The sequence below is a fragment of the Staphylococcus equorum genome, assembly GCF_029024965.1.
Classification (GTDB): domain Bacteria; phylum Bacillota; class Bacilli; order Staphylococcales; family Staphylococcaceae; genus Staphylococcus; species Staphylococcus equorum.
Window position 1 is genome coordinate 1,211,102 of record NZ_CP118982.1, and the last position, 115,343, is coordinate 1,326,444.

Genomic DNA, 115,343 nt, shown 5'->3' on the forward strand with positions numbered 1-115,343 from the left:
GGTTGGGCCAGTTATCGAAAGAAACTGGACTGTCACATATGTGATGTGCTACCTATATAAATGCTATTATTAAAATGGTTGCATATCTAATAGGTATGCAACCATTTTATTTTTAGTCAAATGGATTATCATAAATACGTTAACGGGAAAGAGCGAAAATTATAATTGTTGTGTAATTCCATATAGTTAATTACAATGAACTACTGCTCAAACTATAAATAGTATGAATCTTAATCATATAGTAAGTTAACCTCTATATTTAAGGAAGGGAAGCGTCTATGGCAAAACAAGTGAATCAAAATGATGGTGTTCAAAGGGGGCTGAAAGATCGCCATATATCCATGATTGCAATTGGAGGTTGTATTGGGACTGGTTTATTTATGACTTCTGGTGGTGCAATACATGATGCAGGTGGTTTAGGTGCGCTCTTAGCCTTCGCAATCATTGGAGCAATGGTATTCTTCCTCATGACTTCTCTAGGAGAAATGGCAACATATTTACCAGTGTCAGGATCATTTAGTACATATGCTACACGTTTTGTTGATCCATCTCTAGGATTCGCATTAGGTTGGAACTATTGGTTTAACTGGGTAATTACTGTTGCAGCCGATGTAACGATTGCTGCACAAGTAATACAGTATTGGACACCAATGTCAGGTATTCCAGCTTGGAGTTGGAGCTGTCTATTCTTAATTATTATATTTGGACTGAATGCATTGTCCGTTAGAGTATTTGGCGAAAGTGAATATTGGTTTGCTTTGATTAAAGTAGTTACTGTGATTATCTTTATTGCAATCGGTTTATTGACAATAGTTGGTATCATGGGTGGAGAGTTTGTTGGTTTTGACACGTTCACTCAAGGTAGTGGTCCTATTTTAGGTGATGGCTTTGGAGGAAGTATCTTAGCGATTTTAGGTGTGTTCTTGGTAGCAGGCTTTTCATTCCAAGGTACTGAACTTATTGGTATTACAGCAGGAGAGTCTGAAAATCCAGAGCGCGCGGTTCCTAAGGCAATTAAACAAGTGTTCTGGAGAATATTGATATTCTATATTCTTGCAATCTTTGTAATTGGTATGTTGATACCATACGATAGTCCATCACTTATGGGTGGCGGAGATGATATTTCAACTTCACCATTTACACTTGTATTCCAAAATGCAGGGCTAGCATTTGCAGCCTCATTCATGAATGCTGTTATACTGACTTCGGTATTATCAGCAGGTAACTCAGGTATGTATGCTTCAACACGTATGCTATATTCAATGAGTAAAGATAAGCTTGCATATCCTATATTTGGTAAAACAAATAGAAGTGGTGTACCGTATGTATCATTACTCGCTACAGCAGTAATCGTAGTAATTATCTTTGTATTACAACATTTAAGCGGTGACGCTTATGAATATATCGTTGCTGCAAGTGGTCTGACTGGTTTTATTGCATGGGTTGGTATTGCAGTCAGTCATTACAGATTTAGAAAAGCTTTTGATAAACAAAACTATGATAAATCAAAATTAAAATATAAAGCTAAATTATTCCCATTCGGGCCTATTTTTGCAGGTGTCTTGTGTGTACTTGTAATTATTGGACAAGATGTTGATTTCATCCAATCAGGAGATTTTGATCTCAATAGATTTGTTATCACATATATGGGTATTCCAGTATTCTTAGCATTCTTCATTTATCATAAACTACGTTATAAAACAAAAATAATACCATTAGAACAAGTGGATTTAAGACAAAATGTTAAAATGGACGATAAATAAATAGAAAAGTTGTTGACTTGCTAATGAATTGTTGCTAAGATAGGTAATGTTGAATACGAAACGAACCAAGTAGAAGCTCCCGCTTCTCACCTGTTGCGACACTAATAGTAGTTGGCAGGTCTATATACATACGACATTGTTGTGTGTAAAGAAGAGCGGGTATATTATATACTCGCTCTTTTTCTTGGGATAATTTCGTAAAAATCTTGGAGGTGTCAACCATAGCAAAAGATCAGACTCAAGTTAACGAAAAGATTCGTGCAAAAGAATTACGTTTAATCGGACATGACGGAGAACAGATCGGTATTAAATCTAAAGCAGAAGCTTTAGAAATGGCAGAGCGCGTAGAACTCGATGTAGTTATTATGTCGCCTAACGCTAAACCACCTGTTGCGAAAATCATGGATTATGGTAAGTACAAATTCGAACAACAGAAAAAAGAAAAAGAAATGAAGAAGAAACAAAAAGTTATTAACCTTAAAGAAATTCGTTTAAGTCCAACAATTGAGGAACATGATTTCCAAACTAAATTGAAGAACGGACGTAAATTCTTAGAAAAAGGCGACAAATGTAAAGTTTCAATTCGTTTCAGAGGGCGTGCTATTACGCATAAAGAAATTGGTCAACGCGTATTAGAAAAATTTGCAGAAGAATGTAAAGATATCGCTACAATTGGGCAAAGACCTAAAATGGATGGACGCCAAATGTTCATCATGCTTAACCCACTTAACGAAAAATAAAAAGATACTACAGGAGGAATTGAATCATGCCTAAAATGAAAACACACCGTGGAGCAGCAAAACGTGTTAAAAGAACTGGTTCAGGTAAATTAAAACGTTCTAGAGCTTTCACTTCACATATGTTTGCAAACAAAACAACTAAACAAAAACGTAAATTACGTAAAGCTTCATTAGTGAGCAAATCAGATATGAAACGCGTTAAACAATTATTAGCTTATAAAAAATAAGTAACGACAGATAAAAAAGATTGAAGATATTTTGAGGAGGAATTTATTATGCCACGTGTTAAAGGTGGAACGGTAACAAGAGCTCGTCGTAAAAAGACGATTAAATTAGCTAAAGGTTACTTTGGTTCAAAAAGAACTTTATATAAAGTAGCAAAACAACAAGTAATGAAATCAGGACAGTACGCATTCCGCGACCGTCGTCAAAGAAAACGTGATTTCCGTAGATTATGGATTACACGTATTAATGGAGCTGCACGTCAACATGACATGAGCTATTCAAGATTAATGAACGGTTTGAAAAAAGCTGGAATCGATGTTAACCGTAAAATGCTTTCTGAAATTGCTATTTCAGATGAAAAAGCTTTCGGTGAATTAGTTGCTAAAGCTAAAGACGCTTTAAAATAATTCTCAAATAAAGAGATGTACAATTCGTACATCTCTTTATTTTTGTATCTATTAACGTTTTGATAAATAACTATCATTTGATAAAATGGCTTAGAAGCCATATATGAAGGAGAAATTTATGTCTAAATTTGATGAAATGATTACGGTAGTACCAAGAACAATTTTATTTAATAGTGAAAAGAATCAATTTAACGGTTTTCTTGATAAAAATTCTGAAAAGGGTCAAGATATCTTTGACGCACTTTCAAAGTATGAAATTAAGCGTCGTGGAGATATGGAGGAAGATCCGACATATAAACAATTGGTATCTTATTGTATTTTAGAAAATGAGAATGATGAAATTTTAGTGTATGAGAGATTAGCAGGTGGTGGAGAATCACGTTTGCATGGTCAATCTTCAATCGGTGTCGGTGGACATATGAACGATGTAAAAGGTGCTGAATCTATCAATGAAGTATTGCGCATTAATGCACAAAGAGAACTTGAAGAAGAAGTAGGTCTGTCAGATAGTAAAACACAAAATTTAGCATACATAGGTTTTATTAATGATGATACAAATGAAGTTGGCGAAGTTCATTTAGGTGTAGTGTTCAAAATTAAAGTGAATAGTAATGATGTTGAAGCTAAAGAAACAGATACTTTAAAAATAAAATGGGTGAATCAAAGTAAAATAGATAATTATGATGATTTTGAAACATGGAGTACGTTAATATTACAGTCAATACAATAGAGGTGCATAAAAATGTCTGATATCATTCCCTTTCCACGTTCAAAAGATAAACTAATAAGAGAAATCAAACAATCTTTTAACAATAATGAATTAGATCAAATGTATGACCTGTTTGAAGATTTTGAAAAACAATTTGAATTAGATGAGCAAATGTCTCTATTGAAATGTGCCATGTTATACAAAATGGGACATTATCTTGAATTGCGTGAAGAAGCTATTATTTTACTGAAACAAGGTATTACTAAGTATGATGACCTTATGGTTTATTATGTAAAAAGTTTAAACGGGTTAGGACAATATTTTGAAGTCGTTGACGTCATTAATCAAATTATTGATGAAGTCAATGATCATAAAACGAGAATGGAACTATTTCCATTAAAAGAATATGCCCTAAGTCAAATTGATAAACATAATGCGCATGCAGCAGAAATGCTCCGTGATTTTGAGTCGTTGTCATTACGTGAACAAATTAGTACAATCTTAACTTTAATAGATCATAATCAGTATCGTTATCAAGAAACAGTGGTAAATATTATTAATGAAATTGAACTTGCACCGAATGTTGTGAGTATAATGCTTGAATATTTACGTTTTGCCGGATACAATCAAAACATTCGTGTTCAGAAATTTGGTTATACAGTTGAAGTGAATCCAAATCATCTTTCCGGTCTTGAACAAACGCTGTTTAAGATTAAAATTATTCCAGAAGTCATTAAGCAAATGGAAGATGATGCAGCACAAATTGTAGAAGAAGCACTTCATCTTATGAACAACCATGCTATTTTACTTTACCCGTTAGACATAGAGAGCATAGCATCTGAAAATGAATGGATTGAAGCTTACACAAACTATTTCAAATCAATGTTAGGTTTAGAAAGCTTAGACACAACTAATACTATTGTTAATTTAATTACTTCAATTGATATGCATGAATAATTAATGTTTAAATTTTTGGGTAATTAATAATAGTAGTAAAATAATAATTAAATTAATTTCAATTATTCATTCAATATTATTTGTAAACTCAGTGTTTGTGTAGAGCATTGACGTATGATATAATAATGAAGTTGAAAAAATAAAATAGGATATTCATGGAGGTTTTTATACATGACAGCAACTTGGGAAAAAAAGGAAGGTAACGAAGGAGTATTAACCGTTACAGTTCCAGCAGAAAAAGTAGACAAAGCAATTGATCAAGCTTTCAAAAAAGTAGTTAAACAAATAAACGTGCCAGGTTTCCGTAAAGGGAAAGTACCTCGCCAAATTTTTGAACAACGCTTTGGCGTAGAAGCACTATATCAAGATGCCGTTGATATCTTATTACCAGAAGCTTATGGTGAAGCTATTGACGAAACTGGAATTAAACCAGTTGATCAACCAGAAATCAATGTAACTACAATGGAAAAAGGTAGCGATATGACATTCGAAGCGAGTGTAGTAGTTGAACCTGAAATTGAGTTAGGAGACTATAAAGGTCTTGAAATTGAAAAACAAAATGTTGAATTAACTGAAGAAGAATTACAAGAATCAATTGATCACCAATTAGGTCACTTAGCTGAAATGGTAGTTAAAGAAGATGGTGCTGTTGAAGATGGTGACACAGTTAACATCGACTTTGATGGTTACGTTGATGGCGAACAATTTGAAGGTGGACAAGCTGAAGGCTATGACCTTGAAATTGGTTCAGGTTCATTTATTCCAGGATTCGAAGAACAATTAGTTGGTGTTAAAATTGGAGAAGAAAAAGATGTTACTGTAACTTTCCCAGAAGAATACCATGCTGAAGAATTAGCTGGAAAAGAAGCTACTTTCAAAGCTAAAGTAAATGAAATTAAATATAAAGACGTTCCAGAACTAACAGATGAGATTGCGAATGAATTAGACGCAGAAGCAAACACTGTTGATGAATACAAAGAAAACTTACGTAAAAAACTAACTGAGCAAAAAGAAACTGACGCTGAGAATAATCAAAAAGAAGAAGCAATTAGCAAAGCATCAAATAATGCTTCTGTTGAAATTCCAGACGCTATGATTAACACTGAGTTAGATCGTATGGTTCAAGAATTTGGACAACGTATGCAACAACAAGGTCTTAATTTAGAAACTTATTACCAAATTTCTGGTCAAGATGAGTCGCAATTAAGAGAACAAATGAAAGATGATGCAGAAGAACGTGTTAAAACAAACTTAACATTAACTGCTATTGCTGATGCAGAAGAAATTGAAGTAACTGAAGCTGATATCGATAAAGAACTAGAAAAAATGAGTGGACAATTTAATATGTCAGTAGAAGATATTAAACAAACACTTGGTAATACTGATATCGTTAAAAATGATGTTCGTATCCAAAATGTTATCGATTTATTAGTTAAAGAAGCAAAATTAGTAGAACCATCTAAAGATGACACTGAAGCGTAACTAAATATAAAAAGAGCAAATTATTTTGTGAATTATATGTTGGTCGTTTAATATAGTAAACCAGTAGCAGATGCATTCAAATAATGTATCTGCTACACTATTTTTAAAGCAAATAACTTGTGAAAGTTGTAAGTTGCATATTAAAATGCTATTTAGTATAGTCTTTAGGGAATAGGGGTGTAAATAGAATGTTCAAATTCAACGAAGATGAAGAAAATTTAAAATGTTCTTTCTGTGGCAAAGACCAAGATCAAGTTAAAAAGCTAGTTGCAGGAAGTGGCGTTTATATTTGTAATGAGTGTATTGAGTTATGTTCAGAAATTGTAGAAGAAGAATTAGCTCAATCGGAACCTGAAGGGTTAACTGAATTACCAACTCCAAAAGAAATTATGAACCAATTGAATGATTATGTAATCGGTCAAGAAAAGGCTAAGAAATCATTAGCTGTAGCTGTTTACAATCATTATAAACGTGTACAGAATTTAGGACCAAATGAAGATGAAGTTGAATTACAAAAAAGTAATATCGCTTTAATTGGACCTACTGGTAGTGGTAAAACACTTTTAGCACAAACATTAGCTAGAACATTAGACGTACCTTTTGCAATTGCTGATGCTACAAGTTTAACTGAAGCTGGTTACGTAGGTGACGATGTTGAAAACATCTTACTACGCTTAATGCAAGCAGCTGATTTTGATATTGATAAAGCTGAAAAAGGTATTATTTATGTCGATGAAATTGACAAAATAGCTAGAAAATCAGAAAATACATCTATTACTCGTGATGTATCTGGTGAAGGTGTACAACAAGCACTGCTTAAAATATTAGAAGGTACAACTGCAAGCGTACCACCGCAAGGCGGTCGTAAGCATCCTAACCAAGAGTTAATTCAAATTGACACAACTAACATTTTATTTGTTCTTGGTGGTGCCTTTGATGGTATAGATGAAGTAATTAAACGTAGATTAGGTGAGAAAGTAATCGGATTTGCAAGTAGTGAAGCTTCAAAATATGATGAAGATGCAATACTTGAACAAATCAGACCTGAAGATTTACAATCTTACGGTTTGATTCCAGAATTTATCGGTCGTGTTCCTATTGTTGCTAACTTAGAAACATTAGATGTAGACGCCCTGAAAAATATTCTAACTCAGCCTAAAAATGCTTTAGTGAAACAATATACTAAAATGTTAGAGCTTGATGATGTAGAGTTGGTATTTACTGACGAAGCATTATCTGCAATCAGTGATAAAGCAATTGAACGTAAAACAGGCGCACGTGGTCTTCGTTCAATTATAGAAGAAGCGTTAATTGATATTATGTATGACGTGCCTTCATCTGAAGGTGTTGTAAAAGTCGTGATTACAGAAGAAACAATTAATGAAGAAAAAAATCCTGAACTATACGATAAAGAAGGCAACCTTGTAAACAAGGAACAAACTTCTGCTTAAATTAGGTGAATCGAATGCCCTAAGTTGTATATATGCAACTTAGGGCATTTATTTTTAAAAAGAAAGTATAGGTAAAATAAAAATACATATTCATATAAGTCATAGTGTAATATAATAAACAATGAGTTAAGAAGAAAAGAGGGACGATAATGAAAGTTAATCCTAATGAAATAGAATTATTAATTAGTGCAGTAAAACCGGAACAGTATCCAGAAACCGGTTTAAGTGAAGTTGGCCTAAGTGGTAGATCTAACGTAGGTAAGTCAACGTTTATCAATAGTATGATTGGTCGAAAGAATATGGCAAGAACATCTCAACGACCTGGTAAGACACAAACACTTAATTTCTATAATATAGATAATCAACTTGTATTTGTTGATGTGCCTGGTTATGGCTATGCGAAAGTAAGCAAATCGCAACGTGAAGCATTTGGTAAAATGATTGAAAGATATATTTCACAAAGAGAATCATTGAAGCTTGTAATTCAACTTGTTGATTTACGACATAACCCAACAGAAGACGATATTATTATGTACAATTATCTTAAATACTATGAAATTCCAACACTAGTTGTAGCTACGAAAGAAGATAAAATTGCTAAGGGTAAAGTACAGAAGCATTTAGCGAAGATTCAGCAAAAATTAGAAATGGAAGCTGAGGACGAGATTATAAGCTATTCTTCAATTAAAAAAGACAAACAACAAAAAATATGGGATATGATTGAAAGTTATTTGTAATCATTACATTGAAGAAATATGTTTTGCTATAAATAGGTTGAATTTAGTACAATTATGTCAACATTTTGAATGTAAATTAGAAGAATTATAATTTACTCGAGCAAGATGGTTAACTCATGTCGTAATTGTGTTATAATTTACTTATTGTAATATGTATGGAGGGCGTTATAAATGCATTTAATTGCGGTTAGCATAAATCATCGTACAGCAGATGTAGCATTGAGAGAAAAAGTTGCTTTTAAAGATGATGCCATACGTTCAGCCAATGTTGATTTATTTGAAACAAAATCTATTTTAGAAAATGTTATATTATCAACTTGTAATCGCACAGAAGTATACGCAGTTGCGGATCAAATTCATACAGGTCGTTATTATATACAACGATTTTTAGCGAGATCTTTTGGATTTGATGTTGAAGATATTAAAGAAATGACTGAAGTAAAAGTGGGGGACGACGCAGTAAATCATTTATTGCATGTTACTTCAGGCTTAGATTCTGTTGTTCTTGGTGAAACTCAAATTCTTGGACAAATTAGAGATGCATTCTTATTAGCTCAAGAAGAAGATACAACAGGTACTATATTTAATCATCTTTTTAAACAAGCAATTACTTTTGCGAAAAAAGCTCATAATGAAACAGATATTGCAGACAATGCAGTAAGTGTTTCTTATGCGGCTGTTGAACTAAGCAAAAAAGTATTTGGCAAAATTGACAACAAGCAAGCTTTGATTATTGGTGCAGGGGATATGAGTGAATTGTCACTCTTGAATTTAATTGGTTCAGGTGTCACAGATATTACAGTTGTTAATAGAACATTGAGTAAAGCTCAAAAATTAGCAATGAAACATCATGTGAAATTTGAATCAATGGAATCATTACCAAAACTTTTAGCTAATGTGGACATTGTTATCAGTTCAACAAGTTCAGACGAATATATTGTGACAAATGATATGATGCGTTCTATTTCAACAGAACGCAAAAGTGATTCACTTGTTTTAATAGATATTGCTGTTCCAAGAGACATAGAACCTAATATTAATACAGTTCAAGATGTATTTAATTATGATGTAGATGACTTGAAAGGATTAGTGGATGCTAATCTTAGAGAACGTCAAATAGCAGCAAATGACATTATGCAACGTATCCCTGGTGAGATTGTAGCACATAACGAATGGGTAAGTATGTTAGGTGTTGTACCTGTTATTCGTGCCTTAAGAGAAAAAGCTATGAATATACAGGAAGATACTATGAATAGTATTGATAGAAAATTGCCTGCACTCAGTGAGAGAGAACGTAAAATCATTTCAAAACATACTAAAAGTATCATAAATCAAATGTTGAAAGATCCAATCAAACAAGCAAAAGAATTGAGTAATGATAGAAATAGTAACGAAAAATTAGAGCTGTTTCAAAACATTTTTGACATTGAAGCTGAACAAGCTTATGAACCTAAAAAAAGAAGAAGTGAAGTGCCAACTAGTCAAATATTAAGTTTTGAATAAGCATATGCAAATGGTGATAATATGCAAGAATTTTCATTTATAAGATTAAATGAACTTATATTATTAATTTATTTATTTAGTATTGCTTGTTACTTTTTTGATTTTGTGAAAAAGCATTATAAAGTTAGAAAAATTGGTTTTGTTACATTAGGGATTGTTTGGGTGTTACAAACAATCTCTTTATCTATTTATGCTAATGTAACGAAACAGATTCCATTAGGTAATGTTTTTGATGTATTTTTTGCATTAGCTTGGTTGATTATTTCTATTTCTATAGTGATTAGTGTGATCAAGCAAATAAATTTTTCGATATTTTTATTTAATTTAATTGGTTTTGTATTAATTGCTATAAATACGTTTCAACCTATGCATTATCAGAGTGCAGGAGATAAATTAAGTATTATAAACGAATTGTTAATAGTACATATTGCCTTTGCAATTATAAGTTATGCCCTGTTTGCTTTTGCATTTGTTAATTGTATATTATATTTAATACAGTATAAAAATTTAAAGCAAAAAAGATTTAATCAAAAATATTTTAGAATCGGTAGTGTAGCTACACTAGAACAAGTTGTGTTTTATAGTAGTCTAATTGGTTTTATATTTATCATATTAAGTATCATTTTAGGTACACAATGGGGTATAAATACTTTAGGATTACACATATTGAATGATCCCAAAGTAGTGATGTCTATAATTATTGCATTGCTGTATGGTATATATATCATCTTTAGAGTAAGACATACGTTAAGCAAACATAATTTGATTTATTTTAATCTCAGCTTATTTTGCTTAAGTATGATTAATTTGATTTTTGCTTCTCATATATCCGATTTTCATCAATGGACAGGAATATGATTACAGATAGAAAAGGTTAATTGTTAAATATAGTCATTTCTAGGAGGTTGCGCCTGATGCGTAAGTTAATCGTTGGTTCACGTAGAAGTAAGTTAGCTATAACACAAAGCCAACAATTTATTGAAAAATTAAAAGCTGTTGATCCAGAATTAGATATTGAAATTAAAGAAATAGTAACAAAAGGTGACCGTATTATAGATAAACAATTATCTAAAGTAGGCGGTAAAGGGCTGTTTGTAAAAGAAATTCAAAATGAATTATTTAATCATGGTATAGATATGGCGATACATTCCTTAAAAGATGTGCCTAGCGTCATACCAGAAGGATTAACTCTAGGTTGCATACCAGATCGTGAAAATCCATATGATGCGTACATTGCTAAGAATCATGTCCCTTTACATGAACTTCCTGATAATAGTATCGTAGGTACAAGCTCTTTACGCCGTGGTGCTCAAATACTTGCGAAATATCCTAAATTACAAATAAAATGGATACGAGGCAACATTGATACACGTTTAAGTAAGTTAGAAACTGAAGATTTTGATGCAATTTTACTTGCAGCTGCCGGTTTGAAACGTATGGGCTGGTCAGATGATATCGTGACAACTTATTTAGATAAAGAGACTTTAATACCAGCCATTGGACAAGGCGCATTAGGTATTGAATGTCGTGCGGATGATGAAGAGCTGTTAGCATTACTTAAGCAAGTTCACAATGAAGATGTAGCGGATTGTGTTACTGCTGAAAGAACATTCTTAGAGCGTATGAACGGCAGTTGCCAAGTTCCAATCGGCGGCTATGCTACGAAAAGTAATGATGGTACAATCGAATTCACAGGCTTAATTATGTCTCCAGACGGTAAAGAACGTTATGAGCATACTGAGCGTGGAGAGAATCCAGTTGAAATCGGTGAAAAAGTAACTGAAGTTTTAAATGCACAAGGTGCATATGAAATAATAAAGGCACTAAACGAAGAACAATAATCGTTTGAGGTGAAAATAATGAGACCAGTGATAGTAATGACACAAACTAGTGAATTTAACAAAGAAGATACATGTATTCTACACAAGCCCTTCATAGATGTAGAGCCTTTATCCTTTGATTTGAATTTGCTAGATGTTAACTATGACTGGCTTATTTTTTCGTCTAAAAAAGCTGTGAAACATTTTCAATCATATTTACATAAGTTAAATATACAAAAAATTGCAGTAATTGGTGAAAAAACTGCTGATTATTGCAAAACTTTAGGTCTAGATGTTTCGTTTTGTCCCACAGATTATTCACAAGAAGGTTTTCTTGAGGAGTTTGAAGCGGTAAAAGGCAGTCGCATTTTACTACCATCAAGCGCAGCAGCAAGAACCTTATTACAAAATGGTTTAAAACAGCAAGGTTATTTAGTTAGAAAAATTGACTTATATAAACCTGTTCCACATACTGAGAATATAAATGAAGTCTTAAATCTCATAGCTGAAAATAAAGTAGATGCTATTACTTTTGCGAGTTCCTCAGCTGTGCGATATTTTTTTGAAAGTCATCACTATATACCTTTTAATAATTATTTTGTCATTGGTCAACAAACATTGGACACATTAAATACATTTAATGTTCAGGGCACGATGGCAGAAATTCAAACTTTAGAATCATTAATTCAAAAAACTTTAGAAAGTTGGGAAGATAATGCAATTTGATAGACACAGAAGATTACGTAGTAGTAAATCACTAAGAAACATGGTGAGTGAAACGCACGTTCGCAAAGAAGATTTAATTTATCCAATCTTTGTAGTTGAACGTGATAATGTGAAAACAGAAATTAAATCTATGCCTGGCATTTACCAAATTAGTTTAAATTTATTAGGTGAAGAAATTAAAGAAGCGTATGAATTAGGTATAAGAGGCATCATGTTTTTTGGTGTGCCAAATGAAAAAGATGAAGTTGGTACAGGTGCTTATGATCATAACGGCATCATTCAAGAAGCAACAAGAAAAGCGAAGTCTATGTACAATGACTTATTAATCATTGCGGATACGTGTTTATGTGAATATACAGACCATGGTCACTGTGGTGTGATTAATCATGAGACGAAAGATGTTGATAATGATAAGTCACTACCATTACTTGTTAAGACTGCAATTTCTCAAGTTGAAGCTGGTGCTGACATTATTGCGCCAAGTAACATGATGGACGGATTCGTTGCTGAAATTAGAGCGGGTCTAGATGAAGCTGGTTATTATAATGTGCCAATTATGAGTTATGGCATTAAATATTCTTCTAGTTTCTTCGGTCCATTCCGTGATGCAGCAGAATCTGCACCACAGTTTGGTGATCGCAAAACATATCAAATGGATCCTGCAAATAGAAGAGAAGCACTTAGAGAGCTTGATAGTGATTTAAACGAAGGAGCAGACATGATGATTGTTAAACCTGCTCTAAGTTTCTTAGATATCATTAGAGATGTTCGAAATACTACAAACGTACCTGTAGTCGCTTATAATGTAAGTGGAGAGTATAGCATGACAAAAGCAGCAGCGCTAAATGGCTGGATTGATGAAAAAGCGGTAGTTATGGAACAAATGATTTCAATGAAGCGTGCAGGCGCAGATTTAATTATTACGTATTTTTCAAAAGATATTTGTAAATATATTGATGAACAATAAGGAGGTTATTTAGAATGCGTTACACAAATTCTGAAAAAGCGATGGTAAAAGCTGAACAATTGATGCCTGGCGGTGTCAATAGTCCAGTAAGAGCTTTCAAATCAGTAGATACACCAGCAATATTTATGGACCATGGTGAAGGTTCAAGAATATATGATATTGATGGTAATGAATACATCGATTACGTTCTAAGTTGGGGACCATTAATTTTAGGACATAAAAACAAGCAGGTGATTGATAAAATTCATGAAGCAGTGGATAAAGGGACAAGTTTCGGTGCTTCCACACTCCAAGAAAATAAATTAGCCGAACTCGTTATTGATCGTGTGCCATCTATTGAAAAAATACGTATGGTGTCATCTGGTACTGAAGCAACACTTGATACATTACGCTTAGCACGTGGTTATACTGGTCGTAATAAAATCATTAAATTTATCGGTTGTTATCATGGTCATAGTGACTCACTATTAATCAAAGCAGGGTCTGGCGTCGCAACACTTGGTTTACCTGATTCTCCAGGTGTTCCTGAAGGTATTGCAAAAAATACAATCACAGTCCCATATAATGACTTAGATGCGCTAAAAGTCGCATTTGAAGAATTTGGAGACGATATTGCTGGTGTTATAGTAGAACCTGTAGCTGGTAATATGGGCGTTGTACCTCCAGTTGAAGGATTTTTACAAGGCTTAAGAGACATCACTACAGAATATGGTTCATTGCTTATTTTTGATGAAGTGATGACAGGGTTTAGAGTTGGATACAATTGTGCGCAAGGTTACTTCAATGTAACACCAGATTTAACTTGTTTGGGTAAAGTAATCGGTGGTGGCTTGCCTGTTGGTGCTATTGGTGGTAAGAAAGAAATTATGGATCAAATTGCGCCAGCTGGTGATATTTATCAAGCTGGTACGTTATCAGGGAATCCATTAGCTATGACAAGTGGTTATGAAACACTAAGTCAATTAACTCCTGAGTCATATGATTATTTTAATAAATTAGGTGACAAATTAGAAGAAGGTTTGAAAGAGGTCTTTGCAAAACATCATGTGCCAATCACTGTAAATCGTGCTGGTTCTATGATAGGATATTTCTTAAATGCAGGGCCGGTTACAAACTTTGAACAAGCAAATAAGAGCGATTTAGAATTGTTTAGTCAAATGTATAGAGAAATGGCAAAAGAAGGCGTATTCTTACCGCCTTCCCAATTTGAAGGAACATTTCTTTCAACAGCGCATACAGAAGCTGATATTGAACAAACAATACAAGCATTTGATACTGCTCTAAGTCGAATTGTATAAAGTTTATTTTTAGCCCGAACAACCATGTGTTGATCGGGCTCTTTTATATGTAAAGTACAATGAAGTATAATGATACCTATGAAAGTTGTGAGTACATGAATAAGCAATTAAGAAACAATATCATCGTTTTAGCATTAGCCTTATTTTTAAGTTTCATACTTAACGCGGCCCATATATTATTACCATTTATGTTTGGTCCTATTATTGCAAGTATCATCTGCGTGAGATATTTGCATTTAGAAGTAAATTGGCCATTTTGGCTAAGTCAGATTGGTTTAGTGTTATTAGGTGTTCAAATTGGCTCTACTTTTACTAAAGAAGTTATTTTAGATATTAAAGATGATTGGTTTACCATTGTTATAATTACAGTGTTATTACTTGGTCTCGCATTAATCATTGCTTATTTTTTCAAAAAAATAGCAAAAGTGAATACTGAAACAGCAATACTTAGTGTCATTCCAGGCGCATTGAGTCAAATGTTGATTATGGCTGAAGAAAATAAAAAAGCAGATATTATGGTAGTAAGTTTGACCCAAACTTCGAGAATTATATTTGTGGTTATTCTCGTGCCTTTCATTTCATATTTTTTTAAAGACGCACAAGAATTAGCGACTGGTGGATCTGAAGTAACAGCAATATTGACTGAAGCTTTATCAATTCCTAGTATCATATTTTTGACACTAGCTGTAATCATTGTTTATGTCATAATGGGTAAAATTAATTTTCCAACTAAACAGATACTTGCACCAGTTCTTGTTTTAATATGTTGGAATTTGTTGACAGGTGCTAACTTTACATTAGATAATTATATTATTGCAGCTGCACAAGTCATATATATGATTAGAATTGGCGTTCAAATTGCACTCTTATTAGATCAGATGAAAGGACGGATTGCCGTCGCAATCGCTTTTCAAAATACATTCCTCATATTATTAGCTTTCGTAATGGTGCTTATTATCTCTACATTTTCGACTCATTCAGTAAATGAATTATTCTTGGGCGCTGCTCCAGGTGGCATGAGTCAAATTGTTATTGTAGCGTTAGAAACAGGTGCGGATGTCGCATTGATTTCTAGTTATCATATCTTTAGAATATTCTTTATTTTATTCTTAATTGCTCCAGCGATAAACGTGTTCTTGAAACATCGTGAAAAAAAACTTAACTAAACAGATGATATTTTTAATTAGACATTTGAACAATATCAGCACAATTATATATTACTACTTTTATACACAATACTATGATATAGAGAGGGTGAGACCGTGTTAGAAAATGTGATATAGGCATATCAAATAACTTTTAAAGTTAAAGTGACTCTGCTTTTTGAGCGAATATGGTGAAACAAAAGTCGCAAGTAATAAAGTATTTCTAACATATATTATGAAATTTAATTATATCATGGCCATTATTCTTCTATGGGTCAATGTCATACTGACTTACGATAGTGTTAAAGGTATCGTCGCAGTGTTATTGACTTTACTTATAATTAGATTGTATAAAAATAAAAAGATTGTTAAAAATAGTCACAAAAAACGAGATTTATAAAGGTTTTGAAATTTTAAAGACCTTACTATTTATTTGAAAATAAAGAATATAGAAATGTAGAATCGTTACTCTGTGAACTTACAATTAAAAAATGCCAACAAAACCTTATGGATTTGTTGGCATTTTTTAATTTTCTAGAGAAATATTCTTAGTTTGGTCGTAGAACTTTGTTGGATTATAGTAAAAAAATTGAAAAACAAACCTTCCTTGAAAGGAATTAATATATGGCTAACTAAAGCCCTTACCCTGATAATGCTTTGGATTATTAGGACATGCTTGCATGTGTGCATTATATAAACCGGCAGCTTCTAAAAATGAATAAACTGTCACTGGCCCTAAAAATTTAAAACCATACTGCTTTAATGTTTTCGATAATTCCGTAGCGCGTGTGTCTACAGTTATACGATCACTTGGATTTGTATATCCACAATCGATGGGCTGGTGATCTACATATGACCAAAGAAAATCGCTGAAACTTCCGAAATCTTTTTCTATTTCAAAATATCCTTTTGCTTGTCCTACAATGGCTTCTATCTTTTTTCTATTATGCACGATATTAGGAAATGTCATCAAGCGATCTATATCATCTGTTGTCATTCTAGAGATAAGCTCTGGATCAAAGTCATAAAAAGCTGCTTCATAAGATGCTTTTTTCTTTAAAATTGTTAACCAGGAAAGACCAGCATGTTGTGATTCTAAAGCCATCAGTTTAAATAATTTCAAACTATCATAAAGTGGTTGGCCCCACACTTCATCATGATATTCGAGATAGGTCGGATCTTTTGTACCAAATGCGCATTCATTCATATATTTTCACTCCATTCCATTGACTTATCTTAACATCCATTATACTATAATTAAGTAAAGAAATATTGTCTACTGGGAAGAGTAAATAGGCTTAGATTTAACAGAGAGTACATGTTTGCTGAAAATGTACAGTTTAACTTATTGAAGGTAGCCCACATTGAACTTTAGCTGAAATACTACAAGGTGATTGTATGTAAATTAGGTTGAAGCGTGTTTGAGCGTTAATCATAATTTTAAGTGCTTGAAATTAGTGAACTAATTTCTTGAATTTAGGTGGTACCACGGGAAATCCGTCCTATAATATTTATAGGGCGGATTTTTTATTTTAAGGAGGATTTTAACGAATGGAAATGAAACCAAAATATAATCCGAACGAAGTTGAGTCAGGGCGCTATGAAGAATGGCTTAATAAAGGCTATTTTAAAGCATCTGAAGATAATATCAAAGAAACTTACACAATTGTTATTCCGCCACCCAATGTAACTGGTAAATTACATCTAGGGCACGCTTGGGATACAACCTTACAAGATATACTTACACGCATGAAACGTATGCAAGGTTATGATACTTTGTATTTACCAGGTATGGACCATGCTGGTATAGCAACACAAGCAAAAGTAGAAGCTAAATTAAATGAACAAGGATTATCTCGTCATGATTTAGGACGTGAAAAATTCCTTGAACAAGCGTGGGACTGGAAAGAAGAATACGCTACATTTATTAGAAAACAGTGGGCTAAACTAGGATTAGGTTTAGACTACAGCAGAGAAAGATTTACATTAGATGATGGTTTGAGTAAAGCAGTTAATAAAGTATTCGTTGATATGTATAATAAAGATTTAATCTATCGCGGAGAATATATTATAAACTGGGATCCTATCGCTCGTACTGCATTATCAGATATTGAAGTTATTCATGAAGATGTACAAGGTAAATTTTATCATTTTAAATACCCTTATGCAGATGGCGAAGGATATATAGAAATCGCTACGACACGCCCTGAAACAATGCTTGGTGATACTGCGATTGTTGTGAATCCTAATGATGATCGTTATAAAGATGTCATTGGTAAAAAAGTTATATTACCAATACTTGGTAGAGAATTGCCTATCTTAGCAGACGATTATGTGGATATTGAATTCGGTAGTGGTGCAATGAAAGTGACACCTGCGCATGATCCAAATGACTTTGAAATCGGTAATCGTCATGACTTAGAGCGTATTATTGTCATGGATGAATCTGGTAAGATGAATGACAAAGCTGGTAAATACGAAGGCTTGGATAGATTTGACTGCCGTGAACAGCTTGTAAAAGATTTAGAATCTGAAGGTTTAGTTATTAAAATAGAAGAGCATGAACATTCTGTTGGACATTCTGAACGTTCTGGGGCAGTTGTAGAACCTTATTTATCTACACAGTGGTTTGTAAAAATGAAACCTTTAGCAGAACAAGCATTAGATAATCAAAAAACTGATGATAGAATCGACTTTGTACCTGCAAGATTCGAAAAAACATTTAACCGTTGGATGGAAGAAATTAGAGATTGGACAATTTCACGCCAATTATGGTGGGGACATCAAATTCCAGCATGGTATCACAATGAAACTGGAGAAATTTATGTCGGTGAAGCAGCACCAGATGATATTGAAAATTGGACGCAAGACGAAGATGTATTAGACACTTGGTTCTCTAGTGCATTATGGCCATTTTCAACATTAGGTTGGCCAGATGTTGAAGCTGAAGACTTCCAACGCTACTTCCCAACGAATGCATTAGTAACTGGTTATGATATTATTTTCTTCTGGGTTGCAAGAATGATCTTCCAAGGATTAGAATTTACTGGAAAACGTCCTTTTAATGATGTATTATTACATGGATTGGTCCGTGCAGAAGATGGACGTAAAATGAGTAAGTCTCTAGGTAACGGTGTTGATCCAATGGATGTTATCGATGAGTATGGCGCAGATAGTCTGAGATATTTCTTAGCAACTGGATCTTCACCAGGTCATGATTTACGTTACTCTACTGAAAAAGTTGAATCTGTATGGAATTTTATCAATAAAATTTGGAATGCAGCTCGATTTAGTTTAATGAATATTGGCGATGACTTTAAAGTTGAAGATGTAGACTTATCAGGTAATTTATCATTAGCAGATAAGTGGATTTTAACGCGTTTAAATGAAACGATTGCTAACGTTACGGATTTAAGTGACAAGTATGAGTTTGGTGAAGTTGGTCGTACGCTTTATAATTTCATTTGGGATGATTTTTGTGATTGGTATATTGAAATGAGTAAAATACCAATGAATAGCGATGATGAAGCTCAGAAACAAGTAACACGTTCTGTACTAACTTATGTGTTAGATAATACTATGAGAATGTTACACCCATTCATGCCATTTGTTACTGAACAAATTTGGCAAAATCTGCCACATGAAGGTGAAACAATTGTTAATGCACCTTGGCCTAAAGTGAACGATGCATTGATTTTTGATGAAAGTAAAGAAACGATGCAACAACTTGTTGAAATAATTAAATCTGTTAGACAATCACGTTTGGAAGTAAACACACCATTATCTAAAGCAATACCTATTTTCATTAAAGCAAAAGATGAAAATATTAAAAATACACTATTAAATAATTCAAATTATATAGATAGATTCTGTCATCCTAGTGAACTTACAATCGATACAGCAGTTGAAATACCTGAAAAAGCAATGACATCTATTACTACAGCTGGTGAAGTTGTCTTACCACTTGAAGGTTTAATCGATATGGATAAAGAAATTGAGAGATTAGAAAACGAACTTGGGAAATGGGAAAAAGAATTGGATCGTGTTAATAAAAAATTAGCAAACGATAACTTCGTTAATAAAGCACCTGAAAAAGTAATCAATGAAGAACGTGAGAAAAAACAAACGTATCAAGAAAAATACGAGGGTGTTAAATTACGAATTAATCAATTAAAAGCATAGGAGTCCTAAACATGAATTACCTAGATAGCTTATATTGGATACATGAAAGAACTAAATTTGGCATTAAACCAGGCGTTAAGCGTATGGAATGGATGTTAGAACGATTAAACAATCCTCAATTTAATATAAATGGTATTCATGTAGGTGGCACAAATGGAAAAGGATCCACAGTTGCATATTTAAGATCAGCGCTTGTTGATAATGGATATGAAGTGGGTACTTTCACTTCGCCATTTATTGAAACCTTTAATGAGCGTATAAGTTTAAATGGGATACCGATTAGTGATGACAATATTGTTGAATTAGTTCAAAAAGTAAAACCAGTAAGCGAAGCATTAGAAGTTGAAACAGAGCTTGGAACAGCCACTGAATTTGAAATCATTACTACGATGATGTTTTTATACTTTGGTGAATTACACCCCGTTGATTTTGTAATAGTTGAAGCGGGATTAGGGATTAAAAATGATTCAACGAACGTTTTTAAACCGATATTAACAATTCTCACAAGTATAGGACTAGACCACATTGAAATTCTAGGAGATACTTATACGGATATAGCAAAAGATAAAGGCGCAATCGTTAAACCTAATACGCCAATTATCTATGCAGTGAAAAATGAAGATGCGCTTAAAGTAATTCGTGGCTGCGTTGAGCAACAGAATACTGAAGGCATAGAGTTTGATCGTGATATTAGTATCGTTTCACAAGAAGAAGAATTTACTTATCGTTATAAAGACTATGAATTAGAAACCTTACTATTAAATATGTTGGGTGAGCATCAAAAAGAAAACGCAGCTTTAGCAATAACTGCACTTATTGAACTAAACGAATCAGGTATTGTTGATTTAGATTTCAATAAGATGATAGATGGTATTGAATCAGTAAGCTGGACTGGGAGAATTGAGCAAGTTAAAGAAAAGCCTTTAATGATTGTTGATGGTGCGCATAATGTTGAAAGCGTTGAAGCTTTGATTAGTACAATGAAAGATTATTATCACGTTGATAGTCTAGATATATTATTTTCTGCAGTGAAAGGAAAACCAATTAATACGATGGTAGACCAACTTAAAACAATTGCTTCAACGTTTTATGTTACTGATTTTGATTTTCCTCGAGCATTAACTAAAGATGCTATTTTTGAAGAAATACGATTTGATCAAAAAGAACTTGTTGATGATTATGTGAAGTTTATTGAAACATATGAAGGTGATGGATTAATCATAACTGGAAGTTTATATTTCATTAGTGAAGTTAAAGCGAAAGTTAATTTTTAGATATTATTTAACAACAGTGAAACTGTGCTGATATTGATTAAATAAATATTTATTCAATGAGAAAGCTAGTTATTATTTTGCGTTATTGAGTCAGGATTAATGATTTATTCTAACTTTAATGCAAAAGTAACTAGCTTTTTTATATAGTAGATTTATGGAAAATTTTAAAAAGTTGAATATTTTTATATTTTGTATAAATTGTAATTTATACGTTGTTTAAATCAGATGATTATTAGTGCTTTTTTTATCCATTTAGCAATTCCTATTTTAATTTGTAATAATATGATAGTATTTACAAAAGGGAGGGAAAGATTAACATGACAGAAAAGAAATTTCCAAAGGATGCAATGCGTGTACTGAAAGAAACAAGTCGTACGTTTTATATTCCGATTACCTTTTTAGAAAAAGAATTAAAACATTCAGTAGCATCTGCATATTTAATACTACGAGCAATTGATGAGATTGAGGATCATGAAGAAGTAGATAATGATTTAAAATATACAATTTTAATGCAAGTGAGTGAATTATTTAAAGAACCTTTCGATGAAGAAAAATATCTAGAGATACTAGGTCCTGTGAAAGATTTCATGCCTGAAGTTACACTCCGTTTAAGTGAGTGGATAGACGCATGTCCTGACAGAACTTTGCCAATTGTTTTAGATTGTTCAAGCGAGATGGCATTCGGTATGGCAAAATGGGCGAAAGCAAACTGGGATGTTCATACACGAGAAGATTTAGATGAATATACATATTACGTTGCAGGACGTGTTGGTGTCATGCTGTCAGAACTATGGGAATTGTGTGCTGGTGAAAAAACAGACCGCGATTTAGCCATTGGTTATGGACGTGGACTTCAAGCTGTTAACATTTTACGAAATGAGAAAGAAGATTTAGATGAACGTGGTGTGAGTTTTGTACCGGATGGTTGGAGTCGTACAGACCTGTTTGATTATGCAGATGAAAACTTAGCAAAAGCAGATGCATATATCGATTCACTCAATAAGAGAACGATTATATTATTCGCACGTTTACCTTTAGCACTTGCACATAAATCTTTAAAAGCTATGAAAAATGGCCGTGAAAAAATAACACGTAAAGAAGTGGAAGAAACTGTAGAAGAAGTTAAGAAAAAATAGTATCGAAAATAATGAATTATGTTATTTTTAAAAATAACAACAATAAATAGCATATTAATTTATGAATACAGAATGGCTGATTGTGTTTTTCTGTATCCATAGTTAAATGTACATATGTTTATTATACAGAAGCGCGTAATCTTTATTTTATTTAATTGATTAATCATTTAAATTGTAGAGGTTATGCGCTTTTTATGTACTAAAAATTTATTTTATCAAACTTACAATTAAAATTTTTAACTAAGTGATATTTTTGTTATTAAATTAAAACGGACATGATATAATTTTTATAAGGAGGTATATTATTGATCAAACAACTTTTATTATGTCCAGTTCTATTTAGTTATTTGTATCAGTTGAGCTATGTGAATCAATTAAAATTAAATTACTTTGGTTTACGTTCTCGTTGTGATTATTGTCATAGAGAACTTAAATTTACCGAAATAATACCAATTATAAGCTTTTTATGTTTGAAAGGGAGAAGTAATTGCTGTCAAAGTAAGTTGAGCTCTTTATATTTAATTGGAGAATTTTTATCGATTGTTCCTGCATTTGTTCTTTCTTATTTATCATTCCCTCTAGATCACACCACTTTTTTACTTATTTATATATTCCTACTTGTATTTACGATGTATGACATCAAAACTTTTGCATTACCAATCCATCTGTACATTATATTTTCATTGTGTGCCTACTTTATTGGACAAGGAAATGTATACCATTTTTTAATCATGACTACGGTATTACATCTTTTATATTTTTTAATACGTCACGGCATTGGTTACGGAGACATTCTTCTTTTTTCATTGCTTTCTTATTTACTGCCATATTCAGATTTTGTGTTAATAATGTTTTTTACGTTTATTTGTGGAGGTATTTTTGCTTTATTTAGTATGATACTTTTTCGTAATTTGAAACAAAGAATACCACTGATACCTTTTATTTTTGTTGCTTTTAATTTAACGATGATATTTCATCAATATTTAACTTTAGGAGAGGGTCTTATTTGAGAATAAATGAACTTGCAGATAACCAGAAGCCGAGAGAACGTTTGTTAAGTCATGGTGCCTCACATTTATCACACGCTGAGTTATTAGCCATACTAATTAATACTGGTCGAAAAGGGAGTTCGAGTATAGATATTGCAAACGAATTGTTGAAGTCAGTTGATAACTTAAAAGAATTAAAAATGTTATCTATCAGCGACTTAAATAAAATCAAAGGTGTAGGTTTATATAAAGCGCTTATTTTGAAAGCAGCATTTGAGTTAGGAGAACGCATGCATTCAGGTAGCGTAGATGATAAGATTCAAATTTCAAGTCCTAAAGATGTTGCGGATTTTATGATGGGTAAAATGGAGCATTTGACACAAGAGAAATTTATAGCGTTGTTTTTGAATTCTAAAAACGTAATTATTAAGCAAAAAACCATATTTGTTGGCACTTTAAATAGTTCAATTGTGCATCCACGCGAAATATTTAGTGAAGCTATTAAATGTGCGAGTAATGCTATTATAGTACTACATAATCATCCTTCAGGTGACGTTACGCCCTCAAACGAAGATATTAAAACCACTGAAAGATTAAAAAAATGTGGTCAAGTGCTAGGAATTGATTTATTAGATCATATTATTATAGGTGACCATATCTATTTAAGCATGGTTGAAGAAGGTTATTTTAACTGAGGACTTTTAGAGTAACTGAAATATTTTAGTTCTGTTTCCAAGTTTAATTCATTTACATGAGTAGAACATAAATTACTTATCCTATATTTTAAAAACATATTAATTTGATAATTAAAAGACCTTTTGGATTGTTGATTTTTTAAATATACTTTATATTAAAGAAAGTTATGGAGGAGAACATTTATATGAGAGTCAAAAAAGTATATTTATTACTGATTCAATTTTTAATTATTATTTTATTAATATCTTTATTATTTACTAAGTCAACTGCAATATTTGCAGTCATATTTGCTTTATCAGCTTCAATTCTTATTATACATATATTGGTATCGAAGAACTCGTGGAAAGTGAAAATCATGTTCATTTCAATATATACTTTAATCTTAATTCTACAAGAAGTTTTTATAGCTTCTACATTTTTTAATAATAGTAGTATTTGGCTCGCCTTTTTAGTAAAAAATATCATTGGTATTATTATCATATTTGTACCGTTCTTTGTAAGGTACTTACATTATATATACACACTTGAACATCAATTTTCAATGATCAGTAAAACATCAATTAGTTTTGATATGATTAGAGAAATAAATAATAAAAGGAACAGTTTAAAAAAGAATGTTAGTAAAAGTAAAACTGCTTTATCTAAAGAAAATATTTATGAAATTGCGAATGATATTCCTAGGCATAGTTATATTAAATATTTAAATAGAAATGCGCTGAGTGAAAGTTATTTCGCAGAATGTGAAAAAAGTTTAAATGATGAAAACTTGTATATTGTTTTATCTAGCACAGGCAGTTCTGCAAATGAATTAATTTCACTTTTCACTCAAAAAAATTATAATCATGTTTCTCTTAGTTTGGATAAAGAACTGAAAACAACAATTAGTTACAATGGTGGAGAAAATCTAACTCTACCTGGTTTAAACCAAGAACAATTAGAGTCTTTTAATAAAAAAAGTGACGCTAGTATAATGGTATATAAAATAAAAGCTACGAAAGAACAAAAGAAACGTATAATTGAAAAAATTAATGAAATAAATAACGCCGGTAGTGCTTATAATTTAGTAGGACTTGTAACTAAGGCATCTATTAGACCTAATATTATGTTCTGTTCTCAATTTGTGTACAGCATTTTGAAAATAGCTAATCTAGAGTATTTTGAAGCAAATAATACTAAGGTTAAACCTACTGATTTTGTTGAAAATGATTATTATAGAAAATTAGAATTTTGTTATGAAATTGCTTTTTAATATAGCATTCATGTCATATATACAGAATATTTATAGGTAATCTAAACTATTAAGAGGAGTGTAATATATGCATAATCGAAAAAAGTATAAAGTAAAACTTGATAACACAGCAATTATTCATATGGCTTCTCATAATAAAAGCTGGTTAAATATATTTAGGTTATCTATTACTTTAAAAGAAGAAATACACCCAGCCATATTACAAGAGGCTTTAAATGTAGTTACAGAAAGATTCCCTACAATTGCAGCTAGAATATCCAAAGGTATTTTTTGGTATTATCTAGAACCAGTTTATAAAGCACCCATTATAGAAAAAGATACAAAACTATTAAAGTATATGTCGAAAAAGGATTTATATAAAAGTAGTTTTCGCGTATTATATTCAGAAAAAAGTATACATGTTGAATTATTTCATTCATTGACTGATGGTAAAGGTGGCATGGTATTTTTGAAATCATTAGTTTATGAATATCTTAAACGAAAAGAAGGCCTACATTTAAAAGATAGAGAAGATATATTAGATACTAATGAGCATCCTAGTAAAGATGAAATAGCAGACAACTACAAAGATATTAAAATAAAACAAAAAAATAAAGTTACTTTTAAGAATAACCAAGTGTACCAATTAAAAGGGAAAACAATAAACAAATTAAAAACAGAAAAATATATTATTGATATAGTAGATATAAAGAAAATAGCTAAAGACATGAATATAAGTTTAACTGTTTTAGTAGCTTCAATGATAATTATGGGGCTAATAAATTTGCAAAAAGAGGAAATGAAAACACAAAGTCAGAAAGATATTAAAATCTTCTTGCCTATTGATTTAAGAAATGTGTTCCATAAAAATACGTTACGTAATTTTGTCCTCTATATGAAACCTCAAATTAATCCTAAAGTTCAAGATTATACTTTGAATGAAATTATTAAAATTATTGATAATCAACTTAAGTCAGGATTATCGGAAGATAATTTACGAACAAGGATTCAGAAAAATGTGAGCATACAGAATAGTATATTCATTAAAATGATGCCATTATTTATCAAGCAATATTTTCTTAAGCGTTCATTTTTATTTAGCGAAAAAACAACATGCTTAACTCTGTCGAATTTAGGATTAATTCGAATGCCAACGGAAATGGATAAATATATAGATAGAGTAGACTGTATACTTAACACTCGATCACGAACGCCATACAACTGCAGTATGTTAAGTTATGATAATAAGTTTTATATAAATTTAGTTAGAGACATTGAACAACCGTTATTGGAATTGGAAATAAATAAGTTATTAAAACAATTAAATATTAAGTATGAAGTAGAGAGTAATGAGTACTAAAAACTAACTTTATATCAAAAGGAGACAAACTAATACAGTTATTACTTAGTTTGTCTTTTGTCGTTGAAAAAATAATATAACGATTATATAAATTAAAACATCCATCGGTTTTGATAGTCTGAATATTTTCCCAGATTATTAAATTATTAAAACGGGTAGAAATAGAAAGTAACGAATATAAAATCAACTTGTTTATGCTGATTTTTAAATACATGGAAGAAGGGAAGGATTATGAATGACAATGTATGATGAGTTTCGTTTAAATGATGGATCAACTTTACCTCATATAGGATTAGGAACGGTGAATATTCAAGGCGGAAAAGGCGTTAATCAAGTAATAAATGCAATTGATATAGGCTATAGCTTAATAGATACTTCAACTAATTATAACAATGAAGGTATGGTAGGCGAAGCAATTCGTCGTTCGTCAATTCCTCGAGAACAGATTTATGTAAGTGCTAAATTACCAGGCGCTGCTCATGAATATGATAAAGCGATTAATCTAATTCAAGAGTCACTTTATCGTACTGGGTTAGATTATTTTGACAAATACTTAATACATTGGCCGAATCCGAAACAAGGTAAATTCGTTGAGGCCTGGAAAGCATTAGTCGATGCACAGAAATATGGTTTAATTAAAACAATTGGTGTTTCTAATTTTATGCCTGAACATTTAGATGAAATTATTGAAGCAACAGGAGTGACACCAGCTACCAATCAAATAGAGATACAACCGTATTTCAATAATAAAGATTTAATAGCAGAAAATGATAAAAGAGGTATTTTATCAGAAGCATGGAGTCCTTTAGGACGTGAAATTAATGATGTTCTTACGAATGATACGATTAAAGCTATTGCTGATAAATATGATCGTACGCCCGCTCAAGTGATTATTAACTGGGTTAATCAAAACCACGTATTTCCAATTGTTAAATCGAGTGATGACGTACATCAACAAGAAAATTATAATTATCTTGACTTTGAATTAGAACAAGAAGACTTAGATAAGATTGATGCTTTAGATCAAGGTGAAAGCGGTCGTGTTGAAGGTCAAAATCCGCGTGAATATGAAGAGTTTGTTTAAGCATTTAAATCAACATTATATATTAATGACATCCTGTTCTTATGAAGGGATGTCTTTTTTTACATATGACATATTTGTTTTATGGAGTACATTAATCTTCCGGTATGCGTCAAGGTAATGTATAATCAAGATGTTATATAAGGAGGATTATATATTGGGAAGTATCTTATTAATCGGGTTATTGTTACCTGTAGTGTATCTTATGCAACTTACCAAAAAGCGCCAAGCAATTAATTTGAAAAGAACAGGTATTGCCATAGTTGTTTCAGTTATAGGGGTTGTAATTACAACTATTTTATTCGTTGTATTTAATCACACCTCAACTTCGATATGGATTTATTTATTGAGTGCTATAGCGGTAGCGATCATATGGGCACTATTATTAAGTGGCTGTTATTATGTTTATCAAGTGTTAAGTAATGGTGTAGGAAAGTAAGTAAATGACAAGTTTCTATAGTATATGTTAAGTTTTGTAAGTGGTAATTTGTAATTTTTACATATTTGAAGTAAAAGTATTAAAATTTTTAAATCTAATAGTACAAAAAATGCGCTTAATGGATAATTTAATCCTTAAGCGCTAAAATTTTAATTTATGAAATTGAAATAAGTGTTAAAATTCTCCATTAACCAAAGAATACCTTGGTAACCCAAATATATACATAACACAATAATCCCAATATATATTATAAATCTTAAAATTGATAAACCTACTCTAAATAGTAGTATGACTAAGAGTGCAAGCAGGATTATAGATAAAATACTCATTCTGTATTCACTCCCTTTAAAAACATTGTACTATGAAAATATGGCATATGCATCAGTCTATAGTTAAGTTTTAAATACTTCTAGAGACTGATGATAATTCGACCGTGAAAAATTATAATTTAGAGTGACTTAATAGGAGGATGGTTCATGCGGTTTATTTTCAGTATTGTTAAAAACATTATAGCTGTCATAGCGATAGTAGCAATTGTACTTTTCGCATTAAAATATGCACCTTTTTTAAAAGACCAAGAATGGAACCCAGTACATGACGATAAGCCATCTATGAATAATGAAGCACCTCAACAAAATTTGACAGGTGGCAAACGGTATTCAGTAGAAGATAATGACATCCTTAATAATGTACCATTTAGTCAAACGAAAAATGTGTTTGATTGGATTAATAAAAAAGAGTTTATGTCAGTTTCAGGTTTAGAAAGAATGGGTTATACTGATGAATACTTGGCTGGTCAACGTGGCGATGAGTTTATTATCTATAAATTTGGCTCAGATTCACTTCGTGTTTATAAGACAGAAATTGAAATGGAACAAGATTTAAATCAATTAGGAGCGCATATTGAACTACAACCACAATCTAACTACGAGTAATGCGTTTGAATTATAGGGTAAAATGCGTTAGCCTTAAATAAGTAAAAACGTTAAAGGTTGGTGTCCAATTATGAGTGAACAGTCTAAAGATAAGAAAATGGCTGAGCAAGCTAAAGCACAAAATTTATTTGCACGTTGGCGTAAAAAAGAAACATTATATGAAGAAGATGAGAAAAAAGCTAAAAAATCAACTGACGACAACAATTCAGATGAAAAAGAAAATAACTAAAGTAAGTTTACGTCTCTTATGGTAGAGGCGTTTTTTTATGCTTTAAAACTTAAAGGCAATTGTAATTCTTATATGAGCATATATAAAAAGATTAAGTGTATAAGCCATAAATGCATGTGTTTGCCTCAAAAAGTATTTAAACTTAATTTTTAAACAAAAATAATATATTAATTACTATTCAGAAAATCAAAATTTTTTAATACACTATTGACTGTAAGTATTGTTATAATACAATGTATCGTTTAATTTATTTCATTTTAATCAAAACATGAAGTGTATTCGCTTAATCTAGTTAAACTAGTGATTCAACGTAGGATAAATTTTGTTGTGGAATATTAGGGTTCGTGCTTTATTTCGTAACACTAGTGATATAAAATGATAATAAGAATATAAAATAGTTGGTTAATAGAGGTGTTCAGGTTGTCAAAGTTTTTTAAAAACAACAAATTGATTGTTATACTGTGTGCAATCATTGTGTTTATAGCCTTAATTGGTGTATCTTTGCGTTCACAAACGCAATCACCAGTAGAACAGTATGTAGGAGATACTGTTGCTTTTGGTCAAAAAGCAGTCAGCTATCCTGTACATTTTGTAACAGGATCTATCGGTAATCTCTTTGCAAAAGAAAGTTCAGAAGAACAAAGTAGTAAGGTGAAGCAATTAGAAGCTGAAAATGAAAGATTAAAAGCAGAAAATAAAACTTACAAAAAAGAATTAGATATTGAAGATATTTCAAAATATGAACCGATTTCTAGCACAGTACTATCTAGAAATCCTGACCAATGGATGAATACATTGGTTATAAACCAAGGTTCTAAAGATGGAATAGAAAACAATATGGCTGTGATGACTTCAGAAGGATTAGTTGGCCGCATCTCTAAAGTAAATCAATTCTCGTCTCAAGTAGATTTAATCTCAACGAACACTCGTGCTAATCGATTGTCTGTAAACATCCAACATGATGGAGAAAACGTTTTTGGTTTAATAGATCATTATGATGCTAAGAATGAAGAACTTGTAATTACAGATATAAATAATAAAGATAGTATTAAAAAAGGAGATAAAGTTGTTACGAGCGGCTTAGCAGATCAACTTCCTAGCAGTATTTACATAGGTGAAGTATCTAAAGTTGAAAATGATGAGTACGGTTTATCTAAAGAAGTAAGAGTGAAGACAGCTGCAAGTTTAGCAGACTTAAATCACGTCTATGTTGCTAAAAGAGACCCTAAAACAATACCAGATAATGAAAGCGGGGATAATTAATGCGCGCATTATACTACTTTCTTATTGGTATTGTATTGTTTTATATTGATACTGCAATTGGACTTGTTATACCAATGCAAATAGGAGATAAAGATATTATTTTCGTGCCACATTTAACGATCATGTACATTTTGATGCTAAGTGTGTATAGAAGTTTTGGTGTAGCGATGGTTTTATCAGTAGTATTAGGCCTAATTACAGATTTATATTTCGGCAGTTTTTATGGTCTATATCTATTTGGCTATATTTTATTTGTAGTCATCATGGACTTTTTCTTCAAAACATTTTATAGAGATCATACAATGCTGTTTATCATTATTGTACTTAGTACAGTCTTCTTAGAAATTTATGTAGCAATTATGTATAGTATTTTAGGGCTTATTAATTTTGTGTTTATAGATTTTATTATATTTAGATTAATACCTACATTTATATTAAATTTAATTTTACTTACAATTTTATTCCCAATTATTATGAAATTCCTAAGAAAAGTGCAATTGAAGATTGACAGTAAGAAATCCTAATGCTAAAATGCAGTAGTTGAGTAGTTCATAGCTACATACAACCGCTCAGATTCAGGTTCAAGTACATTTATGTCACCTGCATTTGGCGTGACTTAAAATTATAGGAGGTGCAAAGTATGTTTGCTATTATCGAAACAGGTGGAAAACAATTAAAAGTTGAAGAAGGACAAGAAATCTTCGTTGAAAAATTAAATTTAAACGAAGGTGATACATTCACTTTTGACAAAGTATTATTTGTAGGTGGAGACTCAGTTAAAGTTGGTGCGCCAACAGTTGAGGGTGCTACTGTTACTGCTACTGCTAATAAAGAAGGACGCGGTAAAAAAATCACTGTATTCACTTACAGACGTCGTAAAGACTCAAAACGTAAAAAAGGTCATCGTCAACCTTACACTAAATTAACTATCGACAAAATCAACGCTTAATCATGATTACTGTTGATGTTACATTGAACGAAGCTGGTCAAGTAACTGATGTTATTATGGATGGTCATGCAGAACATGGCGAATACGGGCATGATATAGTTTGTGCTGGTGCATCCGCAGTTATTTTCGGAAGCGTTAATGCTATCATGGGATTAACAAGCGAAAAGCCAGACATTGATTACAATGATGACGGTGGACATTTCCACGTAAGAAGTGTCGATGCTACAAATGAAAAAGCGCAATTAATTCTTCAGGCAATGTTAGTATCATTGCAAACAATTGAAGAAGAATATAAAGAAAATATCAGACTAAATTATAAGTGAGGTGCAACCCAATGTTAAAATTAAACTTACAATTCTTCGCATCTAAAAAAGGGGTAAGTTCTACAAGAAACGGACGTGACTCTGAGTCAAAACGTTTAGGTGCTAAACGTGCTGATGGTCAATACGTTACAGGTGGATCAATTTTATTCCGCCAACGTGGTACTAAAATCTATCCTGGTGAAAATGTTGGTCGTGGTGGCGACGATACATTATTCGCTAAAATCGACGGCGTTGTTAAATTTGAACGTAAAGGTCGCGACAAAAAACAAGTTTCTGTTTACGCAGCAGCTGAGTAGTTTTTGTCACCATTAACACCAGAAGTTATGACTTCTGGTGTTAATTTTTTTGTCTTTATTTTCTAGTAGGCAAGATAATGATATAATATAAAAGATATGGAAATTAAGTTTTTAGAAAAAGAGGTGAAATCATGTTTGTCGATCAAGTTAAAATATCACTCAAAGCAGGTGATGGCGGTAATGGTATAACAGCCTATCGTAGAGAGAAATATATTCCATTTGGTGGCCCAGCTGGTGGCGACGGTGGTAATGGTGCGTCAATTATATTTGAAGTTGATGAAGGGTTAAGAACTTTATTAGACTTTAGATATCAAACACATTTCAAGGCTAATAGAGGTGGCGCTGGTCAAACAAGTAATATGCATGGTAAAAATGCAGATCACTTAGTTCTAAAAGTACCGCCAGGCACAATTGTGAAAAATGTTGAAACAGAGGAAGTTGTTGCAGATTTAGTTGAAGATGGTCAACGTGCAACTGTAGCTAAGGGTGGTCGTGGAGGCCGAGGTAACTCTCGTTTCGCTTCTCCAAGAAACCCTGCACCTGATTTTAGTGAAAATGGAGAACCAGGTGAAGAAATAGAGGTTACGCTAGAATTAAAATTGCTAGCCGATGTAGGATTAGTAGGTTTTCCGAGCGTGGGTAAATCTACCTTACTCTCAATAGTATCTAAAGCCAAACCGAAAATTGGTGCATATCATTTCACTACAATTAAACCTAACTTAGGTGTTGTTTCCACAAAAGATCAAAGAAGTTTTGTAATGGCAGATTTACCTGGTCTTATTGAAGGTGCGTCTGAAGGTGTAGGATTAGGTCATCAATTTTTAAAACACGTTGAGAGAACAAAAGTTATTGTTCATATGATTGATATGAGTGGCTCTGAAGGTCGCGATCCATTTGAAGATTATAAAGTAATTAATGAAGAATTAAGTGCTTATGAACATCGTCTAGAAGAGAGACCTCAAATCGTTGTAGCAAATAAGATGGATATGCCAAATGCTGAAGATAACTTAGAAATTTTTAAAGAAGAATTGAATGATGATAGTATTCATATTATTCCTTTATCTACAGTAATGCATGATCATATAGACGAACTCTTATATGCAATTGCAGATAAATTAGAAGAAGTGAAAGACATTGACTTTAGTAAAGAAGAAGAGGAAGATTTGGGTGTTAACAGAGTGTTGTATAAACATACGCCAAGTCAAGATAACTTCACAATTACTAGAGATGATGATGCTGCATACGTTGTAAGTGGTAAAGCAATTGAAAGAATGTTCAAGATGACTGACTTCAATAGTGACCCGGCAGTACGTAGATTCGCACGTCAAATGCGCTCTATGGGCATTGATGAGGCGTTGAGAGCACGCGGTTGTGAAAATGGTGATATTGTAAGGATACTTGGCGGAGAATTTGAATTTGTTGAATAGGAGTGCTTAATTTGGACAAAAAAGACTATAAAAAGTTTTATTTAATTAGAGAAGATGTTTTACCAGAATCAGTTGTAAAAACTTTAAAAATTAAAGATGTATTAAAAAATAATCCGTCATTGTCCATATTTGAAGCAGTCAAACAGTTTGATTTATCTAGAAGTGCATTTTATAAATATCGAGATACTATATTTCCGATTGATGAAAAAATGGAATCAACGAGAGAGTTTACATTAATATTGTATGTCAATGATATCGTAGGCATGTTGGCACAAGTATTAAATACATTATCTAGTTTACAGTTATCTGTATTAACCATTCACCAAAGTATTCCAATGGATGGAAGAGCAACAATCACACTTTCATTAGATGCGAAGGGTACGGATTTGGAAATTGATGATGTAATGGAAGCTTTAAAAATTATTGATCATATTTCTAAAGTTGAATTAATTAGTATGACTATATAAGGAAGTGTAAACTTGTACGCATATATTAAAGGCACATTAACAGTATTGAATCCTACACACGTGGTGGTTGAAGCATCAGGTGTAGGATATGAGATTCAAACACCTAATTCTTATCGTTTTCAAAAACAAATGGATCAAGAAGTTGTGATTCACACTTCACTTATCGTAAGAGAAGATGCACAGTTGCTCTATGGCTTTATAAATCAAGAAGAAAAAGATATGTTTTTAAGCTTGATAAAAGTAACTGGCATAGGTCCGAAATCTGCACTAGCTATTTTAGCAAGTAGTTCTCCGAATGACGTCAAAATTGCCATCGAGAATGAAAATGATGCTTATTTAACACAATTCCCTGGAATAGGTAAAAAAACTGCACGCCAAATTGTCTTGGATCTTAAAGGTAAGGTTCAGATTAATGAAGTAGATAGCAGTCAGCTATTAAACATGGGGATTGATAGTAATGGCGCAACTGCAATTGTTAAAGAAGCAATGCTAGCATTAGAAGCATTAGGTTATTCTAAACGTGAATTGACTAAAGTCGAAAAAACATTAACTAAAGAATCATTTGAATCTGTCGATGATGCAGTTAAAAGAGGATTACAATTACTTATATCATAAATATTACTATATTTAAAAAGGGGGGAATGTAATGGATGATAGAATGGTAGACCAATCAGTACATGAAGAGGAATCTTCATTTGAACTTTCTTTACGACCAACAAGGTTACGTCAATATATTGGACAATCAGCGATTAAATCGAATTTAGAAGTGTTTATTAAAGCAGCTAAAATGAGACAAGAGCCGTTAGATCATGTCCTATTATTTGGCCCCCCTGGATTAGGTAAAACGACTTTGTCTAACATCATTGCGAATGAAATGGAAGTAAATATTAGAACGATTTCTGGGCCATCTGTAGAACGGCCAGGTGATTTAGCGGCGATTCTTTCTAGTTTACAACCAGGAGACGTTTTATTTATTGATGAAATTCACAGGTTAAGTAGTGTTGTTGAAGAAGTATTATATCCCGCAATGGAAGATTTCTTTTTGGACATCGTTATTGGTAAAGGAGAAGAAGCGAGAAGTATTCGTATAGACTTGCCTCCATTTACTTTAATAGGTGCTACTACAAGAGCGGGTAGTTTAACAGCTCCTTTACGTGATAGATTCGGTGTTCATCTCAGATTAGAGTATTACGAAGAACCTGAATTAGAAGAAATCATTGTGCGTACTGCTGAAGTATTGGGAACGTCTATCGATAAAGAAAGTGCAACGGAATTAGCTAAACGTAGTCGAGGTACGCCAAGGGTTGCCAATCGTTTGTTAAAACGTGTACGTGATTTTCAACAAGTGAAGGAAGATGAATCAATTAGCATAGATACTACAAAGCAATCTCTGCAGTTATTACAAGTAGATGATGAAGGGCTAGATTACATTGATCATAAAATGATGAATTGTATATTGCAGCAGTATAAAGGCGGACCTGTTGGTTTGGATACGATAGCTGTTTCTATTGGTGAGGAACGCATTACAATTGAAGATGTATATGAACCCTTTTTAATTCAAAAAGGATTCATTGAGCGTACGCCAAGAGGACGGAAAGCGACACCTTATGCATTTGAACATTTTAGCAAGAATGGAAAGAGGGAATAAGTTTGGATATTGAAGCATTTGATTATCATTTGCCTGAAGCATTGATAGCACAAACACCTCTGAAAAACAGAGATGAGAGTAAATTATTAGTTCTTGGCAGACAAACTGGTGATATTGAACATAAACATTTTAAAGATGTCATTGATTACTTAGATAAAGGTGACACACTTGTATTAAACGATACAAGAGTAATGCCAGCTCGTTTGTTTGGTTTGAAAGAAGAAACCGGTGCAAAAGTAGAGATGCTAATGCTGACACAAATCTCTGGTAATGATTGGGAAGTATTATTAAAACCTGCAAAAAGAATCAAAGTTGGTAACAAATTATCGTTCGGTGATGGCAAAATAGTTGCTGAGTGTATTGAGGAGTTAAATCAAGGTGGTCGTATAATGAGACTACATTACGAAGGCATATTACAAGAGCGCTTAGATGAGCTTGGTGAAATGCCGTTACCTCCTTATATTAAAGAACGCTTAGATGATCAAGATCGTTATCAAACTGTTTATGCCAAAGCATCTGGTTCTGCAGCAGCACCAACAGCAGGGTTACATTTTACTGACGAATTATTAAATCGTATAAAAGCAAAAGGTATTAACATCGCATTCATTACACTACATGTTGGTTTAGGTACATTTAGACCTGTAAGTGTAGATAATATTGACGATCATGAAATGCACAGTGAATATTATCAAATGGACCAAGAAACAGCAAAGTTGTTAAATGAAACCAAGTCTAAAGGACATCGTGTAATTTCTGTAGGTACAACTTCAACTAGGACATTAGAAACGATTATGCAAACAAATGAGGCATTTAAAGCTCAAAGCGGCTGGACAGATATCTTTATCTTCCCAGGCTATACATTTAAGGCAATTGATGGTTTAATTACAAACTTTCATTTACCAAAATCAACGCTTGTAATGCTAGTATCTGCTTTCAGTAGTAGAGATTATATTTTAAATGCATATCAACAAGCGGTAAAATCAGAATACAGATTCTTTAGTTTCGGAGATGCAATGTTAATTATTTAGGGAATGAAAGGAGATTTTATATGCCAGCAGTAACGTATGAGCATATTAAAACTTGTAAGCAATCAGGTGCGCGTTTAGGTATTGTACACACACCTCATGGATCATTTGAAACACCGATGTTTATGCCAGTAGGAACAAAAGCAACTGTTAAAACAATGAGTCCAGAAGAATTACATCAGATGGAAGCGAAAATCATTTTAGGGAATACTTATCATTTGTGGTTACAGCCAGGAAATGATATTATCAAAAAGAGTGGGGGATTACATCAGTTCATGAACTGGAATGGTCCTATACTGACTGATTCTGGCGGTTTCCAAGTATTTAGCTTAAGTAATTTGAGAAACATTACTGAAAAAGGCGTAGAGTTCCGTCATCACAAAAATGGATCGAAACTATTTTTGAGTCCTGAGAAAGCTACAGAGATTCAAAATGATTTAGGTTCAGATATTATGATGGCATTTGACGAATGTCCTCCAATGCCTGCCGAATATAAATATGTGAAAGATTCTATTGAAAGAACCACTAGATGGGCTGAGAGATGTTTGAAAGCACATAAGAGACCTGAAGATCAAGCTTTGTTTGGTATTATACAAGGCGGAGAATATAAAGATCTTAGAAAACAAAGCGCTGAAGAATTAGTTGCTTTAGATTTTCCAGGATATGCAATTGGTGGCCTGTCTGTAGGAGAGCCTAAACCAGTAATGTACGATATGGTGACGCATACTGAACAATTTATGCCGAAGGATAAACCACGTTATTTAATGGGTGTGGGTTCACCAGATGCATTGATTGAATGTAGTATTCGAGGTATAGACATGTTTGACTGTGTACTACCAACACGTATCGCACGTAACGGTACTTGTATGACTTCACATGGACGAGTGACTATTAAAAATGCTAAATATGCAGAAGATTTAGGACCACTTGATGAAAATTGTGACTGCTATACTTGTAAAAATTATAGTAGAGCTTACATAAGACATTTAATTAAAGCAGAAGAAACTTTTGGTATCCGTCTTACTACTTATCATAATTTACATTTCTTGCTAAAATTAATGGAAAATGTACGACAAGCTATTCGTGAAGATCGTCTTCTTGATTTTAAAGAAGAATTCTTTGAACAGTATGGACTTAATGTAGACAACCCAAAAAACTTTTAACAAGGGAGAAATAAAATAATGCAATTTACTTCATTAATATTACCAATTTTATTATTAGCATTAATGTGGTTTTTCTTAATCAGACCACAACAAAAAAGAGCGAAAGAGCATCGTGAAATGATTAGCCAAGTAAGTTCTGGCCAACATGTAACTACAATCGGTGGTATCAAAGGTACTGTTCGTGCAGTAGATGAAACTACAGTAGTATTAACTTTAAATGGCAACGGTACTGAAATCACTTTAGAAAAACCTGCTATAAAACAAGTTGATCCTTCATAATAAAGTAAAGAACTGATATGAAAATATCAGTTCTTTTTTTATTGACATATTCTACTGAAACATTAATGGAAATCATATATACTTTCTTAAACAATATGCTGATATAGTGTTATAATTTAAAATGACCTAGTATATAATCATCATAGCTTAACGTATAAACGAGTAATATTCTTGTAACAATTTAAAAAGTTAATAACGCTTACAATTAAGTTATGAATACAAAATAGTTGAGTTAGTTTTTACACACGTTGTAATATGTTAAGATAATAAGGTCGTTTAGAAAAACGTATAGATTGTATAAAATTGCATTAAAATGATTTAATCAAGTATTCTTATAACATAAGCTTACAATGAGGTGTTTAAGTGAAGAAGAGTAGTAGAATAGTTGCATTCATAGTGTTGGTAGCTCTGTTGTTGGGAGCTATGGCATTTACTTATAAGAGTGTAGTTAAAGACGTTAGTCTTGGTTTAGACTTACAAGGTGGATTTGAGGTCTTATATCAAGTAGATCCTTTACAAAAAGATGATAAAATTGACGATAAAGCGGTTAAATCAACAGCGAAAACGCTTGAAAATCGTGTCAACGTCTTAGGTGTTTCCGAGCCGAAAATTCAAGTCGAAGATAAAAATAGGATTCGTGTTCAACTTGCTGGTGTTAAAAACCAGTCTGAAGCGCGGGATGTTTTATCATCACAAGCAAATTTAACGATTCGTGATGCAGATGATAATATCAAATTGACTGGTAAAGATATTCAACAAGGTTCAGCAAAACAAGAATTCAAAGAGAATACGAATCAACCAGCAGTTACTTTCCAATTAAAAGATAGTGATAAATTTAAAAAAGTAACTGAAGAAATTTCGAAAAAAGATGAAAACGTCATGGTTGTTTGGTTAGATTACGAAAAAGGCGATTCTTACCATAAAGAAGTGACTAAAAAAGATCCGAAATTCGTTTCAGCTGCTTCAGTAGATAAACCAATTAACTCTGATAGTGTTGAAATTTCAGGTGGATTTAACGGTGAAGAAGGCATTAAAGAGGCTAAACAAATTGCTGATTTATTAAATGCAGGTTCCTTACCAGTAGATTTAAATGAGATTTATTCTAATTCAGTTGGCGCCCAATTTGGTCAAGATGCATTAGATAAAACAGTATTTGCTGCTATAATTGGTATCGCAGTAATTTATCTATTCATGTTAGGTTTCTACCGTTTACCAGGTTTAGTAGCAATTATTGCACTAACGGCGTATATATACCTAACAATGGTAGCATTTAACTTTATATCTGGTGTACTTACATTACCAGGTTTAGCAGCTTTAGTGTTAGGTGTCGGTATGGCTGTCGATGCGAACATTATAATGTATGAGCGGATTAAAGATGAGCTCAAAATTGGACGGACGCTCAAACAAGCTTATAAAAAGGCGAATAAGAGTTCTTTCTTAACCATTTTCGATGCACAGTTAACAACTGTTATCGCAGCCGCAGTGTTGTTCTTCTTTGGTGAAAGTTCAGTTAAAGGTTTCGCAACTATGTTACTTATTGGTATCTTAATGATCTTCGTAACAGCAGTGTTCCTATCAAGATGGCTATTATCACTACTTGTGTCATCTAATTACTTCAAAAAATCATATTGGTTATTTGGTGTAAACAAGAAAGATATTCATAATATCAATGAAGAAAAAGATATTCATGATTTGAGAACGCCATATGAGCGCTGGGACTTTATGAAATTAGCGAAACCATTGTTATCATTAAGCGCCATTATTATCATTGTTGGTGCCATCATTCTCTTCATTTTCAAATTAAATTTAGGTATTGACTTCACAAGTGGTACGAGAGTTGATTTTGAATCTGAAAATAAAGTGTCAGAGGAAAAAGTAACTCAAACACTTGAAGATAAAGATTTCAAACCATCTCAGGTTTCATTAGGTGAAAATGGACAAAATGCAACCGTGCAATTTAAAAATGATTTGTCTAAAGATGAAGTTGCTAAAATTAAGAGTACTATAGATAATGAATTTGGTAATGATCCAACGGTCAATACGGTTTCACCTGTAATTGGTCGGGAACTTGCTAAAAATGCTATGTTTGCACTTGTATATGCTGCTATTGGTATTATTATCTATACTACATTTAGATTTGAGTGGCGTATGGGGCTATCATCCGTAATTGCATTACTACATGATGCATTTATGATTGTTGCTGTATTTAGTTTATTCAGATTAGAGGTGGATATTACCTTTATCGCTGCAGTATTAACGATTATTGGTTACTCTATCAATGATACGATTGTTACATTTGATAGGGTCCGGGAAAACTTACACAAAGTAAAAGTAATTACGAAGAAATCTCAAATAGACGATATTGTTAATAGATCGATTCGTCAGACAATGACACGTTCTATCAATACTGTTTTAACAGTAGTTATCGTAGTTATTTCGTTACTGGCATTTGGTGCACCAAGTATCTTTAACTTCTCATTAGCCTTACTTATCGGTCTGATTTCAGGTGTGTTCTCATCTGTGTTTATCGCAGTACCGTTATGGGGCATTATGAAGAAACGTCAACTTAAAAAATCAGATGATCATAAGATTGTCGTTTATAAAGAGAAAAAATCAAATGATGAAAAAATCTTAGTATAAGTTGCACAGGATGTAAGTACTTTGAATCTAGTGAAAACTATAGCTAAAATATGTTAAAGAAAGTGAAACAGCTCGAATTAAAAATTCGGGCTGTTTTTTTATGTGTTTAAAAAGGTATTAACGAATATAGTAATTTTAAAGACGAATGATGTTTATTAAGCTAAAGTATAGTGCTTTTCATGTTAAGATGTATTTGTGAATTTTTTAAAAAACATGGTATTCGCTGTATAAATATAATAGAAAGTCTTATTTAAATGTAAGTACTTTTTATTTTCGAATATCTTTTGTATAATTGCTTGTGGAAATGAGGGAGAATAGTATGATTAAATCCAAGTATACTTGGGATGTTAACGCACCAGAAACTGAGATTACAGAGGAAGTTTCATCAGAATTAAAGCTAACTCCTATTGTAAAGAAAATCTTAGAAAGTAAAGGATTAACTGATAAACCATCAATTGAGGCTTTGTTAAAAGGCACTCAAGTCACACATGATCCATTATTAATGAGCGATATGACTAAAGCTGTCGAACGTATTAATTTGGCGATAGATCAAAATCAAAAGATTTTAGTGTATGGTGATTATGATGCAGATGGTGTAACGTCTACAACTATACTCGTAAACACGTTAAAAGAGTTGGGCGCACATGTAGGTTGGTATATACCGAATCGTTTCTCTGAAGGTTATGGTCCAAATGAAATGGCGTTCAAAAATGCTTATGAAGAAGAGATTTCACTCATTATTACTGTAGATAATGGCATACAAGGCCATGAAGAAATACAAATGGTGCAAGATTTAGGTGTCGATGTAATTGTGACAGACCATCACGAAATTGGTAGAACAATGCCTAATGCTTATGCAATTGTACATCCGATGCATCCGGAATTTGATTATCCATTCAAGTATTTATGTGGTGCAGGCGTAGCTTATAAATTAGCACAGAATTTATTGGATGAGCCACCTGCATATTTCCTTGGCTTAGTTGCTATAGGAACAATTGCTGATTTAGTATCTTTAACGGATGAAAATCGAACTTTAGTTCAACAAGGATTAGAAGTTCTTAATGATCATTGTCCACCATCTATAAGGGCGATTTTAAAACAAGCTGGTTACAGTGATGAAATTAATGAAGAAACAATCGGTTTTATCATCGGCCCTCGCTTAAACGCAGTAGGTAGACTTGAAGATGCTGCGCTTGCTGCAGAATTATTAATGGCTGAAACAGATGAAGAAGCTGATTTTTTAGCTGAACAAGTTGAATTCTTTAATCAAGAGCGTAAAGATATCGTTGCACAAATTTCTGAAGAAGCATTACAAGTTGCTGAAGCACAAGTACAACAAGGCGCTAAATTTTTATTATTAGCTGAACCTAATTGGCATGAAGGTGTTTTAGGCATAGTGGCTTCTAAAGTTGTAGAAACGTATAGTTTACCAACGCTTATATTAAATGTCGATGAGGCGCAAGGCCATGCAAAAGGCTCAGCTCGTAGCATAGCTCAAGTCTCAATGTTCGAAGTTTTGAATGCACATGGTGATTTAATTTCGAAATTTGGTGGTCATCATATGGCTGCAGGTGTAACGATGCCTATAGAACACATTGAAACACTGAGACAAGGACTAAATGATTGGATGACTCAACTTGCTGAAACAACATCACTTGAACCACGTAAAAAAGTAGATGTTAAAATTTCAGAAGCTGATATAACAATAAAAAATATTCAAGATATTCAAAGACTACGTCCTTTTGGTACAGATTTTTCAAGTCCATGCTTTGAATTACAAGATGTTAATGTCAATCAAGCAAAAGGAATTGGCCAAGAACAGAAACATCTGAAACTCGTAATGGGTGAAAGTCAATTACAGGCTATCTTTTGGCAAAACGGGCACCTTGTTAAAGAATTAGGAGAACAACAACCGATTAATTGTATCGGTACGTTGCAGATTAATGAATGGAATGGTTTTCAATCTCCTCAATTCATGATACAAGACTTATCAAGTAATAACTTACAAATTCTTGATTATCGAAGTAAAAGTAAAGTGAGTGGCTTTGAGCAAAATTCAACGGATGTAGCTTATCTTATTCATAAAAAAAGTGAAAAACTAGGCGAGAATTATTACTTTTATGGTGATGAAATTCAACAAAATTATGATAAATATGTGTTCCGTGATTTGCCTGCTTCGATACAAGAAATCAGAGATACTTTGAAAACTGTGGAGGTTTCCCAAATTTACCTTGTTTTAAATCATGAACGCTCGATTTATTTCGAAGGCATGCCCAAAATGGAAACATTCAAACAATGCTTTAAAGCGTTAGCTACGAAAAAAGAAACTAATTTAGCTAAAGATGGTATGCAACTTTGCCAATACTTAAATATACAGTCTAGTATGCTTAAATTCATCTTGAAAGTTTTCCTTGATTTAGAGTTTATCAAAGATGAAAATGGTATAATTAAGATAAATAGCGACTCCACTAAGAAAGCAATTGAATCGAGTAAGTATTATCAAGGTCGTTTGGAAAGAATTGAAGTTGAAAAAATGTTGCTTTATGAAGATTTTACTAAATTAAAGCAATGGATTAAGTCTGAACTGGTAGATAAATAGGAGGAAGTTTGAATGGATTTAAAACAGTATGTGTCGGAAGTAGAAGATTGGCCAAAGCCTGGAGTTAACTTTAAAGATATTACAACAATTATGGATAACGGTGAAGCATTTGGTTATGCTACAGATCAAATTGTCCATTATGCTAAAGACCGTGATGTAGATGTGATAGTTGGACCAGAAGCGCGTGGCTTTATCATAGGTTGCCCAGTAGCTTATTCAATGGGTATTGGTTTTGCGCCAGTTAGAAAAGAAGGCAAATTACCAAGAGAAGTAATTCGCTACGAATACGATTTAGAATATGGGACAAATGTGCTAACAATGCATAAAGATGCGCTTAAACCAGGTCAACGTGTGTTAATTACCGATGACTTATTAGCTACGGGTGGAACGATTGAAGCGGCAATTAAACTTGTTGAACAATTAGGTGGCATCGTTGTAGGTATTGCATTTATCATTGAACTTAAATATCTTAACGGTATTGAAAAAATAGAAGATTACGACGTAATGAGTTTAATCTCATACGACGAATAAAATATAATAGTAAGATAACGAAAGAAGCTCAGACATGTATTTATGTTCTAGCTTCTTTTTTATTTAAAATATATATAATTTATTACATTAGAGCGAATCGTCGGTGAGTTACTTAAGGCCTTTTGTCTTAAGCTATTTCATTTTTTTTGAAATTTTAAAACATTTGAGTCTTTCATATTAATGACATACACTTGAACACACTATATAATATTTAAAAATAAACTTTATTTTCCCAATACGCACATGAACTCATTTATTTATTTAATAACATGTAGTATCATATAACTATTATACAAAATTTGACCTAATAAAATGAAAATACGTTACAATCGTAGTTAAATAAAATTAGATAAAGCTAACGAAATATAATACTGGGTATCTAATAACGATTAATATTTAGTATAGGGGTGTCTTAAGTGAACAATGAATATCCATATAGTGCTGATGAAGTACTATCCAAAGCCAAATCATATTTGTCAAAAGAAGATTATGAATATGTGTTAAAAAGTTATCATATTGCTTATGAGGCACATGAAGGTCAATTTCGAAAAAATGGTTTACCATACATAATGCATCCAATTCAAGTTGCTGGCATATTAACTGAAATGCATTTAGATGGGCCAACAATTGTTGCGGGATTTTTACATGACGTAATCGAGGATACACCATATACATTTGATGATGTTCAAGGTATGTTCAATGAAGAAATTGCAGTTATTGTAGAAGGTGTAACAAAATTAAAAAAAGTGAAATATCGTTCGAAAGAAGAACAGCAAGCTGAGAATCATCGAAAACTATTTATCGCAATTGCTAAAGACGTACGTGTGATTTTAGTTAAATTGGCAGATCGTTTACATAATATGAGAACAATAAAACCGATGCCAAGAGAAAAACAAATTAGAATTTCTAAAGAGACACTCGAAATTTATGCACCTTTGGCTCATAGATTAGGTATCAATACCATTAAATGGGAATTGGAAGATACAGCGCTTAGATACATAGATAGCGTTCAATATTTCAGAATTGTTAATTTAATGAAGAAAAAACGTAGTGAAAGAGAAGATTACATTCAAAATGCTATAAATCGTATACAAGCAGATATGTCTAGTATGAATATTGTTGGAGAAATCAATGGACGACCTAAACACATATATAGTATATATAGAAAAATGGTTAAACAAAAGAAACAGTTTGATCAAATTTTCGATTTATTAGCTGTTAGAATTATCGTAAATTCTATCAATGATTGTTACGCTGTACTGGGCTTAGTACACACACTTTGGAAACCGATGCCTGGTAGATTTAAGGATTACATTGCGATGCCAAAACAAAATATGTATCAGTCACTGCATACAACTGTTGTTGGTCCAAACGGCGATCCGCTTGAAATACAAATCAGAACTTCTGAAATGCATGAAATCGCTGAACATGGTGTAGCAGCACACTGGGCATATAAAGAAGGCAAAAAAGTAACTGAGAAAGCACAAAACTTTAATAAAAAATTAAATTGGATTAAAGAGTTTGCAGAAACAGACAATACTACTTCGGATGCTGAAGAATTTATGGAAACACTTAAATTTGATTTACAAAGTGACAAAGTATATGCATTTACACCAGAAAGTGACGTTGTAGAATTGCCTTACGGTGCAGTTCCTATTGATTTTGCATATGCAGTTCATAGTGAAGTAGGTAATAAAATGATAGGTTCAAAAGTAAATGGTAAGATCGAACCTATAGACTATGTATTGCAAACTGGAGATATTGTTGAAATTAGAACAAGCAAACATTCTTACGGTCCAAGTAGAGATTGGTTGAAAATTGTAAAATCATCAAGTGCGAAAAGTAAAATTCGCAGTTTCTTTAAAAAACAAGATCGCTCTTCAAACATTGAAAAGGGTAAATTTATGATTGAAGCGGAAATAAAAGATCAAGGTTTCAGAGTAGACACAGTATTAAATGAAGAAAACATTGACGTAGTAAATAATAAATATAATTTTGCTAACGATGATGACTTATTTGCTGCAGTTGGTTTTGGTGGCGTAACAGCTTTACAAATAGTGAATAAATTGACTGAAAAACAGCGTATTCAAGATAAACAAAAAGCATTGAATTCAGCACAAGAAATTTCTAAATCAGTACCTATTAAAGAAGACATTACAACGGATAGTGGCGTATATGTTGAAGGTATTGAAAATGTCTTAATCAAATTATCAAAATGTTGTAATCCAATCCCAGGTGATGATATTGTTGGTTATATCACTAAAGGGCATGGCATTAAAGTACATAGAACAGATTGCCCTAATATTAAAAGTGAAAAAGACCGCTTGATTCATGTAGAATGGGTACGTTCTAAAGACGCTACTCAACGTTATCAGGTAGATTTAGAAGTTTCTGCTTACGATAGAAATGGGCTTCTAAATGAAGTGTTACAAGCTGTAAATTCAACTAAAAGTAATTTAGTGAAAGTATCTGGTAAGTCAGATATCGATAAAAATGCTGTAATTAATATTAGTGTTATGGTAAAAAATGTTAACGAAGTTTACCAAGTTGTAGACAAGATTAAACAACTCGGCGATGTATATACTGTCACAAGAGTTTGGAATTAGAGGTGCAACATACATGAAAATAGTCGTACAAAGAGTAAAAGAAGCTTCGGTTTCTAATGAAAATATTGAAAATAAAATAAAAAAAGGATATTGCTTATTTGTTGGTGTTGGTAAAACATCTACCGAGGCTGATATTTTGGCATTAGCAAAAAAAATTGTGAATGCACGGTTATTTGAAGATAATGATGGAAAGCTTAACTTAAATATTCAACAAGTTGAAGGTGAAATTTTATCTATATCGCAATTCACATTGTATGCAGACGTTAGAAAAGGGAACAGACCAGGATTCTCTTATTCTATGCCTCCCGAACAGGCAAATGAATATTACGAATTGTTTAACGATGCATTACGTTCTTATGGAATAAACGTGTTAACAGGCGAATTTGGTACGGATATGTTAGTGAATATTGCTAATGATGGACCTGTAACAGTGATTTATGAAAGTCAGGATGGCAAAATAGTATGAAAAAACTCGATACTTGGTTAGAAAAACATAATCTTAGAAATATCCCCACATTTATTGTCGCAGTAGCATTTGTCATTTTCATTATTATGATTATTGCTTTCTTAAATCATAATGATGAAAACAGTAGTACGATTTATATTACTGAAGATGCAGAATTAAGAACTGGACCTAACGCTGTTTATCCAGAAATTAATTCAATCAAAAAGGGACAAAACTTCCATAAAATTGGCGAATCTGGTAAGTGGATTGAAGTAGAATCCGGTAACAATGAAAAAGGCTGGGTGGCTGGTTGGCATACGAATTTAAATATTCAAGCAGACACTAACAAGAATGCTAAACCTTTGAAAGATAAAATAATTGTACTTGACCCTGGTCACGGTGGACGTGATCAGGGGGCATCAAGTAATACAAACAAACATAGTAAAGAGAAAGTATACACTTTAAAAACCGCTAAAGAACTCAAAGTACTTTTAGAAAAAGAAGGTGCAACAGTGAATATGACACGTAGTTCAGATGAATATGTCAGTCTTAGCGATAGAAATATTAAAGGTGATGCTTATATTAGTATACATAACGATTCATTAAAATCAGCTAAAGCAAACGGTAGTACCGTTTATTGGTTTAAGAAAAATCAAAAAGCATTAGCAGAGACGTTGAGTGCAAGCTTACAAAAGAAAGCTTTATTAACAAATAAAGGCGCACGACAAGAAAACTTCCAAGTATTGAGACAAACAGATGTACCAGCAGTATTATTAGAGTTAGGTTATATTAGTAATCCTACAGATGAAGATATGATTAGAGATCAATTACATCGACAAATTGTAGAAAAAGCAGTAGTTGATGGACTACGTGCATACTTCTCAGAATAAAAGGGTTGCATATTAGTCATAAACTCGTTATTATTAAATATGAATTCTATATTAAAACCGCTATGATTCTTGAAAATTCTAAACGAAATGGTAACATTTAAACAATGCGAAGAGACATAATTCCTGGCTGAAAAATTATGCTTAGTAATTTAGAAATTTAACACAAGAAGAGGTGCTTTAAAAATAAAGCCGTGTAACGAACGTTATTCGTATGAAGTGGGTTATAAATTTAAATATTTATAACCAATTAGGGTGGCAACACGGAAATTCGTCCCTTGTATGACTATTAGTCATGCAAGGGTTTTTTTATTGCTTAAAAGGAGAGGTTCTATGATAAATATACCTAGAGGGACTCAAGATATTTTACCAGAGGAAACAAAGAAATGGCGTTATATTGAAGCAAAGTTAGATCAACTCATGGAATTGTATAATTACGAAGAAATTCGTACACCAATTTTTGAAAGTACTGAATTATTTGCACGTGGTGTAGGTGGTTCAACGGATGTTGTTCAAAAAGAAATGTATACCTTTAAAGATAAAGGTGACCGAAATATCACATTACGTCCAGAGGGCACAGCAGCAGTTGTACGTTCATATATAGAAAATAAAATGCAAGGTATTGCGAACCAACCTATTAAACTATACTATAACGGACCAATGTTTCGTTATGAACGAAAACAAAAAGGTAGATACCGCCAATTCACTCAGTTTGGTGTAGAAGCTATTGGCGCTGAAAATCCAGGTGTTGATGCAGAAGTATTAGCAATGGCAATGCATATCTATCAGTCATTTGGATTGAAACACTTAAAACTCGTTATTAATAGTATTGGTGATATAAATTCTCGTAAAGAATATAATGATGCACTTGTGAATCATTTTGAACCTGTAATCGATCAATTTTGTAGTGATTGTCAATCACGTTTACACACAAATCCGATGAGGATTTTAGATTGTAAAATCGATAAAGATAAAGAAGAAATAAAAACAGCTCCAAGTATTACAGAATTTTTAAATGAATCATCAAAAGCTTATTATTCAGAAGTAAAACAACATTTAGATGATTTAGGTATTCCGTATGTAGAAGATCCGAACTTAGTTAGAGGATTAGATTACTATACACATACTGCTTTCGAGTTAATGATGGATAACCCTAATTATGATGGTGCGATTACTACATTATGTGGTGGCGGACGATATAATGGCTTATTGGAATTATTAGATGGACCAAGTCAAACTGGTATAGGATTTGCGTTAAGTATTGAAAGATTGTTGCTTGCACTAGAGGAAGAACAAATTGAACTTAATGCCAATCATGAATTTGATTTATTTATTGTAACAATGGGCGATAAAGCGGACCGTTATGCTGTTAAACTATTAAATGATTTACGTAAAAATGGTGTGAAGGCAGATAAAGATTATTTACAACGTAAAGTTAAAGGCCAAATGAAGCAAGCAGATAGATTAAATGCGAGATATACAATAGTTGTTGGCGAGCAAGAGCTAGAAGAAAATAAAATTAATGTAAAAAATATGGAATCAGGCGAAACTGAAACTATTAAATTAGATGAAATGGTTAATTATTTCAAAAATTAAGGAGAGATATCATGAGTAAACGCACAACATACTGTGGTTTAGTAACTGAGTCGTTATTAGACCAAGAAGTAACATTAAAAGGTTGGGTACACAACCGTAGAGATTTAGGTGGCTTAATTTTTGTTGATTTACGTGACCGTGAAGGTTATGTCCAAATCGTATTTAACCCAGATTTTTCAGCAGAAGCATTACAAATTGCAGAAACTGTTAGATCAGAGTATGTGGTAGAAGTTAAAGGAATAGTTAAGCAACGTGATCCTCAAACAGTAAACCCAAAAATTGAAACTGGTCAAGTTGAAGTACAAGTTTCAGATATTCAAATTATCAATAAATCTGAGACACCTCCATTTGCTTTAAATGAAGAAAATCAAAATGTAGATGAAAATATCAGATTAAAATATAGATATCTTGATTTACGACGTCAAGAGTTAGCACAAACATTTAAAATGAGACACCAAACAACACGTTCTATTAGACAATACTTAGATCAAGAAGGTTTTTATGATATAGAAACACCTGTATTAAATAAATCTACGCCAGAGGGTGCCCGTGACTATTTAGTACCATCACGTGTACATGGCGGTGAATTTTATGCTTTACCTCAGTCACCACAAATATTCAAACAATTATTAATGATTAGTGGTTTTGATAAATACTACCAAATTGTTAAGTGTTTCCGTGATGAAGATTTACGTGCTGATCGTCAACCAGAATTCACTCAAGTAGATATTGAGATGAGCTTCGTGGATCAAGAAGATGTGATCGATATGGGCGAAGAAATGTTGCAAAATGTTGTTAAAGATGTGAAAGACGTTGAAGTACCGCGTCCATTCCCAAGAATGACATATAACGAAGCTATGAGTCGTTATGGTTCAGATAAACCAGATACACGTTTTGGCATGGAGTTAATCGATGTTTCAGAACTTGGTGAAGTCATGGACTTTAAAGTATTCAAAGATGCCATCAATAAAGATGGTCAAGTTAAGGCAATTGTAGCTGAAGGCGCTTCTGACAAATATACAAGAAAAGATATAGATGTTTTAACTGAATTTGTAAACATCTATGGTGCTAAAGGCTTAGCTTGGGTAAAAGTTGTAGATGATGGCTTAAATGGGCCAATCGCCAAATTCTTTGAAAATGATCATGTTGAAAAGTTACAATCGCTAACTGGAGCACAAGCAGGTGACTTAGTATTATTCGTAGCAGATAAACCAAGTGTTGTTGCACAAAGTTTAGGCGCTTTACGTCTTAAACTTGCGAAAGAATTAAACATGATTGATGAAACGAAATTGAATTTCTTATGGGTTACAGATTGGCCTTTACTTGAATATGATGAAGATGTTAAACGTTATACTGCAGCACATCATCCATTCACTTCACCGAAACAAGAAGATATTGAAAAATTAAGCACTGAGCCTGAGAATGTTCAAGCTAATGCATATGATATTGTTTTGAATGGTTATGAATTAGGCGGGGGCTCTATCAGAATTCATGATGCTGATTTACAAGCTAAAATGTTCGAAGTTTTAGGTTTCACAGACGAACAAGCAAAAGAACAATTTGGTTTCTTACTAGATGCCTTTAAATATGGTGCACCACCACACGGCGGCATAGCATTAGGATTAGACCGTTTAGTTATGTTATTAACGAATCGCACAAACTTACGTGATACAATTGCCTTTCCTAAAACTGCATCTGCAACATGTCTATTAACAGATGCACCAAGTGAAGTATCAGAAAATCAATTAGAAGAACTTTCATTACGTATTCGTCATTAATTAGCGCAAAAAGTTTTAATTCTTGCTAATTTGAAATTATGTGTTATGATGTTCACATAAGATAGTCATCTGAAGTGTTCGTAAGTTTGCTTCATATTTGGGCCTAACACTCTTTGATCCGGGAGCCCAATGGGTTTTCTTGCAGCGCACACGCCTCAAAGGAGGACTTGCAAAACAAGAAACAGGGCACCCACCTGTTATAAGCAGGCCGAATGATCAAGCACTTTATAACTACGGCACTAACGGACTCTATCGTACGCAAGACTTCGGTCTTGCGTATTTTTTTTGCTGAAATTTAAAATGTGTATGCTACGATTTCAAATAATGTAAGATAAATAATGCATTTTGTAAATATAAATATATGATAATGTTATAATAGTTTTGTTATAGCATATTAATAATAATAAGGAGTATTTAGATGAGACATCAATTTTCTAGAAATGAATTAGCCTATGGTCAAGAAGGCTTGGAATTATTAAAAGAAAAGACAGTTGTTGTGCTTGGTGTAGGTGGGGTTGGTTCATTTGCCGCTGAAGCTTTGGCACGAACGAATATTGGTCATATCATTCTTATTGATAAAGATGATGTTGATATCACTAACGTCAATCGTCAATTGCATGCGCTTACGACTACAATCGGTCAGAGTAAAGTGACTTTGATGGAGGAACGTATTAAATTAATTAACCCTGATTGTAAAGTGACTTCATTACATATGTTTTATACAGAAGAAACTTATGAAGCGTTGTTCAGTGAGTATGATATCGATTATTTTGTAGATGCAAGTGACACAATCATTTATAAAGTACACTTAATGAAAGAGTGTTTAGATAGAGGTATTTCCGTGATTTCAAGCATGGGTGCTGCCAATAAAATTGATCCAACACGTTTTGAAGTTGCAGATATTTCTAAAACGCATACAGATCCGATGGCTAAAATTATAAGACGTAAATTAAAAAAATTAGGTATTCATAAAGGGATACCTGTTGTATATTCAGATGAAAGTCCAATTGTAATTAGAGAAGATGTTAAAGATACAGTGGGTGATGCTAATGCACCAACAAGAAAAGGGCAAATGCCACCATCTTCAAATGCTTTTGTGCCTAGTGTAGTTGGATTAATCAGTGCAGGTTTTGTAATTAATGATATTCTAAAAGACATTCCCGTTACGCGTATTAAAGACAAAAAATAAAAAATGTTCATTCATTAATAACTATTTAAAAAGGTAGCTTCCTGTTTTTGGGAGCTACCTTTTATGGATTATACTGATTTATATTTTATTTCTTTTTTTGTGAATGACTAATATTGTCGTAAACAGACTTAAATTGCTGTTCACTTTTAGAGGTTGTTTTGGGCTCATAATAAATTCTATTTTTAAGTTTATCGGGTAAATATTGTTGTGAAACGAATCCGCTCTCATAACTATGCGGATATTTATAACCGATTGCCCGACCTAATTCTTTAGCACCTGCATAATGACCATCTTTTAAGTGGTCAGGAATCTGACCAATATGTCCCTTACGTATATCTGATAGTGCAGCATCAATAGCTGAAATACCTGAGTTAGATTTTGGTGATAAACAAAGTTCTATTACAGCTTGGCTCAAAGGAATTCTAGCCTCGGGGAAACCTAAACGCTCAGCTGACTCTATTGCTGCTAATGTACGTTGACCAGCTGCTGGTGACGCCAAACCGACATCTTCAAAACTAATTACTAATAAACGTCGAACGATTGTTGGTAAATCTCCAGCTTCGATTAAACGTGCAAGGTAATGTAATGCAGCATTAACATCGCTACCTCTAATTGATTTTTGAAATGCACTCATTACATCGTAGTGCATGTCTCCATCTTTATCACTTACAAAAGCACCTTTTTGCAAACAATCTTTTGCATCTTCTAGTGTGATATGCCTATTGCCATCAGTCACTTTAGAACTTAATACAGCCAATTCTAAAGCATTGAGTGCACTTCTAACATCGCCTTGACTTTGTGTGGTAAAGTAAGTCATTGCTTCATCATCAACAATTGGATTGTAAGTAGCGAGCCCACGTTCAGCATCATTAATTGCTCTCTCTAATGAGACTCTGACATCATTGTCATCTAATGGATATAATTCGAAAATTTGAGCTCTTGAACGTATAGCAGGATTAATTGCATGGTAAGGATTAGATGTTGTCGCGCCAATTAATACAATTTTCCCATTTTCTAAGTGCGGTAATAAAAAATCTTGTTTGGCTTTATCTAAACGATGTATTTCATCTAATAATAGAATTACTTGTCCAGACATTTTAGCTTCTTCCACAATTAACTGCATATCTTTTTTTGTATTCGTTACAGCATTGAGCTGTCGAAACTTGAATTGTGTACTGCCAGATATCGCTTTTGCAATACTTGTTTTACCTATACCAGGAGGACCAAAAAATATCATTGAAGATAATCTTTTTGTTTCAACCATTCTTCTAATAATTCCTTTTGGACCTACTAAATGTTTTTGAGAAATAATTTCATCTATGTTATTCGGACGCATTCTAGATGCAAGTGGTTCGTTCGTCACAATCTGTCACACCTTTCTAATTCTATATTAACGTAAAAAATGATAGAATGTTAATATATAGTATTCGAATTAAGTGAGGTAATATAATGAAAATTTCAACAAAAGGAAGATATGGGTTAACATTAATGATTTCCCTAGCTAAAAAACAAGGACAAGGGTGCGTATCATTAAAATCTATAGCAGAAGAAAATAATTTAAGTGATCTATATCTAGAGCAATTAGTCGGTCCTTTACGGAATGCTGGATTAATTCGAAGTGTTCGTGGTGCAAAAGGCGGTTACCAATTAAGAGTACCAGCGGAAGAAATTACAGCTGGTGATATTATACGTTTATTAGAAGGTCCAATTACGTTTGTAGAAAGTATTGAATCAGAGCCACCTGCGCAAAAAGAACTTTGGATTAGAATGAGAGATGCTGTTAGAGAAGTACTTGATAATACAACTTTACAATATCTAGCCGATTTTAAAGAAACTGATGACTTAGATGGTTATATGTTTTATATTTAAAATGTAATATAATTTATAATTTTATAGTTCAGAATGATTTCTTTTAATGAAAATATTGGATTTATTTTCTTTTTCATGTTTAGACAGAATGATTAGTGGTATTTAATTTGTATACATTGCTAAGGAGGTAATTTACATGGCAGATGAAAATAAATTCGAACAAGCAAAAGGTAATGTGAAAGAAACAGTCGGTAATGTAACTGACAATAAAGATTTAGAAAATGAAGGCAAGGAAGATAAAACTTCTGGTAAAGCTAAAGAATTCGTAGAAAATGCAAAAGATAAAGCGAATGACGCTATTGATAAATTCAAAAAATAATTTAATTTAAAAGGAGTAATTACTATGGCTGAAAATTTCTTAGACAAAGCAAAAGAAACTGCAAAAACTGTATCTGAAAAATTAAAAGGGTCTGACAATGAAAAAGCACAACAAGCTTCAGAACAAATTGATAAATTCACTGGTGGCAGTGACGATAACAAAGAAGAAGATAACAAAGGTGAAGATAACAAAGACGAAAAATAATCTTTGCTAAAATTAATTTGTAAAATGATAAAATCCCAATCTACAAACTTGTAGATTGGGATTTTATCATTTTATTTACTTGAATTTTATAGCGTATCTACCACGTTTTTTAGTTTATGGTAAGAATCAAGTTGGGCTTCTTGATCATAAATATAGCTGATAGCCATTAATTCATCAATATCACCATGTTCATCTATAAATGTTTTAATTTTATTTTTTACAGTTTCTTCAGAGCCGATAAGTGATGAACTCATACGTTGTTGGGCAATTTCAAATTCAGTAGGTGTTAAGATACCTTTTAAATCATCAGTAGGTGGTTGAAGTGGTTGCATTCTGCCTCTTGTTATACTGACCATAACTTGTGCTTGAGTTGTTGATAAGTATTCAGCTTGTTCATCAGTATCAGCAACAATGGCATTTAAACAAACGATGACATAAGGTTTGCTAAGTTCATTGGAAGGTTCAAATAAATCTTTATAAATTTCGATTGCATCTTTCATTTGTTGTGGTGCAAAATGACCAGCAAAAACATAAGGAAGTCCTTTTCGTGCTGCTAAATGGGCAGAATCAGTAGATGAACCTAGGATATAAAGTGGTACATGTTTATCTACAGCGGGATAAGCTCGCACATATGCTTGCTGATTACCAGGACCAAAATATTTGGCAAGTTGTTCAACTTCTTCCGGAAATTCATAAACACCATTATGTTGATCTCTACGTAAGGCACTAGCAGTCATCATATCAGTGCCAGGAGCACGTCCTAAACCTAAATCTACACGCTCTGGAAATATTGTTTCCATCGTACCAAACTGTTCGGCAACTACTAATGGTGCATGATTTGGTAACATGATACCACCTGAGCCTACTCGGATTTTAGATGTGTGCTCTAATGTATGTTGGATTAACAAAGCAGTAGCAGAACTTACTAAATTTGGTGCATTGTGATGTTCTGCAATCCAATAGCGTTCATAATCTAACGTCTCCAAATTTTGAGCTAATTTAACCATATCTTTAATCGCAGCTTGATCATCTTCTCCTTCTCGAATAGGTACAAGATTAAGCGCTGATAATTTTAAATTGTACATGTTTATCGTTGTCCTCCTCATTGATTGTTATTATATTGAAGTATAACAGTCGTTATAAAACTTGCGTAAGAAACTGCTCACTGTTATAATGATGGAAATTAAAAACGTTAGGTGGCTTAATTAAGGCGATGAAGACATTGGATAAATATCAAGAAAATAAATTAACAAAACTACATTTAAATGAGAAAGTTATAGGATATGTCCATGTCGTAAATAATATGAACTATTATTAAGCAACCGCATATAATGATTGCAGTATATATTTATGGCATGTCATATCCTCGGAAGTGAGGAAATTGATATGTCTTTTTATTATGTTCAAAAACCATTTGAAAAATATGGTAAAACGTTGATAAATCACGTGAATATAAGTGTTGAAATAGGAGAACACATAGCGCTCGTGGGTGATAATGGTGTTGGTAAAACAACCTTACTGAGTGAATTATACTTAAAGTATAGAGATAATGCATATCTTATGACGCAAGATATGACAGATTATTATAATGAAACTGGAATGGAATTTGTTTTATCTTTATTTCCAGAAATATTAAAATTAAAAAAAGAGATAACTTATAATTATGAAAAAATAGCTGATTATATAGCATATAATGGTTATGAAGTAGAACAAAAAATTATTACACAAGCGAATTTATTTAATTTAACCGAAACTGATTTAGACAAACAAATGGGTCTTTTAAGTGGAGGACAACAAACACGCGTCGCATTATTACGTTCGATTATTTCAGAGAAAGATTTGATTTTATTAGATGAACCAACTAATCATCTTGATCAAACTATGCTTAATGATTTGATAACTCACATGAATAAATCAAAATGTACAATAATCTATGTATCTCATCACCGTGGCTTTATCAATGCAACTGCTAGTCATATCATAGAGATAAATCGAACACAGACAAGGAAATTTACGGGTAATTATAACCAGTATAAAGAAATTATAGATTTAGAGTTTCAAACACAAGTGAATGCTTATGAAAAACAGCAGAAAGAAGTTAAGAAGCTTGAAGACACCATTAAAAGAGTTAAAGAATGGCATGCTGCTTCTAAGCAAACAACGAGTGTTCGCGATCCCTCTATGCAAAAACGATTGAGTAAATTAGCACAAAAATCAAAAGTAAAAGAATCACAATTAAATCAAAAATTAAACGAAAAAAATATCGAAGAACCCGAAAAAGATAATAGAAAGTTTCGTTTCGAACATCATGAAAAAAAGCGTAAACGTTATTTATTGAGGTTAGAAGATTTCAGTATTTCAATAAATGATCTTTGTATTTATAATCAAGCGAATTTCGAAATTAAGAATAATGAAAACATTTTACTTACTGGACCTAATGGCAGTGGAAAATCACTATTAATCAACTTGATTAGACAAAAAATAAAACCTGATCAAGGCTTTATCCATATTACACCTTCACTTAAAATAGGTTATTTCGATCAACAAAATAATAATTTAACGTATCGTGAGACACCTTTAAATACTTTGTTAGCTTTAGAAGGTATGACACGTAGCCAGGCCCAAACGATTTTAGCTGCATTTGGTTTCGACCAAGATAAAATTATTGAACCCGTTGCTTATTTGTCAATGGGAGAGAAAAGTAGGTTGCAGTTTGTATTATTATTTTTCTCAAATCCTAATTTATTGATATTAGACGAACCAACAAACTATTTTGATATCACAACACAAGACTTGATTATGGACATGATTCATAGTTTTAGTGGTCAAGTGCTCATTGTCACACATGACCAGTACTTACAATCACGATTCACAGCGACGCATTGGGAAGTATCCAATAAGCAACTTCATAATTTGACGCTCAATCAATATCGTAAGACAAATACCGTTGATACTTTGAAATTATTAGATGATTACAAAACAATTGATGAAAGTGGACATTTTGAAACAGAGAACTAGAAAATTTGATTAGATGGTGCTATCATTGGAACATTGATAAAATTGTTAGGAGTGTCAAACATGGAAGTATATGCAGATTATGCTGCAACAACACCAGTCAAACAAGCAGTTATAGATAAGATGATGGATGTTTATAGCGTTCATTATGGTAATCCGTCTTCTATTCATAGTATGGGAAGAGACGCAAGAAAATATCTCGATGAATCGCGCAGAACGGTAGCGAAGATATTTAATGCTAAGCCAAGTGAAGTTATATTCACCAGTGGCGCTACTGAATCTAATAATACTGCAATAAAGGGTATTGCGTACGAACGTCAACATAAAGGTAAACACATCATTACATCTAAAATTGAACATCACTCTGTACTCCATGTTTTTGAACAACTCGAAAAAGAAGGCTTTGAAGTAACATATTTAGATGTGGATCACGAAGGCTTAATACAACTTGACCAATTAAAAGCAGCACTCACGGACGAAACAATTTTAGTGTCAATCATGTTTGTTAATAACGAAATAGGTACAGTCGAACCTATGTATGATATTGACGATATCATTGCTGAATCTAACGCTTTGTTTCACGTTGATGCAGTTCAAGCGATAGGGCACTTGGAAATAGATTTTCATGAATTTAACATTGATGCGATGAGTATCACCGCACATAAATTTGGAGGTCCCAAAGGTGTGGGGACTTTATTAGTCAAAGATGATACAAAATTACAATTTCCACAATTAGGTGGGGAACAAGAAGCAAAACGAAGAGCAGGCACAGAAAATCTCCCACAAATTGTAGGGTTAGCTGAAGCTTTAACTTTAGCGAATAATCATATAAACGATAATAATGTTCATTTAATGAATTTGAAAAACCAATTTCTCGTTACATTACAAGAGCGCTCAGTTCCATTTGAATTGAATGGTTCTATGACAGATTCAACAGGGCATATCGTTAATTTATATTTGCCTTTCGTTGATGTAGAAACGATGCTTACCTTATTGGATTTATCTAATATATATGTCTCGTCAGGTTCTGCATGTACAGCAGGAACAACGACACCATCGCACGTTTTAGTAGCAATGTATGGCAATGAAGAACGTGCAAAACACTCTGTAAGATTTAGTTTCAATGAACAAACGACTGAACAAGAAATTAAATATATAACTGCAGAAATACACAAAATTTATCATAAATTTAAGGAGGAAATATAGTTGTCAAATCAAGATACACGTGTGGTAGTCGGTATGTCAGGTGGCGTAGACAGTTCTGTAACGGCACACATATTAAAAGAACAAGGTTACGATGTCATAGGTATATTCATGAAAAATTGGGATGATACTGACGAGAATGGGGTATGTACGGCTACAGAAGATTATAATGATGTAATTGCCGTCTGCAATCAAATCGGTATACCTTATTACGCAGTTAATTTCGAAAAAGAATATTGGGATAAAGTATTTACTTATTTCTTAGATGAATATAAAAAAGGACGCACGCCTAATCCAGATGTAATGTGTAATAAAGAAATTAAATTTAAAGCTTTCTTAGAGCATGCATTAAAACTAGGTGCAGATTATGTTGCAACTGGTCATTACGCACGCGTAAGACGTCATGAAGATGGTCATGTCGAAATGTTACGTGGTGTCGATAATAATAAAGACCAAACTTATTTCTTAAATCAATTATCACAAGATCAATTATCTCGCGTTATGTTCCCAATAGGGGATATTGAAAAATCAGAAGTACGTCGCATTGCTGAAGAACAAGATTTAGCAACTGCTAAAAAGAAAGATTCTACAGGTATTTGTTTTATAGGAGAACGTAATTTCAAAGAATTTCTATCTCAATATCTACCAGCTCAATCTGGCGATATGGTTACATTAACAGGAGATAAAATCGGTACACATGCAGGTTTAATGTATTATACAATTGGTCAACGTCATGGCCTTGGTATTGGCGGAGATGGAGATCCATGGTTTGTAGTTGGTAAAAATCTAGATGACAACGTATTATATGTAGAACAAGGTTTTCATCATGATGCATTATACAGTGACTATGTAATCGCTTCTGATATTTCATTTGTGAATACAGTTGATTTAGAAGAAGGCTTTGAATGTTCTGCTAAATTTAGATATCGTCAAAAAGATACTAAAGTATTTGTAAAAAAAGAAAATGACAATGCAATTCGCGTTTCATTTGCTGAACCAGTTCGAGCAATCACACCGGGTCAATCTGTCGTCCTTTACGATGGTGATGTATGTTTGGGTGGCGCTACAATTGATGATGTCTTTAAAGAATCAGGTCAGTTAAGTTACGTCGTATAATACATTTTACTTAGAAATCGTTAGTAAGCTATATATTATAGTAACTAACGATTTCTTTTTCTGAAATATGATTTAAAAAAGATGAGCAAATGTTATAATGAATAGTCAGAAATGAGGGTTTAAATTGGATCAAGAACAAATATATAAATTAATTAAACAAGGTAATATTGAAGAAGCGTTAACAGCATTATTTGCAAATATTGAAGAAAATCCCAAAGAAGTTGAAAACTATATAAATGCAGGTATTTTAATAGCCGAAGCGGGTGAAGTTGAAAAGGCTGAAAAGTTTTTTCAAAAAGCAATAACGCTCGATCCAGAAAATGGTGCGATTTATTATAATTTAGGCAATGTATATTATAATGAAGGACGATTTAGTGAAGCAATCAAACTATATCAGCAAGCTCTAAAATACAATGTAGATTTAGTGGATACCAATTATATGATTGGTATGTCATTTAATCAACTAGAGGCATTTAAAGAAGCATTACCGTTCCTAATGACTGCCGCTGAAAAAGATGACCGTAAAGACGTAGAAGTTCAATTTCAATATGGTCTTGTATTATGTCATTTAGAAATGTTTGAACAAGCAATCACTCAATTGAACTATGTATTAACTTTAGATGAGAAGCATTCAGATGCTTTATATAATCTAGGCTTAGCTACTTATATGCAAACTGAAGATACAACACAAGCAATTCAAATTTTCGAACGTGCAGTTGAAGCAAATCCAGAACATGTGATGAGTCAACACGCAATCAAAACTTTTAAATCTATAGCAGAGGAGGAATAACTAATGGAAGACCCTACATTATTTAACAATTCAATGATTAAAGGAACCGTGGATGCTATTTTATTTCAAAATAAAGAAAATTTTTATACGGTTTTAAAGGTAGATACAATTGAAACAAATGAAGATTTCGATTCAATGCCTACAATTGTAGGGTTTTTCCCGGAAATTGCTGAAGGTGATGTCTACACGTTTAAAGGCCAAGTTGTAACACATTCTAAATATGGTAAGCAACTCAAAGCTGAAACGTTTGAAAAAGAGTTGCCGCAAACAAAAGAAGCAATCATTAGTTATTTATCCAGCGATCTTTTTAAAGGTATTGGTAAAAAAACTGCACAAAGTATTGTAAATAAGTTAGGCGAGAATGCCATTAGTGATATATTAAATGATCCTGCTGTTTTAGAAAAAGTACCGAGTCTACCAAAAAAGAAACAAAAGCAAATCGCAGAACAAATCGCTAGTAATCAAGAAACAGAACAAATCATTATACGACTTCACGACTTAGGTTTTGGTCCGAAGCTTGCTATGGCAATATACCAAGCCTATTTAGGTGAGACACTTAAAGTTGTTGAAAATACACCATACCAATTGGTTTATGATGTAAAAGGAATCGGTTTTAATAAAGCAGATGCTTTAGCACGTAACGTGGGAATTCAATTTAATGATGATGAACGTCTGAAAGCTGGTTTGTTATATGTTTTAGAAGAAGAATGTATTAAACAAGGCCATACATATTTACCTACAAATAATGTTATGGAAATGACACAAGATATGTTGTCTCAACCACCAGCAGAAATGATTGATGCACAACAACTTATAAATGTATTGCAAGATTTAGTAAATGATACGAAATTAATCCAACAAGAAAATGAAGTTGCTATACCAAGTTTGTATTATTCAGAGTTGAAAAGTGTTCAAAACTTATATCGCAATTTTACGCATACAAATAAATTAAAAGAAATTGAGCAATCAGAATTATTGCTTGAAATTGGTGAAATAGAAAACCGTAATGAAGTAACATATGCCGACTCACAAAGAGACGCGCTACAAACTGCAATCAATACTAAAATCATGCTACTAACTGGTGGTCCAGGTACTGGTAAAACGACAGTAATCAAAGGTATCGTAGAGCTATATGCAGAGATTCATGGTTTATCGTTAGACTATGATGATTACCAAAATGACGATTACCCTGTTGTGCTTGCGGCACCTACCGGCAGAGCATCAAAGCGGCTTGCAGAATCTACAGGATTAGAAGCAATGACGATACATCGGCTCATTGGTTGGAATCAAGATACACAACCTGAAGATATTTTAGAAAATGAAATATCTGCAAAACTTATTATTATAGATGAGATGTCGATGGTTGATACATGGCTTTTTCATCAATTTTTGAGTGCAGTACCTATAGACGCACAAGTTATATTAGTAGGTGATGAAGATCAATTACCATCTGTTGGTCCTGGACAAGTGTTTAAAGATTTAATCGATTCAAAAGTTATCCCACGTGTCAATTTAACTGAAGTATACCGCCAACAAGACGGTTCTAGTATTATTGAGTTGGCACATAGAATGAAATTGGGCGAAGCAATTGATATTACACAGCGTTTCCATGATCGTAACTTTATCAAATGTACGACTGAACAAATACCCACAGTAGTTGAAAAAGTAGTGACAAGTGCAGTAAATAAAGGATATGACATGAGTGATATTCAGGTATTAGCACCTATGTATAAAGGTTCCGCAGGTATTAAAAAACTAAATACGGTCTTGCAAGATATATTGAACCCTAAAGACAAAGATACTCGAGAAATTGAGTTTGGTGATGTTGTTTTTAGAAAAGGAGATAAGGTTTTACAACTTGTGAACCGACCAAGTGATAATATTTTTAATGGTGATATCGGTGTAATCGTAGGTATATTTTGGGCGAAAGAAAATGCATTAAATAAAGACATACTTGTCGTTGATTTTGAGGGCAATGAAATAACGTTTGTTCGAAAAGATTTATTAGAATTAACACATGCATATTGCACATCTATTCATAAGTCTCAGGGTTCTGAGTTTCCTATAGTCATCATGCCAATGGTCAAGCAATATTTTAGAATGTTACAAAAACCTATTTTATATACAGGGCTTACTCGAGCGAAACAGTCGCTTATATTTTTAGGTGACCCACAAGCATTTGATATTGGATTGAAAACACACGGTCAAGTGAGAATGACACAATTATGTACATTTCTGAAAACTTATTTCAATAACGAAGTAACTGAAGATGCTGAAGATAGTATTGCAATCAGTAAAACAATTGATGCAGATATCATTTTGACTGAAGATAATATCTTTAAAATTAACCCTATGATCAACATGGGAGACATTTCACCATATGACTTTGTAGAAGATTGACATTAGTAACGAAAGTAAATACAATATAATTAACTTAGCATAAAGGTGAGTAGACTGTGTTAGACAACAAGAGATGTACTGGTTGGTGGAAAGTACAGATAATACAGTTGAACGCTGCTTTATGTCAGTATAAATAATAACTAATTAAGTGATAAGTGTGAGTTAGTAAATTTTAAGAATAACTATCGTCTGATATGTAAATCTTTAAAATTTAGATAGAAATAGATTTACTAATGCTTATAACCAGGGTGGTACCGCGAAACGTTCGTCCCTTTTATGAGGATGGGCGTTTTTTATTTTCAATTTTTTCTTATAACTGTTATAACTTGATTTGAGATGGAGGAATTTTAAGGATGAAAAACTTAAAAGCTAGTGAAATTAGACAAAGTTTTATTGATTATTTCGTTGAACAGGGACACATGGTTGAACCTTCAGCGCCGTTAGTGCCTATTGATGATGATTCTTTACTATGGATTAACTCTGGTGTTGCGACATTGAAAAAATATTTTGATGGTAGAGAAACACCGAGAAAACCTCGTATCGTGAATTCACAAAAAGCGATTCGTACCAATGACATTGAAAACGTAGGCTTTACTGCACGACACCATACGTTCTTTGAAATGTTAGGAAACTTCTCAATTGGCGATTATTTTAAAAAAGAAGCAATCCAATTTGCATGGGAATTTTTAACAAGTGAGAAATGGATGGCAATGGATCCGAAATTACTTTATGTCACAGTTCATCCTGAAGATGTGGAAGCATATAGAATCTGGAATGAAGAAATGGGATTAGAAGAAAGTAGAATTATCCGAATTGAAGGTAATTTCTGGGATATAGGTGAAGGTCCTTCTGGTCCCAACACTGAAATATTCTATGATCGTGGCGATCAATTTGGTCATGATGATCCTGAAGAAGAAATGTATCCAGGTGGAGAAAATGAACGCTTTTTAGAAGTGTGGAATCTAGTGTTTAGCGAGTTTAATCATAATAAAGATCACACTTATACACCATTACCAAACCAAAATATTGATACTGGCATGGGTCTAGAAAGAATGGCTTCTATCGCCCAAAATGTACGTACAAATTATGAAACTGACTTATTTATGCCTATTATTCATGAAGTTGAAGCAGTTTCTGGCAAAAAATACTTAGAAAAAGATACGTATGATGTTGCCTTTAAAGTGATTTCTGATCATATACGTACAATTGCGTTTGCCATTGCTGACGGTGCTTTACCTGCTAATGAAGGCAGAGGTTATGTATTGCGTAGATTGTTACGACGTGCTGTAAGATTCAGTCAATCTCTAGAAATTAATGAACCATTTATGTATCAGTTGGTTGATATCGTTGCGGATATTATGGAACCTTATTATCCAAACGTAAAAGAAAAATCAGATTTTATTAAACGTGTTATTAAATCAGAGGAAGAACGTTTCCACGAAACTTTAGAAGAAGGGCTTGCAATATTAAATAATTTAGTTGCAAAAGCTAAAGATTCAACTCAGGAAATCAATGGTAAAGATGCGTTTAAATTATATGATACTTATGGTTTCCCAGTTGAATTAACTGAAGAAATCGCAACACAAGAAAACCTTTCTGTTGATATGCAGACTTTTGAAATTGAAATGGAACAACAAAGGAATAGAGCAAGACAAGCACGTCAAAGTTCTCAATCTATGCAGATTCAAAGTGAAGTATTGAAAAAAATAACTACTGAAAGTAAGTTTGTGGGTTACGACATCATGGATAAAGCAACAACGATTACTGATATTATCTATAACGGAGAATTAGTAGATACAGTTGAAGCTGGAGAAACAATTCATTTTGTATTAAGTGAAACACCTTTCTACGCTGTAAGTGGTGGACAAGTTGCAGACCAAGGCATAATCAGTAACGAACAATTTGAAATTGTCGTGACTGAAGTAACGAAAGCACCGAATGGACAGAACTTACATACAGGTGAAGTTCAGTTTGGAACAGTTAGAAAAGATGCTGAAGTTTCTGCAAGCGTGAATCACGAAGACCGCCGTGCAATCAAGAAAAACCATAGTGCCACACACTTATTACATGCTGCTTTAAAAGAAGTGTTAGGTGATCATGTGAATCAAGCTGGTTCATTGGTTGAAGCAGACCGTTTAAGATTTGATTTCTCACATTTCGGACCTATGAGCCAGGCAGAGATTGATCGTGTTGAACAACGTGTTAACGAAGAGATTTGGAATAGCATCGATGTTAATATCCAAGAAATGCCAATAGATGAGGCTAAGCAAATAGGTGCTATGGCACTATTTGGTGAAAAATATGGTGATGTAGTAAGAGTTGTAAATATGGCACCATATTCTATTGAGTTATGTGGTGGCATCCATGTGAATAATACTTCTGAAATTGGATTGTTTAAAATTGTTAGTGAATCAGGTACAGGTGCAGGCGTGCGTCGTATCGAAGCATTTACAAGTAAATCAGCATTTCTATATTTAGAATCTGTACAAGAGAAATTTAATGCTGTTAAGACTCAAGTTAAAGTTAAAACAGATGAGCAAGTATTAGAAAAAATAGTGCAAATGCAATCTGATGAAAAAGAACTTACAAAACAATTAGAGCAAAAAAACAAGGAAGTTACAGCCTTAAAAATGGGTGATATCACTGACCAAGTTGAAGATATAAATGGCTTGAAAGTTTTAGCGACAGAAGTTGAAGTTGCAAATGCCAAAGCAATTCGTGAAACGATGGATGACTTTAAATCGAAATTACAAGATACAGTAATCGTATTAGTAAGTAACGTAGATGGAAAAGTATCATTAGTTGCCACTGTACCAAAAGAATTAACTGCTAAAGTGAAAGCAGGAGATATTATTAAAAACATGGCACCTATTGTAGGTGGAAAAGGCGGAGGCCGTCCTGACATGGCTCAGGGTGGAGGTACTCAACCTGAAAACATCACAGAATCATTACGTTTCATTAAAGATTACATTAAATCTCTATAACTTCAATGCATAGTAATGTAGAATGTAAATAAGAACTTTTTTTACTTGATACGAAGGAGTGCTAAAAGAATGGAAAATTTTGATAAAACAATGAAGTTTAATTACGATGAAATTCCAAAAGAAGATGTCAAAACAGTATTGAAAAATGTCTATAATACGTTGGAAGAAAGAGGATATAACCCTGTAAATCAAATCGTAGGTTATTTACTATCAGGTGATCCAGCTTATATACCTCGTAATAACGAGGCTAGAAACCAAATACGCCGCATAGATCGTGACGATATTATGGAAGAACTTGTTTCGAATTATTTACAAGAGAATTCAAAATAATATATGTTAAAGCATAAGATATTAGGTTTAGACGTTGGAAGTAAGACTGTAGGCATTGCAGTAAGTGATTTAATGGGTTGGACAGCCCAAGGATTAGACACACTCCGTATAGACGAAGAAAACAATGAACTAGGTATTGAACAATTAGTAAAAATTATAAAAAAAGAGAATGTTGGCTCTGTTGTTATAGGTTTACCTAAAAATATGAACAATTCTATTGGATTTCGAGGCGAGGCTTCGTTACAATACAAGGAGCAACTTCAAGAAGCACTGCCATCTGTAGAGATAATTATGTGGGATGAACGATTAAGTACCATGGCTGCAGAACGTTCTTTACTGGAAGCAGATGTTTCTAGACAGAAACGAAAAAAAGTAATAGACAAAATGGCAGCAGTTTTTATATTGCAAGGCTATTTAGACTCTATTCAATAAAAAGGAGCGTTTAATAATGACAGAACAGAATAAAGATGCAGAATTAGAAATTAACAACGAAGAGGAATTATTAACACTATATGATGAAGAAGGTAATGAAGTTTTATACCGTAAAGTCCTAGAATTTTTCCACCCAGAATTCAAAAAAGAATATGTCATTCTTGCTGAAGAAGGCGCTGAATCTGATGATGAAGATTTAATTGAATTAGTACCAATGATCAACGAACCAGACGAAAATGGTGAAGGTGGTAAATTCTTACCTGTTGAAACAGATGAGGAGTGGGATATGATTGAAGAAGTAGTTAATACTGAAATGGACGATCATGACCACGATCACGACCACGAATAAAATAACTATAAAAGCCACATATAGTCTCGTATAGGACTAATAAATAACTAAAGGATGATTTCATTAGAAATCATCCTTTCTTGCTGTCAACAAACGTGTGAAGTTTTGTTGACAGTTTTTTTATCGTTGGCATAAGTCCCCGTCCAGTTCATATTCTAAACAGAGACTTCCGTTTTGGTAAACACAACATAAAGCTCACCACAGCTTCAAAGCACAATTTACACTTATATTTTATGCTAGTTTATGGTAAAATATATAAAGTTAATTTCAATCGTACGTTATGTATATTTATGATATATCTCTGTATCAATACTTGAACGTGTACCCTTATAAAAAGCGAGTAACCAATTACTTTTATTAAAGACAATCAGTCAATTTATTCTGACTGATTTATTTTATTATTTAAATCGAAAGTATCATTTTACAACAAAGGAAGTTATGAAAATGGATAATAATCAATTATATTTGTTAAATTTGCATAAGCAAACTGATAAAGATATTGAATCATTAAGAACCTATGCAGAGGAAAATCAAGTGCCCATCGTTGATAAGCTCACTTTAGAAATGATAAAACAAATTATTAGATTACATAAACCTATTAATATTTTAGAAATTGGAACTGCAATTGGTTATAGCGCTATGCAATTTGCCTCTATTTCTGAAAAAATTAATGTGACTACAATTGAACGTAATGTAGAAATGCAAGATAAAGCGAAAGAAAATATTGAGTTATTTCAATATTATAACCAAATTAGATTAATTGAAGGCGATGCATTGGAGCAAGTTGAAAATGTGGATGATCGCAGCTATGATATGATATTTATTGATGCAGCGAAGGCACAATCCAAAAAGTTTTTTGAACTTTATACGCCTTTATTAAAAGTAGGGGGCATCGTAGTTACTGACAACGTACTTTATCACGGTTTTGTATCTGATATTTCTGTCGTTCGTAATAGAAATGTCCGACAAATGGTAAAGAAAGTACAAGATTACAATGAATGGCTAATGAACCACACGGATTATACTACTAATTTTTTAAACATGGATGATGGTTTGGCAATTTCAATTAAAGGGGAATCAAAATGACAGAATTATTAGTAACACCAAAATCTGTTGCACATATTGAAACATTAATTGGAAAAGGTGCTGATGCTTTTGTAATTGGCGAACAAAAATTCGGCTTAAGGCTTGCAGGTGAATTTAATAAAGATGACATGATAAAAGCTGTGAATTTAATACATAGTCAAGGTAAAAAAGCTTATGCTGCTGTTAATGGCATTTTTCATAATTATCATCTGAACGCATTAGCGTCTTATATTAATTTTTTGCATGAAATTAAAGTAGACCGAATTATATTTGGTGACCCGGCAGTGGTTATGTTTGTAAAAGAACAAGCACATCCAATCCCATTAAATTGGGATGCTGAAGCACTTGTTACCAATTATTTTCAATGTAATTATTGGGGAAAAAAAGGTGCTCAACGTGCTCAATTAGCTAGAGAGCTTAGTTTAGAAGAGATTATTAATATTAAGGAAAATGCTGATGTTGAGATTGAAGTTCAAGTGCATGGAATGACTTGCATGTTCCAATCTAAACGTATGCTATTAGGCAATTATTATACATTTCAAGAACGACAAATGAAAATTGAAAGAAATAAACAAGCAAATGAATTATTATTATACGATGAAGAACGTGATAATAAATATCCGGTGTATGAGGATTATAATGGTACACATATCATGTCACCTAATGATATATGTCTCATTGAAGAGTTAGAGCCACTTTTAGCAGCAGGTATAGATGCATTGAAAATAGATGGTGTATTACAATCAGAAACCTATATTAATGTATGTACAGAACAATATAGAGAAGCCATTGATTTATATAACGAAGATCCTGAAGTTTATGAAGATGAAAAATTTATGCTTGTCGACCCAATTGAAGCTATACAACCAGAACATCGTCCGTTTGACGAAGGCTTTTTATTTAAACAAACAGTATATTGATGGAGGTTTAACAGTGAAAGTTTTAGAAGAAGTTAAATTACATAATAAACCTAAAATGAATAAACCTGAACTTCTGGCTCCGGCTGGTAATTTAGAAAAATTAAAAATTGCAGTACACTATGGAGCAGATGCTGTGTTCCTCGGTGGACAAGAATACGGTTTAAGATCAAATGCAGATAATTTTACAATGGATGAAATTAAAGAAGGCGTTGAATTTGCACAACGCTATGGTGCTAAAATTTATGTTACTACCAATATCATTGCGCATGATGAAAATATAAATGGATTAGATGATTATTTGCGTAATTTAGCCTTAACTGGTGCAACAGGCATTATCGTTGCTGACCCTCTTATTATTGAAACATGTAAACGTGTGGCACCTAAATTAGAGATACATTTATCTACACAGCAATCTCTTTCAAATTATAAAGCCGTTGAATTTTGGAAAGAAGAAGGCTTAGATCGAGTGGTATTAGCTCGTGAAACTGGAGCAATGGAAATGAAAGAGATGAAGGAAAAAGTAAATATTGAAATCGAATCTTTTATACATGGTGCGATGTGTATTGCTTATTCAGGAAGATGTACTTTAAGCAATCATATGACAGCGCGTGATTCCAATAGGGGTGGTTGTTGTCAAAGTTGTCGTTGGGATTATGACTTGTTACAAGTAGATCAACACGGCGAGTTAGATTTGTTCTATGACGATGATGAAGTTGCGCCATTTGCAATGAGTCCTAAAGATTTAAAACTAATCGAAGCTATACCAAAAATGATGGATATTGACGTTGATTCTTTAAAAATTGAAGGACGTATGAAATCTATTCATTATATTGCAACAGTTGTTTCTGTGTATCGCAAAGTCATCGATGCTTATGCGGAGGATCCAGAACATTTTAAAATCAAGCCAGAATGGTTAATCGAATTAGATAAATGTGCCAATAGAGATACGGCCTCAGCGTTTATTGAAGGCACGCCAGGCTATGAAGAACAAATGTTTGGGCAACAAAATAAAAAGAATGCATCATTTGACTTTTGTGGTTTAGTATTAGACTATGATAGTTCTACCCATATAGCCACAGTGCAACAACGTAATAAATTTGAACCTGGACAAGAAATCGAATTTTTTGGCCCTGAAATTGAAACATTTAGACAAGTTGTGGATACAATTTATGATGAAGAAGGTAATGAACTTGATGCTGCACGCCACCCATTGCAAATCGTGCAAATCAAAGTCGATCATCCAATTTATACCAACAACATGATGAGAAAGGAAATTGGATAATGAATAGTACGACAATTATAGGAATTGCAGGCGGCTCCGGATCGGGGAAAACATCAGTAACAAATGAAATTATGAAGAATTTAGAAGGTCATAGTGTTGCACTATTGGCTCAAGACTATTATTATAAAGACCAATCGCATTTAACTTTTGATGAACGCTTGGAAACCAATTATGACCATCCGTTTGCATTTGATAATGATTTGTTAATCGAGAATTTAAATGATTTGAGAAATGGGAAACAAATTGAAGTTCCAACGTATGATTATTCAAATCATACGAGAAGTGATAAAACGATTGCATTTAAGCCAAAAGATGTTATTATCGTGGAAGGTATATTTGCGCTTGAAAACAAAACATTAAGAGATTTAATGGATGTCAAAATTTATGTTGATACTGATGCTGATTTGCGTATCTTAAGGCGGTTACTTCGAGATACTGAAGAAAGAGGCCGTACTATGGATTCTGTTATAAATCAGTATTTAAATGTGGTGCGACCAATGCATAATCAATTTATAGAGCCAACTAAAAGATATGCAGATATTATTATTCCAGAAGGTGGCAGTAATAAAGTAGCAATCGATATAATGACGACAAAGATTCAAACTTTAGTAAGTAAACAATAGTATGTATATGTAAAGGAAGATGACATAATGGAAAATCAAAAGCAATATCCAATGACTCAAGAGGGTTTTGAGAAGCTAGAACATGAGTTAGAAGAATTAAAAACAGTTAAACGACCAGAAGTCGTTGAAAAAATTAAAGTAGCACGTTCTTTTGGTGACTTATCTGAGAACTCAGAGTACGATGCTGCAAAAGACGAACAAGGATTTATCGAACAAGATATTCAACGTGTAGAACATATGTTACGTAATGCACAGATTATCGAAGATACTGGTGATAACAATGAAGTTAAAATTGGTAAAACAGTAACAATTGTTGAATTACCAGGCGAAGAAGAAGAAGAATACCAAATTGTTGGTTCGGCTGAATCTGATGCATTCAATGGTAAAATTTCTAATGAATCACCAATGGCTAAAAGTTTAATTGGTAAAAAATTAGAAGAAGAAGTACGTGTACCGTTACCTAATGGTGGCGAAATAAACGTTATTATTAAAAATATTAAATAAAAAAATCCCCTTAAACATATATATGTTTAAGGGGATTTTACACTATATAAAAGTAATTATATACTTGATGGTAACATTTTGTTAACTTAATGATAAGAATCAAGTTTTAGAATAATATTGCTATTTTATTTACTAATATACTTTGTTTAATAAACGTTTACTTATTATTAGTAATAACTTTTTGTATTAAACACAATTTTAAAATAAATGATATACTATGAATAGCATGTGCACAATATAGTTTATTTGAAGATAAACTATATTGTAAATGTAATAAAGGGGGCATAATCTTTGAATTATAAATTAATTAATGAACAAACGATTATGATATATTTTGAAGAGCGTATTGATCCTGATACGTTTCAAAAGGTACAACGCGTTGAACAATATATTAAAGCACAAAACAATCCAGCGATTATTGAAGTAGTCTCTTCGTATCGCGCAATTATGTTAACCATTGATATCACTAAAAGTGATTTAACCTATATAATTAAAGCGCTTAATTTAAATCAAATGGACATAACAAAATTTAATGATACAGCTACACCAACACAAACAATTAATATACCAGTGTTATATGGTGGAAGTTATGGACAAGATATTCAAGAGGTAGCATCGCATAATAATTTAACTACTAAAGAGGTTATACGAATACATACTGAAAATACTTATTTAATTTATATGCTAGGTTTTATGCCTGGCTTTCCTTTTTTAGGAGGATTAGATACGCAATTACATACGCCAAGACGTCAAGAACCGAGGACAAGCATTCATGCAGGTTCTGTAGGTATTGCTAATAATCAAACAGGTCTCTATCCAAAACAATCGCCTGGTGGTTGGCAAATTATAGGACGTACGCCTATTAGAGTGTTTGATATTCATAGAGAACCTATGTGTTTATATGACGCAGGAGACTATATAAAATTTTATGCTATTGAAGTAGAAACATACCATCGTATATTAGATGAACAACAATATGACGATTTTGATATAGAAAAGTGGGTGAAAATTTAATATGTCTATAAAAATTTTAAATCCTGGACTATTTAGCACAATACAAGATCAAGGTAGAATTGGTTTTCAAAATCAAGGCTTTTCAAATGCAGGCGTGTTAGATCAATATGCATATAGATTAGGTCAAACACTTATTGGAAATAATGGACCTGCAATTGAATGCACAATTATTGGGCCAACACTTCAATTTTTAGAAGATAATTCTTTTATTATCACTGGTGCGCAATTTAATGCCAAGATAAATGATGAAGTGATTGATGTTCAAACAGTAACTTCAGTGAAAAAAGGGGATGTATTGGAACTAGGTGCTGTAGTTAATGGTGCAAGAGGTTATATTTTGTTTGGTAAACCGATAGATGTTCCAATTGTAGCTAGTAGTTATGCAACGCATACACGTAGTCATATCGGAGGATATAAAGGACGTGCCTTAAAAGGATACGATGTAATTTTGTGTAAACAAGACGATACATACCTTTCCCAAATAGGGTACAGTTTAGAATTAAATACTGAATCATTTAATAAAGATACAATTCAAATAATCGAAGGACCACAAATAAATCGATTCACTCAAGATGCGCAAGATAAATTAACAACAGTTGATTTTAAAATTTCAGAAAAATCAGACCGCATGGGATATCGATTACAAGGTGAGATAATTTCACCAATTAATTCTGCGGATATCATTTCTGAACCAGTAGCTTTAGGTAGCATTCAAGTTCCGAACGATGGCAATCCAATTATTCTATTGAATGATAAACAAACAGTTGGTGGTTATACAAAAATTGCTACTGTATGTGCTTCAGATTTACATATTTTAGCACAGAAACAACCGGGGGACATGCTACATTTTGAATGGACAACGATTGAAGAAGCAACAAATAAATTAAAACAACAAGAATTAGATTTCAAGAAAGTATTAGAAAATACAATCGATACACCTATTTATAATACAGCGCAATTCAGACCAACGGCTTCACGTATCAAAAAATTATTAAAAGGGGAATTAAAATGAATCTTGAAAAAATCGAGCAATTAATAAAATTAGTAAAAGAAAACGAAGTTAAAAAATTTGAATACAAAGATAGCAAAAGTGAAATATCTATAGATTTTAATGACAATAAATTACATTCATTTTCTTCCGATCATAGTTCACAAACTTTAGCCAACCAAGCATTCACTCAAAATCAAAGTGTAGCGGACGGCCAAACAAAGGAGCATGACAACTTTAAAGAAGTTAAATCACCAATGGTAGGTACGTTCTTCCAACAAGATGAAAAGGAGCTTACTGAGCCAATCATTCGTGTTGGTGATGAAATAAATAAAGGTGATACGATTGGTTTTATTGAAGCGATGAAAGTAATGAATGAAGTGAAAAGTGACATAGATGGTGTAGTGGAGGAAATCGTAGTAGCACATGGTGAGAATGTCGAATATAATCAGACGATTATTAAAATAAAATAAGTGAAAGAAAGGGGCGTTTGCTGTGTATCGTTGTTTAATAGCAAACAGAGGAGAGATAGCTGTTAGAATTATCCGAGCATGTAGAGAGATGGATGTTGAAACAGTAGCTATATATGCATTAGGGGATGAAACGAGTTTACATGTGAGTTTAGCTGATCAAGCTATTTGCATAGGTGAGGCAAATCCACTAGAGAGTTATTTGAATCAAGATCGAATTATTAGCGCCGCCAAAATCAGTGGCGCTACTGCAATACATCCAGGGTATGGCTTTTTATCAGAGAGTACTTCTTTTGCACAAAAAGTAGAAGAAAATAATATTGATTTCATTGGCCCAACACAATTGACGATGGAAATGATGGGTGATAAAATCACCGCTCGTCAAACAGTTGATGATGCGGGCGTGCCAATTATTCCTGGTTCTACGAATGCTGTGGAGTCAATTGAAGAAGTGAAGAAAATATCAAAAGATATTGGTTTCCCTCTAGTTTTAAAAGCTGCTAGCGGTGGCGGTGGTAAAGGTATTAGAATTGTTAAAACAGTTGGTGAATTAGCTAAAGCTTTTAAAGAAGCCAAGAGTGAGGGAGAAAAGTATTTTGGTGATGATCGTATTTATGTTGAATCGTTCATTCCCGTAGCGAAACATGTAGAAGTTCAAGTCATTGGTGATGGTAAGAATAATTACATACATTTAGGGGAAAGAGATTGTTCTGTACAAAGAAAAAACCAAAAATTAATTGAAGAATCACCATGTGCAGCAATAACAGAAGAGACTAGAAATGCAATGTGTACTGATGCTGTCAAAGTCGCAAATGCTTCTAATTATAGAAGTGCAGGCACAATCGAATTTTTAGTAACAGACGAAGCATATTATTTCATTGAAATGAATGCGCGTATTCAAGTAGAACATACGGTGACTGAAATGAGAGCGAATAGGGATTTACTACAAGCTCAACTATACTTGATGATAAATGGTGAATTGCCTTTTACACAGGAAGATATAGTTTTTGATGGACATGTAATCGAAGCACGAATTAATGCAGAGAACCCAGAACGACAATTCCAACCTTCACCAGGTAAAGTAGAAGCATTACACTTACCACAAGGATTTAACGTACGTGTAGATAGTTTACTTTACCAAGGTTATACTGTTTCTCCTTACTATGATTCTTTAGTAGCAAAAGTGATTGTAAAAGCACCCGACAGACAACGTGCAATCAATAAATTAAAAGTCACTTTAGATGAAATGGTGATAGACGGTTTTACAACAACTGCTGACTTTTTATACGCAGTATTATCATATCCATTGTATGCAGATGGAGATGCAAAAGAAGTAGATATAAAATTTTTAGATAGACATCAAATTATCAAGGGGGTATCTTAATGCAAGTAGACTTAAATTGTGATCTCGGTGAAGCATTCGGTAATTACTCATTTGGAGGGGATGAACAAATCATCCCACTAATTACTTCAGCAAATATCGCTTGTGGTTTTCACGCTGGTGACCAACATGTAATGAATGAAACAATTAAATTAGCCAAAGCACATGGTGTAGGAATCGGTGCTCATCCAGGATTGCCAGATTTACAAGGATTTGGACGTAGAAATATGGATTTATCACCAAATGAAATTTATGATATTGTTGTTTATCAAATTGGTGCATTAAGTGGATTTTGTAAAATTCATAACGTGAAGATTAATCACGTAAAACCGCATGGTGCCCTTTATCAAATGGGAGCTAGAAATAAAGATATAGCTCGTGCAATCGCACAAGCAGTATTTGATATTGACAAGACCCTAATATATGTGGGATTATCTAACACGTCATTAATTTCTGAAGCTAAATTAGTTGGTTTAACAACAGCTTCAGAAGTCTTTGCAGATAGACGTTACGAAGACGATGGCCAACTTGTAAGTAGGAAAGAACACGATGCACTAATTACGGATACAAATGAAGCAATTGAGCAAGTAGTTAACATGGTGAAATCGCAAACCGTTGTCGCAAAAAGCCAAAAGACCATCAGCATAGAAGCTGATACAATTTGTGTGCATGGAGATGGTGCACATGCTCTCGAGTTTGTAACACAAATTAGAGAAAGATTAACGAAAGAAGGCGTTTCTATAAAAAGTCTAGGGGGCTAACCTATGAAAGAAAGATTAAGTTCTGAAGAAAAAGGTTTTGAGTTCACAAAAAACCATAAAAGGTTATTATTAGGTTCGGTATTTTTAATGGCAACATCTGCTATAGGACCAGCATTTTTAACTCAAACCGCAGTATTTACTGCACAATTTACTTCAAGTTTCGCATTTGCTATTCTATTATCTATTATTATAGATATTGGAGCGCAAATAAATATTTGGAGAGTATTAGTAGTTACCGGTAAACGTGGTCAAGAAGTAGCAAATGAGATATTCAATGGGCTAGGTACAATTATTTCAATACTGATAGCCATTGGAGGATTAGCTTTCAATATCGGTAATATAGCAGGCGCTGGGCTTGGTTTAAATGCCATTTTCGGTTTAGATGTGAAGATTGGTGCTGCGATTACAGCAGTTCTAGCGATCGGTATCTTTATTAGTAAAAGTGGTCAAAAGATTATGGACTTTGTCACAATGTGTTTAGGTATGCTCATGATTGTAGTCATAGCATTCGTAATGTTCAAGGCCAATCCGCCATATGCAGAAGCGGCTAAACATTTAGTTATGCCAGAACAACCATTGGCGCTTGTATTACCGATTATTACTTTGGTAGGTGGAACAGTTGGTGGTTATATTACTTTTGCAGGGGCGCATAGAATTTTAGACTCTGGAATTAAAGGCAAAGAATATTTACCATTTATTAACAAAGCCGCCATCTCTGGCATATTGACTACCGGCGTTTTAAGAGCTTTATTATTCTTAGCGGTACTGGGTGTAGTTGTTACAGGTGTTACTTTAAGTTCAGAAAACCCACCAGCTTCAGTCTTTGAACATGTACTTGGACCAGTTGGACGTAGTATCTTTGGTGTCGTATTATTCGCAGCTGCAATGTCATCTGTAATTGGTTCTGCTTATACGAGTGCGACATTTTTAAAAACACTACATAAATCGATATACAATAAAACCAATATAATCGTAATTAGTTTTATTGTTGTTTCTTCACTAGTATTTTTATTCATAGGTCAACCAGTCACTTTATTAATTGTTGCTGGCGCACTTAACGGTTTTATTCTACCAATTACGTTAGGTACGATTTTAATAGCTAGTAAACGAAAATCAATTGTCGGAGATTATCATCATCCAACGTGGATGTTACTCTTTGGTATATTGGCAGTAATAGTTACAATTGCTGCAGCATTATTCTCTCTACAAAGCTTATCAGGTTTATTTGGTAGTTAATATATCAATATTTTAATACTCTGAACGATACATACTGCTAATGTATTGTTCAGAGTTTTTATATGGAAAAAAATAAAGAATTCAAATGTATAAAAAAATTAATATTACTAACTTAAAAATAGGGAAAATAACATATAGAATTTAATATAAAAAGTTGAACAATGATCGAGCTCTGAACATAAATGTGGTAGAATAACTAAGGCTAGGATTTTAATATGAGGTGAATTATAATGATAGGTATTATAGGTGCTATGGAAGAAGAAGTAGCAATCTTAAAAGATAAACTTGAAACATTAGAAGAAATAAAAATTGCGCATGTAATATTCTATAAAGGTCGTCTACATGATAAAGAGATAGTACTTACACAAAGTGGTATTGGTAAAGTGAATGTTGCAATTTCTACGACATTATTAATTGAGAAATTTAAACCTGATGTAATTATTAATACAGGCTCTGCAGGAGCTTTAGACAAAACATTAAATGTTGGTGATGTTGTTGTCAGTGATATGGTTGCTTATCATGATGCAGATGCAAGAGCGTTTGGTTATCAGTTAGGACAAATACCGCAAATGCCAGCACAATTTATTGCTGATGAGCATTTAATTAAAAAGGCAACAGATGCAATAAATGAACAACAACTTGTAGCTAAAACTGGGTTAATTGTGAGTGGAGATAGCTTTATTGGTACAACTGAGCAACGTACGACGATTAAAACGAACTTCCCACAAGCAATGGCTGCAGAAATGGAAGCTACTGCAATTGCACAAACCTGCTATCAATTTAATTTGCCATTCATAATTACGCGTGCAATTTCAGATTTAGCTGACGGCGATGCTGGTATTACGTTCGATGTATTTTTAGAAAAAGCAGCAATATCTTCTAGTGAAATTGTTGAGCGTTTAATTAAAACTATATAAAAAGGTGAAAATAAATAATGGGTATAATAAAAAGCTATTTTATGCCAAATGAATATGTGCAGTCCGTTTTTCAAATAGATATTGATAAACTAGCAGCATCTGGCGTGAAAGGAATTATTACAGATTTAGATAATACACTTGTAGGATGGGACGAAGCAGACCCGACTGTAGCAGTAAAACAATGGTTTGAGAAAGCAAATGCATTAGGTATCACAATTACGATTGTTTCTAATAATAATGAAAAACGTGTTGGTAGTTTTTCAAAATCATTGAATGTTGATTATATTTTCAAAGCAAAAAAACCAAGAGGTCGTGCTTTTAATCAAGCCGCACAATTAATGCACTTAAAACCTTCTGAAATTGTTGTGATTGGTGACCAAATGCTTACAGATGTATTTGGAGGTAATAGACGTGGCCTCTTCACAATTATGGTGGTACCCGTGAAACAAACGGATGGTTTTATTACGAAATTCAACCGAATGATAGAGCGAAGATTATTACAACACTTTAGAAAAAAAGGCTATATCAAATGGGAGGAAAATTGATTGACTGAAATTTTAAAATGTATCGGATGCGGTGCGCCACTTCAATCTGAAGATCCAGATGCGGCAGGCTATGTGCCAGAACATAATTTACATCGTGAAGATGTCATATGTAAAAGATGCTTTAGACTAAAAAATTACAATGAAGTTCAAGATGTTGGTTTAGATAGTGAAGACTTTTTAAATTTATTGAACGGTTTAGCAGATGAAAAAGGAATTGTAGTAAATGTTGTAGATGTCTTTGATTTTGAAGGATCTTTCATTAATGCAATCAAACGTATTGTAGGTAATAAAAAAATCATTTTAGTAGCCAATAAGTTAGATTTATTGCCTAAACAGATTAATAAACGTCGAGTTAAAGAATGGTTGAAGAAAACAGCAAGAAAATATGGTTTAGAAACTGAAGATGTTGTATTGATATCTGCAGAAAAAAATGAAGGAATAGATGATTTATTAGCATCTATTAACACATTACGTAATAACGACAATGTTTATATTGTAGGAACTACAAATGTTGGTAAATCTACGCTTATAAATAAATTAATTGAACGCAGTGTTGGTGAAAAAGATGTTGTTACTACATCTAGATTCCCAGGAACAACGCTAGACATGATTGACATACCGTTAGATGATACATCATTTATGTTTGATACTCCAGGCGTGATTCAAGAACATCAAATGACACATGTGGTAACGGACGATGAACTTAAAACGATTATGCCTAAAAAAGAAGTTAAGCAACGTGTATATCAATTGAATGAAGGTCAAACTTTATTCTTTGGTGGGATAGCGCGTATTGACTATGTTAGTGGTGGCAGACGTTCATTAGTATGTCATTTTTCAAACGAACTCAATATTCATAGAACTAAAACTGAAAATGCTAATGAATTGTGGAAAAATCAGTTAGGTGCATTATTGTCACCACCTCATAATCCTGATAATTTTGATTTACAAAATGTTAAAGCAGTAAGATTAGAAACAGGTAAAGAGAAGCGAGATGTGATGATTTCTGGATTAGGTTTTATAACGATTGATGAAGGTGCCAAAGTTATAGTTCGAGTACCTAAAAATGTAGATGTTGTATTAAGAAATTCAATAATGTAAGGTGTGTTTAATATGAAATATGCAGTAATAGGCAATCCTATTGATCATTCTTTGTCACCAGTTATGCATAATGCGAACTTTGAGACTTTAAATGATGATTCAACATATGAAGCGATTAATATTCCTGAAGCACATTTTCATCTTATTAAAGAAATCATAGAAGACAAAGCGCTCTCTGGATTTAATGTTACAATACCTCATAAAGAACGTATTTTACCTTATTTAGATGAAATTGATGACCAATCTAAAACAGTTGGTGCAGTTAATACAGTTAAAATTGAAGGCGGAAAATGGATAGGCTACAATACAGATGGCATAGGCTATGTTACAGGACTTAAACAGGCTTATCCGGATTTACAAAATGCGTATATACTCATTTTAGGTGCAGGCGGTGCCAGTAAAGGTATTGTAAACGAACTGAATAAACACGTTCGACCTAAATTAACTGTTGCTAATAGAACTATGAGTCGCTTTGATAACTGGGATTTAGATATCAATAAGATTAGTTTATCAGACGCAGAAAAATCATTGGCTGAATTTGATATTATTATTAATACTACACCTGCAGGTATGAATCAAAACAAAGATGTAGCCATAAGTCTCGACCAATTAGCTTCACATACATTAGTGAGTGATATTGTTTATATTCCTTTTAAAACGCCAATTTTAGAAATAGCAGAAGAAAAAGGCAATCCTATACACAATGGATTGGACATGTTTGTTTACCAAGGCGCAGAAAGTTTTGAGATTTGGACCGAACAAACACCAGACATTCAAGTAATGAAAGAAGCAGTACTAAAACATTTATAAAAGGAGCATATTATGCTAACAGGTAAACAAAAAAGATTTTTAAGAAGTAAAGCAAATAACGTAGACCCAACTTTCCAAATTGGGAAATCAGGTATAAATGATAACATGGTTAGTCAAATTAACGATATTTTAGAAAATAGAGAGTTAATTAAAGTACATGTTTTACAAAATAATTATGAAGATAAAAATGATTTAGCACAAAGCTTAAGTGATGCGACGAGAAGTGATGTCGTACAAGTAATCGGGTCTATGATTGTATTGTACAAAGAATCTCAAGATAACAAACAAATACAATTACCATAATGACTAAGTCAATTGTATTATATGGTGGGCAGTTTAACCCGATTCATACAGCTCACATGGTTGTTGCAAGTGAAGTGAATAACGTAATAAAACCTGAGAAGTTCTATTTTATACCGAGCTATATGTCTCCATTAAAAGAGCATAATGATTTTTTAGACGTGCAGTATAGAATAGATATGATTCAGTGTGCGATTAATGAACTTGGATTTGGAACAATTTGTCTTGATGAAATTGAACGAAAAGGGCAAAGCTACACTTATGATACAGTAGAGCATATTTTAAAGCAGCATCCTCAATCTAAGCTATACTTTGTTATAGGTACTGACCAATACAATCAACTTGAAAAGTGGTATAAAATTGATGAGTTAAAATCATTAATTACTTTTGTAATTGTTAATAGAGATAAATCAGCTCAAGAAGTAGAGCCTGGTATGTTAGCGATAAATATACCGCGTATTGATATTAGTTCAACATTAATCAGAGATAGAATTAAAAACGACGAAAATATTCAAGTTTTAGTTCCTCCTAGTGTAGAACAATATATCCGAGAGGAAGGTTTATATGAAAATTGATCAAGCAGTTAGTTTAGTTAAAGATAAATTACCCGAGAAAAGGTTTAACCATTCATTGAGAGTTGCTGAAACAGCTGTGAAATTAGCAGAAATCTATGATGGCGACAAAGACAAGGCTGAACTTGCAGGTATATTACATGATTACTGTAAATATGATGATTTAGGATCAATGTATCAAATCGTTACACAGAATGAATTAGATAGTAATTTACTGAGTTATGGTTCCGAAATATTACATGGCCCAGTAGCAGCTATAATAATGAATCAACAGTTTGATGTCACTGATGAAGAAGTCTTATTAGCGATTAAAAATCATACAACTGGACGCGCTCAAATGACAAAAACTGAGAAATTGATATTCATAGCTGATTATATAGAGCCAGGTCGTCAGACCCCAGGCGTTGAAGAAATTAGAGATTTAGCATACAATCAAGGTAGCTTAGATAAAACCATTTATGAAATTTCTAAGCGAACAGTTCTATATTTAATTAATAAAGATATTAATGTTTATGATGCCACGATTGCATGCTTGAATTATTACAATTACAGTGACGAAAGAGTAAAGGATGATTAAATGAATTCAGATCAATTATTAAACATTGCTGTCGAAGCAACAGAGAATAAAAAAGCAGAAGATATTATTTCTTTAAAAATGAAAGGCATTAGTGACATGACTGATTATTTTGTAGTTTGTCATGGTAATAACGAAAAACAAGTTCAAGCTATAGCTCGTTCGGTAAAAGATGCAGCAAGCGAAGCTGAAATCGAAGTAAAACGAATGGAAGGCTTTAATGATGCCAGATGGATTCTTATTGATCTATCTAATGTAGTTGTTCACGTATTCCATAAAGATGAACGTGATTACTATAATATTGAGAAATTATATCGTGATGCGCCTCTTGAGAGTTATAGACAGGTTGTTTATTAATTATGGTGCAATATGAAGAAATGAGCTTGTTCTATGATCAACTAACGTTAGATCAACCCTATGAATCATGGTTAGAAATTGTAAACCATTTTGCTGAAAATAGGACGTCTATATTAGATATTGGTTGTGGCACAGGCAGCTTAACATCATTGCTAACAGACTTTGACCAAATCACAGGTATGGATTTAAGTGTTGATATGCTTTCAATAGCAACTCAGAAATCTAACAAAGTGAATTGGATAGAAGGTGATATGACTGAATTTGAATTGAATCAGAAATTTGATGTAATTACGATTTTTTGTGATTCTTTAAATTATTTACCTGAAAAAGATAATGTCTTCACCACATTTAGTCATGTTTTTAACCATTTAGAAACAGAAGGTGTGTTTATGTTTGATGTTCATACACCTTTTAAAATGAATACATTATTTAATAACCAAAGTTATATCGATGAATCTGAAAAGGTTTTTCTTGCTTGGGAAGCTGTACAAGGCGAGGAACCACTGAGCGTTTGGCATGATATGTCATTCTTTATTAAACAAGACGACAATCAATATGCAAGGTTCGATGAATCTCATTATCAACGCACATACGCAGAAGCAGATTATATTGAAATGCTTAATAATGTAGGGTTTAGCCAAATTACTACGTTTGTCGATTTTGATATTAAGAATAATAGTCATGAAGGACATCGATTGTTTTTCATTGTCAAAAAATAAAAGTAAAATCACTCCTTTATACGTGTATAGTATAAAGGAGTGATTTTTTATTGCTAGATCAGTGGAACAATCTAAAAGAAATCATTTGTAAATACAAAGCAGTAGCTATAGCAATTTTAATTATCGTGGTCATTTTAATCGCTTGGTTGCTACAAAGTACTTTTACAAATGAAAATGATCATAAAATAGTAAATTCGAATGATGATATTACCACAAATACAGAAACACAACTAGAAACCAATGCAAAGCATACAAAAAATAGTACTGAACAAGCTAAAAAGATTAAAACAGAAGATATTTTTGTGGACATCAAAGGTGCTGTGAAGCATCCTGATATTTATATGATGAAATCTTCTGATAGAATTAAGCAACTTTTAGATAGAGCAATCGTTACTGAGGATGCTGATTTGTCAAAAATAAATTTAGCTGAAAAGTTGGTGGATCAAAAGTTGATTTATATTCCAAAGAAAGAGGAAACGATAAATTCAAATCAACAAATCAATGAAACTAATACCACAAATAAAAATGTAAGTTCAAATTCAACAAAAGTTACTGACAATAGCGCTAATCAGGAAAAAATAAATATTAACACTGCTTCAGAACCAGAGCTATTAACAGTTCCTGGCATCGGTCCTTCAAAAGCTAAATCTATTTTAGAATATAGAGAGCAAAATGGTGCTTTTGAATCTATCGAACAATTAACAGAAGTTAAAGGAATTGGAGCAAAGACGCTTGAAAAATTAGGCTCATATTTTACAACATAGATTTTTATTGCAATATAACTCAATACAAATTAACCTATAGTTACTCATAAAATAAATAATTACTATTAACGGAGGTATAACATCATGGATCGCATTAAATGGGAAGAATACTTTATGGCTCAAAGTCATTTATTGGCGTTACGTTCCACTTGTCAACGTTTATCTGTTGGCGCAACAATTGTTAAAGATAATAGAATCATTGCTGGTGGTTACAATGGCTCAGTTTCGGGCGAAGTTCATTGTATTGATGAGGATTGTTTGTTAGAGGATGGTCATTGTATACGTACAATACATGCTGAAATGAATGCATTACTACAATGTGCCAAACAAGGGGTGTCAACAGACGGAGCAACGATATATGTCACACATTTCCCTTGCCTAAATTGTACGAAATCAATCATCCAAGCTGGTATTCAAACAATTTATTACGCTGAAGACTATCACAATCATTCATATGCATTAAAGTTACTAGACCAATCAGGTATCGATTATAAAAAAATAGCATTTAATCAAGAGCATGTAGCACAATACCTTACCAATAAATAGGCACTGATTTACTATGCAATTGCTTATTTAGTTGGTCTTTTATGGCTACATGTTAAATTATTATCGATATTTTTATGTGGTATCTTAATTTTTTTAGTGATACTTAAAAGGTTAAAGTGGTTCCAAATTTTATTTGTTTTAATCATACCATTCATTAGTTATATGATGTTTCAGAGTAATTTAATAAGTGAGAATAAAGCACGTGCAGCCTACTTAAATCAAAATATCGAAGTAGGTGCACAATTTGTGACTAAACCTATTCTGGAACATCAAAAGCTACATGGTAAAGTTAAAATTAATAATAAAAAATATAACTATTACTTTTATGTTAATAACAACATTAACAGTAATAAATACATACAGCTATATCAAAAGACATGTAACGTGAAAGCAATATTAAAACCATTAAATCAGTCCTCATATAGCCCGGTTTCACTTTTTATTAATACAATTGATTTTGAAAGTTGCAAAGTAAACAATTCGAATTATCATGCTATTTTAGATAGGCATAAACAATATATTTTCGAACGTTTAAGTCACACCAAGATCAAACATCCAGAGAAAATTATTGCATTAATTAGTGGAGATACCTCAAAAATTAATAATAATGAATTAGATAAATTCAAAGAAATTGGTATATATCATTTATTAGCAGTAAGTGGCACTCATATTGCAGCGATCATAGGCATTTTAATATACGTATTAAATATTTTTAAGTGTCCGTTAGCCTATATCAAGATGATATTATTTATTATTCTCCCGATATATGCTCTTTATACTGATTTAGCTCCTAGTGCTGTGAGATCAATTTTAGCAGCCTTAATAATTATTATAATTCCTAAAGCAATTATAAAAAATCCAATGAATGTACTCGCACTTTTATTTATAATCTTAACGATTATTTCTCCTGCTTACGCCTATAATATAGGCTTCCAATTTTCTTTTTTAATTACATTCTTCATACTTTTTACATTGCCATTAATAGCTCAATCCTCACCGATAAAATCGCTACTAATTATTACTATAATAGCTCAGTTAGGCTCATTTATGATTAGCGCTATTTATTTTAACCAGATTCAATGGCTTGGTTTTTTAGCAAATCTTATTTTTGTTCCTTTTTACACTATTGTACTATTTCCACTTGTAATTTTCTTTTTTATTATAAGCCACTTTCCATTTGAAATAATGACTTTAACTTATTTGCTTAATTTAATTTTAAAGTTACATGATTTTCTTTTGGAAATATTTATTAATTTAAGTTCATACAAATGGTATATACCAGAGTTAAATGACTTAAATATCACTTTAGGATTTGTGCTCATATTTGGGTGTTTAATATTATTTGCACATAGATTTTATAGTCTATTTATTTGTTCATTTGTTTTATTGTATATAGTCGTTACGATATTGCCATTATCTAATGATTATAAATTGACAATGCTTGATGTTGGGCAGGGAGATGCTATTTTATTTGAGACAAATAGACAAGAGAGTTTATTGATTGATACGGGTGGCAAGTTATTGCAAGAAGGAGAGTCAAGCCAACACAATATCTCAAAGTTTCATATACTACCGACTTTGAAAAAACATGGTATTAAAAAAATAGATTATTTAATTGTTACTCACCCACATATAGATCATATGGGAGAACTTAATTTTTTGATTGAAAAATACCCTGTAAAAAATATAATAATTAATAAAAAAAGTTACCATTTGAAAGAACTAAAATCATTAGTTAATATATGCAAAAGCTATAACATAAAATTATTGGACTTTAAATCAATGCAAAGTTTTTCACTTAACAAAGCGAAAATTAAATTATTAGATGCCACAATTACAACATCGAATGATCTAAATGAACAATCAATTATTACATTAATTGAATATGATAAATTCAAGATTTTACTTATGGGTGATGCTTCAAAAAATAATGAACAGTTATTGTTAAATAAGTATCACCTTGAAAATATTGATATTTTAAAAGTAGGACACCATGGTAGTAAAACAAGTTCTAGCGCATCTTTTATAGATACACTTCAGCCGAAAATAAGTCTGATTTCTGTTGGTCGAAATAATAGATATAAATTACCCAACAAAGAAATAGTAGAACGCTTAAAAAGCATTAATTCTCAAGTTCTACAAACAAGTGAAAATGGAGAAATTTCTATTACATTAAATTCTAATTTTGAACTTAGTGCTAATCTGAAACAATGATTTTATGTAGAGAGATAAAGCACTGCATGATATAATGATTAAATGTGTAATAGTGATGAAAGGGTGCTACATATGAGCAATAATATAATTACAATATACGGAGAAGTGCCTGAATTAATTGAAAAGAAATCTACAGAAGTAATTGAAAAATATTTAGATACTCCAAAAGATGATTTCAATTTTGTTAAATATAACCTATATGAAAGCGATTTATCGCCAATTATAGAAGAAGCTTTAACGATGCCATTTTTCTCAGATAAAAAGGCAGTATTAGTTCAAAATGCATATGTATTTACTGGTGAAAAAGCGCCTAAAGATGTAAATCATAATATAGATCAACTCATGGAATTTATAGAAAAATACGATGGTGAGAGCATGATTGTCTTCGAAGTTTATCATTCTAAACTTGATGAACGAAAAAAATTAGTGAAGTCTCTGAAGAAGCATGCTCAATTAAAAAAAATTGAACAAATGTCTGAAGATGAAATTAAAAATTGGATTAAAAATGAATTGCATGGAAATTATAAAGATATAAAACAAGATGCTTTAGATTTATTTATAGAATTAACTGGTATTAATTTCAATATAGTAAAGCAAGAAATTGAAAAATTGATTCTTTTTCTAGGAGATAGACCAACGATAAACAAACAAGATGTCCAACAAATTGTAAACAGGAGTCTTGAACAGAATGTGTTTTTACTGACAGAATACATCCAAAAAAATAATAAGGCCAAAGCAATACGATTAGTAAAAGATTTAATTGCAATGAAGGAAGAACCTATTAAATTATTAGCACTTATTACGAGTAATTATCGTTTATTTTATCAAAGTAAAATATTGAGTCAAAAGGGTTATAGTGGACAACAAATTGCAAAAACAATAAATGTACACCCTTATAGAGTGAAATTAGCATTAAATCAGGCAAGACATTATCAATTAGAAGGTTTATTGAATATTATTGATAATTGTGCGGAGACAGACTATAAATTAAAATCTTCTTATATGGATAAACATTTAATATTAGAATTATTTATTCTATCACTTTAATTTTAAATGTTTGAGCTAATATTATTTGAAAGTTAATACAAGTTTAAATTCTTTAATAATACAAAAAAGCCTGAAGCCACAGTGGCTCAGACTTCTTTGTTATTCGTATATTTATTTACGCAAATAAAAAGTTCAAGCCATGGCTTGAACTTTTTTATTATTTAGCAGCTGTCATAAGTGAAGATTTGATACGATCAGCTTTGTTTGAGTGGATTAAGTTGCGTTGAGCAGCTTTATCTACTTTTTTCAAAGCGAAGTTTACTAAGTCAGCTTTGTTGTCAGCATTTGATTCAATTGCTGTGTGTGCTCTTTTAACTGCTGTACGCATTTCATTTTTTTGTGAAATGTTACGCTCTTCAGCAGTACGGTTTGTATTAACACGTTTAATTGCAGATTTGATGTTTGGCATGTGTGTCACCTCCTAATAATGATTTCGCTATCAAAATGAATTTGATTACAACAAGAAATATTTTATCAAAATGAGCGCCTTTCTGCAATCATTTATTTATCGCAGGCGCATAGAATCGATGAAAATGGTACAATACTATTTGGAAAAGAAGAACATTCACTCTATAATGCAAAGTAGAATACAATATCAAGTATATCAATTATTTACGGAAAATAGTAAAAAATCGTAGTAAATTTGCAATTACCTACTAAAAACGTTATTATATCAAAGAATGTCATACATATTTACGGGCTAGAATTATGAAAGTGAGAAGGATAATACATGGATAAACAAGACCGTTTCAATAAACGCGAAAATATTAGAAACTTTTCTATTATCGCACATATAGACCATGGTAAATCTACGTTAGCTGATAGGATTTTAGAAAACACGAAATCAGTTGAATCGAGAGATATGCACGCGCAATTGCTAGATTCCATGGATTTAGAACAAGAACGTGGTATTACAATTAAATTAAATGCTGTTCGCTTAAAGTATGAAGCTAAAGATGGTGAAATATACACATTCCATCTTATTGACACACCTGGACACGTAGATTTTACATACGAAGTGTCTAGATCATTAGCTGCTTGTGAAGGAGCAATCTTAGTAGTTGATGCAGCGCAAGGAATTGAAGCACAAACATTAGCTAACGTTTACTTAGCTCTAGATAACGAATTGGAGTTATTGCCTGTAATTAACAAGATAGATTTACCTGCAGCAGAGCCAGAACGTGTGAAGCAGGAATTAGAAGATGTCATCGGTATCGATAAAGACGAGGTTGTGCTAGCAAGTGCAAAATCTAATATTGGTATAGAAGATATACTCGAAAAAATTGTTGAAGTTGTTCCTCCACCACAAGGCGATCCTGAAGCACCGTTAAAAGCACTTATCTTTGATTCTGAGTATGATCCTTATAGAGGCGTTATTTCATCTATAAGAGTTGTGGAAGGTACGGTTAAACCTGGAGACCGCATTAAAATGATGGCTACAGGTAAGGATTTCGAAGTTACTGAAGTTGGTATTAATACGCCAAAACAATTAGCTGTAGAAGAACTTACTGTTGGTGATGTAGGGTACATTATAGCTAGTATTAAAAATGTTGACGACTCACGTGTTGGTGATACAATCACGCATGTCAGACGTCCTGCAGAACAAGCACTACAAGGTTATAAAAAAATGAACCCGATGGTATTCTGTGGTTTATTCCCTATAGATAACAAAGATTACAATGACTTGCGTGAGGCATTAGAAAAATTACAATTAAATGATGCCTCATTAGAATTCGAACCTGAATCATCACAAGCATTAGGCTTTGGTTATCGTACTGGTTTCTTAGGTATGCTTCATATGGAAATTATTCAAGAACGTATTGAACGTGAATTTGGTATTGCACTTATTGCAACAGCACCGTCAGTAATCTATCAATGTATTATGAAAACAGGCGAAGAAGTTACTGTTGATAATCCAGCTAATATGCCTGAAAGAGACAAAATTGATACGATTTATGAACCATTTGTTAGAGCTACTATGATGGTACCTAATGATTATGTTGGTGCTGTAATGGAATTATGTCAGAGTAAACGTGGACAATTTGTAAATATGGAATACATGGATGATATTCGCGTAAATATTATTTACGAAATTCCATTATCAGAAGTGGTTTTTGATTTCTTCGACCAACTTAAATCTAATACTAAAGGTTATGCTTCTTTTGATTATGAATTTATTGATAACAAAGAAAGTGACTTAGTAAAAATGGACATATTGCTAAATGGCGAAAAAGTAGATGCTTTAAGCTTTATAGTACATAAAGAATTCGCATATGACCGTGGCAAAATGTTAGTTGAAAAATTAAAAACACTAATTCCAAGACAACAATTTGAGGTCCCTGTTCAAGCAGCAGTTGGCCAAAAGATTGTTGCACGTACAAATATTAAATCGATGGGTAAAAACGTATTGTCTAAATGTTACGGCGGAGATATCAGCCGTAAGAAAAAATTATTAGAAAAACAAAAAGCCGGAAAAGCTAAAATGAAATCTGTAGGTAACGTTGAGATTCCTCAAGATGCATTCCTAGCAGTTCTTAAGATGGATGAAGATTAATATAAATTAAACATTGGGGCCTTAAATCCATTCGATTTATGCCCCAGTTTTTTGTTGTGTTCTCACATCTTCAAAAAATGAAAGTAGGTGAACGCAATATGGAAGTGAAAAGTGCTTATATCCATATTCCTTTTTGCGTGAGGATTTGTACGTATTGTGATTTCAACAAGTACTTTATACAAAACCAACCAGTTGATACGTATTTAGATTGTTTAATCACTGAAATGCAGCAAAGTGAAGTCAGAAAATTAGAAACAGTTTTTGTTGGAGGCGGTACGCCTACAGCACTTGATTATCAACAACTCAAAAAATTATTAGTAGCTATTACAGATACTTTTGAAATAAAAGGAGAATTTAGCTTTGAAGCAAACCCCGATGAATTAACAATTGAAAAAGTTCAATTGCTTAAAGATTATGGTGTTAATAGGTTGTCTATGGGTGTTCAAACATTTAAACCAGAATTATTAGACATACTCGGTAGAACACACAAAACAGAAGATATTTATCAATCGGTTGCTAATGCTCGTCAAGTTGGCATTCCATCTATTAGTTTAGATTTAATGTATCATTTACCGAACCAAACTCTAGAAGATTTTCAAGATAGTCTAGAAAAGGCTTTGTCGATGGATATTGATCATATATCGAGTTACGGTTTGATATTAGAACCCAAAACAAAATTTTATAATATGTATAGAAAAGGCCAATTGAAAGTTCCTAATGAAGATATTGGTGAAGAAATGTACGAATATCTACTAGAAAGAATGGAACAATCAGAGATGCATCAATATGAAATATCTAATTTTGGTAAAGTTGGACATGAATCCGAACACAATAAAGTGTATTGGAAAAATGAAGGCTATTATGGCTTTGGTGCTGGCGCAAGTGGTTATGTAAATGGAGAGCGTTATAATAATGTAAATCCAGTAAACCATTACATTAAAAAAGTACAAAATAATGAACGCCCCTTATTAGATTCAACATTTCCTACCGAAACAGAGCAAATGGAAGAAGAAATGTTTTTAGGCTTACGGATGAATATAGGTGTGGATAAAGACAAGTTTTCACAGAAATTTGGAAAAACATTAGAAGAAGTCTATGGTCAAACTATAGAAGACTTAATTCAACGTGAACTTTTAATTGAGCAAAACGGACATATCACAATGACTGAACGTGGAAAAGTCATTGGAAATATTGTCTTTGAAGCATTTTTATTAAATGTATAAAAAAATTAAAATTGAATGCTTTAACATTGACTTACTTTGACCAATTTGATAAATTATAATTAGCACTTGGAACAAAAGAGTGCTAATGAGGTGAAAACATGATTAGCGATAGACAATTGAGCATACTTAATGCAATTGTTGAAGATTATGTTGATTTAGGTCATCCAATTGGTTCAAAAACGCTGATTGAACGACACAAATTGAATTTTAGTCCTGCAACTATTCGAAACGAGATGAAGCATCTCGAAGACCTTGAATTGATTGAGAAGACACATACTTCATCAGGGCGATCACCATCACAGTCAGGCATCAGATATTATGTGAATCAATTATTGCAACAAACATCTCATCAACAGCAAACAAAAATTCAACGTTTGAGTGATTTACTAGTTGATAATCATTATGACATTTCCTCAGCACTGAGCGAATTTGCAAATGAACTTTCAATTGCATCTCAATATACAACGTTGGTAATGCGTCCAAATCACAAAAAAGATATAATTAATAACATTCATTTGATTCGAGCAAATGCCTATTTGGTTATAATGGTAGTCGTGTTCACATCCGGTCATGTAGAACATCTGCATTTAGCATCCGATGTTCCGTTATCTAATGACGAACTAACAAAAATTTCGAATTTTGTTACTGCTAAATATGATGAATGGAATCATCATCGTTTTGAAAATGAGTTAGATGCTTTTGTTAATTCTGAATTAGAGAAGCATTTTATCAAAGATATGCTAAGTACAATCGAGATTCATTTTGATAATCAAAGTAATGGCATTTTTATGGGCGGAAAGGTTAAACTAATTGATGCGTTGAATGAAACGAACGTGTCATCGATTCAACCTATTTTGCAATATATAGAATCGAATAAAATTACACAATTACTTGATGATATGTCTAATTCGACAATAAACGTCAAAATTGGACATGAAATAGAATCAAGTTTGAGTGGTATTTCTATCGTCACAAGTCAGTATCACATTGACGATAGATTAAAAGGGCAAATTGCGGTTATCGGACCAACAGCAATGAATTATCAGAACGTAATACGATTACTAAATACGATTTGGTAATTAAGTATTGTATTGGAGGGCGGAAAATGACAGAAAAAAATGAATCAGTATTTGATCAAGAAGCAAATGAAGATGTAACAGATAACGAGCAAAATACATCTGCTGTAAATACTGATGAAACTACAGATGCATCACAAGATAATCTGCAGGAGGACGATTCACAAGAAACTACTGAAGATGTGGATCCTAAAGATGAAGAAATTCAACAATTAAAACAAGATGTTCAAGAAAATGAAGAAAAGTATTTAAGATTATACGCAGAGTTTGAAAATTACAAGCGTAGAATCCAAAAAGAAAATCAAACAATGAAAGCATATAAAGCGCAAGATGTGCTTAATGATATTTTACCAACAATAGATAACATTGAGCGTGCGCTACAAATTGAAGGCGAAAATGAACAATTCCAATCACTTAAAAAAGGTGTGGAAATGATTCATGAAAGCTTAATTAATGCATTAAAAGAAAATGGTTTAGAATTAATTGAAACTGAAGGTCATCAATTTGACCCGAACGTTCATCAAGCTGTAGTTCAAGATGATAACCCTGATTTTGAATCAGGCGAAATCACTCAAGAGCTACAAAAAGGTTATAAACTAAAAGAACGTGTATTAAGACCTTCAATGGTTAAAGTAAATCAATAGGTTTTAATATTGATGAAAACACCAATTTATACAAACAAACAGGAGGAAATTATTTATGAGTAAAGTAATAGGTATTGACTTAGGTACAACAAATTCATGTGTTTCAATTTTAGAAGGCGATGAGCCAAAAGTAATTCAAAACCCTGAAGGTGCAAGAACTACACCATCAGTAGTTGCATTTAAAAATGATGAAACTCAAGTAGGTGAAGTTGCTAAACGTCAAGCAATCACAAACCCTAATACAATCCAATCAATTAAACGTCACATGGGTACGAATTACAAAGTTGATGTTGAAGGTAAATCATACACACCTCAAGAAATCTCAGCAATGGTATTACAAAACCTTAAAGGTACAGCTGAAGATTATCTTGGTGAAAAAGTAGAAAAGGCAGTTATTACTGTTCCTGCATATTTCAACGACAGTGAACGTCAAGCAACTAAAGATGCTGGTAAAATCGCTGGGTTAGAAGTAGAACGTATTATTAACGAACCAACTGCAGCAGCTTTAGCATACGGTTTAGACAAAACAGAACAAGAAGAAAAAGTATTAGTTTTTGACTTAGGTGGCGGTACATTTGACGTTTCAATCCTTGAATTAGGTGACGGCGTATTCGAAGTGCTTTCTACTGCAGGTGACAACAAACTAGGCGGAGATGACTTTGATGAAGTAATCATTAACTATTTAGTTTCTGAATTCAAAAAAGAAAACGGCGTAGATTTATCAAAAGATAAAATGGCTTTACAACGTCTTAAAGACGCTGCTGAAAAAGCTAAAAAAGATTTATCTGGCGTTTCTCAAACTCAAATTTCACTACCATTTATTTCAGCTGGAGAAAATGGTCCATTACACTTAGAAATTAATTTAACTCGTGCTAAATTTGAAGAATTGGCTGATGATTTAATCAGAAGAACAATGGTACCAACTCGCCAAGCAATGAGCGATGCAGGTTTATCAAGTTCAGACATTGATGAAGTTATCTTAGTTGGTGGTTCTACAAGAATCCCAGCAGTTCAAGAAGCTGTTAAAAAAGAAGTAGGTAAAGAACCTAATAAAGGCGTTAACCCTGATGAAGTTGTTGCTATGGGTGCAGCAATCCAAGGTGGCGTAATCACTGGTGATGTTAAAGACGTAGTATTATTAGACGTTACACCATTATCATTAGGTATTGAAATCATGGGTGGACGTATGAACACACTTATCGAAAGAAATACGACAATCCCAACATCTAAATCACAAGTATACTCAACAGCAGCAGATAACCAACCAGCAGTTGATATTCACGTGTTACAAGGTGAACGTCCAATGGCATCAGACAATAAAACACTTGGTAGATTCCAATTAACTGATATTCCAGCAGCTCCACGTGGCGTACCTCAAATCGAAGTTACTTTCGATATCGATAAAAATGGTATTGTAAACGTTACTGCTAAGGACTTAGGAACAAATAAAGAGCAAAATATCACAATCCAATCTAGCTCTTCACTATCAGATGATGAAATCGATCGTATGGTTAAAGATGCTGAAGAAAACGCTGACGCTGACCAAAAACGTCGCGAAGAAAGTGATACAAGAAACGAAGCAGACAGCTTAGTATTCCAAGTTGAAAAAACGATCACTGATTTAGGTGAAAACATCAGCGAAGAAGACAAACAAAATGCTGAAGAGAAAAAAGAAGCATTAAAATCAGCACTTGAAGGCGAAGATATTGAAGATATCAAAGCTAAAAAAGAAGAATTAGAAAAAGTAGTTCAAGACTTATCAACAAAAGTATACGAACAAGCTGCTCAAGCTCAACAACAAGCACAAGGTGAAGAAGCAAATGCTTCTCAAGATAGTGATGTTGAAGATGCTGATTTCAAAGAAGTAAAAGACGACGACAACCAAGACAACCAAAAATAAGTATAGTCATTGACTAATTAATTGTTATTAATAGAAAAATATGACACAATTGCTTAGCCAAATTAAGTCAAAGTCAATTGAACATTGGCTTTGACTTTTTCCTTTTTTTAAAATGATTTAATAAAACTGTAAAAGGAGAGATATTAGTGGCCAAAAAAGATTATTATGAAGTCTTAGGTGTCAGCAAAGGCGCTTCTAAAGATGAAATTAAAAAGGCTTATCGTAAATTATCAAAGAAGTATCACCCAGATATTAATCAAGAAGAAGGTTCTGATGAGAAGTTTAAAGAAATCTCTGAAGCCTATGAAACATTAAGTGATGAAAATAAACGCGCAAATTATGACCAATTTGGACATGATGGTCCTCAAGGTGGCTTTGGCGGCCAAGGATTCGGTGGCCAAGACTTTAGTGGCTTTGGTGGCGGCGGTTTCGAAGATATATTCAGTTCATTCTTTGGTGGCGGACGTCAACAACGTGATCCTAACGCTCCAAGAAAGGGCGATGACTTACAGTATACGATGACAGTTACGTTTGATGAAGCTGTTTTCGGTAGTGAAAAAGAAATTTCGATCCGTAAAGATGTGTCTTGTCACACTTGTGATGGTGCAGGTGCTAAACCAGGAACTAAAAAGAAAACTTGTCAATACTGTAGTGGTGCTGGACATGTGTCTGTAGAACAAAATACAATACTTGGTAGAGTTAGAACTGAAAAAGTTTGTCCAGTATGTAGTGGTTCTGGCCAAGAGTTTGAAGAACCATGTCCAACATGTAAAGGTAAAGGTACTGAGAATAAAAATGTTAAAATCAGTGTCACAATCCCTGAAGGTGTAGATAATGAACAACAAATTAGATTAGCTGGTGAAGGTGCTCCTGGAGAAAATGGTGGCCCTCAAGGTGATTTGTATATTGTATTTAGAGTTAAACCTTCAGAAAAATTTGAAAGAGATGGCGATGATATTTATTATTCACTTGATATTAGTATCGCTCAAGCATCACTAGGTGACGAGGTTAAAGTGCCGACGCTTAATAGTAGCGTGATGTTAACAATTCCAGCAGGTACGCAAACTGGAAAACAATTCCGTCTAAAAGAAAAAGGAATTAAGAATGTTCATGGCTACGGCTATGGCGACTTATTTATCAATATAAATGTCGTAACACCAAGTAAAATGAGTGATCGACAAAAAGAATTATTAAGAGAATTTGCCGAAATTGATGGTGAAGAAATTTCTGAACAAGCATCAAATTTTAGAGACAAAGCTAAAAGATTCTTTAAAGGAGATTAGAATATGAATTGGACCGAGATATCAATCATCGCTAATCATGAAGCAACGCCTATAATTACTAATATATTGGAAGATTTTGGTTCAAATGGTGTCGTTATAGAGGACTCTCATGACTTAAATCACGACTTTGAGGATAAATATGGCGAGCTATATGCGCTTAATGCTAATGATTATCCTAAGCAAGGGGTCAGGCTTAAAGCGTATTTCAATGAACTGAAATATACTGAAACGTTTAGAAAAGCGCTTTTCAATGAAATTTCGCAAGTTGAATCTCTAGATAACTCTAGTTTTAACTACGAAGAGCAAATGCTTCAAGAACAAGATTGGGAAAATGAATGGAAAAATTATTTTCATCCATTTCGTGCATCAAAACAATTTACGATAGTCCCTAGTTGGGAAACATATCAAAAAGAAGATGATAGTGAATTGTGCATAGAATTGGACCCAGGTATGGCATTCGGTACAGGCGATCATCCTACAACGAGCATGTGTTTAAAAGCAATTGAAACTTATGTGGAGCCGAGTGATTCAGTTATAGATGTTGGTACAGGTTCAGGGATATTAAGTATTGCTGCACATCTTTTAGGTGTTAAACGTATTAAAGCATTAGACGTTGATGAAATGGCAGTGAAAGTTGCTAAAGAAAATTTTATGAAAAATCATTGTGATAAGGCAATTGAAGCAGTTCCTGGAAATTTACTAACAGAGGAAACTGAAAAATTTGATGTTGTTGTCGCCAATATTTTAGCTCATATTATTGAAGAAATGATCGAAGATGCTTATAACGTTTTAAATAAAGATGGTTATTTTATAACTTCTGGTATTATAGAAGAAAAACATGAATCTATTGTAAATCATATGAAGCGTAGTGGTTTTGAAATTGTTTCTATTAATCACGATAACAGTTGGGTTTGTATCGTTGGACAGAAAGTGAGCGAATAACAATGCAAAGATACTTTATTGACCAAAACGCTGATGTAAATCAGCGTTTTTTCATTACTGATAAAGGTGACATACATCATATATCCAATGTGATGCGTCATCAAACTGGTGAAAAAATAATTATTACATTTGTGGATCAGAATGTTTATAAGTGTGAAATTATCGATATAGCTACTGAAGGTATTGAACTTTCATTAGTAGAAAAAATTGATATTGATACTGAATTACCTCAACATATTACGATTTGTAGTGGTTTAATTAAAGCTGATAAATATGAGTGGATGCTCCAAAAATCGACAGAGTTAGGCGCAAATCATTTCATAGCTGCTGGTATGAAACGTTCAGTGGTTAAATTAAATGATAGTAAGATTGATAAAAAATTAGAGCGCTGGCAAAAGATTATTAAAGAAGCAGCTGAACAAAGCTATCGTTTAGCAATACCATCCATAACTTATGAAGCGAGTTTAAAAGTAGTTTATGATTATATCGATGAATACGATTATGTACTCATCGCTTATGAAAATGCTGCGAAAACTGGTGAAACACACAATTTTAAGTCTGTAGTTCGTGAAATGAAATCTGGTGACCATGTATTAGTTATATTTGGGCCAGAAGGTGGTTTATCAGAAGATGAAGTGGCATTGTTCGATGGTAAGGCGTATCAAATTGGTCTAGGGCCAAGGATTTTAAGAGCAGAAACTGCACCACTTTATGTATTAAGTGCTGTAAGTTTTGAAAAAGATTTATTAGATTAACATTAAAAATTATCATGTATTAAATTATACGATGTCTACATTTCAGTACAAATTTATGCTTTAAATTAAAAAAATGTAAATTTTACTAATTGACCACTTTAATCAGATATATTATACTGATTAATACATGGTCATAACCATGAAATGATAATAAAGTTTCGTTGATATTTGGAGGGAGGGAAATACACATGTCTAAAACAACAGTTAAGAGTAATGAATCACTTGAAGATGCGTTACGTCGTTTCAAACGTACAGTTTCTAAAAGCGGTACAATTCAAGAAGTTCGTAAGCGTGAATATTACGAAAAACCTAGTGTTAAACGTAAGAAAAAATCAGAAGCTGCGCGTAAACGTAAATAGTATTTACTAACAGTAGCTTGCACGTAAACGAATATTCTAATAATTAATTGTGTCGTTGACTCCCTCAACACCAACATTAATTATAAATAGTAATAGTCTTAGTTGTTCAACAGCTAAGACTATTATTTTTTTATAAATTCAGGTTCATGATTTGAAAAAATTAATATAATTAACATTTATGCTATAAACGCTATAATCATACATTCATTTCATGTATAATCAAGTTGAGAGCGAGGTGATAGAGTGATTCCTTCGAGTAGTATACATACAATATTTTCAGTCAACTTTGTTGAACAAGGAAATTGGATTGATAATGTTGCAAGCGTTATCGTCAGTCCGTTTGGAGCTTTAATTTTAACTTGTATTATCTTCCTAGGATTTTTATATCAATTATACTCTAATAAGATAAATATTGTGGGTATCGTTGCCACATTAGCCTTATTAATACTCTTTTTAGGGTTTTTTGTAAAAGGCGATGTCAACTTGTATTCAATCATCTTATTTGGAATCGGTGTCATATTGGTAATAATAGAACTTTTTGTTGTTGGTGCGATTATCGGTATTATCGGTATGGGGCTAATAATTTTTAGTATTATTACTTTAGGTGACAATTTAATTTATATGATTGCTAGTGTAGTTGTAGCATTGATATTATCAATCATAGAGTGGGTGATACTAGTGAAAATTTTCAAACGTAAGATACCGTTTTTAGATAAAGTAGTTTTGAAGGATTCTACAAATGCAGAGGCAGGCTACACTTCACATGAAGATCGCTCTCATTTAGTTGGTCTTACTGCTACTACGTTAACAGATTTAAGACCAGCAGGAATCATTACACTCAACAATGAACGTATCGACGCAGTTTCTGATGGATCATTTATTTTGCGAAATAAAGCAGTAACCATTTTAGAAGTTGAAGGTACTAGAGTTGTTGTTAGAGAAAACGAATCATAAAGGAGAGAAAGTATGATCGGATTAGTTGTTATCGTCGTCATAGTAGTAATAGCTTTATTATTACTATTTTCATTTGTTCCAGTCGGATTATGGATTTCAGCAATAGCTGCTGGTGTTAAAGTAGGTATTGGTACATTAGTTGGTATGAGACTTCGTAGAGTTTCACCACGAAAAGTTATCTCACCATTAATTAAGGCACATAAAGCTGGTTTGAATTTAACAACAAACCAACTTGAATCACATTACTTAGCAGGAGGAAACGTTGACCGTGTAGTTGATGCTAACATTGCAGCACAAAGAGCGGACATCAACTTACCATTTGAACGTGGCGCAGCTATTGATTTAGCTGGCCGTGATGTATTAGAAGCTGTTCAAATGTCTGTTAATCCTAAAGTAATAGAAACTCCATTTATCGCAGGTGTTGCGATGAACGGTATCGAAGTAAAAGCTAAAGCGCGTATTACTGTTCGTGCTAACATCGCTCGTTTAGTAGGTGGTGCTGGTGAAGAAACAATTATTGCACGTGTTGGTGAAGGTATCGTTTCAACAATTGGTTCTAGTGAACACCATACACAAGTTCTAGAAAATCCAGATAATATTTCTAAAACAGTACTTAGCAAAGGTTTAGATTCTGGTACAGCGTTTGAAATCTTATCAATCGATATTGCTGACGTTGATATTAGCAAAAACATTGGTGCAGACTTACAAACTGAACAAGCGCTTGCTGACAAAAACATTGCACAAGCTAAAGCAGAAGAACGTAGAGCAATGGCTGTAGCTCAAGAACAAGAAATGAAAGCTAAAGTTCAAGAAATGCGTTCTAAAGTTGTTGAAGCAGAAGCAGAAGTTCCACTTGCTATGGCAGAAGCTTTACGTTCTGGTAACTTAGGCGTTAAGGATTATTATAATCTTAAGAATGTTGAAGCAGATACAGGTATGAGAAATTCAATCAATGAACGTACGAACCAAAAAGATGATGAATCACCGGAAAATTAATTAGGGGTGATTAAATGAATATAGCTATTATTATCTTTGTAATATCTGTGATTGTTACAATAGTCAGCGCTATTAGCGATAATAGCCATAAAGATAGAAAAAACCAAAAACCACCAATAAACAATCAACCTAACCGAAATGGTGAGCAACCTAAAAGAGGCGGTTTCCTAGATGAAATTGGTAAAGCATTCAAAGAAATAGAACAACAAATGAATGAAGGACCAACGAGGAAAGATATTGAACAGCAACCGCAAAAAACTACAGAACCTGCAAGACCAGTTGAAACTAGAGCTGAAAAAATGGAATCGCCTAATCCTCAACAATCGACTCGAACAATGCGTACAGACAACGAGACTGAAGCAGAAAAATTAAAACGTTCGCAAGAGCAAGAAGAGGATAAACTGCAGAAAGAACTTGAAGCAGATTTAATGGGCGAGTTACAAGATGTGCGTACAGAAATAGATCGTGAAAACGAGAAAAAACTGAAGAGAACTGAAAGAAGAGCACGTGCTATTATTTCAGATAAATATTTATCTGAGAGAACAAAACGTTTCCGTTTAAAACAGTTAATGGACGCACAGGCAATTCAGAGTCCAGTTGGTAATGAAAAATACAGGTTTGCAGAAGATGAAGTTGTAAATGGTATTATTTGGTCAGAAGTATTAGAAAGACCCAAAAGATTATAGCGCAGTATAGTCTATGAATTAAACGCCTTATGGAGTCGATATATAATGACTCTGTAAGGCGTTTTTGTGTTTCTTTTGCAATAATTTCAATGAGTAAATAACCATAATAAATTAAACTAATAGTTTACGACTAATAAGAATGTAAACATCATGTAAAATTTGATAAATGAGCTTCTATTTAATACACTTTGAAATAATATATAGTTAATTCGTGATATAATGATGGTGTAATCATCATTATATGATTGATTTGTTAAATGCTTAAAATAATTTAATGAACGATAATAATTTTTGTAAGTTAAAATCTAATAGGATAAAATAAGATGAAACGAATATATTTGTAAAGGAGCACCTATATGCCTGGAATTATTCAAATAGATGACATCAATGAAGCTCAAGCGCTCATTGGAAATAACGATGAACACCTTAAATTAGTTGAGGAAGGGTTTGATGTCATTGTACATGCTCGAGGTCAAGAAATCTCCGTAAAAGGAGAGCAAGTAGAGCATGTTAAAAAAGCAGAATCAGTACTCATTAACCTTTTGAAAGTCATTCAACAAGGTATTTCAATCTCTTCAAAAGATGTTGAAGCAGCAGTGAAAATGGCAAATAATGGTACGATTCAATACTTATTAGATTTATATGATGAAGAAATAACTAAAGATGCATACGGAAAGACCATCCGTGCAAAAACAATGGGTCAACGTATGTATGTAAATGCTATGTATCATAATGATTTAGTATTTGGCGTAGGGCCAGCTGGTACTGGTAAAACCTTCTTAGCTGTTGTGTATGCTGCGAAACAGTTAAGAAAAGGCAATGTAAAGCGTATTGTGCTAACAAGACCTGCAGTGGAAGCAGGAGAGTCACTAGGCTTCTTGCCAGGAGATTTAAAGGAAAAGGTAGATCCATACTTAAGACCTCTGTATGACGGTTTAAATACTGTTCTAGGAAGAGAACAAACAGCTCGCTTTATAGAAAGAGGTATCATAGAAATTGCGCCTCTAGCTTATATGCGCGGTAGAACATTAGATGATGCTTTTGTTATTTTAGATGAAGCACAAAATACTACACAAGCACAAATGAAAATGTTCTTAACTCGACTAGGTTTTGATTCGAAAATGGTAGTTACTGGAGACCAAACTCAAGTAGACTTACCAAAAGGAGTTAAAAGTGGTCTTAAAGAAGCTGTTAAAAAGTTAAAAGAAGTTAAAGGCTTAAGTGTGCATTATCTGGATCAAAGTGATGTTGTCCGTCACCCATTAGTAAGTAAAATTATTGACCGTTATGAAGGAGAAGAGTAAATGTTTACAATAGACTTTAGTGATCATACTGAGATAGTTAAAAGTGAATGGTTAACTCAGATTGACAAACTCCTCACTTTTGCAAAAGAACAAGAACAAATTGATAGCGATGCGGAGTTATCTGTAACTTTTGTAGATAAAACTGAAATACAAGAAATTAATAAAATGTATCGCGATAAAGATAAAGTAACAGATGTTATATCATTTGCTTTAGAAGAAGATGAACCAGAAATTATTGGACTTGATATGCCAAGAGTATTAGGCGACATTATTATTTGTACTGACGTAGCTCAGGAACAAGCTGATTCTTATGGTCATTCTTTTGAAAGAGAATTAGGCTTCCTTGCGCTCCATGGTTTCTTACATTTATTAGGTTATGATCATATAGATGAACAAGACGAAAAAGAAATGTTTGGACGACAAGATCAAATTCTAAATGCTTATGGTTTAACAAGAGATTAGAGGTAGTCATGAAACGTTTTAAATACGCTTTTCAAGGTATGTTAGTATTACTAAATAAAGACAGCAAATTTTTAATGCATCTTTTATTAGGACTTGCCACTGTTATTTGTGGTGTTGTTTTTGGTATTAGTCAATTAGAATGGCTTTTTATTATTATAGCGATAGGTATTGTACTTGCTTTTGAAGCTATCAATACAGCAGTAGAATATGTGGTTGATTTAGTTACAGGTGAATATCATATATTAGCCAAAAAGGCTAAAGATATCGCTGCTTTTAGTGTTGTGCTAGCTTCTATTACAGCATTTGCAATTGGACTCGTGGTTTTTTTACCATATGTGTTCTAAATTGTAGTGCAATTTTATAGAATTTGTTTATACTTAAAGAACAAAGTAATTAAACAGATAATAAAGTGGATTTTTTTAATAACACTTAATATTGAATAGGAGCGTGTTAACTATGGCTTATCAACCACACTATTTTAAAGAAGTAAGAAATGCTCAAGCCAATTCATATTCACCATATAGTAATTTTAAAGTTGGTGCATATTTAAGAACGAAAGACGGTAAAGTTTATCATGGAGCAAATGTTGAAAACGCAGCATACTCAATGGCTATTTGTGCAGAGAGATCAAGTTTGGTTGCTGCAATATCAGATGGTTATAAACCAGGTGATTTTGAATCAATTACAGTTACTGTTGATGCAGATGCGCCATCTTCACCCTGTGGCGAATGTCGTCAGGTGTTAAAAGAACTATGCGATGATGATATGCCAGTATATATGACTAATCATAAGGGCGATATGATAGAATCAACCGTAAATGACTTATTACCATTAGGATTTTCTGGAAAGGATTTAAATTAATGACAGGACATAAATCAGGATTTATATCAATTATAGGTAGACCCAATGTTGGGAAATCTACATTTGTTAACCGTGTAATCGGACATAAGATAGCTATTATGTCTGATAAAGCACAAACGACAAGAAACAAAATTCAAGGCGTTATGACACAAGAAGATGCTCAAATCATTTTCTTAGATACACCTGGTATTCATAAACCGAAACATAAATTAGGCGACTATATGATGCGTGTCGCTACGAACACGTTATCTGAAATAGATGCTATTATGTTCATGGTAAATGTAAATGAAGATATAGGTCGTGGTGATGAGTATATTATGGATATGCTTAAAACAATTAAAACACCTGTCTTTTTAGTATTAAATAAAATTGATTTAGTACACCCAGATGAACTTATGCCAAGAATTGAAAAATACAAAAAATATATGGATTTCACTGAAATTGTACCGATTTCAGCATTGGAAGGCTTAAATGTAGATCATTTTATAAATGTAATAAAATCTTATCTACCAGAAGGACCGAAATACTATCCAGACGACCAAATCTCTGATCACCCAGAACAATTTGTTGTAGGCGAGTTAATTCGTGAAAAGATTTTACATTTAACGAGTGAAGAAATCCCTCATGCTATTGGTGTAAATGTAGATCGCATGGTTAAAGAAGATGAAGACAGAGTTCGAATTGAAGCAACAATATTTGTTGAACGAGATTCACAAAAAGGTATTGTTATTGGCAAAGGCGGTAAAAAGCTTAAAGAAGTTGGTAAACGTGCGCGTCAAGATATCGAAATGTTACTAGGATCTAAAGTTTACCTAGAACTTTGGGTAAAAGTCCAAAAAGATTGGCGAAATAAAGTTAACTTTATTCGTCAAATGGGTTATTTAGAAGATAGAGATTAATTTGGGAGTCGGTGAGCTAATGTGTTAATCAAGCAAAAAGGTATTATTATTAAAACGGTTGATTATGGCGAATCCGATAAAATTATCACAATTTTAAATGAACATGGTGCAAAAGTGCCGCTTATGGTACGAAGAGCTAAAAAAAGCAAAAGTGGTTTACAAGCTAATACACAATTATTTGTGTATGGCTTATTTATTTATTCTAAATGGAAGGGTATGGGAACACTGAGTTCTGTGGATGTAATAGACCAAAATTACAACCTTCGTTTAGACATTTATGAAAGTAGTTTTGCGAGTTTAAGTGCTGAAACAATTGACCGCTCGATTGAAAGTGATGAAATTTCTCAATATAGTTATGATTTATTACATTTTGTATTGTCGAAAATTAAAGACGGTGTATCTGCCCAACTCATGTCAGTCGTTGTTTTATTGAAATGTATGACAAAGTTTGGCTTTAATGCAATTTTTGATAAATGTGTAATCACAGATAATGACGATCAATCTCGTTTAATTGGCTATAGTTTTAAATTTGATGGTGCTATTTCTGCGAATGTGAGACATCAAGATCCACATGCACTCATTTTAATGAATAAAACGCTTTATCTATTGGATATATTGCAAAAATTGCCAATTAGTCAAATGAGTTCTTTGAGTATTCATGATGATGTGGTAGATGAAATGTCAGAGTTAATGATTATGTTATATAGTGAATATGCAGGTATGTTTTTTAAAAGTCAAAAGTTAATTAACCAACTACATAGGTTAGATAGTAATCTTTAATGATTTGAGGTAATAGGGTAATAGAATAATGTATATTTCAAAAAAGAGTGCATCTTGGATTTTAAATTCAAGGTGCACTCTTTTTATATTAATAACATGGATTATTTCAGTTTTAATAATTAAGGCTGAGACATGTATTTTGTCTCAGCCTTATCATTTATTAGTTATTTGTTAAATCGTAGATGTATATTTTATTAATAGATTAGAATTTTACTTTTTCAGTTAAAAATGCTTCTAGTTCTGAAATTGGCATACGTACTTGTTCCATTGAATCACGGTCACGTACTGTAACTTGTTGATCTTCTAATGAATCAAAGTCAAATGTAATACAATAAGGTGTGCCGATTTCATCTTGACGACGGTAACGTTTACCAATAGATTGTGATTCGTCGAAATCTATTGCAAAGTTAGCACTTAGTTCTTCAAATATTTTGATAGCTTCGCCAGATAATTTTTTGCTTAAAGGTAAGATAGCCGCTTTATATGGCGCTAGAGCAGGGTGGAAGTGTAGTACAGTTCTAGAATCTTTACTTCCTTCAACGCCTTCCTCGTTGTATGCATCACATAAGAAAGCTAATGTAACACGGTCAGCACCTAATGAAGGTTCGATACAATATGGAATATATTTTTCGCCTGATTCTTGATCGTGGTATTGGAAATCTTCACCTGAATGTTCACTGTGTTGTTTCAAGTCGAAGTCTGTACGACTTGCAATTCCCCATAATTCACCCCAACCAAATGGGAAACGATATTCAATATCTGTTGTAGCATTAGAATAGTGAGATAATTCATCTGCGTCATGATCACGTAAACGTGTAGCTTCTTCGCTTAAGTTTAAATCTTTTAACCATTGACTTGCAAATGTTTTCCAGTAGTTATACCATTCAATTTCTTCACCAGGCTTACAGAAGAATTCTAATTCCATTTGTTCAAATTCACGTGTTCTGAAAATGAAGTTACCAGGTGTGATTTCGTTACGGAATGATTTACCAACTTGGCCAATACCAAATGGTAATTTCTTACGCATTGTACGTTGTACATTTTTATAGTTAACGAAAATACCTTGTGCAGTTTCTGGACGTAGGAAAATTTCATTTGTAGAACTTTCTGTTACACCTTGGAACGTTTTGAACATCAAGTTAAATTGACGAATATCAGTCCAATTGGCTGTACCACTTACAGAACAAACAATACCTTCTTCATCGATAATGCGTTTCATTTCGTCAAAACTTAAGCCATCAGCTACAAAGTTTTCATCGCCTTTAACATTTGCCATGTGATCTTCAATAATTTTGTCAGCACGATAACGAATCTTGCTGTCTTTGTTATCAATCATAGGATCATTAAAGTTACCTAAGTGACCTGAAGCTTCCCAAGTTTTTGGATTCATTAAAATAGCTGCATCAATACCAACGTTATAGGGTGATTGAGTAATGAATTTTTGCCACCAAGCTTTTTTAATATTATTTTTTAATTCTACACCAAGTGGACCGTAATCCCATGTATTTGATAAACCACCATAAATATCGCTACCAGGGAATACGAAACCTCTATGTTTCGCTAATGAGACAATTGTTTCCATATCTTTTGTCATAAAAAACTCTCCTTTTTAACATAAAAACGCCCCAAGACAAAGAAAAAGCCAAAAAAACTTAATCATTGTCTTGGGACGAGTTAATCATTTTAATCACATATAAAAAATACGTGCTTATTTAAATTATTCTTGATAACCCGCGGTTCCACCCAACTTAGTGTGTACACTCGCTTTTGTCTATCATTTAGTTGTGGCCAATAGTTCTTGTTAGGCTTTCACTATCCCCAACTCGCTTTAATTTCAATATTAATGTATTGTGCGTTTATTAGCAAGTAATTATATGTATTTGTAGCAATTAAAAATTCCATGTATAATTAAGAAGAATGAGTGAAGGGGTGAAGTCCAATAGAACTAAGTAAAAGACAACAGCAAATAGTTGAAATTGTCAAAAACAACGGTCCTATAACTGGCGAGCATATAGCAGAAAGACTTAGTTTGACACGTGCCACATTAAGACCTGACTTAGCCATTTTAACAATGTCCGGTATTTTAGAAGCTAGGCCACGTGTAGGCTATTATTATTCTGGTAAACCAAAGAATAAATTATTAGCTGATCAATTAAAACAATATATAGTAAAAGATTATGCATCACATCCTGTTGTGGTCAAAAATGAAATGTCAGTTTATGATGCAATATGTACAATATTTTTAGAAGATGTCAGTACATTATTCGTAATCAATAGTAATGGAGATTTTATTGGTGTTTGTTCACGTAAGGATTTATTACGAGCATCTATGATTGGTGAGGATATACACACTATGCCTGTGAATATTATTATGACACGCATGCCGAATTTAAGCTTTATTCTTGAAGATGAAAGAGTCGTTTTTGCAGCGAATTTAATGATTGAAAAAGAGATTGATTCGTTACCCATCGTAACAAAAAAAGAAAATGGCAAGTATGAAGTCAAAGGACGTATATCAAAAACTACAATTACAAAAATCTTTGTCTCATTATTAAACGAATAGGTGGTATTTAACTTATGGAAAATATAAAAATTATAGTCGCATCAGACTCGGTAGGAGAAACAGCCGAACTTGTTGCAAGAGCATGTATTTCACAATTTAATCCAAATCAATGCGATAGTGAAATTAATAGATATCCATATATTGAGGCTTTAGAAAACGTAGATGAAGTTATCCAAGTAGCTAAAGATACAGAAGCTATTGTTGTTTACACACTAGTTAAACCGGAAATAAGAAAATATATGGAAGCAAAAATTAAAGAGTATGAAATCAAATCTGTAGATATCATGGGACCATTGATGAATATTCTTTTAGATAAAATTGATGAACAGCCTTATTTCGAACCAGGTTTAGTACATCAATTAGATGAGGCTTACTTCAAAAAAATTGATGCAATTGAATTTGCCGTAAAATACGATGATGGTAAAGATCCTAAAGGCTTATCAAAAGCAGATATCGTATTACTAGGGATTTCTAGAACGTCCAAAACCCCACTTTCACAATATCTTGCACATAAAAGTTATAAAGTGATGAATATACCTATTGTTCCAGAAGTAACGCCACCAGACGACTTATTTAGTGTTGACCCATCAAAATGCATTGCCTTAAAAATAAGTGAGGAAAAGCTAAACCGTATTCGTAAAGAACGTTTGAAACAACTCGGTTTAGGTGACAGTGCAAGATATGCGACTGAACAACGTATTGAAGAAGAATTAAATTACTTCCATGAACTTGTGGATAAGATAGGTTGTCCGGTTATTGATGTTTCTGATAAAGCGATAGAAGAAACTGCAAATGATATTATTAGCATTATTGAGCAAAATAGTTTCAAAAATCAATGAAAAAAGCTATAATATTGTAATTAATGTCTAATAGGTGATTAAGTTGCGAATAGAACAATCCACAATAAATGAAATAAAAGATAAGACTGACATACTCGACTTAGTTAGCGAGTATGTCAAATTAGAAAAAAGGGGACGCAATTACATTGGTTTGTGTCCTTTTCATGATGAAAAAACACCGTCATTTACAGTGTCAGAAGATAAACAAATTTGTCATTGCTTTGGTTGTAAAAAAGGTGGTAATGTTTTTCAGTTTACTCAAGAAATAAAAGATATATCTTTTACAGAAGCAGTAAAAGAATTAGGTGAACGTGTAAATATTGAAGTTGAAACTGACCAAAGTGCTTCAGGGCAAGATGATACACACCAAGTCGCATCTGAAGATTTGCAAATGATTGAAATGCATGAACTTATGCAAGAATATTATCACTATGCACTGAAGAAAACAGTTGAAGGTGAAGCAGCTTTAACTTATTTAAAAGAACGTGGCTTTACAGATGCATTAATTGATGCCAGAAAAATTGGTTATGCACCAAAGAATTCTCATTTTTGCCATGATTTTTTACAAAAGAAAGGGTACGACATTCAATTAGCCTATGAAGCGGGTTTATTGTCAAGAAATGAAGAGAACTTTAGTTACTATGATCGCTTTCGAGATCGAGTTATGTTTCCACTGATGAACGCTCAAGGTAGAACTGTAGGGTATTCCGGTAGAACATATACAAATCAAGAGCCCAAATATCTTAATAGTCCTGAAACGCCCATCTTCCAGAAACGAAGATTGTTATACAATGTTGATAAGGCGCGAAAATCGATAAGAAAAAATGATGAAATTATATTATTAGAAGGATTTATGGATGTCATTAAAGTTGATCAAGCTGGAATCAAACAAGTCGTTGCCAGCATGGGTACACAAATTTCACAAGAACATATTGCCTTCATCAAGAAACTCACATCTAATGTAACTTTAATGTTTGATGGTGACTTTGCAGGTAGTGAAGCAACATTAAAATCAGGTCAAGCATTATTGGAACAAGGATTTAATGTATTTGTGGTCCAACTCCCAAAAGATATGGATCCAGATGAATATATTGGTAAACACGGCGCCGATGCATTTAACTATTATGTAGAACATGAAAAGAAATCATATATTTTATATAAAGTGCATATACATCAAGATGAAATAGACAATAATGATTTATCTTATGAAAGATATTTAAAAGAGATAACGAATGATATATCACTCATGAAGTCATCAATACTTCGTAAAAAGATATTGCAAGAAGTATCGGAATTGTTTAAAGTTAGCTTGGATAGTCTAAATAATGAAGTAGGACACCAACAAGATTATTATCAACCTCAATCCTATCAATTACCAACAGTCCCACAATTTAATAACTTAAACAAAAACGAAAAAGCAGAACGTGCTTTATTAAAACATTTTATGAATGATAAAGACACTTTCTTGAATTATCACAAATTACTTCAAGTAGAAGACTTTACAAATGAGTATTTTAAGCGTATATTTAATGTTTTACACCAGTTTTACTCTGAGCATGATACATTTAATATTAGTGACGTTTTACAGTACATTGATTCCAATGAAATTAAGGAAGCATTTATATCATTAGATAACTATATGATAAATGAAGAACCATTTGAATATGAAATTGATGACTATGTAAATACACTAACATCTAATAGAAATGAAGAAACGATAGAATCGCTTAATCATAAGCTACGGGAGGCTTCGAGGTTAGGTGATTTAGAATTGCAAAAATATTATTTAGAAAAAATTGTAAATCATAATAAAAATAGGATGAATTAATTCAATAATGAATGTATGTGTATATTAATAGGATTAACAGCCTGTATACTAGAATGTTATTTTAATTCAGTTTTATAAATTTTGACTATAAAATATTTTGGTATCAAGTTGATATTATATATTCGGGAGGCCTTTTCATGTCTGGAAATAAAGTTAAAGTTAAAAAGCAAACCATCGACCCATCTCTAACTTTAGAAGATGTAAAAAAACAATTGATTGAAAAAGGTAAAAAGCAAGGACACTTGAGTCATGAAGAAATTGCTGAAAAAATGCAAAACTTCGAAATGGATTCTGATCAAATGGACGAACTTTTTGACCAATTAACAGATAATGATATAAGTTTAGTTAATGAAAAAGATAGTTCAGACAAAGATTCAAAATTAAATCCAAATGATTTAAGTGCACCTCCAGGTGTCAAAATAAATGATCCAGTCCGTATGTATTTAAAAGAAATCGGACGAGTAAATTTATTAAACGCACAAGAAGAAGTTGAATTGGCTAAAAGAATTGAAAAAGGCGATGAAGTTGCTAAATCACGTTTAGCTGAAGCAAATCTACGTCTTGTAGTAAGTATAGCCAAAAGATACGTAGGACGCGGTATGCTGTTTCTTGACCTGATACAAGAAGGTAATATGGGACTTATTAAAGCCGTGGAAAAATTCGATTTCAATAAAGGCTTCAAATTCTCAACATATGCAACATGGTGGATACGTCAAGCTATCACGCGTGCGATTGCTGACCAAGCACGTACGATACGTATTCCGGTTCACATGGTTGAAACAATTAATAAATTAATTCGTGTGCAAAGACAATTATTACAAGATTTAGGCCGTGATCCAGCACCAGAAGAAATTGGTGAAGAAATGGATTTACCACCTGAAAAAGTAAGAGAAATACTGAAAATAGCTCAAGAGCCAGTTTCCTTAGAAACACCTATTGGTGAAGAAGATGACAGTCATTTAGGTGACTTCATAGAAGACCAAGAAGCCCAAAGCCCATCAGATCATGCAGCTTATGAGTTGTTAAAAGAACAGTTAGAAGATGTATTAGATACACTAACTGACCGTGAAGAAAATGTATTACGTTTACGTTTTGGATTAGATGACGGTAGAACTCGTACATTAGAAGAAGTTGGTAAAGTGTTTGGTGTAACTAGAGAACGTATTCGTCAAATCGAAGCTAAGGCACTTAGAAAATTAAGACACCCAAGCAGAAGTAAACGTCTAAAAGACTTTATGGACTAACTTTTTAGCTCTTTTGTACAACGATGTACAAAAGAGCTTTTTACATATACATAGAGGAGAACTTTTTATGATTACATTAAATCAAAGATTAAAAAAAGTAAGTACTTATATACAAGGCGATTGTCTAGCGGACATCGGTTCGGACCATGCATATTTACCAATTTTTGCAATTGAAAACAACTTAACGCAAAAGGCAATTGCTGGTGAAGTGATCAAAGGACCGTTTGAAGCATCAAAGCGCAATGTCATTGATCAACAACTAAATTCAGTTATTGATGTTAGATTCGGTGATGGTTTATCTGTCATACAAAATAGTGATGATATTTCATCGATTACTATTTGTGGTATGGGCGGGCCTTTAATTGCTAAAATACTGGATGAGGGTTCTGAAAAATTAACAAATCAACCAAGACTAATTTTGCAAAGTAACATCCAATCTGGTGCCATACGAAAACAACTTGTGAAAATGAATTACAATATTATAGCTGAGGATATATTAGAAGAAAAAGGTCATATATATGAAATTATTGTTGCAGATTATTTAGAAGATGTTGAACCGTTATCATCACAAGCATTAAAATTTGGTCCTGAATTATTGAAAAATAAAAATAATTTATTTTTCAAAAAATGGGAACGCGAACGCGATGCATTATATAAAATACAACAGAATTTAAATCCACAACATCACGCCGAACGCTTAAATGAAATCAATAATGAAATTAATTTAATTAATGAGGTGATATAAATGAATATCGAACAATTACTTCGCATTATTAATAAGCATGTACCATTGAATACGGCTGAATCATGGGATAATGTAGGCTTACTTATTGGTGATACATCTTCTACAGTTACAGGCGTTTTGACTGCGCTTGACTGTACTGATGATGTAGTTGAGGAAGCAATGACGAATCAATGTAATACAATAGTTTGTCATCACCCGCTTATATTTAAAGGGGTTAAAAACATTACACAACAAGATGGCTATGGTGCTATCATACGTAAGTTAATTCAAAACAACATTAATCTAATTGCCTTGCATACAAATTTAGATGTTTATCCAAAAGGTGTTAATGCGATGCTCGCTAATAAAATCGAATTACACAATCAACATATTTTAAACCCAGAAACAATTCCATATTTTAAAGTCCAAGTATTTATTCCAAAAGTAAATTTAGAGACTTTCAAAAAACGTCTGAGTGAAGCAGAATTAGCACAAGAAGGCGAATATGAATATTGCTTCTTTGAAAGCCCAGGTAACGGACAATTTAAACCTGTAGGTCATGCAAATCCACATATTGGAGAATTAGGTTCTGTAGAACATGTTGAAGAGTATAAATTAGAATTTATGATAGAAGCCAATCAACGCGATCTAACGCAACAATTAATCACGCAACATCATCCATATGAAACACCTGTCTATGATTTTATAAAAATGGAAAAAGAATCAAATTATGGTTTAGGTATGATTGGTGAACTTAAAGCATCTATGTCAGCAAATTCATTTGTGAAGCACGTTAAAAAACAATTGCATATGCCTAGTGTTCGATTTACTGGTGACTTAAACTCACAGGTTAAAACGGTTGCTGTAATTGGTGGCTCCGGTATTGGTTTTGAGTATGCTGCAGCTAAAAAAGGCGCAGATATATTTGTAACTGGAGATATTAAGTATCATGATGCTTTAGACGCTAAAATTGCAGGTATTAATTTATTAGATATTAACCATTATAGCGAATATGTGATGAAAGATGGGTTGCGTCAACTTTTAATTACATGGTTAGACGATGAAGAAATTGATTTCAACATAAATGCATCTCAATTAAATACAGACCCATTTGAATATATATAATACGTGAATAACTCGAATTTACTTATGACAGGTAGGTTCGAGTTATTATTATTTACAACGAATGAATGCGATATGCAATATGATTAAATAATTTAGTTCAAAATTTTAAGCTAATGCTTTATAATAGATAAGATGAAGATTTAAGGAGGCCAAGACATGGCGAATCACCCATTTGAGAAATTTAATTTAGAACCAAGTCTATTAGACGCTGTGAAGGATTTGAATTTTACTCAACCAACTGAAATACAAAGTCGAGTAATTCCAAAAATAATGAAGCAGGTAAATTTAATAGGTCAATCACAGACTGGTACAGGAAAATCACATGCATTTTTATTACCACTAATGAATGCAATCAATACAGAATATAAAGAACCACAAGCAATTATCGTAGCCCCTACAAGAGAGCTAGCACAACAATTATTTGATGTAGCTAGTCACTTAGCCAAATTTAAAAACGAAGTCTCTGTAAAGCTATTTATTGGTGGTACAGATATAGAAAAAGACCGTAATAGAGCGAAAAACCAACCACAACTTGTTATTGGTACGCCAACACGCATAAATGATTTAGCTAAAAATGGGGATTTACATGTTCATTTAGCTTCTTATTTGGTTATTGATGAAGCAGATTTAATGATTGATTTAGGTTTAATCGAAGAAGTAGATTATGTGGCTACAAGATTAGATGAAAATGCGCATATTGCAGTTTTCAGTGCCACTATACCAAAATCATTGCACCCATTTTTAAACAAATACTTAGAAAATCCCGAGTATGTTGAAATCGAAAATACTCAAAAAAATAAAAAGAATATAGAGTTCTATTTAATTCCAACAAAAGGTGAAGCGAAAGTTGAAAAAACCTTAAAACTTATTGATATTTTAAATCCCTATCTATGTATTATTTTCTGTAATAGTCGCGATAGTGCAGACGAATTAGCAAAACAATTAGCTGCGTCTGGTTTGAAATTAGGGATGATTCACGGTGGTTTAACACCAAGAGAACGTAAACAACA

Annotated in this window: 116 protein-coding genes, 1 other RNA gene, 1 riboswitch and 3 other annotated features (2 of these 121 running past the window's edge); of the genes, 111 read left to right on the forward strand and 6 right to left on the reverse strand. The window is 32.8% G+C overall.

What is annotated here, in order from left to right:
• Positions 1-59, forward strand: a riboswitch (Lysine riboswitch); it begins 114 nt to the left of the window's first position.
• A gap of 219 nt (positions 60-278) precedes the next feature.
• The 17 genes from PYW44_RS05875 (at position 279) to PYW44_RS05955 (ending at position 16,330) form a co-directional block, all read left to right on the forward strand.
• Positions 279-1,763 (forward strand): amino acid permease, encoded by a 1,485-nt coding sequence (locus PYW44_RS05875; RefSeq protein WP_021339092.1) that lies wholly within the window; start codon positions 279-281, stop codon positions 1,761-1,763.
• 61 nt (positions 1,764-1,824) lie between these two features.
• Positions 1,825-1,953, forward strand: a sequence feature (ribosomal protein L20 leader region).
• 22 nt (positions 1,954-1,975) lie between these two features.
• Entirely contained in the window at positions 1,976-2,503 is a 528-nt protein-coding gene (gene infC / locus PYW44_RS05880) for a translation initiation factor IF-3 (RefSeq protein ID WP_002507377.1), read from the forward strand.
• A gap of 26 nt (positions 2,504-2,529) precedes the next feature.
• Positions 2,530-2,730, forward strand: coding sequence for a 50S ribosomal protein L35 (gene rpmI / locus PYW44_RS05885; protein WP_002507378.1), 201 nt, complete (start codon positions 2,530-2,532; stop codon positions 2,728-2,730).
• 48 nt (positions 2,731-2,778) lie between these two features.
• Positions 2,779-3,135, forward strand: coding sequence for a 50S ribosomal protein L20 (gene rplT, locus PYW44_RS05890; RefSeq protein WP_002507379.1), 357 nt, complete (start codon positions 2,779-2,781; stop codon positions 3,133-3,135).
• 118 nt (positions 3,136-3,253) lie between these two features.
• Entirely contained in the window at positions 3,254-3,865 is a 612-nt protein-coding gene (locus tag PYW44_RS05895; RefSeq protein WP_021339094.1) for an NUDIX domain-containing protein, read from the forward strand.
• Between the two features lie 12 nt (positions 3,866-3,877).
• Positions 3,878-4,801, forward strand: coding sequence for a hypothetical protein (locus PYW44_RS05900; protein WP_021339095.1), 924 nt, complete (start codon positions 3,878-3,880; stop codon positions 4,799-4,801).
• 171 nt (positions 4,802-4,972) lie between these two features.
• On the forward strand, positions 4,973-6,283 hold the full coding sequence (tig, locus tag PYW44_RS05905) for a trigger factor (RefSeq protein WP_002507382.1): 1,311 nt from the start codon (positions 4,973-4,975) through the stop codon (positions 6,281-6,283).
• A gap of 188 nt (positions 6,284-6,471) precedes the next feature.
• Entirely contained in the window at positions 6,472-7,734 is a 1,263-nt protein-coding gene (clpX, locus tag PYW44_RS05910) for an ATP-dependent Clp protease ATP-binding subunit ClpX (RefSeq protein WP_002507383.1), read from the forward strand.
• Between the two features lie 149 nt (positions 7,735-7,883).
• A complete protein-coding gene (yihA, locus tag PYW44_RS05915; protein WP_002507384.1) occupies positions 7,884-8,471 on the forward strand; it encodes a ribosome biogenesis GTP-binding protein YihA/YsxC in 588 nt (195 codons plus the stop codon).
• A gap of 171 nt (positions 8,472-8,642) precedes the next feature.
• Positions 8,643-9,974, forward strand: a complete 1,332-nt coding sequence (gene hemA, locus PYW44_RS05920; RefSeq protein ID WP_021339096.1) for a glutamyl-tRNA reductase — start codon at positions 8,643-8,645, stop codon at positions 9,972-9,974.
• Between the two features lie 21 nt (positions 9,975-9,995).
• Positions 9,996-10,832, forward strand: a complete 837-nt coding sequence (gene ccsA / locus PYW44_RS05925) for a cytochrome c biogenesis protein (RefSeq protein WP_002507386.1) — start codon at positions 9,996-9,998, stop codon at positions 10,830-10,832.
• Positions 10,833-10,888: 56 nt separating this feature from the next.
• The gene (hemC, locus tag PYW44_RS05930; protein WP_021339097.1) at positions 10,889-11,815 is read left to right on the forward strand and encodes a hydroxymethylbilane synthase; all 927 of its coding nucleotides are present in this window, start codon (positions 10,889-10,891) and stop codon (positions 11,813-11,815) included.
• Between the two features lie 18 nt (positions 11,816-11,833).
• Positions 11,834-12,520 carry a uroporphyrinogen-III synthase gene (locus PYW44_RS05935; RefSeq protein WP_002507388.1) on the forward strand — a complete coding sequence of 229 codons (687 nt, stop codon included), beginning with the start codon at positions 11,834-11,836 and terminating at the stop codon, positions 12,518-12,520.
• On the forward strand, positions 12,510-13,487 hold the full coding sequence (gene hemB / locus PYW44_RS05940) for a porphobilinogen synthase (RefSeq protein ID WP_021339098.1): 978 nt from the start codon (positions 12,510-12,512) through the stop codon (positions 13,485-13,487). The genes PYW44_RS05935 and hemB overlap by 11 nt, the downstream gene beginning before the upstream one ends.
• Before the next feature lie 14 nt (positions 13,488-13,501).
• Positions 13,502-14,785, forward strand: coding sequence for a glutamate-1-semialdehyde 2,1-aminomutase (gene hemL / locus PYW44_RS05945; protein WP_064782850.1), 1,284 nt, complete (start codon positions 13,502-13,504; stop codon positions 14,783-14,785).
• A 95-nt stretch (positions 14,786-14,880) separates the two neighbouring features.
• Entirely contained in the window at positions 14,881-15,951 is a 1,071-nt protein-coding gene (locus PYW44_RS05950; RefSeq protein WP_002507391.1) for an AbrB family transcriptional regulator, read from the forward strand.
• Between the two features lie 214 nt (positions 15,952-16,165).
• Positions 16,166-16,330: a hypothetical protein gene (locus PYW44_RS05955; RefSeq protein WP_157946294.1), complete on the forward strand. Its 165-nt coding sequence runs from the start codon at positions 16,166-16,168 to the stop codon at positions 16,328-16,330.
• A gap of 228 nt (positions 16,331-16,558) precedes the next feature.
• Here PYW44_RS05955 and PYW44_RS05960 read toward each other — a convergent pair whose 3' ends face one another.
• Positions 16,559-17,137 carry a DNA-3-methyladenine glycosylase I gene (locus PYW44_RS05960; RefSeq protein WP_021339101.1) on the reverse strand — a complete coding sequence of 193 codons (579 nt, stop codon included), beginning with the start codon at positions 17,135-17,137 and terminating at the stop codon, positions 16,559-16,561.
• 59 nt (positions 17,138-17,196) lie between these two features.
• Positions 17,197-17,438, forward strand: a binding site (T-box leader).
• A gap of 43 nt (positions 17,439-17,481) precedes the next feature.
• On the opposite strand from PYW44_RS05960, the gene PYW44_RS05965 reads away from it, so the two are divergent.
• The 9 genes from PYW44_RS05965 (at position 17,482) to PYW44_RS06005 (ending at position 28,315) form a co-directional block, all read left to right on the forward strand.
• Positions 17,482-20,112, forward strand: a complete 2,631-nt coding sequence (locus PYW44_RS05965) for a valine--tRNA ligase (RefSeq protein ID WP_021339102.1) — start codon at positions 17,482-17,484, stop codon at positions 20,110-20,112.
• 11 nt (positions 20,113-20,123) lie between these two features.
• Positions 20,124-21,386, forward strand: a complete 1,263-nt coding sequence (locus tag PYW44_RS05970) for a bifunctional folylpolyglutamate synthase/dihydrofolate synthase (RefSeq protein ID WP_021339103.1) — start codon at positions 20,124-20,126, stop codon at positions 21,384-21,386.
• Between the two features lie 317 nt (positions 21,387-21,703).
• Positions 21,704-22,522: a squalene/phytoene synthase family protein gene (locus PYW44_RS05975; RefSeq protein ID WP_115075985.1), complete on the forward strand. Its 819-nt coding sequence runs from the start codon at positions 21,704-21,706 to the stop codon at positions 22,520-22,522.
• Positions 22,523-22,827: 305 nt separating this feature from the next.
• A complete protein-coding gene (locus PYW44_RS05980) occupies positions 22,828-23,532 on the forward strand; it encodes a prepilin peptidase (RefSeq protein ID WP_021339105.1) in 705 nt (234 codons plus the stop codon).
• A complete protein-coding gene (gene radC, locus PYW44_RS05985) occupies positions 23,529-24,206 on the forward strand; it encodes a RadC family protein (protein ID WP_065367458.1) in 678 nt (225 codons plus the stop codon). The genes PYW44_RS05980 and radC overlap by 4 nt, the downstream gene beginning before the upstream one ends.
• A gap of 185 nt (positions 24,207-24,391) precedes the next feature.
• A complete protein-coding gene (locus PYW44_RS05990) occupies positions 24,392-25,456 on the forward strand; it encodes a hypothetical protein (protein ID WP_115075986.1) in 1,065 nt (354 codons plus the stop codon).
• Positions 25,457-25,523: 67 nt separating this feature from the next.
• Entirely contained in the window at positions 25,524-26,795 is a 1,272-nt protein-coding gene (locus PYW44_RS05995; protein WP_069801590.1) for a hypothetical protein, read from the forward strand.
• A 235-nt stretch (positions 26,796-27,030) separates the two neighbouring features.
• Complete coding sequence (locus tag PYW44_RS06000) at positions 27,031-27,879, forward strand: aldo/keto reductase (protein WP_021339109.1); 849 nt, start codon at positions 27,031-27,033, stop codon at positions 27,877-27,879.
• Positions 27,880-28,033: 154 nt separating this feature from the next.
• Positions 28,034-28,315 carry a hypothetical protein gene (locus PYW44_RS06005; RefSeq protein ID WP_002507402.1) on the forward strand — a complete coding sequence of 94 codons (282 nt, stop codon included), beginning with the start codon at positions 28,034-28,036 and terminating at the stop codon, positions 28,313-28,315.
• A 149-nt stretch (positions 28,316-28,464) separates the two neighbouring features.
• Here PYW44_RS06005 and PYW44_RS06010 read toward each other — a convergent pair whose 3' ends face one another.
• A complete protein-coding gene (locus PYW44_RS06010; protein WP_071561853.1) occupies positions 28,465-28,644 on the reverse strand; it encodes a hypothetical protein in 180 nt (59 codons plus the stop codon).
• 147 nt (positions 28,645-28,791) lie between these two features.
• Between PYW44_RS06010 and PYW44_RS06015 the strand changes: the two genes are divergently transcribed.
• From PYW44_RS06015 to PYW44_RS06130, 24 genes are all read left to right on the forward strand, one after another.
• Positions 28,792-29,250, forward strand: coding sequence for a DUF4930 family protein (locus PYW44_RS06015; RefSeq protein WP_021339111.1), 459 nt, complete (start codon positions 28,792-28,794; stop codon positions 29,248-29,250).
• 70 nt (positions 29,251-29,320) lie between these two features.
• The gene (locus PYW44_RS06020; RefSeq protein WP_021339112.1) at positions 29,321-29,479 is read left to right on the forward strand and encodes a hypothetical protein; all 159 of its coding nucleotides are present in this window, start codon (positions 29,321-29,323) and stop codon (positions 29,477-29,479) included.
• Between the two features lie 420 nt (positions 29,480-29,899).
• Complete coding sequence (gene mreC / locus PYW44_RS06025; protein WP_002507405.1) at positions 29,900-30,742, forward strand: rod shape-determining protein MreC; 843 nt, start codon at positions 29,900-29,902, stop codon at positions 30,740-30,742.
• Entirely contained in the window at positions 30,742-31,266 is a 525-nt protein-coding gene (gene mreD, locus PYW44_RS06030; RefSeq protein ID WP_002507406.1) for a rod shape-determining protein MreD, read from the forward strand. The genes mreC and mreD overlap by 1 nt, the downstream gene beginning before the upstream one ends.
• 29 nt (positions 31,267-31,295) lie before the next feature.
• Positions 31,296-31,369, forward strand: a sequence feature (ribosomal protein L21 leader region).
• 13 nt (positions 31,370-31,382) lie between these two features.
• Positions 31,383-31,691: a 50S ribosomal protein L21 gene (gene rplU, locus PYW44_RS06035; protein WP_002507407.1), complete on the forward strand. Its 309-nt coding sequence runs from the start codon at positions 31,383-31,385 to the stop codon at positions 31,689-31,691.
• A 2-nt stretch (positions 31,692-31,693) separates the two neighbouring features.
• Entirely contained in the window at positions 31,694-32,014 is a 321-nt protein-coding gene (locus PYW44_RS06040; protein ID WP_002507408.1) for a ribosomal-processing cysteine protease Prp, read from the forward strand.
• Positions 32,015-32,025: 11 nt separating this feature from the next.
• Positions 32,026-32,310, forward strand: coding sequence for a 50S ribosomal protein L27 (gene rpmA / locus PYW44_RS06045; RefSeq protein ID WP_002507409.1), 285 nt, complete (start codon positions 32,026-32,028; stop codon positions 32,308-32,310).
• A 131-nt stretch (positions 32,311-32,441) separates the two neighbouring features.
• On the forward strand, positions 32,442-33,737 hold the full coding sequence (gene obgE, locus PYW44_RS06050; protein WP_021339114.1) for a GTPase ObgE: 1,296 nt from the start codon (positions 32,442-32,444) through the stop codon (positions 33,735-33,737).
• 11 nt (positions 33,738-33,748) lie between these two features.
• Positions 33,749-34,204, forward strand: coding sequence for an ACT domain-containing protein (locus tag PYW44_RS06055; RefSeq protein WP_021339115.1), 456 nt, complete (start codon positions 33,749-33,751; stop codon positions 34,202-34,204).
• Between the two features lie 12 nt (positions 34,205-34,216).
• Positions 34,217-34,819, forward strand: a complete 603-nt coding sequence (ruvA, locus tag PYW44_RS06060; RefSeq protein ID WP_002507412.1) for a Holliday junction branch migration protein RuvA — start codon at positions 34,217-34,219, stop codon at positions 34,817-34,819.
• A 31-nt stretch (positions 34,820-34,850) separates the two neighbouring features.
• On the forward strand, positions 34,851-35,852 hold the full coding sequence (gene ruvB, locus PYW44_RS06065) for a Holliday junction branch migration DNA helicase RuvB (protein WP_021339116.1): 1,002 nt from the start codon (positions 34,851-34,853) through the stop codon (positions 35,850-35,852).
• 2 nt (positions 35,853-35,854) lie between these two features.
• Positions 35,855-36,880, forward strand: a complete 1,026-nt coding sequence (gene queA, locus PYW44_RS06070; RefSeq protein ID WP_002507414.1) for a tRNA preQ1(34) S-adenosylmethionine ribosyltransferase-isomerase QueA — start codon at positions 35,855-35,857, stop codon at positions 36,878-36,880.
• 20 nt (positions 36,881-36,900) lie between these two features.
• On the forward strand, positions 36,901-38,040 hold the full coding sequence (tgt, locus tag PYW44_RS06075; protein WP_002507415.1) for a tRNA guanosine(34) transglycosylase Tgt: 1,140 nt from the start codon (positions 36,901-36,903) through the stop codon (positions 38,038-38,040).
• A gap of 18 nt (positions 38,041-38,058) precedes the next feature.
• Complete coding sequence (yajC, locus tag PYW44_RS06080) at positions 38,059-38,319, forward strand: preprotein translocase subunit YajC (protein ID WP_002507416.1); 261 nt, start codon at positions 38,059-38,061, stop codon at positions 38,317-38,319.
• A gap of 363 nt (positions 38,320-38,682) precedes the next feature.
• Entirely contained in the window at positions 38,683-40,959 is a 2,277-nt protein-coding gene (gene secDF, locus PYW44_RS06085) for a protein translocase subunit SecDF (RefSeq protein WP_031265961.1), read from the forward strand.
• Positions 40,960-41,278: 319 nt separating this feature from the next.
• Positions 41,279-43,558 carry a single-stranded-DNA-specific exonuclease RecJ gene (gene recJ, locus PYW44_RS06090; RefSeq protein ID WP_069801588.1) on the forward strand — a complete coding sequence of 760 codons (2,280 nt, stop codon included), beginning with the start codon at positions 41,279-41,281 and terminating at the stop codon, positions 43,556-43,558.
• Between the two features lie 12 nt (positions 43,559-43,570).
• Positions 43,571-44,089 carry an adenine phosphoribosyltransferase gene (locus PYW44_RS06095; RefSeq protein WP_021339119.1) on the forward strand — a complete coding sequence of 173 codons (519 nt, stop codon included), beginning with the start codon at positions 43,571-43,573 and terminating at the stop codon, positions 44,087-44,089.
• A 416-nt stretch (positions 44,090-44,505) separates the two neighbouring features.
• Positions 44,506-46,695, forward strand: coding sequence for a RelA/SpoT family protein (locus PYW44_RS06100; RefSeq protein ID WP_002507420.1), 2,190 nt, complete (start codon positions 44,506-44,508; stop codon positions 46,693-46,695).
• 13 nt (positions 46,696-46,708) lie between these two features.
• Positions 46,709-47,161: a D-aminoacyl-tRNA deacylase gene (gene dtd, locus PYW44_RS06105; RefSeq protein WP_021339120.1), complete on the forward strand. Its 453-nt coding sequence runs from the start codon at positions 46,709-46,711 to the stop codon at positions 47,159-47,161.
• Positions 47,158-48,030: an N-acetylmuramoyl-L-alanine amidase family protein gene (locus PYW44_RS06110; protein ID WP_021339121.1), complete on the forward strand. Its 873-nt coding sequence runs from the start codon at positions 47,158-47,160 to the stop codon at positions 48,028-48,030. Before dtd ends, PYW44_RS06110 begins: the two co-directional genes overlap by 4 nt.
• A gap of 330 nt (positions 48,031-48,360) precedes the next feature.
• A complete protein-coding gene (hisS, locus tag PYW44_RS06115) occupies positions 48,361-49,623 on the forward strand; it encodes a histidine--tRNA ligase (RefSeq protein WP_002507423.1) in 1,263 nt (420 codons plus the stop codon).
• An 11-nt stretch (positions 49,624-49,634) separates the two neighbouring features.
• Positions 49,635-51,401, forward strand: coding sequence for an aspartate--tRNA ligase (gene aspS / locus PYW44_RS06120; protein ID WP_021339122.1), 1,767 nt, complete (start codon positions 49,635-49,637; stop codon positions 51,399-51,401).
• 63 nt (positions 51,402-51,464) lie between these two features.
• A non-coding RNA gene (gene ssrS / locus PYW44_RS06125) (6S RNA) lies at positions 51,465-51,654 on the forward strand.
• Between the two features lie 165 nt (positions 51,655-51,819).
• Positions 51,820-52,590, forward strand: a complete 771-nt coding sequence (locus tag PYW44_RS06130; RefSeq protein ID WP_002507425.1) for a tRNA threonylcarbamoyladenosine dehydratase — start codon at positions 51,820-51,822, stop codon at positions 52,588-52,590.
• A gap of 85 nt (positions 52,591-52,675) precedes the next feature.
• Here PYW44_RS06130 and PYW44_RS06135 read toward each other — a convergent pair whose 3' ends face one another.
• Positions 52,676-53,953, reverse strand: a complete 1,278-nt coding sequence (locus PYW44_RS06135) for a replication-associated recombination protein A (RefSeq protein WP_170166222.1) — start codon at positions 53,951-53,953, stop codon at positions 52,676-52,678.
• Positions 53,954-54,039: 86 nt separating this feature from the next.
• Here PYW44_RS06135 and cymR point away from each other — a divergent pair, with 86 nt between their 5' ends.
• From cymR to PYW44_RS06150, 3 genes are all read left to right on the forward strand, one after another.
• On the forward strand, positions 54,040-54,459 hold the full coding sequence (cymR, locus tag PYW44_RS06140; protein WP_002507427.1) for a cysteine metabolism transcriptional regulator CymR: 420 nt from the start codon (positions 54,040-54,042) through the stop codon (positions 54,457-54,459).
• A 136-nt stretch (positions 54,460-54,595) separates the two neighbouring features.
• Positions 54,596-54,778: a CsbD family protein gene (locus tag PYW44_RS06145; RefSeq protein WP_002507428.1), complete on the forward strand. Its 183-nt coding sequence runs from the start codon at positions 54,596-54,598 to the stop codon at positions 54,776-54,778.
• A gap of 24 nt (positions 54,779-54,802) precedes the next feature.
• A complete protein-coding gene (locus PYW44_RS06150) occupies positions 54,803-54,982 on the forward strand; it encodes a hypothetical protein (RefSeq protein ID WP_021339124.1) in 180 nt (59 codons plus the stop codon).
• Between the two features lie 86 nt (positions 54,983-55,068).
• Here the strand turns inward: PYW44_RS06150 and PYW44_RS06155 are convergent, their stop codons facing one another.
• Entirely contained in the window at positions 55,069-56,067 is a 999-nt protein-coding gene (locus PYW44_RS06155) for an LLM class flavin-dependent oxidoreductase (protein ID WP_021339125.1), read from the reverse strand.
• 301 nt (positions 56,068-56,368) lie between these two features.
• Between PYW44_RS06155 and sal the strand changes: the two genes are divergently transcribed.
• The 33 genes from sal (at position 56,369) to holA (ending at position 88,332) form a co-directional block, all read left to right on the forward strand.
• Positions 56,369-58,000: a Sal family ABC-F type ribosomal protection protein gene (gene sal / locus PYW44_RS06160; RefSeq protein ID WP_107510893.1), complete on the forward strand. Its 1,632-nt coding sequence runs from the start codon at positions 56,369-56,371 to the stop codon at positions 57,998-58,000.
• Between the two features lie 60 nt (positions 58,001-58,060).
• Entirely contained in the window at positions 58,061-59,203 is a 1,143-nt protein-coding gene (locus tag PYW44_RS06165) for a cysteine desulfurase family protein (protein WP_021339127.1), read from the forward strand.
• Positions 59,204-60,316, forward strand: a complete 1,113-nt coding sequence (gene mnmA / locus PYW44_RS06170; protein WP_115075987.1) for a tRNA 2-thiouridine(34) synthase MnmA — start codon at positions 59,204-59,206, stop codon at positions 60,314-60,316.
• A gap of 124 nt (positions 60,317-60,440) precedes the next feature.
• Positions 60,441-61,106: a tetratricopeptide repeat protein gene (locus PYW44_RS06175; RefSeq protein WP_002507435.1), complete on the forward strand. Its 666-nt coding sequence runs from the start codon at positions 60,441-60,443 to the stop codon at positions 61,104-61,106.
• Between the two features lie 3 nt (positions 61,107-61,109).
• On the forward strand, positions 61,110-63,506 hold the full coding sequence (gene recD2 / locus PYW44_RS06180) for an SF1B family DNA helicase RecD2 (protein ID WP_021339130.1): 2,397 nt from the start codon (positions 61,110-61,112) through the stop codon (positions 63,504-63,506).
• 353 nt (positions 63,507-63,859) lie between these two features.
• Positions 63,860-66,490 (forward strand): alanine--tRNA ligase, encoded by a 2,631-nt coding sequence (gene alaS / locus PYW44_RS06185; RefSeq protein ID WP_021339131.1) that lies wholly within the window; start codon positions 63,860-63,862, stop codon positions 66,488-66,490.
• Positions 66,491-66,559: 69 nt separating this feature from the next.
• On the forward strand, positions 66,560-66,820 hold the full coding sequence (locus tag PYW44_RS06190) for an IreB family regulatory phosphoprotein (RefSeq protein WP_002507438.1): 261 nt from the start codon (positions 66,560-66,562) through the stop codon (positions 66,818-66,820).
• Positions 66,821-66,823: 3 nt separating this feature from the next.
• Complete coding sequence (ruvX, locus tag PYW44_RS06195) at positions 66,824-67,252, forward strand: Holliday junction resolvase RuvX (protein ID WP_002507439.1); 429 nt, start codon at positions 66,824-66,826, stop codon at positions 67,250-67,252.
• Positions 67,253-67,268: 16 nt separating this feature from the next.
• The gene (locus PYW44_RS06200; RefSeq protein ID WP_002507440.1) at positions 67,269-67,601 is read left to right on the forward strand and encodes a DUF1292 domain-containing protein; all 333 of its coding nucleotides are present in this window, start codon (positions 67,269-67,271) and stop codon (positions 67,599-67,601) included.
• Between the two features lie 444 nt (positions 67,602-68,045).
• The gene (locus PYW44_RS06205; protein WP_021339132.1) at positions 68,046-68,687 is read left to right on the forward strand and encodes an O-methyltransferase; all 642 of its coding nucleotides are present in this window, start codon (positions 68,046-68,048) and stop codon (positions 68,685-68,687) included.
• The gene (locus tag PYW44_RS06210; RefSeq protein ID WP_021339133.1) at positions 68,684-69,607 is read left to right on the forward strand and encodes a peptidase U32 family protein; all 924 of its coding nucleotides are present in this window, start codon (positions 68,684-68,686) and stop codon (positions 69,605-69,607) included. The genes PYW44_RS06205 and PYW44_RS06210 overlap by 4 nt, the downstream gene beginning before the upstream one ends.
• Positions 69,608-69,620: 13 nt before the next feature.
• Positions 69,621-70,889, forward strand: a complete 1,269-nt coding sequence (locus tag PYW44_RS06215) for a peptidase U32 family protein (RefSeq protein ID WP_021339134.1) — start codon at positions 69,621-69,623, stop codon at positions 70,887-70,889.
• Positions 70,889-71,512, forward strand: a complete 624-nt coding sequence (gene udk / locus PYW44_RS06220) for a uridine kinase (RefSeq protein WP_002507444.1) — start codon at positions 70,889-70,891, stop codon at positions 71,510-71,512. The genes PYW44_RS06215 and udk overlap by 1 nt, the downstream gene beginning before the upstream one ends.
• Before the next feature lie 27 nt (positions 71,513-71,539).
• The gene (gene greA, locus PYW44_RS06225) at positions 71,540-72,016 is read left to right on the forward strand and encodes a transcription elongation factor GreA (RefSeq protein ID WP_002512467.1); all 477 of its coding nucleotides are present in this window, start codon (positions 71,540-71,542) and stop codon (positions 72,014-72,016) included.
• 291 nt (positions 72,017-72,307) lie between these two features.
• Positions 72,308-73,030: a 5-oxoprolinase subunit PxpB gene (pxpB, locus tag PYW44_RS06230; RefSeq protein WP_021339135.1), complete on the forward strand. Its 723-nt coding sequence runs from the start codon at positions 72,308-72,310 to the stop codon at positions 73,028-73,030.
• 1 nt (position 73,031) lies between these two features.
• Positions 73,032-74,042 carry a 5-oxoprolinase subunit C family protein gene (locus PYW44_RS06235; RefSeq protein ID WP_115075988.1) on the forward strand — a complete coding sequence of 337 codons (1,011 nt, stop codon included), beginning with the start codon at positions 73,032-73,034 and terminating at the stop codon, positions 74,040-74,042.
• Positions 74,039-74,491: an acetyl-CoA carboxylase biotin carboxyl carrier protein gene (locus PYW44_RS06240; protein WP_021339137.1), complete on the forward strand. Its 453-nt coding sequence runs from the start codon at positions 74,039-74,041 to the stop codon at positions 74,489-74,491. The genes PYW44_RS06235 and PYW44_RS06240 overlap by 4 nt, the downstream gene beginning before the upstream one ends.
• A 22-nt stretch (positions 74,492-74,513) precedes the next feature.
• Entirely contained in the window at positions 74,514-75,872 is a 1,359-nt protein-coding gene (locus PYW44_RS06245; RefSeq protein ID WP_031265963.1) for an acetyl-CoA carboxylase biotin carboxylase subunit, read from the forward strand.
• A complete protein-coding gene (gene pxpA, locus PYW44_RS06250) occupies positions 75,872-76,630 on the forward strand; it encodes a 5-oxoprolinase subunit PxpA (protein ID WP_002512464.1) in 759 nt (252 codons plus the stop codon). The genes PYW44_RS06245 and pxpA overlap by 1 nt, the downstream gene beginning before the upstream one ends.
• Positions 76,631-76,633: 3 nt before the next feature.
• A complete protein-coding gene (locus tag PYW44_RS06255) occupies positions 76,634-77,866 on the forward strand; it encodes an NRAMP family divalent metal transporter (protein WP_021339140.1) in 1,233 nt (410 codons plus the stop codon).
• Between the two features lie 230 nt (positions 77,867-78,096).
• The gene (mtnN, locus tag PYW44_RS06260) at positions 78,097-78,783 is read left to right on the forward strand and encodes a 5'-methylthioadenosine/S-adenosylhomocysteine nucleosidase (RefSeq protein ID WP_021339141.1); all 687 of its coding nucleotides are present in this window, start codon (positions 78,097-78,099) and stop codon (positions 78,781-78,783) included.
• Between the two features lie 17 nt (positions 78,784-78,800).
• Complete coding sequence (locus PYW44_RS06265) at positions 78,801-79,328, forward strand: YqeG family HAD IIIA-type phosphatase (RefSeq protein ID WP_115075989.1); 528 nt, start codon at positions 78,801-78,803, stop codon at positions 79,326-79,328.
• On the forward strand, positions 79,329-80,429 hold the full coding sequence (gene yqeH, locus PYW44_RS06270; RefSeq protein WP_002507453.1) for a ribosome biogenesis GTPase YqeH: 1,101 nt from the start codon (positions 79,329-79,331) through the stop codon (positions 80,427-80,429).
• 12 nt (positions 80,430-80,441) lie between these two features.
• A complete protein-coding gene (gene aroE, locus PYW44_RS06275) occupies positions 80,442-81,239 on the forward strand; it encodes a shikimate dehydrogenase (RefSeq protein ID WP_021339143.1) in 798 nt (265 codons plus the stop codon).
• A gap of 12 nt (positions 81,240-81,251) precedes the next feature.
• The gene (gene yhbY / locus PYW44_RS06280; RefSeq protein ID WP_002507455.1) at positions 81,252-81,542 is read left to right on the forward strand and encodes a ribosome assembly RNA-binding protein YhbY; all 291 of its coding nucleotides are present in this window, start codon (positions 81,252-81,254) and stop codon (positions 81,540-81,542) included.
• Positions 81,542-82,114: a nicotinate-nucleotide adenylyltransferase gene (locus PYW44_RS06285; RefSeq protein ID WP_002507456.1), complete on the forward strand. Its 573-nt coding sequence runs from the start codon at positions 81,542-81,544 to the stop codon at positions 82,112-82,114. Before yhbY ends, PYW44_RS06285 begins: the two co-directional genes overlap by 1 nt.
• On the forward strand, positions 82,104-82,688 hold the full coding sequence (yqeK, locus tag PYW44_RS06290) for a bis(5'-nucleosyl)-tetraphosphatase (symmetrical) YqeK (RefSeq protein ID WP_002507457.1): 585 nt from the start codon (positions 82,104-82,106) through the stop codon (positions 82,686-82,688). Before PYW44_RS06285 ends, yqeK begins: the two co-directional genes overlap by 11 nt.
• Entirely contained in the window at positions 82,689-83,042 is a 354-nt protein-coding gene (gene rsfS, locus PYW44_RS06295) for a ribosome silencing factor (protein WP_002507458.1), read from the forward strand.
• Positions 83,043-83,044: 2 nt separating this feature from the next.
• Positions 83,045-83,761, forward strand: coding sequence for a class I SAM-dependent DNA methyltransferase (locus PYW44_RS06300; RefSeq protein WP_021339145.1), 717 nt, complete (start codon positions 83,045-83,047; stop codon positions 83,759-83,761).
• A gap of 50 nt (positions 83,762-83,811) precedes the next feature.
• Positions 83,812-84,525 (forward strand): helix-hairpin-helix domain-containing protein, encoded by a 714-nt coding sequence (locus PYW44_RS06305; RefSeq protein WP_021339146.1) that lies wholly within the window; start codon positions 83,812-83,814, stop codon positions 84,523-84,525.
• Between the two features lie 84 nt (positions 84,526-84,609).
• Positions 84,610-85,071 (forward strand): ComE operon protein 2, encoded by a 462-nt coding sequence (locus tag PYW44_RS06310; protein ID WP_002507461.1) that lies wholly within the window; start codon positions 84,610-84,612, stop codon positions 85,069-85,071.
• A gap of 165 nt (positions 85,072-85,236) precedes the next feature.
• Positions 85,237-87,285 (forward strand): DNA internalization-related competence protein ComEC/Rec2, encoded by a 2,049-nt coding sequence (locus PYW44_RS06315; RefSeq protein ID WP_255157177.1) that lies wholly within the window; start codon positions 85,237-85,239, stop codon positions 87,283-87,285.
• 72 nt (positions 87,286-87,357) lie between these two features.
• On the forward strand, positions 87,358-88,332 hold the full coding sequence (gene holA, locus PYW44_RS06320) for a DNA polymerase III subunit delta (RefSeq protein WP_002507463.1): 975 nt from the start codon (positions 87,358-87,360) through the stop codon (positions 88,330-88,332).
• A gap of 157 nt (positions 88,333-88,489) precedes the next feature.
• Here holA and rpsT read toward each other — a convergent pair whose 3' ends face one another.
• A complete protein-coding gene (gene rpsT, locus PYW44_RS06325; RefSeq protein ID WP_002507464.1) occupies positions 88,490-88,741 on the reverse strand; it encodes a 30S ribosomal protein S20 in 252 nt (83 codons plus the stop codon).
• Positions 88,742-89,062: 321 nt separating this feature from the next.
• On the opposite strand from rpsT, the gene lepA reads away from it, so the two are divergent.
• The 18 genes from lepA (at position 89,063) to recO (ending at position 106,010) form a co-directional block, all read left to right on the forward strand.
• The gene (gene lepA, locus PYW44_RS06330; RefSeq protein ID WP_021339276.1) at positions 89,063-90,886 is read left to right on the forward strand and encodes a translation elongation factor 4; all 1,824 of its coding nucleotides are present in this window, start codon (positions 89,063-89,065) and stop codon (positions 90,884-90,886) included.
• 98 nt (positions 90,887-90,984) lie between these two features.
• The gene (gene hemW / locus PYW44_RS06335; RefSeq protein WP_021339275.1) at positions 90,985-92,109 is read left to right on the forward strand and encodes a radical SAM family heme chaperone HemW; all 1,125 of its coding nucleotides are present in this window, start codon (positions 90,985-90,987) and stop codon (positions 92,107-92,109) included.
• A 98-nt stretch (positions 92,110-92,207) separates the two neighbouring features.
• Positions 92,208-93,188, forward strand: a complete 981-nt coding sequence (gene hrcA, locus PYW44_RS06340; protein WP_021339274.1) for a heat-inducible transcriptional repressor HrcA — start codon at positions 92,208-92,210, stop codon at positions 93,186-93,188.
• Positions 93,189-93,214: 26 nt separating this feature from the next.
• Positions 93,215-93,829 (forward strand): nucleotide exchange factor GrpE, encoded by a 615-nt coding sequence (grpE, locus tag PYW44_RS06345; protein ID WP_021339273.1) that lies wholly within the window; start codon positions 93,215-93,217, stop codon positions 93,827-93,829.
• Positions 93,830-93,884: 55 nt separating this feature from the next.
• Positions 93,885-95,729 (forward strand): molecular chaperone DnaK, encoded by a 1,845-nt coding sequence (dnaK, locus tag PYW44_RS06350; RefSeq protein WP_021339272.1) that lies wholly within the window; start codon positions 93,885-93,887, stop codon positions 95,727-95,729.
• 146 nt (positions 95,730-95,875) lie between these two features.
• Positions 95,876-97,012, forward strand: a complete 1,137-nt coding sequence (gene dnaJ, locus PYW44_RS06355) for a molecular chaperone DnaJ (RefSeq protein ID WP_002507470.1) — start codon at positions 95,876-95,878, stop codon at positions 97,010-97,012.
• Positions 97,013-97,015: 3 nt separating this feature from the next.
• Positions 97,016-97,954, forward strand: coding sequence for a 50S ribosomal protein L11 methyltransferase (prmA, locus tag PYW44_RS06360; protein ID WP_021339271.1), 939 nt, complete (start codon positions 97,016-97,018; stop codon positions 97,952-97,954).
• A 2-nt stretch (positions 97,955-97,956) separates the two neighbouring features.
• Positions 97,957-98,709, forward strand: a complete 753-nt coding sequence (locus tag PYW44_RS06365) for a 16S rRNA (uracil(1498)-N(3))-methyltransferase (protein ID WP_021339270.1) — start codon at positions 97,957-97,959, stop codon at positions 98,707-98,709.
• Positions 98,710-98,897: 188 nt separating this feature from the next.
• Entirely contained in the window at positions 98,898-99,068 is a 171-nt protein-coding gene (gene rpsU / locus PYW44_RS06370) for a 30S ribosomal protein S21 (protein WP_002507473.1), read from the forward strand.
• 243 nt (positions 99,069-99,311) lie between these two features.
• Positions 99,312-100,022 carry an NfeD family protein gene (locus PYW44_RS06375; RefSeq protein WP_002507474.1) on the forward strand — a complete coding sequence of 237 codons (711 nt, stop codon included), beginning with the start codon at positions 99,312-99,314 and terminating at the stop codon, positions 100,020-100,022.
• Between the two features lie 12 nt (positions 100,023-100,034).
• On the forward strand, positions 100,035-101,018 hold the full coding sequence (gene floA / locus PYW44_RS06380; protein WP_002507475.1) for a flotillin-like protein FloA: 984 nt from the start codon (positions 100,035-100,037) through the stop codon (positions 101,016-101,018).
• 14 nt (positions 101,019-101,032) lie between these two features.
• Entirely contained in the window at positions 101,033-101,704 is a 672-nt protein-coding gene (locus PYW44_RS06385) for a hypothetical protein (RefSeq protein WP_021339269.1), read from the forward strand.
• A gap of 356 nt (positions 101,705-102,060) precedes the next feature.
• Positions 102,061-103,008: a PhoH family protein gene (locus PYW44_RS06390; protein ID WP_002507477.1), complete on the forward strand. Its 948-nt coding sequence runs from the start codon at positions 102,061-102,063 to the stop codon at positions 103,006-103,008.
• Complete coding sequence (gene ybeY, locus PYW44_RS06395; protein WP_021339268.1) at positions 103,009-103,470, forward strand: rRNA maturation RNase YbeY; 462 nt, start codon at positions 103,009-103,011, stop codon at positions 103,468-103,470.
• Between the two features lie 8 nt (positions 103,471-103,478).
• Positions 103,479-103,814: a diacylglycerol kinase family protein gene (locus PYW44_RS06400; protein ID WP_021339267.1), complete on the forward strand. Its 336-nt coding sequence runs from the start codon at positions 103,479-103,481 to the stop codon at positions 103,812-103,814.
• Positions 103,815-103,926: 112 nt separating this feature from the next.
• Positions 103,927-104,331: a cytidine deaminase gene (cdd, locus tag PYW44_RS06405; protein WP_021339266.1), complete on the forward strand. Its 405-nt coding sequence runs from the start codon at positions 103,927-103,929 to the stop codon at positions 104,329-104,331.
• Positions 104,331-105,230, forward strand: a complete 900-nt coding sequence (gene era / locus PYW44_RS06410) for a GTPase Era (RefSeq protein WP_002507481.1) — start codon at positions 104,331-104,333, stop codon at positions 105,228-105,230. Before cdd ends, era begins: the two co-directional genes overlap by 1 nt.
• A gap of 21 nt (positions 105,231-105,251) precedes the next feature.
• Positions 105,252-106,010 carry a DNA repair protein RecO gene (gene recO / locus PYW44_RS06415; protein ID WP_021339265.1) on the forward strand — a complete coding sequence of 253 codons (759 nt, stop codon included), beginning with the start codon at positions 105,252-105,254 and terminating at the stop codon, positions 106,008-106,010.
• A gap of 202 nt (positions 106,011-106,212) precedes the next feature.
• Here the strand turns inward: recO and PYW44_RS06420 are convergent, their stop codons facing one another.
• A complete protein-coding gene (locus PYW44_RS06420) occupies positions 106,213-107,604 on the reverse strand; it encodes a glycine--tRNA ligase (protein WP_002507483.1) in 1,392 nt (463 codons plus the stop codon).
• Between the two features lie 345 nt (positions 107,605-107,949).
• On the opposite strand from PYW44_RS06420, the gene ccpN reads away from it, so the two are divergent.
• The 7 genes from ccpN to PYW44_RS06455 all read left to right on the forward strand — a co-directional run.
• Positions 107,950-108,573 carry a transcriptional regulator CcpN gene (gene ccpN, locus PYW44_RS06425; protein ID WP_071561808.1) on the forward strand — a complete coding sequence of 208 codons (624 nt, stop codon included), beginning with the start codon at positions 107,950-107,952 and terminating at the stop codon, positions 108,571-108,573.
• 14 nt (positions 108,574-108,587) lie between these two features.
• Entirely contained in the window at positions 108,588-109,412 is an 825-nt protein-coding gene (locus PYW44_RS06430; RefSeq protein WP_021339264.1) for a pyruvate, water dikinase regulatory protein, read from the forward strand.
• A 43-nt stretch (positions 109,413-109,455) separates the two neighbouring features.
• On the forward strand, positions 109,456-111,240 hold the full coding sequence (dnaG, locus tag PYW44_RS06435; RefSeq protein ID WP_002507486.1) for a DNA primase: 1,785 nt from the start codon (positions 109,456-109,458) through the stop codon (positions 111,238-111,240).
• Positions 111,241-111,377: 137 nt separating this feature from the next.
• On the forward strand, positions 111,378-112,484 hold the full coding sequence (gene rpoD / locus PYW44_RS06440) for an RNA polymerase sigma factor RpoD (RefSeq protein WP_002507487.1): 1,107 nt from the start codon (positions 111,378-111,380) through the stop codon (positions 112,482-112,484).
• Between the two features lie 67 nt (positions 112,485-112,551).
• Positions 112,552-113,229 carry a tRNA (adenine(22)-N(1))-methyltransferase gene (locus tag PYW44_RS06445; protein ID WP_002507488.1) on the forward strand — a complete coding sequence of 226 codons (678 nt, stop codon included), beginning with the start codon at positions 112,552-112,554 and terminating at the stop codon, positions 113,227-113,229.
• Entirely contained in the window at positions 113,230-114,333 is a 1,104-nt protein-coding gene (locus PYW44_RS06450) for a Nif3-like dinuclear metal center hexameric protein (RefSeq protein WP_021339263.1), read from the forward strand. It begins immediately after the preceding gene.
• A 156-nt stretch (positions 114,334-114,489) separates the two neighbouring features.
• Positions 114,490-115,343: the 5' portion of a DEAD/DEAH box helicase gene (locus PYW44_RS06455; RefSeq protein ID WP_115075990.1), read on the forward strand. The gene runs 487 nt beyond the window's last position; the window shows 854 of its 1,341 coding nt (coding positions 1-854); its start codon is at positions 114,490-114,492; its stop codon lies beyond the right edge, outside the window.

Coding starts and splice junctions, on each gene's coding strand:
- PYW44_RS05875 (WP_021339092.1), top strand. CDS start 279: ATGGCAAAACAAGTGAATCAAAATGATGGTGTTCAAAGGGGGCTGAAA.
- rpmI (WP_002507378.1), top strand. CDS start 2,530: ATGCCTAAAATGAAAACACACCGTGGAGCAGCAAAACGTGTTAAAAGA.
- rplT (WP_002507379.1), top strand. CDS start 2,779: ATGCCACGTGTTAAAGGTGGAACGGTAACAAGAGCTCGTCGTAAAAAG.
- PYW44_RS05895 (WP_021339094.1), top strand. CDS start 3,254: ATGTCTAAATTTGATGAAATGATTACGGTAGTACCAAGAACAATTTTA.
- PYW44_RS05900 (WP_021339095.1), top strand. CDS start 3,878: ATGTCTGATATCATTCCCTTTCCACGTTCAAAAGATAAACTAATAAGA.
- tig (WP_002507382.1), top strand. CDS start 4,973: ATGACAGCAACTTGGGAAAAAAAGGAAGGTAACGAAGGAGTATTAACC.
- clpX (WP_002507383.1), top strand. CDS start 6,472: ATGTTCAAATTCAACGAAGATGAAGAAAATTTAAAATGTTCTTTCTGT.
- yihA (WP_002507384.1), top strand. CDS start 7,884: ATGAAAGTTAATCCTAATGAAATAGAATTATTAATTAGTGCAGTAAAA.
- hemA (WP_021339096.1), top strand. CDS start 8,643: ATGCATTTAATTGCGGTTAGCATAAATCATCGTACAGCAGATGTAGCA.
- ccsA (WP_002507386.1), top strand. CDS start 9,996: ATGCAAGAATTTTCATTTATAAGATTAAATGAACTTATATTATTAATT.
- hemC (WP_021339097.1), top strand. CDS start 10,889: ATGCGTAAGTTAATCGTTGGTTCACGTAGAAGTAAGTTAGCTATAACA.
- PYW44_RS05935 (WP_002507388.1), top strand. CDS start 11,834: ATGAGACCAGTGATAGTAATGACACAAACTAGTGAATTTAACAAAGAA.
- hemB (WP_021339098.1), top strand. CDS start 12,510: ATGCAATTTGATAGACACAGAAGATTACGTAGTAGTAAATCACTAAGA.
- hemL (WP_064782850.1), top strand. CDS start 13,502: ATGCGTTACACAAATTCTGAAAAAGCGATGGTAAAAGCTGAACAATTG.
- PYW44_RS05950 (WP_002507391.1), top strand. CDS start 14,881: ATGAATAAGCAATTAAGAAACAATATCATCGTTTTAGCATTAGCCTTA.
- PYW44_RS05955 (WP_157946294.1), top strand. CDS start 16,166: ATGAAATTTAATTATATCATGGCCATTATTCTTCTATGGGTCAATGTC.
- PYW44_RS05960 (WP_021339101.1), bottom strand. CDS start 17,137: ATGAATGAATGCGCATTTGGTACAAAAGATCCGACCTATCTCGAATAT.
- PYW44_RS05965 (WP_021339102.1), top strand. CDS start 17,482: ATGGAAATGAAACCAAAATATAATCCGAACGAAGTTGAGTCAGGGCGC.
- PYW44_RS05970 (WP_021339103.1), top strand. CDS start 20,124: ATGAATTACCTAGATAGCTTATATTGGATACATGAAAGAACTAAATTT.
- PYW44_RS05975 (WP_115075985.1), top strand. CDS start 21,704: ATGACAGAAAAGAAATTTCCAAAGGATGCAATGCGTGTACTGAAAGAA.
- PYW44_RS05990 (WP_115075986.1), top strand. CDS start 24,392: ATGAGAGTCAAAAAAGTATATTTATTACTGATTCAATTTTTAATTATT.
- PYW44_RS05995 (WP_069801590.1), top strand. CDS start 25,524: ATGCATAATCGAAAAAAGTATAAAGTAAAACTTGATAACACAGCAATT.
- PYW44_RS06000 (WP_021339109.1), top strand. CDS start 27,031: ATGACAATGTATGATGAGTTTCGTTTAAATGATGGATCAACTTTACCT.
- PYW44_RS06010 (WP_071561853.1), bottom strand. CDS start 28,644: ATGAGTATTTTATCTATAATCCTGCTTGCACTCTTAGTCATACTACTA.
- PYW44_RS06015 (WP_021339111.1), top strand. CDS start 28,792: ATGCGGTTTATTTTCAGTATTGTTAAAAACATTATAGCTGTCATAGCG.
- PYW44_RS06020 (WP_021339112.1), top strand. CDS start 29,321: ATGAGTGAACAGTCTAAAGATAAGAAAATGGCTGAGCAAGCTAAAGCA.
- mreD (WP_002507406.1), top strand. CDS start 30,742: ATGCGCGCATTATACTACTTTCTTATTGGTATTGTATTGTTTTATATT.
- rplU (WP_002507407.1), top strand. CDS start 31,383: ATGTTTGCTATTATCGAAACAGGTGGAAAACAATTAAAAGTTGAAGAA.
- PYW44_RS06040 (WP_002507408.1), top strand. CDS start 31,694: ATGATTACTGTTGATGTTACATTGAACGAAGCTGGTCAAGTAACTGAT.
- rpmA (WP_002507409.1), top strand. CDS start 32,026: ATGTTAAAATTAAACTTACAATTCTTCGCATCTAAAAAAGGGGTAAGT.
- obgE (WP_021339114.1), top strand. CDS start 32,442: ATGTTTGTCGATCAAGTTAAAATATCACTCAAAGCAGGTGATGGCGGT.
- ruvB (WP_021339116.1), top strand. CDS start 34,851: ATGGATGATAGAATGGTAGACCAATCAGTACATGAAGAGGAATCTTCA.
- tgt (WP_002507415.1), top strand. CDS start 36,901: ATGCCAGCAGTAACGTATGAGCATATTAAAACTTGTAAGCAATCAGGT.
- yajC (WP_002507416.1), top strand. CDS start 38,059: ATGCAATTTACTTCATTAATATTACCAATTTTATTATTAGCATTAATG.
- recJ (WP_069801588.1), top strand. CDS start 41,279: ATGATTAAATCCAAGTATACTTGGGATGTTAACGCACCAGAAACTGAG.
- PYW44_RS06095 (WP_021339119.1), top strand. CDS start 43,571: ATGGATTTAAAACAGTATGTGTCGGAAGTAGAAGATTGGCCAAAGCCT.
- dtd (WP_021339120.1), top strand. CDS start 46,709: ATGAAAATAGTCGTACAAAGAGTAAAAGAAGCTTCGGTTTCTAATGAA.
- PYW44_RS06110 (WP_021339121.1), top strand. CDS start 47,158: ATGAAAAAACTCGATACTTGGTTAGAAAAACATAATCTTAGAAATATC.
- hisS (WP_002507423.1), top strand. CDS start 48,361: ATGATAAATATACCTAGAGGGACTCAAGATATTTTACCAGAGGAAACA.
- aspS (WP_021339122.1), top strand. CDS start 49,635: ATGAGTAAACGCACAACATACTGTGGTTTAGTAACTGAGTCGTTATTA.
- PYW44_RS06130 (WP_002507425.1), top strand. CDS start 51,820: ATGAGACATCAATTTTCTAGAAATGAATTAGCCTATGGTCAAGAAGGC.
- cymR (WP_002507427.1), top strand. CDS start 54,040: ATGAAAATTTCAACAAAAGGAAGATATGGGTTAACATTAATGATTTCC.
- PYW44_RS06145 (WP_002507428.1), top strand. CDS start 54,596: ATGGCAGATGAAAATAAATTCGAACAAGCAAAAGGTAATGTGAAAGAA.
- PYW44_RS06150 (WP_021339124.1), top strand. CDS start 54,803: ATGGCTGAAAATTTCTTAGACAAAGCAAAAGAAACTGCAAAAACTGTA.
- PYW44_RS06155 (WP_021339125.1), bottom strand. CDS start 56,067: ATGTACAATTTAAAATTATCAGCGCTTAATCTTGTACCTATTCGAGAA.
- sal (WP_107510893.1), top strand. CDS start 56,369: ATGTCTTTTTATTATGTTCAAAAACCATTTGAAAAATATGGTAAAACG.
- PYW44_RS06165 (WP_021339127.1), top strand. CDS start 58,061: ATGGAAGTATATGCAGATTATGCTGCAACAACACCAGTCAAACAAGCA.
- recD2 (WP_021339130.1), top strand. CDS start 61,110: ATGGAAGACCCTACATTATTTAACAATTCAATGATTAAAGGAACCGTG.
- alaS (WP_021339131.1), top strand. CDS start 63,860: ATGAAAAACTTAAAAGCTAGTGAAATTAGACAAAGTTTTATTGATTAT.
- PYW44_RS06190 (WP_002507438.1), top strand. CDS start 66,560: ATGGAAAATTTTGATAAAACAATGAAGTTTAATTACGATGAAATTCCA.
- ruvX (WP_002507439.1), top strand. CDS start 66,824: ATGTTAAAGCATAAGATATTAGGTTTAGACGTTGGAAGTAAGACTGTA.
- PYW44_RS06200 (WP_002507440.1), top strand. CDS start 67,269: ATGACAGAACAGAATAAAGATGCAGAATTAGAAATTAACAACGAAGAG.
- PYW44_RS06205 (WP_021339132.1), top strand. CDS start 68,046: ATGGATAATAATCAATTATATTTGTTAAATTTGCATAAGCAAACTGAT.
- PYW44_RS06210 (WP_021339133.1), top strand. CDS start 68,684: ATGACAGAATTATTAGTAACACCAAAATCTGTTGCACATATTGAAACA.
- udk (WP_002507444.1), top strand. CDS start 70,889: ATGAATAGTACGACAATTATAGGAATTGCAGGCGGCTCCGGATCGGGG.
- greA (WP_002512467.1), top strand. CDS start 71,540: ATGGAAAATCAAAAGCAATATCCAATGACTCAAGAGGGTTTTGAGAAG.
- PYW44_RS06235 (WP_115075988.1), top strand. CDS start 73,032: ATGTCTATAAAAATTTTAAATCCTGGACTATTTAGCACAATACAAGAT.
- PYW44_RS06240 (WP_021339137.1), top strand. CDS start 74,039: ATGAATCTTGAAAAAATCGAGCAATTAATAAAATTAGTAAAAGAAAAC.
- pxpA (WP_002512464.1), top strand. CDS start 75,872: ATGCAAGTAGACTTAAATTGTGATCTCGGTGAAGCATTCGGTAATTAC.
- PYW44_RS06255 (WP_021339140.1), top strand. CDS start 76,634: ATGAAAGAAAGATTAAGTTCTGAAGAAAAAGGTTTTGAGTTCACAAAA.
- mtnN (WP_021339141.1), top strand. CDS start 78,097: ATGATAGGTATTATAGGTGCTATGGAAGAAGAAGTAGCAATCTTAAAA.
- PYW44_RS06265 (WP_115075989.1), top strand. CDS start 78,801: ATGGGTATAATAAAAAGCTATTTTATGCCAAATGAATATGTGCAGTCC.
- aroE (WP_021339143.1), top strand. CDS start 80,442: ATGAAATATGCAGTAATAGGCAATCCTATTGATCATTCTTTGTCACCA.
- yhbY (WP_002507455.1), top strand. CDS start 81,252: ATGCTAACAGGTAAACAAAAAAGATTTTTAAGAAGTAAAGCAAATAAC.
- PYW44_RS06285 (WP_002507456.1), top strand. CDS start 81,542: ATGACTAAGTCAATTGTATTATATGGTGGGCAGTTTAACCCGATTCAT.
- yqeK (WP_002507457.1), top strand. CDS start 82,104: ATGAAAATTGATCAAGCAGTTAGTTTAGTTAAAGATAAATTACCCGAG.
- rsfS (WP_002507458.1), top strand. CDS start 82,689: ATGAATTCAGATCAATTATTAAACATTGCTGTCGAAGCAACAGAGAAT.
- PYW44_RS06300 (WP_021339145.1), top strand. CDS start 83,045: ATGGTGCAATATGAAGAAATGAGCTTGTTCTATGATCAACTAACGTTA.
- PYW44_RS06310 (WP_002507461.1), top strand. CDS start 84,610: ATGGATCGCATTAAATGGGAAGAATACTTTATGGCTCAAAGTCATTTA.
- PYW44_RS06315 (WP_255157177.1), top strand. CDS start 85,237: ATGTTTCAGAGTAATTTAATAAGTGAGAATAAAGCACGTGCAGCCTAC.
- holA (WP_002507463.1), top strand. CDS start 87,358: ATGAGCAATAATATAATTACAATATACGGAGAAGTGCCTGAATTAATT.
- rpsT (WP_002507464.1), bottom strand. CDS start 88,741: ATGCCAAACATCAAATCTGCAATTAAACGTGTTAATACAAACCGTACT.
- lepA (WP_021339276.1), top strand. CDS start 89,063: ATGGATAAACAAGACCGTTTCAATAAACGCGAAAATATTAGAAACTTT.
- hemW (WP_021339275.1), top strand. CDS start 90,985: ATGGAAGTGAAAAGTGCTTATATCCATATTCCTTTTTGCGTGAGGATT.
- hrcA (WP_021339274.1), top strand. CDS start 92,208: ATGATTAGCGATAGACAATTGAGCATACTTAATGCAATTGTTGAAGAT.
- grpE (WP_021339273.1), top strand. CDS start 93,215: ATGACAGAAAAAAATGAATCAGTATTTGATCAAGAAGCAAATGAAGAT.
- dnaK (WP_021339272.1), top strand. CDS start 93,885: ATGAGTAAAGTAATAGGTATTGACTTAGGTACAACAAATTCATGTGTT.
- prmA (WP_021339271.1), top strand. CDS start 97,016: ATGAATTGGACCGAGATATCAATCATCGCTAATCATGAAGCAACGCCT.
- PYW44_RS06365 (WP_021339270.1), top strand. CDS start 97,957: ATGCAAAGATACTTTATTGACCAAAACGCTGATGTAAATCAGCGTTTT.
- rpsU (WP_002507473.1), top strand. CDS start 98,898: ATGTCTAAAACAACAGTTAAGAGTAATGAATCACTTGAAGATGCGTTA.
- floA (WP_002507475.1), top strand. CDS start 100,035: ATGATCGGATTAGTTGTTATCGTCGTCATAGTAGTAATAGCTTTATTA.
- PYW44_RS06385 (WP_021339269.1), top strand. CDS start 101,033: ATGAATATAGCTATTATTATCTTTGTAATATCTGTGATTGTTACAATA.
- PYW44_RS06390 (WP_002507477.1), top strand. CDS start 102,061: ATGCCTGGAATTATTCAAATAGATGACATCAATGAAGCTCAAGCGCTC.
- ybeY (WP_021339268.1), top strand. CDS start 103,009: ATGTTTACAATAGACTTTAGTGATCATACTGAGATAGTTAAAAGTGAA.
- PYW44_RS06400 (WP_021339267.1), top strand. CDS start 103,479: ATGAAACGTTTTAAATACGCTTTTCAAGGTATGTTAGTATTACTAAAT.
- cdd (WP_021339266.1), top strand. CDS start 103,927: ATGGCTTATCAACCACACTATTTTAAAGAAGTAAGAAATGCTCAAGCC.
- era (WP_002507481.1), top strand. CDS start 104,331: ATGACAGGACATAAATCAGGATTTATATCAATTATAGGTAGACCCAAT.
- PYW44_RS06420 (WP_002507483.1), bottom strand. CDS start 107,604: ATGACAAAAGATATGGAAACAATTGTCTCATTAGCGAAACATAGAGGT.
- PYW44_RS06430 (WP_021339264.1), top strand. CDS start 108,588: ATGGAAAATATAAAAATTATAGTCGCATCAGACTCGGTAGGAGAAACA.
- rpoD (WP_002507487.1), top strand. CDS start 111,378: ATGTCTGGAAATAAAGTTAAAGTTAAAAAGCAAACCATCGACCCATCT.
- PYW44_RS06445 (WP_002507488.1), top strand. CDS start 112,552: ATGATTACATTAAATCAAAGATTAAAAAAAGTAAGTACTTATATACAA.
- PYW44_RS06450 (WP_021339263.1), top strand. CDS start 113,230: ATGAATATCGAACAATTACTTCGCATTATTAATAAGCATGTACCATTG.